Consider the following 114,717-nt stretch of genomic DNA (forward strand, 5'->3'; position numbering starts at 1 on the left):
TTGCTTGGTAACAATAGCGTTTTGGACCCACCTGACCCCATGCCGAACTCAGTAGTGAAACGAAACAGCGCCGATGATAGTGTAGCATTTGCTATGTGAAAGTAGGACATTGCCAGGCTCCAAATTTAGTCGAAGGACTTAAAACTTAATAATTAAAATAAGAAAATTGAAAAGAATTTTCTTGGTAATAATAGCGTTTTGGACCCACCTGACCCCATGCCGAACTCAGTAGTGAAACGAAACAGCGCCGATGATAGTGTAGCATTTGCTATGTGAAAGTAGGACATTGCCAGGATCTAATTAAAGAAAGCCCGACTAGAAATAGTCGGGCTTTTTTACGTTTGCAGGAAAGTGATTTAGCAGTGAGATTATGCTGGCGGGCAAAGACAGCGCCAATCATTAAGATCATTTTATTGTTTTGAAAAACTCGCAAACTCACTATAAAACTTGCGTTCAGGCCTCTACCTATGTGATAAAATCATTATATTTATCATACAAATGGTGGAGCTTCATGGTACGTAAAAAACAACTAAATCAAAAGGTTCATCAGGACTCAATCGTAAAAACAGTGAAAGCTTCATAGTTAAATTTAGTCGTCATGCTGATACTCAACTGTGTGCTTCTGGTTTGATGTATAAAGTAATAGATGAGATCTCTGGTGAGCGAGTAACTGACACAGATACCGTGGTCATAAATCAGCGTATTATGCTTGCTGATGGCAGCGTAATAGCTGATAGTTATAAAGCTGGAATGCCTGAAGTATTTACCTTAGATGAGGCAATCGAAGGATTACGAGAAGGTATTTTATTGATGTCGGTTGGTTCTCGCTATGAATTTGTAATTCCTGCATAGCTGGCGTGGGGACGCAAGGGGAATGGTGGGAAAATAGGAGCTAATGCCGTTCTACATTTTGATGTGCGCTTAATCCGTTTAGGATGACCATTATGCTATTGTTAAAAGTACTTTTCTTTAATGTAAGAGGGTTTTATGCCGCCATTTTCTAGTCGCGTTTACTTATTACGCCATGGCGAATTGATTGAGCAAGGAGTCTTGGCCGGACAGACAGATTTTTTACTCAGTGAACTTGGCCGTGCGCAATTACATCAAGCGTGCAATGAGCTAACTAATATTGAGCTTGTACAAAGTTCGACTTTGAAACGTTGTAGCGAATTTGCCAGATCTTTTAGCCATGCCCAGCAAATACCACTTTTTCTGACTGATCAGCTCCGAGAGTTTAATTTTGGCGATTGGGATGGCTGTAAATATGATGATTTGTGGCAACAGACGGATTCTCCTGGTCTTGGCGATTTTTGGCAAAGCCCTTGGCAAGTAACCCCCCCTCATGGCGAAAGTATGAGAGATTTTTATCAGCGAATAGCAACGTGGTGGCAAACGTTACTAATTGATATTGCAAGTAATCACACTCAAGCACAATTAGTTTTAACGCATGCCGGAGTGATCAAGCAACTATTAGGTATTATTTGTCAGTTACCAAAAGAGTCGAATCAGCAAAACATATTTTCAATCGGTTATGGGAAGCTTATTTGTATTGATATTTACATAGATGATAGCGATAAAGCATGGCCCAGAATTGTGTTTTAAAAGACTATTTTTAGCCGTCTAGAAAGATATTAATTGAAATATTTACTCACCCGCCCATAATAGAGCCTTATGTATTTTGGAATGAGGTGTAACTCCTCAACTGTTCCCGCAACTGTAAGTCGCAAGCGCGATAAGTCAGATACAAAATACGTTAATTTATTACCTATTGAGCGGGCTAACTCTTCTATTATCACCATGATCATAATGGTTTGTAGTGTATTGGGTTTAGCTATTGCTAGAGAGATAACACATTGCAAATACCAGCAGTAATTGATCCCCCTTTACTTGAAGTAACTAATTTATCGTGGTCGGTGGCAAATACCGCTATTTTGCACGATATTAATTTTGCAATAAAACCAGGCCAGTTTATCGGTTTGTTAGGGCCTAATGGCGCAGGTAAATCAAGTTTATTGCGTTGTTTATACCGTTACACTAAACCAGTGTGCGGTGAGGTTATATTTGCAGGGAAAAATATTTGGCAGCTAAGTGCGGATGAATATGCCAAGCAGGTTGCTGTGGTGCTGCAAGAAACACCTTCGCAATTTAATCTATCGCTTTATGATGTAGTGAGTCTTGGCCTTACGCCGCATAAAAGCTTATTTAGTTCGACAACTAAAAATGATCAACAAATTATTTTTCAGGCGATTGAGCAAGTTGGCTTGAGCCATCATTTACAGCAATCGTTTGATTCCCTTTCCGGTGGCGAGAAGCAACGCGCATTGATAGCACGTTCAATTGTACAAAGCCCTCAATTATTAATTATGGACGAGCCTACCAGCCACTTAGATATTAAATATCAAATTCAATTAATGGAGTTGACTAAATCGCTAAATGTAACGGTATTAGCGTCGTTCCATGATCTTAATCTTGCAGCAAGTATGTGTGATGAACTACTGGTGATAAAGCAAGGTAAGTTAGTTGCAACGGGTAGCCCAGAATACGTCATCACGGAAGAAATGCTTAGCGAAGTATTTGGTGTCTGTGCCGAAGTCTCGGCGCATCCACAGAGTAAACAATTAAATAAGGTCATTCCGCGTATTACCTATTTTTACGGTTATCAAGGTGGTGGCGTTGATGCAAAAAAATAATTATTTTGCAGTCAGCGTGGCGTTATTCTTTGCCTTGTCGAGCATTTTTATAGCACTTAGCTTTGGTGCTGCGGCCAGTAAATTTATTGATGTATACCACAGTATTATAGGTCAGGGAGATGACTCCTTTATAGCGCGGATCATATGGCAACTGCGAATGCCACGAACATTGTTGGCGTTTTTAGCTGGCTCTGGTCTAGCTATCGCTGGTTTAATTTTACAAACCGTAACCCGTAACCCGTTAGCCGATCCTTACTTATTTGGTATTTCATCGGGAGCCTCATTTGGTGTGGTATGTTTTATGACACTAACAGGAGTCAGCGCGGGAATAACAATGTCGGCCGCGGCATTTGTTGGTAGTTTATTGACTATGTTATTACTGGTTTTTATTGCCGGACGAGCAGGTCGCGGACAAGTTGAAAGCATGCTCTTGGCTGGGGTCGCTTTATCCTTTTTATTCAGTGCCTTTACCAGCTTACTTTTGTATTTTAGTGATCCACAGGCGATCACGGCTATTTTATTTTGGACGCTAGGCAGCTTTGCTCGCGCACAATGGTCAACGTTATGGTTACCCGCTTTAGTTATTATTAGTTGCACAGTGCTGATGATGGGTTTTCGTCGGCAACTAAATGCAATGTTACTAGGTGATGAAAGTGCTGCAACTTTAGGAATACCGGTACAGCGGTTTCGGTTATTAATGTTGGTATTGAGCTCATTGATCACTGCAGTGTTAGTGGCGATGTGTGGTGGTATTGGTTTTGTTGGTTTGATGATCCCGCATATAGTACGGTTTTTTGTGTCGCAAGGCACTATTACTGGTTTGATCATGACGGCTTTAGTTGGCGGTATATTTATGGTGTGGGTTGATGTGCTATCGCGTGTTTTACTTGCAAATCAAGAATTGCCAATCGGTGTTATTACTTCTGCAATAGGCAGTATTTTCTTTTTATCGTTACTTTATTTTCGCAAGCGAGAGAGTTAGTCAGATGTTTAATATACCCACAGTAACTAATCAATTTGGTCACCTCATCATTGATAAGATTAACCAAAAAACTAAACCGCTTGGTGCACTTGGACAGTTAGAACAATGTGCAATACAACTGGTTACTTTGTTTAGCCAAAAAGTGGCAAGCGAAGATGCTTTTAAAACCTTTGCACCTGCAATCAATAAGCCTACTTTGCTGGTATTTGCAGGAGATCATGGTGTTGCTGCACAAGGGGTATCGATAGCGCCCAGTGATGTCACCTCACAAATGGTAGCTAATTTTGTCAGCGGTGGTGCCGCTATTAATGTCTTTTGCCAACAGTTAGGTTGGCAATTAGAAGTGATTGATTGTGGTATTTTGCATCCAGTCACAGCGCCAAGTGTCCATAATTGCCGTCTAGGAAGTATAACAAAGCCACTTAATACAGACATGGCAATGAATACCGCGCAGGTACAGCAAGGCTTTAATAATGCTAAACAGCTGATGCAGCATCTCAGTCATAGTGGTTGTAATACAATTGCCTTTGGCGAAATGGGTATAGGTAATACCACCAGTGCAGCAGCGATTATGGCAGCTATGCTGAATTTACCTGCACAGCAGTGTGTTGGCAAAGGCACGGGTGTTAGTGATGATATTGTTACGCGTAAAATAACAGTTGTAGAGCAAGCGCTGGTATTGCATCAGTTACATTTAGCAGATCCTATTTCACTACTTGCAGCGTTAGGTGGCTTTGAAATTGTGCATATTACGGGAGCTATGTTGGCTGCGGCTGAGCAAGGCATGGCTGTAGTAGTTGATGGCTTTATTTGTAGTGCTGCGGCAATGGCCGCAATTAATATTAACCCAGCAGTGAAAGATTATTTAATTTTTGCACATTGCTCAAATGAGCAAGGCCATCGACTGATGTTAAACGCACTCGATGTTAAGCCACTGCTGCAACTTGATTTACGCTTGGGTGAAGGCACTGGCGCTGCGTTAAGTTTACCATTATTGCAAGCCGCACTTGGTTTTTATAATCAGATGGCTAGTTTTGCTGATGCTGGTGTTAAGCAGGTTGTCAGTTAATGCCTAACCCAGAGGCAAATAAAGTAACGCAATGGCAGTTACTGTTATTAGCAATTAGCTTTTTAACCCGGCTACCAGTGCAGTTGCGCTTTAATGTAAGCGGTGCTCATTTAAATCAAGCAAGTCGCTATTTTGCTTTAGTGGGTTTACTGCTTGGTGGATTATTAGCACTCAGCTACGGCGTTTTTCAATTACTGTTACCAGCATCAATAAGTGTATTACTAATGATGGCGGCCGGGTTGTTATTAACAGGCGCATTTCATGAAGATGGCTGGGCCGATGTATGGGATGGTTTTGGCGGTGGTTGGCAGGTGTCGCAAAAGCTTGCCATTATGAAAGATAGTCGTCTTGGTACTTATGGTGCAGCGGCATTACTTATTATGCTGCTGGTTAAATTTCAAAGCCTACTCTTTCTTAGTGAGTCATTGATTACTGTATTGAGTGCAGTTGTTATCGGGCAATGTGTAAGCCGAGTAGTGGCAACCAGTTTAATTATGGGGATGGAGTATGTAAGTGAGGATGCGACTTCAAAAGTAAAGCCGCTTGCTATGCACCTATCGGTCACTAGTTTAGTTACGTTACTTGTAACCGCCGCTACTTTACTGGTTAGCTTGATTGCTGTTGGTGTATTGTTATGGCAAACCGTATTGATTCTTATCGCAGTATTACTGATCCTAAGAGTCATTTTGATCCGCTGGTTTAAACAGCAGTTAGGTGGTTACACTGGCGATTGTTTAGGTGCGGCGCAGCAGCTAAGTGAAATTGCCATTTACTTAACTTTCGTGAGTATATTATGAACGCTAACCACACATTTATTTTAGGCGGCGCACGCAGTGGAAAAAGCCGCTTTGCTGAACAGCTTGCACAGCAAAGCAATAAAAGCGTTATTTACCTCGCAACGGCGCAAGGCCACGATACTGAAATGCAAGATCGTATAGTCCATCATCAACAACAGCGCCCTGTCGATTGGCCGTTAGTTGAGGAGCCAATTGCATTGGCTGAGGCGTTACAAACACACAGCAGCAAAGATAACTGTATTTTAGTTGATTGCTTAACCTTATGGTTAAGTAACTGTTTATGTCACGCCACAAGTGATTGTTGGGATGAACAGAAATCAGCACTACTAAATACCCTTGAAAATTTACCGGGGCAAGTGATTTTTGTCAGTAACGAAGTTGGCCACGGCATTGTGCCTCTGGGCGAGCTAAGCCGCCGGTTTGTAGATGAATCAGGCTGGTTACATCAAGCCATTGCCGCAAAAGCTGCGCGAGTTGAATTTATAATGGCAGGTCTTGCCTTAACACTGAAAGGGCAGTCATGATGAAAACATTAATGGTACAAGGTACGACTTCTGATGCAGGGAAAAGTACTTTAGTTGCAGCATTGTGCCGGGTATTTGTTGAACGCGGGATCAAAGTTGCTCCATTCAAACCGCAAAATATGGCCTTAAACAGCGCTGTAACAGAAGATGGCGGCGAAATAGGTCGTGCGCAAGCACTTCAAGCGATTGCAGCTAAAGTGGCGCCACGGGTTGATTTTAACCCCATTTTACTCAAGCCCAATAGTGATACTGGCGCTCAAGTGATAATTCACGGTAAAGCCATTAGTAATATGGAAGCAGGTGCTTATCATGATTATAAAAAAGTCGCGATGGATGCGGTACTGGCTTCGCAACAGCGTTTAAGCGAAGAGTTTGAGCTACTGGTAGTTGAAGGGGCGGGCAGCCCGGCTGAAATTAATCTACGTGCGGGTGATATTGCTAATATGGGTTACGCCGAAGCGGTTGATTGCCCCGTGATCATTATTGCAGATATAGATAAAGGCGGTGTGTTTGCGCATTTGGTCGGTACTCTTGCGCTATTAAGCGAGTCAGAACAAGCACGAGTAAAAGGCTTTGTGATCAACCGTTTTCGTGGCGATATAGGCTTATTGCAAGGTGGCCTTGATTGGCTTGAAGAGTACACCGGTAAACCAGTTTTAGGGGTGTTGCCGTATTTACATGATCTCGCCCTCGATGCTGAAGACGCGGTAGCGATAGATAATCAAGTAAGCCAAGCAAAAATAAAAATCGCAGTATTGCTACTTCCTCATATTAGTAACCACACTGATTTTGATGCGCTGCGTTTAAACCCGCAAATTGACATTAATTACATTCGCCATACTCAAGCAATTCCACACGTTGATCTGATCATCATTCCTGGCAGTAAAAATGTTATTAATGATTTAGCCTTTTTAAACAATGAAGGCTGGGGCGAGCAGATTCAGCGTCACTTGCGTTATGGCGGTAAGTTATTAGGTATTTGCGGAGGTTTGCAAATGCTCGGCACAGATATTTATGACCCTGAGGGTGTGGAATCAAGTAAAACACACTGTAAAGCTTTAGGGCTTGCTGATTTTGCCACTCACTTAGGGCAGCATAAAGTACTAACTCAAGCTGCTGGTGTGATCCATCTTGGCGGTCAACAAGCAAAAGCCGCAGGCTATGAAATACACGCTGGTTGTAGCGCAGGCCCAGCATTTAAAAAGCCTTTTTTACAATTTACTCAGCATCCACAGCATGTTGTGCAAGATGGTTTTATATCAGATGATGATTGTATTGCAGGTACTTACTTACATGGCTTATTTGATAGCAGTGCAGCTACGCAACTAATACTGGATTGGGTATTGCCAAATAGTGGTATTACCCAATTAATAGATATAGACACACATCGCGAGCAGCAATTAACGCGCTTAGCCACGATGTGTAAAGAACATTTAGATTTAGACAAAATAACGCAAATTTACCAAAACTGGGAAGGAGTTAATCATGAGCGACACACATAACGACAAGCACCAACAACGCCAACAAAAAGTAAAAGATAAAGTTGATGAGCGTATAGCCGCAGCACAAACTGAGAAAGGCGTTTTTCAGGTGATCACCGGTAACGGTAAAGGTAAATCAACCTCAGGGTTTGGCACGGTAACACGTTGTGTAGGCCATGGCATGAAAGCTGCTGTGTGCCAGTTTATTAAAGGTACTTGGCCGTGTGGTGAGCGTAATGTATTGCAAGGCGCAGGGGTTGAATTTGCCATTATGAACACAGGTTTTACCTGGGAGACGCAAAATAAAGAATCAGATACCGCAGCGGCGCAAGCGACTTGGCAAGAAGCAAAACGTATGTTGGCTGACGAATCAATTAATTTAGTATTACTTGATGAAATTACTTATATGATCACCTACGGCTACATTGATTTAGACGAAGCACTCGAAGTGATCGCTAATCGTCCGCCAATGCAATCTTTAATTATTACTGGCCGTGGTGCGCATCGCAAGTTAACTGACTTAGCTGATACTGTTAGTGAAGTGCGCAATGTTAAGCATGCATTTGATGCTGGTGTTAAAGCGCAAATAGGATTTGATTATTAATGGCTACGCTTAGGCTTGTACTCGTTTTATCGCTGGCTCTGTGCTGTTTTAAGCTCGTGGCTGATCCTAACAAGCAGCAATTAAGAATTATCGCCTTGGCCCCGCATATTGTTGAAAACCTGTATACCATCGGCGCTGGTGAGCAAATCGTGGGAACCGTGGAATATGCTGATTTCCCTGCTGCGGCAAATGATATCCCACGTATCGGTGGTCACCAAGGTATTCAAATAGAAAAGCTACTGGCCCTCAAACCTGATTTAGTTTTAGCATGGAAAACGGGTAGCAAAACTGAGGATTTAGCACGTATTAAAAGTTTTGGCATTGATATAATTTACAGTGACGCCAGTGAAGTAGATAAAGTGCCCAATGAACTGCGCCGTTTAGGTGAGCTTACTGGACGTGAGCAATCAGCCGAGCAAGCCGCACTTGAATTTGAGCAGAAAATTGCTGTAATCAAAGCCAAGCAGCAAGGTAAAAGTAAGGTCGCGGTATTTTACCAGCTATGGGCAGAACCGATGATGACGGTGGGTAAAAATACCTGGATCAATCAGTTAATCGAAATTTGCCAAGGTCGTAATGTATTTGCTAGCAGCCGAACTGATTACCCTCTGATAAGTATTGAAAATGTGATCGTGGCAAAACCAGAGATAATTATATTGCCTAATGAGAAGTCACAAGCGCAGCAAACTGTGATTGATTGGACACAATGGCCCGAAGTACCCGCGGTAAAGCACCACCAGTTTATTAGCGTCAATGCTGATTTACTACACCGTTTTACCACGCGTATGTTGGATGGTCTTGCTGATATGTGTACTAAAATAGATGATTCACGCGTTGCAATTAAGGAGGCACAATGAGTGATTGGCAAGACTTTTTAAAAACCGAATGTGCAAAAACTTATATGCAGCAGACGTTGGATACAGTTGCTCAAAAGCGCAGCGAAGGTATTGCTGTATATCCGCCAGAGCAGTATGTATTTAGTGCATTTGATGCAACACCGTTAAGTAATATAAAAGTGGTTATTTTAGGACAAGATCCTTACCACGGCGAAGGACAAGCACATGGTTTGTGTTTTTCGGTATTACCAGAGGTTGGTAAACTTCCCCCCTCATTAAAAAATATCTATAAAGAGCTGGCTACAGATATCGATGGTTTTCGCGTGCCTACGCACGGTTATTTACAACGCTGGGCAGAGCAAGGGGTGTTTTTACTTAATACCGTACTGACTGTTGAGCAAGGCCAAGCCCATTCCCATAAACACTTAGGTTGGGAGCAGTTTACCGATAAGGTTATTGCTCATATTAATCAACACTGTGAAGGTGTGGTATTTATTTTATGGGGTGCTCACGCACAAAAGAAAGGTAAAGGCATTGATAGTACGCGTCATCATATTTTAAATGGCCCGCACCCATCGCCGTTGTCTGCGCATCGTGGCTTTTTTGGTTGCCAGCATTTTTCCGCAACCAATCATTTTTTAACACAGCAAGGGCAAACAGCGATCGATTGGCAAGTTTAGGAATTGTAGGTGCGAGTTTATCCCGCGCAGAATGTTAAGCTTGTCGCGATGTAAAATCGCTGCTACGGATGTAGGCGGGGGTTATCCTGCGCAGAATATACGTTAACTGATATAAACAAAGGCCCTTACTTTATCGGTAAGGGCCTTTTAGTTGGTTAGTAGCTATTGCGAAATTAAAAATCTAATTCATCAATCGCAATATTGTCTGTAAAAAAGTCTAGTTCCTGTAGTTCTTTACGTAAACGTTGCTTGTCTTTTAAAGCTTCGATTTCGCGCCATTTTCTCTTTTTATTTTTCTGAGAGGTCTTTCTTGTTGTATCAGGACCTTCTAATATCTCTAAAATATCGTCTAGGCTATCCATGAACTTCTCCTATTGAATTTTTTGAACCTCGAAAATACCTATACCACAGGCCACACTAAAATAGAATAAAAAAGTGACATTTATGTTACAGGTAAGTGATAAATTAATGAATAGAGATTATTTTCAGGCATAAAAAAACGCCGCAAATGCGACGTTTAATTTAAACGATAAAAGCGATTACATTGCTTTAAAACGCGCTTCTAGTTGCTCTTGTGCATCAGCAAAAGAACGAATACCTTCAGCTAGTTTTTCTGTCGCCATGGCATCTTGATTATGTAACCAACGGAACTGAGCTTCAGTTAGTGGTGCAGGTTTAGGCTCTTTAGTAATATCACTGTCAAGTAAATACTCTTGTGCACCTTCAAGGTTGCCTAGCTCTTCTAAAAGGTTAGGACTGATGGTTAGTTTATCGCAACCAGTTAGTGCGATGATTTCACCGGTGTTACGGAAACTTGCGCCCATAACAACCGTTTTATAATCATGACGCTTATAAAATTCAAAAATACTGCGTACTGATTGCACGCCTGGATCTTGTAATGGATCGGTTGGTTTTTCTAAGCCGTTAGCAACGTGCCAATCTAAAATACGGCCAACAAATGGTGAAATCAAAAATACGTTAGCATCTGCACAAGCACGGGCTTGAGCATCACTAAATAGCAGCGTTAAGTTACACTTAGTACCTTCTTTTTCAAGTTGCTCTGCGGCTTTAATACCTTCCCACGTTGAGGCAACTTTGATTAAGATTTTATCTTTGCTCACACCTTCTTTTTCATAAAGGCTTAGTAATGTGTGTGCTTTAGCAATTGTTGCTTTAGTATCAAATGATAAACGTGCATCAACTTCGGTTGAAATATAACCCGGCACAATGTCACTGATCTCTTTACCTAGTAATACAGCAAAGTAGTCACAGGCTAGTTCTAATTGTTTAGCAGCGTCTTGCTCGGTTTCTTTAGCATAACTCCACGCTTTATCTAAATACGGCTTATAGGCTTCAATTTCACTGGCTTTTAATAGCAATGAAGGGTTAGTTGTTGCATCTTCCGGTTGGTGTTTTTTAATCGCTTCAATATCACCAGTGTCGGCCACGATAGATGAATGTTGTTTGAGCCTTTGTAGAGCTGAAGTCATTTGCTTTCCTCATTCCAAGCAAGTTAAAAGAAAATCTACTGTAACTACCTTATACTGCAGCACTGTGACAGCGCTTAATAGGTCTTATGTCCGTATCAGTGAAGAACGAAGGTGCATAGCATAATTTGCTGTGCTAATAAGGTAGGTATCATACCAATCAATTCTAACTAATTGATATAAACAAAACGTGCTTTTCGTTTCATTTAATGTTGAAATTGACATTAAATAATTTCCAAGTCAATAGCTAACTATGATCACTGTTATTTCACCTGCAAAAAATTTAGATTTCGAGAGCCAAGCAAGCACTGATAAATTCACGCAACCTGAGTTACTTGAGCACAGCGAAGAGTTGATGACGGTGTGCCGCGAATTAACGCCGGCACAAATTGGCAGTTTAATGAAAATTAGCGATAAGCTTGCAGGCCTTAATGCTGCGCGCTTTAGTGAATGGTCGCAACCGTTTACTACCGACAACGCTAAACAAGCCGTGATGGCTTTTAATGGCGATGTATATGGTGGTTTAGATGCAAACAGCTTAACTGCCGGGCAACTTGATTACGCGCAAAGTCATCTACGTATTTTGTCAGGCCTTTACGGGTTATTAAAACCACTTGATTTAATGCAAGCGTATCGCTTAGAAATGGGCACTAAGCTTGATAACAGCCGTGGTAAAAACCTCTATGAATTTTGGGGCAGTATTATTGCTGATAAACTAAATAGCGTACTCGCTGAGCAAGATAGCCAATATCTAGTAAATTTAGCATCAAACGAGTATTTTAAAGCGGTTGATAAAAAAGCCTTAAACGCGCAAATCATTACTCCACACTTTAAAGACTGTAAAAACGGCCAATATAAAATTATCAGCTTTTATGCTAAAAAAGCTCGCGGCTTGATGGCTCGCTACATTATTGAGAATAAAGTTACCCAGTTAAGCGATTTAAAAAAGTTTACTGTTGATGGTTACTACTACAGTAGCGAAGCGACCCAAAAAGAGCTGGAGCCAGTATTTCTAAGAGATGAACAAAACTAGTTATTAATCTGTTTAAAAGCCATGCAATGCATGGCTTTTTAGTTTTGGCGCTTATTTTGCAATAACCTGACACTATTTATAAAATAATCAAGGTTAAGCAATGCTAAAAATACCTTCTATCAGCGATGCCGAAAAACTTATTGAAGAAAAACTCGGTGGCTGGTTTGATGTCGTAATAAGTCATATACCTAATTTTATAGTGGCGGTGATCATCGCCATTGTTTTCTCAATTCTCGCGCGTTTTTTAGGTTCGATGATGCGCAATGTTTTACGCCGCTCGTTAGACTCCCAACAAATTGCAGACTTAATGGCATCGATATTCAAGATGATAGTACTGTGTGTTGGGTTATTTGTTGCCCTCGATTTTATAGGGCTAAAAGGCACTGTAACGTCATTACTGGCTGGTGCTGGGATTGTTGGTCTAGCAATTGGTTTTGCCTTTCAAGATATGACAGAGAACCTAATCGCTGGTATTGCTATGGGTATTCGCAAACCGTTTAAAACAGGCGATGTTATAAAAACCGATGATGTGTTTGGCAATGTGCGCTCAATAAATTTGCGCAACACGCTCATCGAAAACTTTTATGGGCAATTGATTTTAGTGCCTAACAAAATACTTTTTCGTAATGTATTACGTAATTACAGTACCTTAGGTGTACGCCGCATTGAAGTGCCGGTGGGCATTTCATATGGTGATGACCCAGAGCTGGCAGCTGAGGTGATAGTTAAAAAAATCAATGAATTTGATTTTGTAATTAAACAAGACGAAACCGCTGTTTATGCTGAAGGGTTTGGCGACAGTAGTGTCAACTTACTGGTGTGGTTTTGGATAAAATACCCCGGCGAGGCAGACTTTATGAGCGTACGCCATAAAGCAATTGTGGCAGTCAAACAAGCGCTAAGTGACGCTGATATTAGTATTCCATTCCCAATTCGCACCCTTGATTTTGGTATTAAAGGCGGTGAAAAACTCGATGCGATGATCACTGAAAAGCGCCAGCACTCAGAACAATAAATGGTTCTAGGCTTATTATATCAACAGGTAATATTTACCTGTTGATAGTGCTAATTTACACAAATTTACAGCTGGTAATACAGTTGTTGATTTGCGCATATTTACCAGTATTAAGTTTTCTACTGATAGACAGCAACAATAAGAGTAAGATAAGTGCATGTTTATTTATCCCTGTATAAGGAAATTACAATGAAAAAACTCCTATCAATATGTGCGTTTTCACTATTAATATTAACCAACCTCAGTTATGCAGAAGAGCAAGCAACCAGCCCAGTTGAAAGAATGTTCTCAGTAATGGACATGGATAAGCAGATGACCGGTGGTTTTGAAGCTATGTTGCCGGTTATTGAGCAAATGGCGGCACAGTTAAAATTGGATGCAGCGGCGAAAGAAGAGCTGAAAAATATTTACCGAGATTGGTTTAAGTATGATTTTGATCAGCAAGCAATTTTAGCTGAATTGGTTGAAGTCTACTCAGAGAATTTCACTGACAAAGAAATCAATGAGTTAACCGCCTTTTATGAAACACCCACAGGGCAAAAGTTTCTAGCTAAATCACCAGAATTGATGCAAATAGGTGCGCAGTTAGGTATGCAAGAAGGGCAGTTAAAACAAGGCCTACTGCTTGAAAGACTGCAACCATTTATGGCGAAGCATCAAAACAAGTAAAAGGCAGTGGTCATAGTTTAGTTATCGCTAGCCGATTATCTACTGCACTTATTAGACACGAGCTAAAACTAAGGCTAGTGTCTAATAAGTAAAGTCGAAGGTAAAATTAATGAATAACATTAAAGTGAGCAATGAAGAACCAAGTAGCCCATGTATTCGGCATTGTTGTTTGGATAAAAACGATACCTGTATCGGTTGCTTTAGAACCCTTGATGAAATTCTCGCGTGGCACAGTGCAAGTCCTGCACAAAAGCTGCAGGTTCTTAATGAATGCCAAAATCGCAAAAACGCGCAACATAAATAATCACTTTGTAGAGCAAACTGCAGTCTGAAAAAGCTAACCCCAAATTTCAAGATTAGTATAAAAACCGTATACTAGTTTTTACTGCTCTGTACTGCCCGTTAATAAACACTCCAACACACACAAAGAATAAGTTAGCGATATACTCGTACCACTGCATTTGGCTAAGCATCCATAATCGATGGTGTTTTTGAATTTTTGATTGCATACGTATTCAATTTTCATTTTGTGAGAACCTCTCTATTGTTAATTCTTTGTAAATATAGAATGCCTATTACTTGACAATACAACGGAACACACAATGAAAATTAAAAAAATAGTAACCACTATTGGGCTAAGCATTGCCCTAAGTGCTACGTCGATTGCAAATGCAACACCAACAACATTCGTCCATCTATTTGAATGGAACTGGCAAGATGTAGCCCTCGAATGTGAACAATACCTAGGACCTAAAGGCTATGCTGCGGTACAGGTATCGCCGCCTAATGAACATATACAAGGCAGCCAATGGTGGACGCGTTATCAACCTGTCAGTTACCTATTGCAAAGCCGAGGCGGTAACCGCGAGCAGTTTATTGATATGGTTAATCGCTGTAATGCCGCTGGCGTTGATATTTATGTAGATACTTTAATCAATCATATGGCTGCAGGCAGTGGTACAGGTACCGCTGGTAATACCTATGGTAATAAACAATACCCAATTTATAGCCCACAAGACTTTCACACCAGTTGCACCATTAATGGCTCTGACTACGGCAACGATCGTTACCGAGTACAAAACTGTGAGTTAGTTGGACTCGCAGATTTAGATACCGCTGCAACGTATGTCCAAAACACATTAGCGGCTTACATTAATGAATTACAAGCCATTGGTGTTAAGGGGTTTCGGTTTGATGCCTCTAAACATGTTGCAGCCAGTGATATTCAAAGTTTAATGGCGAAAGTGAATGGCTCGCCAGTGGTCTTTCAAGAAGTAATTGATCAAGGTGGCGAGGCTGTTGGTGCCTCTGAGTATTTAGCGTCAGGTTTAGTTACGGAGTTTAAATACAGCACTGAACTTGGCAATACCTTTAGAAATGGCTCGCTCGCATGGTTAAGTAATTTTGGTGAAGGGTGGGGGTTTATGCCAAGTGCATCAGCTGTAGTATTTGTAGATAATCATGATAATCAACGCGGTCATGGTGGTGCCGGTAATGTAATTACCTTTGAAGATGGCCGCTTGTACGACTTAGCAAACGTATTTATGTTGGCTTACCCGTATGGTTATCCAAAAGTAATGTCTAGTTACGACTATCATGGTGACACAGATGCTGGTGGTCCAAGCGTACCTGTGCATAACAACGGTAATTTAGAATGCTTTGCGAGTAATTGGCAATGTGAGCATCGTTGGGCATACATTGCAGGTGGCGTAGATTTTAGAAATAATACGGCTGATAACTGGGCAACAACCAATTGGTGGGATAATACTAACAATCAAATAGCCTTTGGTAGAGGAAGTTCAGGGCATGTTGCCATTAATAAAGAAGGCTCAACACTCAATACCACCGTGCAAACAGATATGGCTCCAGGGCAATACTGTAACGTGCTCAAAGGAGCGCTGACTAATGATGCAACAAGTTGTACTGGTGAAGTTATTACTGTTAATGCAAATGGCACTATAAACTTAAATGTAGCCGCGTGGGATGCAATGGCTATTCATAAAAATGCCAAGTTAAACACTAACTCAGCCCCTGATCCTCAGAGTGATTGGCAGCGAACTGTGATATTTATTAACGCACAAACGCAAACTGGCCAAGATATGTTTATTCGCGGCGGGATTGACCATGTTTATGCAAACACAAACCTTGGGCGTAACTGCCAAACAAGCAACTTTGAATGTGCTATGCCAATTCGCCATAATAATTTGCAAAGTGCCACTACCAGTCCTTGGAAAGCAAACGATAATTACCTAGATTGGTATGGTATTGAAACGGGCCAAAGTAGTGAGGCGCAAGGGACCGCAACCGATTGGACAACTAATATTTGGCCAGCAACTTGGGGAGCAGAAAAAACCGTTGCTAATGATGGCTTTGGTGTTACACCACTGAATATTTGGGGTGAACATTATTGGCTGCTTGATGTTGATATGGATTGCAGCAAAGCGGTTAATGGATGGTTTGAGGTAAAAGCGTTTATTAAAAATGGTCAGGGCTGGGAGGGCAATATCGCGCAAGCAAACCCCCCTTATGCTAGTACTAATCATGTTGCTCAATGCGGCAAAATTAATAAATTTGAGTTTAATAATTCAACGGTAGAAATACGCAATTTCTAATTTTATTACAGATAAATCCCAGCTAAACCATAAGTATGCGTTTAGCTGGGATTTGTAAGTCACTATTATTGCCAAAATGAATTTTGAGCTTTATGGTCATTAGTAACTTTGCGTATCTGCAAATTAGATAAACAGTTATCTAATTACGATTTACTATTAATGCTTGATTAAGTGATTGAATGTAAATAAAGTTAGTTCTTTTTTGATGTTTGAATAGAAAGAGTAATTCTAAATACTCGTTAGCTTTTAAATAATGTATAAGTGCTATAAGTTGAGTGGTTTAATATAACTTACTTAGGCATTATTAAATTGTATACAATGAGTTAGTTAACTATGTCATTTGGGCTAGACAATCACTCCTCTGCGTAGATTTGTTCGCTGTTGCGCGCGGCAATATATTTTAAAGGGAATTAAGGTATCTGGATGAAAGAAATCATGGTTTATGGAACAGTTATCCTTTGTTTCTTTTGTTATGGTCTTTGGCCTTTTATCGCATCAGCTTTACTGGTGTTTATTTCTGATGACCCAACTTTAGGTATTATCAGTTTAGTTATTTGGTCAATTGCTGTTACGATCCAAATAATTGCTATGTGGCAAATATTTAAAAGAAATTCAAAAGGATTACATTTGTTTTTCTCTGTAGTTTTTCTTTACGTATTTTTATATGCGGGTGATTCACTTATCGTTTCATTAGAAAGTAACGCTGTTTTTTCATTTTCAAATATTATAAATAAAGCTATATATCCATTGTTCGCTGCATGGGCTTTGTATTTTAGCGATGCCAAAGATTTCTTTATTAAACCAACTGAGAGTTAGTAATGAGTAAGTGTAATAATTGTAGTGCCAGTATTTCTTTTATGGCAGTTTTAAACACCATGAATCCCTTGAAAGTAAAGTGCTCAAATTGTAAGGAGCCAGTGCGAATTGATAAGGTTAGTGGCGGTATTGCAGCCCTAATTATTTCATCTATTGCAGTGACTATACTGGCGATGTTTTACGGTTCACCAAACTATTGGTTAAAAATAGTTCTGCCTGTAGTGGTAGCTGCCGAGATCGGATATTTTGGCCTCATTAAGTTTGGTATCGTTAAAATTAAAGCAGTTGAGTAAATCATAAAAATTCATCTGTAGATTAGTGTTTCTCACATTTGTGTTAAACGCATAAAATTGCCAATTAAACTCAGCAGTGAGTTTAATTGCACTAGCGATAACACAACAAAGCAGTTCTATTTCTATTAAATACCTTATTGTGCATTGCGGTGTGTTGGTGATGTTTTTATATGTTGAGCAAGCACAGTAATGCTTATCTTGTCTTTAAATAGTAGAGCCTTGCAAATCAATTTTTAATCTTCTATCTAGCTACTTTAACCTGCATTTTATTTTCAATAATTGCCACACCTTGGGTATTTTCTAAAAACTTTTGTGCCAGTGCGCGTTCAAAGCCGGTTTCGGTTATACCGTACAGGGCTACTTTGTTGCCATTAACGTGCACTTGTAGTTGCGAGAGGTGTAGGTTTGGATTGCTGCGCAGTTTATGAATTATAGTCTGTTGTAATGTCGGTTGAGGAGAAACGCTGCTGATCATAATTGTGCTGGTGGCCGCACTGACTTGTATTGTGCAAGCGAGTGAAATTATACAGCATACTAATGACATAGTTAATTTGAAGCGATTCATGATTCCTCCCATAACGTCTATTATATTTATTTAGTGACTAGTAACCCTAGTGTTACAATATTCATTCCAAGATTAAGTCATTGAAATATATTGATAATTTAAAATTGTTGTAAACTATTTAGGAGTTTTTTACATTCAACTGAGTAAAAAATACGGTAATTTTTAATTACTTTAGATTTATTTGTTCCTTTTTTTGTTTTTTTAGAACAATATGATATAAAATTACCTGTAACATTTATTTTACAAAAATCATTGAACTCAAGTAAATCAAAGGCATGTGGTTTAGTTACTGTATAGCCATCTAATTAAAAATATTTTCTTTAATTACAATAGATTAATTGCTCTACTTTCTATGGGTAAACAACTGTACTCGGTTTATTGACAGCGTTGTCTTTAGGTGTTTTTATTAAATTGATGTGAATTATTTGTTAATTCAATTCTCTTTAAACTAACATCCAAGGATTTTTAAATGAAAGCGTCGAAAACCCCAACATTCAAAATAACGGCATTAGCGAGTGCTATTTTGTTATCAACAGCTGGTTCTGCAATCGCTGAGCAAGTAGAGTCAGAGCGTTTTATTGTGCATTTATCTGAGCAAACGACTGCTCTACATACTGCGTTTGCTCAAAGTAAAGCGCAGATTAATAATATTAAAGTAAGCTTGATGAGCGATGTTGCTACTCAAGCTAATGTTGAAGTACTACAAAGCTTGCCTGATATTAACGCAATGGCGGTGGTTTTAACGGCGGATCAAAAAGCTCGTTTATTACAAAGTAGCGATGTAGCCAGTATAGAAGTGGATCCAAAGCGTTATTTAATGGCCGAAAGCACCCCATATGGTATTACTATGGTTCAAGCTCAACAACTTTCAGATAACCTAACTGGCAGTCAAAAAGTATGTATTATGGATACTGGCTACACACTAAATCATCCTGACTTACCAAATACAGGCGTCACTGGCAGTGATGGTTATGGCGCTAATGATACAGGTAATTGGTATAACGATGGTAACGGCCATGGTACACATGTTGCGGGTACTATTGCAGCGTTAGGTGGAAATGGTCAGGGTGTTGTTGGGGTTAATTCTTCGGGCCAATTGGGTTTACACATTGTTAAGGTATTTAACGACCAAGGAAGATGGGCATATGGTTCTGACCTTGTTGCAGCTATCAGTCAATGTCAAGCCGCTGGGGCAACAGTGACCAGTATGAGTTTGGGGGGGCCTCAATCATCTAATGCTGAGCGCCAAGCTTTTGCTAATAGCTATTCGCAAGGTATGTTGCATATTGCAGCTGCAGGTAATGATGCGAATAGCTCGTTAAGTTACCCTGCATCTTATGATGCGGTTATATCTGTGGCGGCAGTTGATAGAAATGGTAATAAGGCATCGTTCTCACAATATAATTCACAGGTTGAAATTGCAGCGCCAGGCGTTGGTACTAACTCAACATGGAATAATGGCGGGTATAAGAGTATAAGTGGTACTTCCATGGCAACACCGCATGTATCTGGTGTAGCTGCATTAGTCTGGAGTCACTTTCCAAACTGTAGTAATCAACAAATTCGTGATGCTTTAAATACCACTGCGCAAGATCGTGGCGCACAAGGGCGGGATACCTCATACGGTTTTGGTATTGTTAAAGCAAAAGATGCCTATGATTATTTAGCACAATCTGACTGCGGTGGTGGTAGTGGCATGGATAATGCGCCAGTTGCAAGTTTTAGTGCAACCGTAAATGATAAACAGGTTACTTTCAATAATACCTCTACGGATGATAAAGGGATCAGCAGTTATAGTTGGAGTTTTGGCGATGGCAATTCATCGAATACTAAAAACCCTATTCATACTTATACTGCAGAAGGTAATTATACAGTCCTTTTAGAAGTAACTGACACCATAGGACAAACAAATCAGCGTAGTCAAACTGTGACTATCTCATCGAATCCTCCAGGCGGTTGTGATGGTTTAGCTAGTTGGGATGCAGCAAAGTCATACCGTGTTGGTGATTTGGTTGAGTTTAACCAAGTTAAATATAAAGCAACTTGGTGGTCAACGGGGGCAAGTCCAGCGATTTATTCTAATGTTTGGTCGCGTCAAGGTAATTGTCAAAATGACGGTGATGTTAATCAAGCACCTAAAGCGAACTTTGATTTTAGTGTCAATGGGTTTGCTGTCAGTTTCACTAATGCATCGACTGATGATGTGGCTGTTACAGCCTATAATTGGACTTTTGGTGATGGCAGTGTCGCTAATACCGTAACACCCAATCATACTTATCAAGCCGCAGGTTCCTATGATGTAGCACTTACGGTAAGTGACGCCCAAGGACTTAATCATACCTTAACTAAAACAGTAACTGTTACAGATGGCACACAAACTGGCTGTACAGACTTATCGAACTGGAGTGCAAGTGCTGTATACACGGCTGGCGAAGAGGTGGCCTATAATGGTAAGCGCTACAGTGCGAAATGGTGGACACGCGGTGCAAACCCTGCTGATAATTCCAGCGCATGGGCCGTTTGGAAAGACCTAGGAGTTTGTCAGTAGCTGCTGGTAATTAAACTAAAAAGCCGAGACTATGAATATGAAGTAACCCCATAAGTCTCGGCTTTTTATGTAGCGTCAAAGCAGATGAATTATTTCTTTTTCTTAGCTTTTGCTTTGGCCTTTTTACGGGCTTTGATTTTTACCGGATCTTTATGTTTTTTGATTGGCGCTTTAGCTTCTTTATGACGCGGCTCAAATCCTTTAACAACACGGCGTTTAAGGCGCAGCTCAATGTAGCGTTCAATTTTTGCTAATACTGCAATGTCATGGGCTTCTACTAACGAAATTGCAATGCCTTTCTTACCTGCGCGAGCAGTGCGGCCAATACGGTGAACATACACGTCTGCTGTGCGTGGCATATCAAAGTTGATCACATGACTAATATCAGCCACATCAATACCGCGGGCGGCAACATCAGTCGCAACTAATATTCTTGTACGGCCACTGTGGAAATTTTCCATTGCCTTCATGCGTTTGTCTTGTGGCATCTCGCCACGTAACCAGGCTGCGCGAACCCCAGCATTGGTCAGCTCGCCGACTAATGTTTCTAGGCGATCACGGGTTTTAACAAACACAATAGCTTTGCTTAAGTCTTCACTGTTTAGTATTTCAACCAACATTGCTAATTTATGGTTGTAATCATCAGCAATGTGTACCCATTGGTGGATTTTAGCTTTTTCTTTACGTGAAGATTCAGCTTCTAATAGGGCTGGATCTTTTAAAATTTGCTCTGCAAATCGTTCAACGCTATCGCCTTCAAGAGTGGCTGAGAATAAAAAGCACTGACGACGATTTTTTGCTTCTTCACAAATACGCATCATTTCTTTACGAAAGCCCATGTCTAACATGCGGTCTGCTTCGTCTAAAATAAGCATCTCGACGTTTTCGGCATGAAAGTTTTCGGTTTCTAAATATTCCATTAATCGCCCTGGTGTGGCGATTAATATATCGTTATTTTTTTCAAAAATTTCTTTATGCGTACCGTAGTTAATACCGCCAGTAACAACACCAATTTTAAGGTTAGTGCCTTTAGCAAGTAGTTCACACTGTTCATGAATTTGATAAGCTAACTCGCGCGTTGGAGTCATGATCAAAACACGGGCAAAACCAGGCTCGCGACGCGGGAAATCAAGTAAGTATTGAATCGCCGGGATCAAAAATGCCGCTGTTTTACCAGTACCGGTTGGTGCAGAGGCTAAAATATCACGGCCTTGCAGCGCTTCAGGGATCGCTTGTTGTTGAATGCTAGTTGGGGTTTCGTAACCCATTTTAGCAACGGCTTGTAGTATCTTGTTATCAATATCAAAATCAGAAAATTGCATAGAGTGTCAAAAATAGAGGACAATTGCTGGTAATTATACGCGCTATCCGCCAGTTGGTGAATGAAAAGGTGAAAAAATGTCAGGCTTTGTGTTTAAACAATTTAAAGTAGCGCAAACGCGCAGTGCGATGAAGGTCTCGACGGATGGAATTTTACTCGGTGCATGGGCTGACTTAACTACTTCACAGCGGTTACTTGATATTGGCACAGGTACTGGGTTGTTGGCATTAATGTGCAAGCAACGCAAACCAACTATGCAGGTTAATGCTGTTGAAATTGATGCCAATGCATGTGCTGATGCGCAGCAAAATTTTACAAATAGCCCATGGCCCGATATTAAATTGATGCAAAAAGCTATTCAGCAAGTAACCACCACAACTGAGTTTGATGTTGTGATCAGTAACCCTCCGTATTTTAATGCCAGTTTAAAAGGGCAGGACTTAGCTCGTAATACCGCACGTCATACAGATAGCTTAAGTTTTAGTGAGTTAATCACTGCATTCAAACACCTTAGTCACCAAAATGCTTTTTTAAATGTGATCCTACCTTGCCCAGAAGCGCAGTTGTTTATTGCACAAGCGCAATTACAAGGTTTGTATTTAGTGCGCCATTGTTTAGTACAAACTACTGCCACTAAAGCGCCGAGCAGGAGCTTAATGTGCTTTGCTTATCAGATGCAAGAATGCGAGCTGACCAGCTTAACGATTCATGGTCAAGGGGCTCAATATAGCGATGAGTATATAGCTCTGTGTAAGGATTTTTACTTGAAAATGTAATCATCATTGAATAAAAGGTACATTTATCGCACACTGATGAAAAACCTGAGTGATAGATATGGATAATCAACTACCTAAACCTTTTATTTTTGTACTTTCCTTAGTGCAAGGCATTGTTCTTACTTTGTTATATCGTAGTGTTGAAAATCAGCTATGGCCTGCGACAGAGCCAGTTTGGTTGTTTTCTTTAGTTACTTTTACCATTAGTTTTGTGCTACTGACTTTACTTGCTGTAGAGCAAGCTAATATTAAAAAACTGCTTAGTTACTTGTTACCATTTAGTCTGTTGTTATCACTCCTTGGTGCTTATATTGGTGCTCAGCAATACCCAATTGCGCTGGTTAATAACGATGCTTTAACGGCCATTTTTATATTCACAGCCTTAATTGCCAGCTTTAAAGCACTTATGTATATCCAACAACTGATTGGTAATGAAGCAATTAGTTATAGCCAATTATTCAAGCTCTCATGGCGTAACTTTATTTTATTTGCAGAGTGTTGGTTATTCGTTTTAATTTTCTGGGGAATTTTGCAGTTAGGAGCGGCGCTATTTAATGCGTTAGAGATTACATTTTTCTCTGAGCTACTCAAAAAAGACTGGTTTTGGATCCCAACTTTAACCTTAGCGTTCGGTTTTGCCACGGTGATCTTTAGAGGGGTTATGCATATAGAAGATAACATCTCATTTTTATTGCAAACCTTGATTAAGTTTTTACTGCCAGTACTTACGGTTATTTCTTTAGGCTTTTTAGCGACGCTACCGTTTACGGGGCTAGATAAATTATGGCAAACAGGCAGTGGTAGCTCGTTAGTTTTATGGTTACAGGTACTCACTTTATTTTTTGTGAATACGGTTTATCAATACGCTGCTGATCAGCGACCTTATAAAATTGTAATACACAGGTTAGTATTTTTTGGTATTGCTTTATTACCAATTTACAGTGTGATTGCCGCTTATGGCATTTGGCTTAGAGTTGAACAATACGGGATCACGGTGGGTCGTTGCTGGGCTATTTTAGTGTGTCTTTTACTTGCGTGTTTTTCATTCGGGTATTTAGTCGGGATCGTTAAAAAGCGCGATGCATGGCAACAAGTGCAAAGCAAAGTTAATATTGTGATGGGGGTGGTGATTTTAATATTTATGCTACTAGTGAACTCGCCAGTTTTGAATTTTCAGCGTTTATCTACCGAGAGTCAAATCGCGCGCTTAAATGAAGGTGACGTGAGTATTGAAGAATTTGATTATTATTACTTCTCAAGTAATTTAGGACGCCAAGGCTATCTTGCAATGCAAAAGTTACAAGCGCAAATTCAAAGTACTCATCCAGAGCAAGCAATGATCATTGAGCGAATGTATGTCAACCCAGATAATCCAGAGTTTGAGGCTTTAGCCGAGCAAACATCAATAACAGAGTTTGTTACGCACTCGACGTTTTGGCCTAGGCAGCAGGTGTTTTCGGATGAGTTAATTCAGGCTGTATTCGAGAGCTTACATTTCAACCGCTGGACACCGCTTAAAAGTCATTCATTTTATTTTATCGCCATAGATTTAAATCAAGATGAACAACTCGATTATGTATTTATAGATGAATCGAATCACTCTACTGAAGCTAATCTGTGGTTGCATGATGGCACTCAATGGCAATCAAAATACATGACTATCGATAATCCCGAGCAAATTAAATTACTAAAAACACTGATTGATGCAGATAACATTGAGGTTGCACAACCCAAATATAATGATTTGAAAATTGGCGATGTGCTGTTTAAAGTCAGGAGTAATATTGATTACTAAACAGGGTTTAAGGTCAGAGTGTTCAAAATATTAGTTGGTAATTCAATATAAAGTTCAACGCTATAACGTTTAGCGTAATACATTGAATCACCAAACTAATAAATATTGTTAGGCTAAGTAACAGCAGGAGCATACAGAAAATTATTCTGCTATAGCTCCTGGTATTTCTGTAATTACAGCCAGATACAGGCTTTAATTGGCATCAAATAACTCAAATATTCGGTTGTCACCAGGAGCCGTTTTTACCACTTGCAACAAGGCATTTGCCACGTTTTCACGGCTGACTTTTGCATCTTTACGTTCACTTGGCCGTTGTGTGGTGATTTGCAATGAAGCACTGTCGTTGGTAAGTGAACCTGGGCGTACAATAGTATAATTTAGGCCGCTATTGATTAGATGTTCGTCAGCCATATGTTTAGCAACTAAGTAAGGTTTTAAATCGCTTTCTGTTGCATCAGGATCATCTGCGCCAATTGAACTGACCATAATAAAGTTTTTTATATCATATTGCTTTGCATAATTTACGGCTTTAACCGCAGCCCATAAATCAATTAATAATGTTTTATCATCGCCGGTATTTCCGCCAGAACCGGCAACAAAAATTACCTGTTCGCAGCCTGCAAATGCTTGGCTAAAGTCACCCTCGAGATCTTGCTCGGTCACGCTGAGGTAGGGACTATTTAAATCGCTTAACTTATTTTTATCACGTACGAGAGCGACAACCTGATGCTGATCATTAAGTAGTAACTGTGTCGTTATTTTACCAATCTGGCCACTTGCGCCTATGATTAATGTTTTGCTCATCATTAACTCCTTCAAAAAATAGCTAAATTGCTCACTGTGTTTATAGACCTTGGGGGAGATATTTATTTTTAAAGGGCTAGAACCACTTTATTACTTAAACCAGAGTATTTAGTTTTCATTTTTGTAAAGCTGACTTTCAGCTGATATCGACTAACCTTTATTTAATAAGGTCACACATTTGGAGCGTAAAATGACGGTTTCAGCAATACCAAAGGGGTATCATGCAATTACTCCTTACTTGATAATTAACGGTGCAGCAAAAGCAATCGAGTATTATGAGAAGGTATTTAATGCCCAGCTCATTATGCAAATGCCGCTGCCAGATGGCGGCATTGCTCACGCAGAAATTAAAATTGGTGATTCGCATATTATGCTTTCAGATATGTGCCCTGAAGCGCATTTTAAAAGCCCTGATGAGCTTGGCGGAACGCCTGTGAGCTTAATGCTTTACGTTGCAGATGTAGATGCCGTATTTGCTAATGCGGTTGCCTTAGGTGGTAAAGAAATACGCCCAGTTCATGACCAATTTTACGGTGATAGGGCCGGTACATTGCAAGACCCATTTGGCCATGTATGGACAATAGGCACTCATAAAGAAGACCTCAGCGATGACGAGATTAGTCAACGCATGGTTGATCTGATCAGTAAAGAAGAAGACGCATAAATTACAGTGGCTGATCTCATAGTTTTGAAAAATCGGTTTATATTTCATCTGAAAGTCAGCTATGAGCGAAGAGCAGACGCACAGACAAACTCGTTTTTGGACAAAAACGTGTCAGTCACTTTTCTAAATTAGCTAGTTACGGATTACATCTAGTAAGGCAAATCATATTTACGACGTGTTTAAAGTAAAATGCTACCCTCGACTGCTGCTTATTAGCATGGTCATAATTTACATAAATATTTACTAATAAATTCACTGGGAGATTGATACTGGCTATATGGGAAGCGGCTTTTCGGATACCACATCTTTTATCACGATAGTTGACGTGCAAAATTAAAATGGGTTAGCTTTGAGCAACTTAGGTAATTACGTTATGCTTACGGTCTTTATAATTCGGCCAATACGATATGTCTGAATCACAATTTAATAATCTACTCGCTGAGGCTATTTCCTCTATGAAATCACCGAGTTTTACATCTAAATTAATGGCCCTAATCGATTCGATACTGACGTATGATTGTGCAGTGATCCTCGGTATGCGTAAAGGCAAACACCCTATTTATCTTTACGATTCCATTGAAAATAACCGAGAATTACTTTTCGACCGTTACCTCACTTCTGCATTTCAAGATGATCCATTCTACAAAATGCTCACCATTGATGAGCAGCAAGGTGTTTTTTTATTAAAAGACGTAGTCCAATGGGGTATGGATTATCAAACATACTGTAATCAATTTTACCTGCAAACAGGCTGGAAAGATGAGTTAAGTATTCTCATTAAAGTTGAAGCAACCCGCTGGGTCGTTATCTATTTAGGGTGCACTCAGGCAGGAAATTCATTTTCGTCATTAAATGTTGAAACATTAAAATCATATTTCGCAATCATTCAATCATTATGTCGGCAACACTGGCAACAAACTGAATTCCTTCTTGCAGAACCAGTTTTTTCTCCAGAGTCTTACTCAGTAAAAAGACGTGAGTTCATCGAGAATGCTCTGCATACTTTTGGCAATGATTTGCTTTCAACCAGAGAGAAACAAATCGCCTGTTTAATAGTACAAGGCCTTGATACTAAAGAGATAGCAAAACAGTTAGACATTACAGAGGGTACAGTAAAAAATCACCGAAAACGTATCTATGCTCAATTGCAAGTGGCATCCCTCAGTGAACTTTTCCAAGTTTTCCTCAATCATATTATTACCCACTAAATTAACCTATTATCCCTTTAGGGATATATCGCGCATTAGTTTCTATTTGTAATCTGTACATCACATTTTTCATAAGATAAGGCTTTATAGATGACATTTATTCAGGAACTACAGACGCGCGGATTAATTGCTCAAGCCAGTGATTTAGGCCAGATACAGCAACAACTTAGCCAGCCACAAACAGTTTACTGCGGTTTCGATCCCACCGCAGGTAGCCTTCATATTGGACATTTAGTCCCGCTCATTATGCTCAAACGTTTTCAAGATGCTGGACATCAAACATTAGCGCTTATTGGTGGTGCGACGGGAATGATTGGCGACCCATCTTTCAAAGCTGTAGAGCGCAGTTTGAATACTGAAGAAACTGTAGCTGGTTGGGTCAAAGATCTTACTAATCAAATTGAGCAGTTGTTAGCTCCTCATTTAAGCAAGCCCATGACCATCGTCAATAACTCAGACTGGATGAGAGATATTAATGTCATCGATTTTTTTCGTGATATTGGTAAGCATTTTTCAGTCAACAATATGATCAGCCGTGAGTCTGTAAAGCAACGGTTGCAAAGGCCTGATCAAGGCATTTCATTTACAGAATTTAGTTACAGTTTACTCCAGTCCTATGACTTTGCTGTGCTTAATCGAAACTATGGTTGCAGTTTACAAATTGGTGGTAATGACCAATGGGGAAACATTGTCAGTGGTATTGATCTAACTCGTCGTCAAAATGGGAAGCAAGTATTTGGTTTAACCCTACCTTTGATAACTAAATCTGACGGTACTAAATTTGGTAAAACAGAAGGTGGAGCCGTTTGGCTTGCTCCGGAAAAAACATCACCATATATGTTTTACCAGTTCTGGTTATCCACTGAGGACACCGATGTTTATAACCTTCTGCGATACTACACATTCTTGTCTTGTGATGAGATCGAGAAGATAGAATTGCAGGATAAAACCCGAAACGGCAAACCCGAAGCACAAAAGATTCTAGCGCAGAATATGACGCGTTTTGTTCATGGTGAATCAGGGCTACTCAGCGCAGAGCGTATTACGCAAGCATTGTTCACAGGTAGTGTCGTGAAGCTGAGTTATAATGAACTCAAACAGCTTGAGTTAGATGGTATTCCAAGCATCGAAAGCTCTCAGCAAGGCATTGAAGAATTGTTGGTCGAATCAGGGGTAGCTAAATCAAAACGCACCGCCAGAGAGCTAGTCGAAAACAATGCTATTAGTGTAAACGGTGAAAAAATAACATCTGACAACTCCCAACTTGGATTTCCACTATTTGATGAATACTGGTTAATTCAGCGCGGTAAGAAGCATTTTTGCTTAGTCAAACGCAAATAAATTTGAAAACACAGGTAATGCGGTTCAGATCTATTGCATGAGGGTTGAACGCATTACTTTAAGTATCACAATGTTTGACTGCGTAGAAATCAATTAGAAGAAATAGGGCAGAAACGAGTTATACCGGAATAGCTTCTTTTAGCACTCAGGCGTACTTCGGCAAAGAGCGATAACCGGACTGTCGGGTCAACTCGTTTTTGGACAAAAGCTTGTTAGAGTCTGAACTACTCAAACTTCCGCTCCTTATTATTTGAACTATCAACTACACATAACTATGAATTTTATCTAATGGTTAAATATACTCAGGATCGTTTCAATAAATTTTTCTGGTTCTTCTAGCATTGGCGTATGCGATACATCTTCTAACTTAATTAGCTGTAATGATTTAAATGCGCCTTCAATGCTTTCCCACACCTCAATCGGAGCAATGCTAAAATCTAGTTCCCCATTAATGACGGTGGCATCCAAGTTTGAAGAAAACTGCGTAAGTTCGATATCTCTGAATATTTCTCCCCAAAGCGTATCTAGTAGCGGTGTATTCATTTCAACATCATCCCACAAAGGTAACTCATCAAATGATGCATCTTTCCATCTCATTGGGCCTAATCTACGACAGATATGCGCAAACTTACGTTCTGGCTGTTTGGCAATATCACTTTCTAGTCTAGCCATACTTGTATTTAGCAACTTTTTTCGTTGTTCAGAAGCGTTTTCAGACCAATGAGTAAACTGTTTCTCTTGCATATCACCTGACAGACTTGGCGCAGCACCAACTACAATCAACTTTTCGATCTTTATTTTCGCATGACTTGCAAAGTGCATTGCCATATACGCATGACCTGAATGGCCTAAAACACTAGTTTTAGTTAGATTTAGGCTGTCGCATATTGCTTGGATATCACGAGTGATAGTATCTAAGCTGACAAATTCAACTGGATTTACAGCATCACATTTTGAGAATCCGCGATGATCCACATACACACAAGTAAAGTAATTGTGCATAGATTCGGGAATGACTTTTTTGTAGTAGTTCACACTACCAATAATTAACAAATGTGGGCCTGTTCCATGCTGCTCGACTTGTAAATGATAATTATCACGATGGACAAATAAAGGATTTATATCGTTCATTCATATACTCACTCTGGTTGCTACGGAACCATTCTAAGACATGGTTTAGACCGATTAAATGAGCTAATATGGGTTTCTATAGCTCAAATTTTGGGATAATCATGTTAGATAGAATTGATAATGTTTGGCTACAATCATTTTTTTCCGTTTATGAAAACCATAGTTTTGTTAAAGCCTCCGAACACCTAGCAATTCCAAGTTCCAACGTCAGCAGACACATCCAACAACTAGAGTCGGTATTGGGTGAAAAGCTATTCTATAGAACAACTCGTAAAGTAACCCCAACACTGATGGGTGAGCGTTTTTTCCAAGAAATTAGAGAACCATTGTACAACCTCAATCAGTCACTACAGCGACTAAGTGAAGCACAGACCTCCCTTAAAGGAAGCATTCGACTTAGTTCTCCAGATATACCTATTATTGGAGAGGTTTTAGCGGATTTTTTAGCCACATATACAGACATCACACTGTACTGTGAGCATAGTACTGCGATTGAAAATGCTATCTCAAACGACCCCGATATTATTATTAGCTTTGAACGAGGAGAGCTCGATGACAGAGATTGGGTATCGAAGCCACTTTGCCAATGGGACACTATTATCTTGGCTTCTAAAGAATGTATTAACCGCTATGGCTTGCCAAAAACCCTAACTGAACTGGAGTCAATGCCTTGTATATCAAGCTATAAATCTTTTGGAGGTGATCCTTGGATTTTCGCTATTCCAGAGTCAAATGAGTATAGGTCACTATCGCCAAAATCGAGAATAAAAGTAGATGGTGGATTTACGGCAAAAGCTCTTGCACAACGTGGGCTTGGGTTTGTCGCTCTGCCTAGTAGCTTCTGCTTAGATGAAATAAAACAGAATGAATTACAACAAGTTTCTGTAGATTATGATTTATCTCCACTGACAATATTCATTCATTATCGTGCAATAAATTTTCATTCACACATATCAAAGTTACTTGTAGATTTCATCGCCGAAAAATTATCTTCTAACTCATAATGGGGCAGAAACGAGTTGATCATGAATGACTGCAAATGGCACTTTGCCGATACTACGGCTATGAGCGATAACCATCAAGATTTCAAAAATGCTGTTTATATTTCATAGTGCCCTTAACTGGGAAGCAGTGAATTATATTGAGAGTGAGTCTACGTAAAAAATTTAGTTATTAAAATATTTTCAAGTGAACTTTTTTGGAATAAGTACAAGGCGGTTTTCACAATAGATGTGTTCAATAACGTGACCCAAAGCGCTGTGACTTTTATTACCTTGCTAGGGTTATTGATTGTAGCCAATCCATAAAGTCAGTTAGGCGTTTAGTAGGTTGTCTACGTGATGAATAGAGTAAAGACACCGGCATTGGCTTGGCTTCAAATTGAGGTAGGACAGAAATTAGTAGGCCTTTCTAATGGGTCACCCATTGGCTGTTTGGAACTTGTATACAAACAACTCTATTAGTCGCTTACTACAACTCTATTTCGGCCTTGCTCTTTAGCTTTGTATAGAGCCGCATCGGCACGTTTAAGCACTTGTTCATAATGACAATCGCCTATTTCATACATGGCAACACCAAAACTCGCCGTAACATAAAGACCATCGATCATCTCTTCTTTTTCAAGTTCTTCACGTAACGTATCGGCAACGCTTTGCGCTTCCAGAGCACTTGTATTTGGTAACAACACGGTAAACTCTTCGCCACCAAAACGAGCAACCATGCCTTTGACACCAACTTGTACAGCAAGTAATTTGGCCATTTTTTGAAGCACGATATCTCCAACAGTGTGGCCATAATTGTCATTCACTCTTTTAAAATGATCCGCATCTACCATAATAACGGCTAACGGATGGTTCGACTCTTGCGCTAAACGATATTCATCAAGCAGGGCTTCGTCTAATGCCAATCGGTTATAGCTATGGGTTAACGGATCTTGTCGAGCGATAGCTTCTAGGGATCGATTACTTGCTTCTAACTCAGCCGTACGAGTACGCACCTTGGTTTCTAACGTAACGTTCATTTGCATTAAAGACTGCTCTCTCTCCAATAAGGAAGACATCATTTCCTGTAGTGAACGACTTAAGCTAAGCACCTCACTCAATTGACTGTCATCTTGGAAGGTGGCCTTTCGATTTCCTTGCTGAATACTTTTTGCTGTGAGCGCTAACCGTTCCAATGGGCGACTTAATGTACTAGCAAATTTATAGGCCAGTAACATACAAAGTAAGGTCGCAAACACACCAAAAAAAAGTAGTAATTTATGAACTTCTTTTACTGCTGACATAGCAATAGACAATGGCTGACGTACGACGATTTGCCAACCAAGATTCGTTGATTCTGGAGAGCGTACAGAGACTAAACTGGTCAGGTATTTTTCGTCATCTTGCCAAAGCAAAGATTTAAATTGCCCATCTTTAGGCAGTACTTTTGGTACTTCAATATTGTTAGGAAAATGATTATCTGGATATAAAACACTGTGCTCATTATCGATAATAAAGATATCGATCCCTTTTCTTTTCGAAACGTCAGTCAAGGAAGATAATAAAACCTCTCTAACCCAAGCCCAATCAGCATGAGTGGCAACCACACCTTTCAACTCACCATTTTGACCTATGACAGGAGCAGCAAAATCAACAAAGCGAATTGGCGCACCGTCTTTCGGCTTAGGTAGCAAGCTTTCAAGTAATAACGCCTTATGCACATCACCTACAAAAGGTCCCGATCGACCATGAATAAACCAAGGTCGCTGACTGACATCAGCCCCTTTCAATACGCCATTACTTGATGCTAATACCGCACCTTCAACATTAGCGAAACCAATCCAAGCGTAGTCTTTATAGGAGCTTTTAATTTGATCAATAGCATACTGCAAAGCGCTCAAATCTTGACTTTCATACAAAGAGTAGCGCGTACTAAGCAAAAGAACTTCTCGCTCACGCTCCATGAGATTAGCCGACAGCATATTTGAAATAGATTGACTTAGATTTACTAGCGATTCACCGCTAGCATTTGAAAGACGAGTAGAAGTAAGTTGGTAAAAAGAGGTAATTAGCACAAAACTTAGAGAAAGCAGCAGTCCTCCAGATAATAAAGTAATGCGCTTTCGAAAAGTATCAAAGCCTCCGAACATTATATGCTTAGCCTATTTATCCGTGTAAAAAGTAAGTATTAGGCTAAGTATAGTAACAGCCTGCGTATTATCATGACTTTGATCACCGATTCTCATCAGCTTTGATCACTTTATTTATCATTTTATAGAGCTGTTTTTAAATTAGCTTAACTGATCATCATCAGTCAATTTATTTAACTGCTTTCGTATCGATTCTCCTATCATTTCATGCCAGTTTTCCTGTGCTAGCTGGCTTATAATTATGGAAATTAAAGGGTGACCCCGTTTGGTTTTTACGCGTAGTTTGCAATGTTGCTTAGTGAAGACAGCGGCTGGATTACGGGACAGCGAATTGAAGCGTCTGGCGGTATGTTTCTTTAATTTTCAGCTAATATTAGTGCTCTGCCGCATTATTTTTTATAAGGATTCAAAGCCCTCTGCGTGAGGGCTTCATCGCTACTATAAAGCTCTTAATATATTGTCAGAATTAGTTAAACTCGAGCAGTGTTTACTGGCTCAGACTTGCTTTGACAGTTCAAGTTAAGACTTATTCACATAAATTACAGTTGCTTTTTTTATCTGAATTTTGCTTTCGCTTTTTGCATTAACCCAGCCCTATTATTACAGGCTGGGCAGAAGGTAATTAAGGAAAGGTAATTTCAACTGTTGAGGCTTTATTCAATAGTGGTAATAAGGATTTTTCGCGTCTTAAGTCCTTTAACTCACGTTCTAATTGGCGTTGCTGTGTATTTAGCTCTTTACGCTGCGTTTGCGTGATGTTATTGCTGTTTAATTGCTGATTAAGTTCAGAGAGTTGTTGTTTTAGCTCGGTTATACGGTTATCAATTTCTATACGACGTTGTTGAATTTGATAACGGTCGTTACCTTCTTCCCACGCTTTTCGAAATGCACGACTGTTACATACACCGTTATACGAGACTCCGCGCATAGCAAGAGTAAAGCCGTTTTCAGGTTGACAATACACCGCTAAACCACTTTCGTAGCTACTTTTAAATTGTGCTATGTTTGGGGTAATATTGTAATCGTTACACGTCGCGATCTTTGTTATGCCATCGGCATAATCACCACCGTTTACGCCGTGTTCATAACCTAAACTTTGCCAATTAGCGACTTTACACTCATCTTGACTTAACGTTGTGCAGCCATTTAGTAGTGCTATACAACTTAATATAAATAAACGATTTGGCATAAACTTCCTGTTCTGTATCGGATTTACTGACATTTTAAATGATCTTTAGCATCGACATTTTTGTTTTGCCGATGCCTTATCTTACTTGCGATCGCTATAAAAAATACACATTTAAATATGTTATAGACTAATTTTATGTAACAAATCTAGTCGATACAAATTAAAACGTTGTACCCACCGATAATCCAAGTTGCCATGAGTCGACCGCTTGGTAATTACCAAGGGGTTTACTTAAATCAATATGTACGACGTTGTCATTACTAGAGCGCGATGAGAACAGACGAATACCTAAACCAACACTATTAAGCGTACTATCAGTGATATTAGGTGTTTGCACTTTGCCAGAGGCACGGCCAACATCGACAAAGCCCACAAAACCTACATCGGCAATTTGATATAAATTTATGTTTGGATATATACGTATCTCTGCGCTAGCTTGTATACTTTGTGTGCCATGTTGGTAGCTTTGTGGAAAGCCGCGCATACCTTCTTCACCACCTACAGCAAGTGGTTGTTCAGCGAATTCGGTATTTTGCCACTGTGCATTTATATGACCATATAAGGCAAATAAAGGGGAGAGACGCAGGTTAACTTGCCCTTTAGAAAATAAAGCGACACGATCTTCAAGTTCAGTACCAATTTTGGCATTTAAGCCGCCGCTAAATCTAAACAGGGTGGATGAATCGCTCGCCCAGGCTTTGTCGATCCCCGTTTCAACAATAAAGCCTTCACCGGGATTAATCATATCAGCACCAAATTTGGCGTTTAATTCCCAGCCAAGGTTAATATCTTCGCTGTGATTGATAAGGTCGATGTCTTGAAGTACGGTAAAATCATCTTGTATCCAGTGAACGCCAAGCCAAGGTGTTGCAATGGTAAAGTTATTTAAGTTAGCGGGAAGCGGTGTGTTGGCAACTTGATCATAGCGGGTGTCTTGATAATCAATCCCCGTAAGCCAATGCGTTGTTGCGCTGCTGTCTTGTGACCATACGCCACCTACTGCAAGCTGCCCTTGTGTATCATCAGAAAAAAACTCAGAGCGAGTTTCGCCATTTTGATATATAGAGGTTTTTTGTTGTTGTGTTTTAGCATAATAACGTCTTAGAGCATCACTACTTCGTTGATAAAAAGGTTGTTGATAGTCAAACATAAAAACTTGTCCATCGTCATAGTCATCGGCTTGTAAGCTCAATGTCGCATGCGGTTGCCACGGCACAGGCATTTGCAGCATGGTATGATAACCGCTGCGTTCGTGATCTGTTTTATATTTTACTGATGCGCGTATGCCATAGCCTAAAAAGTTTTCTTCTTTAAAACCAATGCTGAACTTGTTATTGCCGCTGCTGCGACCAAAGTCAATGGTTGGTAATAAACTCCAGGTGTCCCATGTTTCAACAATTACGGCTTGGTCATTGTTGTCATTACAGTTTGGCGTTGTGCTGATCTTTGCGTCGCGGATATATTTTTTCTTACGCAGGATACGCTCAGCTTCTCTTAATTGCGTGTCATCGACTTGTTCGCCCAACTGAAATGGTAACTGCTCATGAATAACTGCTTTACGAGTATCAATATGTAACCAATTAATAAAGCGATGTAAGGCTGTGGTTTCAGGTGAATGCGGATCAAAAATTGGATTGTTTTTGATAATTATTTCACCAAGCGGTGCATTTGGTTCAATGGTCGCAGGCTGGGGCTTAATAGCATTACAACTCGATATGGACTCGAGTGAGTTAGCAGTCTCTGCATTGCTACAGCAGCAGTAAAATAAACAACTAGTTAAGATGATGCGTTTCATAAGTGCCTGAGTTTAATGACTGCGTTGAACATAAGCATATTCAGCGTAGTGTGGTAGTAATTTAAACTCAGCATAGAAGGCAATACTTAAGGAAAGCTTAACTTAAACTGAAAGTTTGACTAATTAAACATCGAAACTAAAGCGGTTTTTTACTGCGAGGAGCGCCTAGTACAATCGCTATTTGGCAGACACATATCGACAAAAATCCACTTATGCCCAAAGCTCCGCCAAAGCTACTAAGGTAAGGCACTAAATTATCAAACAAAATCGAAAAAATAACACTGGCAGAAAACAGCGTGTAAATACCAAAGCGCTTTGGTGCGCTCATGCCTATAAATGTGCCACCAAAAAAAATGCTGCTATATAGCTCTGCGTTGAACTCGGTGGCAAGTAAAATAAGGTAAGCGATAATAGCTAAAATTGCTGACGCTCTAATCGCATCTAGACGGTTATGCTTAGCTAAATAAAAGGTCAAAAACGCGCCAAGTAAAGCAAGTGTTACCGATGATAAACTCATGCCGCAAGCCCTTTAGCTAATACAAACAAAGCAACACTAATAAAGGCGATACTTCCTAATTTACCACCAAAGCCAGTAAACACTTTAGTCGTCAGTACGTATAAAATAGCCCCAATCAATGAAATAATTGCTAATTCCCAATAGGTATTAATCAACCCCTGAGAGCACATTCCAGCAAAACTACCAGCATAAACAGCTGCGTAAGGATGATTTGCATACTGTTTTGGAAAAGGAATAAAGCTGCCAATAAGTCCGGTTAGGCAAGATGCAATAACCGCAGGCACTGCAAATTGTGTATGAAGGGTAAAACAAGCAACACATCCACTAAAAAAAGCGATGTATTTTAGGAGAAAAAATTTAGTCATAGAGTCGGTGACTTTTCTTAACTGAAGTACTTAATACTGAGTGAAGTTAGTGCTAGCTTATTATGCTTGGCACTAACCATTATGCAATTAATCAAGGTGCAATTAAACTAGATATAATTAAACAAGATATAATTAAACAAGGTGTTGCTCAAAAAATGCTAAGGTTCGTTGCCATGCAAGTTCTGCATTCGGTTTATCGTAACGGCCCGTTGAGTCATTATGAAAACCGTGATTGGCATCTTTATACATATACATTTTATAATCTACATTGAGACTTTTTAAATCGCGCTCATAGTCAGGCCATGTTGCATTTACGCGCTCATCAAGCTCGGCTAATTGGATCATTAACGGGGCTTTAATATTTTTGCGCAGAGCTTCGTTGGCGGGCGTGCCGTAAAATGGTACTCCGGCGCTTAATAATGATGAATCAACCGCAGCGAGGTAATTGACAATATAACCGCCAAAACAAAATCCAACGGCACCAAGTTTACCATTACTGAGTGGGTGTGATTTTAAATAGTGGGCTGCGGCAACAAAATCATTTTGAATTTTCTCTTTATCCATTGAGCTTTGCATGGCTCGCCCTTCGTCATCATTACCCGGATAACCACCTAGCGGAAATAGCGCATCGGGTGCAAAAGCGACAAAACCCGCTTTGGCTAAACGACGGGCCACATCTTTTACATAGGGGTTTAAGCCTCGGTTTTCATGCACCACTAAGACTACCGGTCGCTTGCCCTTTAATTGTGTTGGCACTACTAAATAACCTTGTCCTTTGTTATGACCATTGGGAGAATCAAAACTTTGGTAAGTTGCTTTAATTGATTCATCATTAAACGAAACTTGTTCGGCTAAGGCATAATTTGGTAATAACGCTGAAGTGAGCACTGTCATTGAATAACCAAGGGCGACTAAGCCACCAAGTTTTTTCATAAACGTGCGTCTATCCATTTTGCCATGAGCGTATTCATCGTACCAATCAAAGGCTTCTTGAGGAATGTGATCTGAATGTGGGTTATTCATTGCAGTGCCTATATGTTATTGATTTAAGATTTAATAACATAGCTGAGAGAACTCAAAATGTATATTGCTGTATGCTTAATATACTTAGCTAACTTCTTCACCGGCATGTTTTGCGGCTAATTCATCAAGTTCTGCGCAAGTGTAATCAAACCCCGCGCCATCGAATTGATAATTTACTTTAACGTCAAAACCACCATTAAGAAGTTTTGTTTTTACCCGGGCGACAGGCCAATGCTTTAATTCGTTTAAAAAACGATTAGCGATTTGACCAGATTGAAAGCGATAGCGTATTTCTGAATTCATATAAAGTAAGTATAATTTGGGCTGTTAACTTCGCAGTTTGTGGATTTAGCCGATTTAGTCAAGTTTTTTGTTCTTTAACATGCTTGATAAGTTCAATTGTGCGCTTATTAGCATTGGTTTTCGTCTGCTTTTGCTTTAACGTAAGGGTCTGTCAGATAAAATAGTTTGCGAGAAGATTACAAGGTATGCCTAAGTACGGTATAAGAGTGTCATGAAAACGCCAAAACAGATTTTACCGTTAATAGAAGACGGTATCGTTGATGAAGTCATCAGCCAATTAATGAGTGGAAAAGAAGCCTCGGTTTATGTGGTTCGCTGTGGCGAGCATATTCGCTGTGCGAAAGTGTACAAAGATGTACAACACCGAAGTTTTAAACAAGCAGTAAAATACCAAGAAGGACGTAAAGTACGCAATAGTCGCCGCGGTCGTGCGATGGAAAAAGGCTCTAAGTTTGGTCGTAAAGAACAAGAAAACGTGTGGCAAAATGCAGAAGTAGATGCGCTTTTCACGCTTTCTCGGGTTGGCGTAAAGGTACCACAACCTCATGGTTGTTACGATGGTGTACTGATCATGGATTTAGTCACCGATAATGACGGTGATGTTGCGCCGCGTTTAAATGATGTGAGTTTAACTGCTGAGCAGGCAATTGAAGATCACGCTACTATGGTTCATTACATTCGCTTAATGCTATGTGCGGGTATTGTGCATGGTGATTTGTCTGAATTTAATGTGTTAGTAGATAGCTACGGTCCGGTGGTGATTGATTTACCGCAGGCAGTAAATGCGGCGGCGAATAACAATGCGCAAGAAATGTTTTTACGTGATGTACGCAATATGCGCTTGTATTACGGGCAGTACGCACCAGAAATACTCGATACGCGTTTTGGTGAAGAAATGTGGGCTTTGTATCAAGCGGGTGAATTAACAGCAGAAACTGTTCTTTACGGTGAGGTTGCAGATAACCACGCTGAGGCTGATGTTGATTCAGTGCTTGATGAAATCAAAGCTGCATTTGAGCAAATGCAAGAAAACCAAGAGCGAATAAAAGCAGCACAAGCACCTGAAGACGACTAAAGTTTATTAGCTTCATTATCGATTTTAAAGATGCGCGCTAACAGCATTAAATTCTGTTAGACTGCGCAGCCTTTAGCTACTCGCGGTGAGTTGCTTTAAATGACAGTTAGGAACGCAGGTGTCAAAATTTTTCTATCGTGGTAAGCCCGATATTATGGGTAAAAATAATCAAGGTACTTATCAGCCTAAACCGAAAGTAAAACCTGGTAGCGAAGAAAATCCGCTCGTTTTACAGGTGCAAAGCGCTGCACGTGAGCTTGAAATAAACGCTATTTTGATAGCTAATGATTTATTTGCAGATATTCGTGTTGATAGTACGCTTGCTGAAGATATTACTCCTTTAGATATTGTACTTAATAAACCTGTTACTCAAGTTTTTGAAAAAACACCACAACGTAATGATCCATGTTCGTGTGGCAGTAATAAAAAATACAAAAAATGCTGTGGTTAAAATACCTTGTTCAGGTGTGTAAACTCAGGTTGGTGCTGGTGTTAGGAACTTAAAAAATCAGCTCCAGTGATATAAAACGGCAGTTGTATTTAAAAGCTATATATTCATTAGCTTGTGATAGCGTTATTTAATATAGCGCTCACTTAATCAGCGAAACGTGTATGAAATACAGTGATAATAAACTTCAACAACAAACGGCAAAAAACACCTTACAACCCGTGTTTTCAGCTGTATTTGTAGTTACTCTGTTTTTAATAGTTACCTCGTATATTTATTTCTATCCTGAATTAGATAACAGTATTTTTTTTAATGGTGTACTTACCGACGCAATTAACCTATTAATTGTGGTGGCTATTTTTATCATTGTCCAAAGGGCCAACTTATCAGTTTTTGCTTATGTTAATTTAAGCATCGGTTTATTATTGTGGTCAGCGGGTTTAACCTTTGATCTACTTGATGAAGTGCTGATCCAGCCTTTGTTTATTGGTATTTATGTTGAGGATGTTTTACGTACTGCAGGCATGTTGTTTACTTGTTATGGTTTAAAGTTAACTATAGGCGATTTAACAAGTGTGCAGCAGCAGTTATCAAAAGAGCTGATCACTGATTACTTGACCCAAATAGCGAACCGCCAATTTTTTTATCAATATATGCAAAAAAATCAATCAGCCCCGTATACAATTTTGCTTATTGATATCGATTTTTTTAAAGTGATTAATGATCAGTTTGGTCACGATAGGGGGGATCAAGTACTGATCGAATTATCATCTTTATATGCCAAAGCTTTACCTAATAATAGTGTTTTTGCACGTTTAGGTGGTGAAGAGTTTGCAATATACCTGCCCGGCGATGACCGACCAAAAGCCTGCGATTTAAGTGAGCAATTACTATCACTTGCACATACCATTGAACTTGCTGCTAATCGAACGGTAAGTGTAAGTATTGGTGTGTCATTTAAGGCCCCAGAAGAAGCGTTTAATGAGGTAGTTAAACGTGCTGATCAAGCCTTGTACAAAGCGAAAAATAGTGGCCGTAGCCAATATTACATTGCTTAATCCCTAAGCGATTGATTACAGTAAAATTTACAATTTTAATTGGGGGTTTTTACACTATCAGTTAAATTTATTTGCCTGTTCCTGTTAATATTTATTAAAAAACGCTTATAAAACAATGCACTTATTTATTATGCAAGGCTGGTATTGAGCTTGCAATATGCTTATAAATATAACTTATAAGCACTACCAAGGTGATACTATGGCTGTTATGCAGCGCTTAAAGCAAAAAACACGACAATTTATTGATTCAAAGCATATGTTAACCAGCATAACGGCGGCTTCATTTTTAGAGTCAACGATAGTTCCTATCCCTCTTGAAGCAGTATTGGTGCCGTTGATGCAAGCTCGTCGTGATAAGCTTTGGCTAATCGCCTTAATGGCGACTTTAGGCTGTATTATTGGGGCTTTGTTTGGTTACGCGCTTGGCTATTACTTGTTTGATGCGGTTGGCGATTGGGTGATCAATACCTTTTCAAATCCAGAGCAGTTTGAACACGTAGAACAACAAATGCAGCAGCAAGGTTTTTGGTTTGTAATAATGTTGGGGATAGTGCCAATTCCTTTTCAAATAGCTATGCTCGCAGCGGGTGCCACCAAATATTCATTAATAATGTTTTTAATTGCAACGACTATTGCTCGTTCAATTCGGTATTTTGGTCTGGCGCTGGTGGTGTATTATGCAGGCAATCAAGCGGAGCGAATTATTACAAAACATAAAACCAAAGCAATGCTTGGTTTGACTGTGTTGGTGTTAGTTATTTGGTGGTTAACAACGGTAATATAGCCGCCAAGTGACGGCTATATTTGTTTAGTTTACTTTACTTAGCGTCGCCATAGACAAGTGAATGTACTTGGCGCCAATCAACTAGCTTAAAGTTTTGTGGTTGCTGTGGCATACGATTGTAGCCATCTTGCACTATTAATACGCCAAGAGGGTAGCCAGGCAGCGGTTTGGCTGTAACGGTTAAGCCATCGGTTTCTGACACGCCATCAATACCGTTATTTAAGTTTGCAATAATATTAAACTTACTGACAAACTCAAGGGTAGGGTGTTTTTCACCTTTATTTATGCGATACACGACATAACTATCGTCACCTTGGCTAGATACCACTAATAAGCGCTCGTCTTTACCATGATAAATCTCCATACCTTCTACATCATCAACCAGCATGTTATCAACTGATTGCAGTAATATCGGCTGTTGTTTTGTATCTGGTTCAGCATTAATAAACCAAATACCAGCGTCTTCTTCACCAGCAAAAAGTTCCCCATTTTTATCATCACTACTACAACCTTCCGGTTGGCTCGGTAAAGTAAATTCGCGCACCAGTTTGCCCGAGACTTGTTGCTGTTGGCTGGTTATTTTATATTGCTGATATAACCCTGATTTATCATTCACAAATACATAGTCACCTGATTTCGATGAGTACATGCATAAGCCATAAATCTCACTCAAATTGGTAGCCACGCTACCTAAGTGGTGTACGCTGTTTTGTATGTCGACAGTGAACAAACTAATGCTATTTTCACTACGGTTACTGGCTGCAATTAGAGTGTGAGTTGGGTTGTTGATATTACTACTTTGACGAACGTCAACATTGTTAACTCTACCTACGTCAAGGCTTTGAATTTGCTCTCCAGCTAAGTTATAGATCATCAGTCCGCGACGTTTATCGGTGCCTATGATCAAGCTTTTAGCGGCGTCGGTTGGATGCACCCAGATGGCTGGATCGTCTGCGGCATCACCAAATGCTGCAACTGGTGTCGTTTGCACTTTTGCATACACATGTGCTGTTTTTGCAGTGGTGGTGTTGGTTTTTGTCGTACTGGTGATTGGGTCTAAAATTAACTGGCTGCTGCGGTACGCGCCACTTTCATCGTCATACATAATGGCTTGAGCAGTAGTGGCGTTATTGTCAATTACCACAGAACCAATACTGAGATCTCCAGAGACACGCCACTTTTGTTGTATACCTTGCTCTGGATTATATCGGTATAGGGTGTTATTGCTGCTGCTAGTAAACCAGAGGCTGCCATCAGTGCTGGTGGTTAATGCGCCAATACCGCTTGCCAGTTCACCAAAGGGAGCAACCATGGTAAGGGGTTGTTTACTCGCTGAAGATTCTGCATTGGCGTTCATTTGCCAAATGCCAAGTTCTTCTTCACTGATAAATAATTGTTGGCTTACATCATTAACCGCACAACCCGCAGCTTCATTTACACCGGCAAATTCTCGGACCGCAATGTTAGTGGTTTGCTCTGTGGCAAAGTTATAAATTAAGGTTTCGCGCATTAAGCCGCGAACATCAGCAACAAAAGCAGAAATACTCCCCGTATTGTGATTGTTAAATAGGCAGACCGCTTCAGGTTTTGCTTGTGGTGCAACAATCGGTGCGTGCTCCGTTAGTTGCCAGTTGCCGTTACTTTGAGTTAGGGTGAAAACGGCAACCAGATCACGTTCGTTATCAATACTGGTCACTAAAAAGCGATTATCGCCAATAGTACGTACTGACAGAGTTTCAAAGTTACCCGCTTTAAGTACTTCGCTATGTTGCTTATTTTGCTCTACAACAATTAAGCCTTGGCTTTCACTGGCTAGTAACCATGCATCATCAAAAAGCCAAGCAGCTTGCGATCCTTGAATATTATTTTGTTGCCAAAATGGTGCGCTGTTAAGCTTTAATGTAGTTTGGCTTGGTTGAGTGGAATTAACATCTTGGCTGCTGCAAGCGCCTAATGTTGCTGTGAGTGTTAATATGCTCAGTGCATAAGCAAGTGGTTTAAGTGTTGGCACGAGTAAAGTCCTAAGTTAGCCATGTATGCGATGCAAGCTAAATAACTTTTATGACAAAACCGTGACAAAAGAAAGACTTCTGCAGTGAGAGTAAAGCTATTTAGGTTTCCTTTCATTCAATGCTTTTTATTTTATCTGTCTGTTTTTATTGGTTTTAATTTTTAATTGTTAGTTTTAAAATGACCCATTAGGGCATCGCTTTCATGCTGAGCTGATGTGACCCTAAGCATGATATAGCGGTTATTTTTCTGTGATGGTGGTGTGTATTTCTGTTTTCATTTGCGCTAATGCTTGTAGCACGGAACGTTGCCAAATAGCTTTAAATGCCTTACTAAATAAATATAAGAAGAGCAAAGGCATGATAAATAATTTGATGATTAGTAACGACACTAAGTTTAAAAATTCAATAAATAAGCCCTCTAAAGAATTAGCCATATCTGTAATGCCAGTGGTAACGGTATCAACGACTTTGCTAATTAAATTGCCAGAATTACCTGCTAGTTGGTCGTTATAATCATGCAGCTGTTGTTGCAGTTGAGCTTTCTGTTGATATAACGCGGCGAACTGATTGTTGATAGATGCTTGTTGTTGCTTTAACTCGCGTTGTTTTTGCAGTAATTGTTTAGCCTCGGGAAGCTCTGTTAAGGTGAGTTTTTCGGCTAAACTGCGGGTCGTTTGAATGGCGTCAATTTGCTTATTTAATTGCTCAAGCTGCTGTTGGTTATCTGTAATAATTGCTTTTAATTGTTGTTGCTGAACGGCAATAAGTTCGAGTTCATCGAGAGTTGTTTGCTTGTCACTGTTAATTTTTGCGCTCAGTTGTGCTGATAGTGTGGAGGTTGCATTAGCCTGTACGCTAAGTGTGTCAACGGTCTTTTCAACATATTGATTTTGATGATTAATTTCTTCATCTAGAAAGGCTTGGCTGGCAAGCCCAGTTGCAAGTACTACAAATGGAATTAAAAACCGCACTAAAATCAGGCTAGCGAGTAACTTACCTTTAAGCTGTTTTAAATACCCAAAATAATCACAGACTAAATAACTAATGACGCTGGCGGTAAACAAGGTGCTAAAAAATACCCCTGATGAAATAGTAAATAAAATCCGCTGGATAAACAGTGAGCCTAATGATATGCGCATCGCATCGGCAATGTATTCGGCTAAATCGTTCACCGGATCAAGCAATTGTGCAGGCGCTATGCTGGCTATACCAATACCGACTTCAGCCGACTGCAATAAAGAAATAATGCCGTTAACACTGCGCGCAGAAGCATAAACTAATGATGACTGCACTAAGGTTTGGTCAAGAAAATCCATGACATAGCTGTTAAATTGCTCTGACCAGCAAAGTATAATAAGAATAATTAAAGCAATGTATTTAGCTGTACATACTGAACGGCTCCGCATTTTTATCCTTTAAAAATTAGCTATTTAGTTCATTTTTATTAATGGTAACAATTCGTTGTGGGAATGGAATTTCAATATCCGCACCTTGAATCGCACTATATACACCACCGTTTACGGCCAGCTTGGTTTCAATTATTTTCGTCGTCGGCACCCAGTAGCGGTAACTAATAGTTACTCCACTTTCAGCAAACCGTTCAATGCCAACTTGTGATAGCGGTTCATTTGCGACTAACTCATGGTCTTTCAATACGTTTTCTATAAGCTCTATAGCATGCTCAGCACTGGCATTATAGGCAATATCAATTTCACCTTTGACCAATGAATAATTAAATGAGTTATGCAGTATTTCGCCAACGATGTGTTTGTTAGGAATAGTAATTTCGACTTTTTCTTCATTGATCAAAATGGTGTAACCTAGCTCAATGGTTTTTACTTGGCCGCTGACATTTTTAACTTCAATCGTGTCACCAACGATAAAGGGGCGGGTGGCAATAATAGCCAAGCCTGCGCCATAATTTGATAACATCCCTTGCAATGCTAAACCAGCACCAAGAGAAGCTGCACCAATTGCAGCGACAAAAGGTGTGACACTTATGCCAATTTTACCTAGCGCAATAATAATGAACATAACGATAAACAATACTTTCACTACATTACTGACAAAATTAGTGAGAGTAATATCAATATTATTACGCGCCATTAAAGCGGCAATCATCTTAGATATTTTTTGTGCCACCCACAAACCAAAAATCAAGATCAACAATGCGCCAACTAATTGCATGCTGTACTTAACGAGGTACTCACTGATCATGGTGTAGTATTTTTCAACTTGTTGAATTTCTGTACTGATCATCTATTATCCATAAATAAAGTGGTTAAACTATTTCATCATAGCAGAGCTTGACTCAAAAAAGGATAAAGTAATGGTACGATTAAAGCGGTAAGTAATGCGCTCAGTGCCATTGCCACTGAAGCAAATGCACCAATACGCGGATGCTCAACAAGTACGGCGGCGGTGCCTATTGCATGAAATGCAGTACCAATTGCAACGCCTTGTGCCTGATGGTTATAAATGCCCACCTGACGAAGAATAAGTAGCGCGAACAAAGCACCTAATAAGCCGATAAAAATCACCATCGCAGCTGCCAACGAAGCAATGCCTCCGAGTGAATCAGTCACTAATAGAGTAATGGGAGTAGTGACCGATAAAGCGGCAACAGATGCTGCTAATTGTGCAGGCACATTAAATGCGGCACTGAGTAAGGTTGCAACCACAGTGGCATTGATTATGCCCAAACTACAGCAGCCAACAATCAGCAGGAGATTTCTTCGTATATGCACAAATTGTTGATATAGCGGTAATGCAAGCGCAACAATGGCAGGCTCCAGTAAATAGCTTAATAACCGGCTATGGCTGGCAAATTGCGAGTAGGGCAGTGAAAAACTCACTAGTAATATGGCTATAAGCGTAATAGTGATAAAAACGGGATTAGTCAGCGCTTTTAATAAAGGATTGTTAATGGTTGTATTGAGCTTCCTTAATCCTAAAAACAGCGTGATAATTACAGGAATACTTAACCACCATAGATCAATCATGTTCAATCCTGCCTTTAAATACACTGATCACCGTTGCGATAAGCAGTAAGCTGGTCAATGGCACCAAAATGAAAACTGCACTGAGAAATTGCCATTGCAGGGCGATGATCTCAAGGTGTTCGATAAAACCAACTCCAGCAGGGATGAAAAAAAGCGGCATGACATTTAATAATGGCTTAGCACAGGGAGTTAAGTGATGCTCTTTAACTACGTTTGTTAAAAGTAACGTAAGTAGCATTAGCATCGCTAAGAGGGGGGCTGGAAAGCTGCCTTGCAGCCAGTGCATGATTATTTTTGCTATCGCCAAACAACCCAAAATCAAACAGCTGCTGAGTAAATAAGGGAAGATTTTTTTAAGCACTTGGGGTCGGGGATCCATTGATTATTTACTCACTACAGGTCGTATTATACTTCATCATATTTGCTTGTTGAAAACTATGCGACTTATTGCTTAGCGTTGATATTAAGTGAATTTGTTACCAACGTTTACTATTTTGATACTCAATGTTATCGGCGCCTTTGGCTTTTGCAATGGCCTTTTTTGTATTGCTGTTAATAAGCAGACGAATTTGGCTAATGGTTTCTTTTGCTAAAATTTGTCTTCTTGGAGTGTTAAAACTTTGTTGAGTAACGCGTTTTATTGCCGCTAAAGTATCCGGTGAGCGAGCTAATAAGGTATTGATCATTGCTAAACAGCGTTGTTTTGGATCCGCATTTACTTCGGTTATTAACCCTAATTGCAGCGCTTTATCAGCACTAATAGGATCTGCATGACTGGCAAGCCACATGGCATCGTCACGTTTTAGTAAGCTAGGTAGTACAACATTTGCACCCATATCAGGGCATAGTCCCCAGCGCGCTTCCATAATGGCTAATTTAGCATCTGGGTGCACAATCCGATAATCAGCCCCAAGAGCTATTTGCAGGCCACCACCAAAGCAATTACCTTGGACGACTGCGAATACCGGCACACTTAGTGATTGCCAACCCAGCACAACTTGCTGCGCTAAATTACAGTTACCCGGCAACCATTTAAATAGCAACTTGGCAATATTTATGGGACTTTTCATAACGGCAGCAACATCCAGTCCAGCACAAAAATGCTCACCATCACCTTGAATAACGACAGCGCGGATAGTCGGGTCTTTTTTAATTTTTTTAATAATACTTGTCAGCTGTTTGAACATGACAAAATTCAACGCATTTTGTTTATCTTTTCGGGATAATGTAACGAAGGCGATTGCCTGTTGTGTTTCAAAGTTAATCATGTCAACTCCTCTGACCTGTTTCAGTTTAGCTTACGAGTTAATTGAATTGATGTAAAGCGTGGCTTTTTTTGAAAAACAAGCTGTTTTAGAGTCAGTTATTATTAACTTGAGATACAAATGATTACAAATTGGTCTATATTTTTAATCGAGTGGCTTGTTATATAATCAGCCAATAATAGCCTCTGAACGTAACTTGACGTTTAAGGATAATTTAAATACATACATAAAGGTAGTTGCGCAGCTACCAAGGAGATAAACCATGCTAAAAAGGTTCACGCCTAGCATTTTAGGAACTTACATGTCATTAGCGATCAAAGGGGTAGTTGGTACAACATTAATCGCTTTTTTAGCTGGTTGTTCAGATGATAACGCTACCAAACAAGTCGCTCCACCTCCCGCGGTTTCAGTATTTAATGTTGTTACCCAAGAGGTGGGGAATTATCGAGAGTTTGTTGCTCGCACGGAAGCTCATCAGGAAGTAAAAATTCGCGCTCGTGTTGAGGGGGAATTAATTGAACGTCATTTTGATGAAGGCTCATTTGTTGAAAAAGGACAGTTATTACTAAGAATTGACCCAAGTGAATACCAATCCTCTGTTGCTGAAATTGAAGCAGACTTAAAAAGTAAACTTGCTGGCGAAGATGGTGCGTCTCGTGATTTAAAACGCGGTAAAGAAGTTGCTGCACAAGGGTTTATTTCACAATCTGATTTAGATAAATTAACCACTAAATATGAGCAAGCCGCTGCTGCTGTTATTTCTGCAAAGGCCAGCCTTGAAAAAGCAAAATTAAATCTAAGTTACACCGAGATAAAAGCGCCGTTTGCAGGGCGTATCGGTAAGGTTAATTATGACGTAGGCAACATTGTTAGCCCTTCCTCAAATGAATTGGCGGAATTGACTGATGTGGATCCAATTTATGTTAACTTCCAGGTCGAAGAAGGCGATTACATTAGTTATCGTCAAAAACATCAAGATAGTGCTAATAACCCTCAAAATGTACCAATAGATTTATCCCTGCGTTTGCCAAATAACTCGGACTTGGGATCAAAAGGGCAGTTAGATTTTGCCGATACGAAAATTGATCGCAGTACTGGCACTGTTGAATTAAGAGCTACATTCGCTAATCCACAGAACATTATAATGCCAGGCTTATTTGTCACCTTAATTGTTGAAAGTAAAGATAAGCAACTGCAAGCACTTATTCCTCAAGCTGCAGTACAAGAAAATCAACAAGGTAAATTTGTATTAGTAGTGGGTGAAGATAATAAAGTTGCAACGCGTATTGTGCAATTAGGACGGCGTATAAATGCGATGTGGGTCGTTAAATCGGGTCTTGAAGAAGGTGAGCAAGTGATTGTTGAAGGTTTACAAAAAGTACGTCAAGGGGTCGAAGTTAAACCAGTCGAAAAAAAGGTCGATCACACCACAGGTACAATTTCTAGCCAACCAGACGCTGCAAACTAAAGGAAACGCACATGATAAGTAAAACGTTTATCGCGCGGCCTAAATTTGCCCTAGTCATTTCGATAGTGATTACGCTAGCGGGTTTGATTTCCATGGGTTTGCTGCCAGTTAATATGTATCCCGAGATTACTCCACCGCAAATACAGATCACCGCAGTTTACCCAGGTGCCAGTGCGCAAATAGTGGAAGAGTCAGTGGTCAGGCCCATTGAAGAGCAAGTCAATGGTGTCAAAGATATGATGTATATCGAGTCCAGCTCCAGTAATAATGGCACGGCTACGATTACGGTATACTTTAAGGTGGGCACGGATACTGATATTGCTCAAGTAAATGTGCAAAACCGTGTTGCCTTAGCTGAACCGGGGTTACCCAGCGAAGTAACCCGCCAAGGTGTATCGGTTAAGAAAAAATCCAGTTCAATGTTATTGGGTATTAACTTGTATTCTAGCCAAGCAAACATTGATGCCATTTTTTTAAGTAACTATGCAACAAACTACTTAACTGAACCGCTGGGCCGAATTAAAGGCGTGGCATCGGCTGAAGTTATGGGTGAGAAAACCTACTCAATGCGATTGTGGTTACGCCCAGATAAAATGGCGGCGTTAGGGCTGACAGTAGGCGAAGTTAGGGCGGCATTACAAGAGCAGAACACTATAGTTGCAGCTGGTAAGTTAGGTGCGGCACCGAGCTCACCAAGTCAGCAGTTTGAATATTCAATTCAGGCTAAAGGGCGTTTAAAAACTCCAAATGAATTTGGCCAAACAATTATTCGTGCTAATCAAGATGGTAACTTTGTACGTTTGACTGATATTGCTCGCATTGAACTTGGCTCAGCAGATTACAGCACTACAGCTAAGTTAAACCAGCAAGATACTGCTTTTATAGTTATTTACCAATTAACAGATGCCAATGCAACGCAAGTGGCAAGTGATGTTAAAGCCACCATGGCAGAGCTTGCTAAGCAATTACCAGATGGTGTTGAATACTCAATACCATACGATACGACAGAGTTTATCAATCGCTCAATCGAAGAAGTGATTGTTACATTATTTCAAGCTGTTGGCCTGGTTGTTTTAGTGGTGTTTTTGTTTTTACAAAATTGGCGCGCGACACTTATTCCAACTATTGCCATTCCAGTATCGTTGGTGGGCACGTTTGCTTTTATGATGGCTATGGGTTACTCAATTAACTTAATCACCTTATTTGGTTTAGTGCTAGCGATCGGTATTGTGGTAGATGATGCAATTATTGTAATTGAGAATGTTGAGCGGATCCTCAAAGAAGAAAAGCTGCCGATTAAAGAGGCTGTCACTAAAGCGATGGAGCAAGTAACCGGGCCTATAATTGCGACCACCCTAGTTTTATTAGCTGTATTTGTGCCAGTAGGCTTCATGCCAGGTATTACTGGGGAGCTTTATAAGCAGTTTTCTGTAACGATTTCGTTTGCGGTATTAATTTCGTCCGTTAACGCATTAACCCTAAGCCCAGCTTTATGTGCCTTATTGTTAACTGAAAAGTCAATGAAACCGATAAAATGGCTGGCGCCAGTTGAAAAAGGCATTGTTAAATCAACCTCCATCTATTCTAAAATTATCCACTTTATTCTAAAACGCTCAGCGAGAATGGCTATTTTTGCCTTAGTTATTTTTGTAGCGGCAGGTTGGCTTGCTAAAAGCGTTCCAACAGGCTTTGTCCCAGCCGAAGACCAAGGCTTTGTATTTGTAGATGTGCAATTACCAGATGCGGCGGCTTCGGGACGCACTGTTGATGTGATGCATAAAATAGGTGACATTATTAAACAAGAACCAGCTGCAACCGATTTTATTGCTGTATCCGGTTTTTCTTTGATTGGCGGGGCGGGTTCAAATAATGCTTTAGGTATTGTTATTTTAAAAGACTGGGAAGAGCGCACCAGTACTGAACTTGGCTTAAAGTCAGTGATTGGTCGTTTGATGGGAAAAATGTGGGCTATGCCTGATGCGCAGATAATGGTATTTAACCCGCCGCCAATTCCTGGTTTGGGTAATAGCGCTGGTTTTGAGTTTCGTCTGCAAGACAGTGAAGGCCGAGATCCTATTGAGTTGGCACAAGTACTTAATGGGCTGGTATATGAAGCGAACCAACATCCAAGCTTGAGTAATGTGTACAGTACTTTTAGAGCAAATGTACCGCAGTACTTTTTAGAGATAGATCGCAATAAAGCTAAAGCTCAAGGGGTTGCATTAAGTGACATATTCTTAACGCTGCAAGCCCAGCTCGGTTCATTATATATTAACGATTTCAATCAGTTTAGCCGTACTTACAAAGTAATCATGCAAGCTGAGAGTGAGTTCCGTAAAAATCCCTCAGACTTGCAGCATTATTTTGTGCGTAACAATGAAGGTGACATGGTGCCATTAACGACACTTGCTAAACTTGAACCAATTCTTGGGCCAACAACCCTCAAGCACTTCAATTTGTATCGTAGTGCGAGTATTAGTGGTCAAGCAGCTGCGGGGTTCTCAAGTGGTGATGCAATAGCTGCCATGGAAGAGCTAGCTAAGCAGTTACCTAATGGCTATGTATTTGAATGGGCAGGGCAATCTAAACAAGAAATTGAAGCTGGCAATATGGCACCGTTGCTATTTGCTTTGGCCGTTCTATTTGTTTACTTGTTCTTGGTTGCACAATATGAAAGTTGGACGATCCCTTTTTCAGTTATAGCAGCGATTCCACTGGCAATGTTTGGTGCAATGTTAGCGTTATACGTTTTGGGTATAGAAAATAATATTTATGCGCAAGTAGGCTTAGTACTGCTTATAGGTATGTCGACCAAAACTGCAATCTTGATTGTAGAATTTGCGATGGAAGAGCGGCTTGCAGGTAAGAGTATTTTTGATGCGGCTCTTAGTGCAGCTAAAATGAGGTTTCGTGCGGTATTAATGACGGCTCTTTCATTTGTATTAGGTGTATTACCGTTAGTATTTGCAACTGGCGCTGGAGCGGGAAGCCGTGTATCGCTGGGTGTCACTGTGCTAGCCGGCATGTTAGCAGCGACTATATTGGGTACTTTGTTGGTGCCGTTATTTTATAGTTTGGTGCAGTCAATGCGCGAAAAAATAAAGGGTACAGCGACTTCATAAGCGTAAAATAAGCTTTGTATAAAAAAAGTCAGGGAAACCTGGCTTTTTTTTGTCAAAAATTTGCTGAGGTTTGATACTATATCTGGCATTAGCATCATGAAAGGTTTATGGCAATGACAGGACCCCGTTTATACAGTGAAGAAGAAGTAACGCATCAAGCTTACGATATCTTTTTAGAGTTAGCCCCAGATAACCTTAGTGAGCAAGATGTTGATGATTTTAACCAGCATCGAGAAGAGCTTGGCTTTATTGAAGAAGGCGAGCCTGATGATCAATGGCAAGATTTTGTTGCATTAGAAATAGAGCCAGAATTATTTATTCAGGTGTTAGTGGGACTTGAATTCGATAATCAAGATATTCTATTTGCTAAAATTTTGATTAGCCGTGATAAAGATGCGCCGTTTTGTCATATATTATGGAAAGATAGCGAATAATCTAGATGCAGTATCTTAGTGAAAACAGCCTTGTTTTAAATATCAACACAGTGAGCGAACAGTGATTAGGTTACTGCTGTTGTTGGGCTGCCTGCTTAGCTTTAAAGTCTGGGCAGTTGATCCTTTTGAAGACTTTCATGAGTATGGTCAACTCTCAGATGAAGAGATCCATAAAATCCATCAAGGCGAACTATTATACGGCGATACTGAATTTGGACTTATTGTTAGTCGCGGTAATACTAACTCGACCAGTTTTAAGTTCAAAGGTAACTTATATCAAGACCTTGATAAATGGCGTAATCAATTCAAAATAGATAGTTTATATAAACGTGATCGTAACGATGCTACTGGTAATGATGAAGTCTCGGCAAACCGTATATTTTTCTCTGCGCAGGGCAACTATAAAGTTGGGGTAAAAAACGCCTCATTCTTTATGTATGGTGATTATGAAGAAGATGAATTCAGTGGTCTTGAGTTTAAAAGTACGCTTGCGGCAGGTTATGGTAACCGTTTGTATCAAGGGGTAAAAAACCAAGTTGATTTTGATATAGGGCCTGGTTTATACCGCTCGGTGGCGCAAGATGATGCTGAGCTTGAAGATGAGCAAGACAAAACCAAAACCGGCTATTTATTACGTTTAGCACTGCAGTGGGAGCGAACTGTCTCGACTCGAACACGTTTCAATCAAGATTTAAGTATTGAGCAATCATTGTCAGGATTAAACTCACGATTAAAGTCAGAAACATCATTGATCAGCCAAGTGATGGGTGCTATATCATTAAAGTTTACTTATTTATATCGTTATAATTCTAAGCCGGAAGACGACAAGTTAAAGTTTGATTCAGAACTAAGTGCGACATTAGTTTATAGTTTTTAATATTTTAGAGAGTGTTATGTATCAGCATAAGCAATTTGCACTGTTCATTTTTGTTATTCTAAGCTGGATTGCCAGCTTTGTTGGTTTAGCTTGGTATTTAATTGGTGCCGATATGCCGTTAATGGTATTTGCAGCGATTTTAGTGCTGGTGGGTTTTTTGTTCCATGGTTTAACCATTAAAGTTGATGACAGCCAAATTAGCTGGGGTTTTGGTCCTGGTGTGTTTGGTGATAAGTTGCAGCTAGTGGATATTATTGAAGCTAAAGCAGTAGAAAATTCTTTTCGTCATGGTATTGGCTTACGTATTACCCATGATGGTTGGGTATACACAGTGTCAGGATTTAGCGCAGTACAGCTAACTTTAAAAGATGGTAGCCAATATCGCTTGGGAACTAACGACCAAGATGGTTTACTGGCAGCGTTGGCGGGTAAGATAAGCGAGCCAATAGCAGAGCCTACACTCGTTTGATTAAATTATAGATATAAAAAAAGCGCAGTAGCGCTTTTTTTATTGTCGGTTTAAGTCGATATTAGTGATCGTGACCACAGCCGCCATCACCATGAACATGGCCATGCTCTAGTTCGTCTGCTGTTGCATCACGCACTTCAAGTATTTCTACATCAAAGTTTAAAGTGATGCCAGCGAGTGGGTTATTACCATCAACAATTACATCTTCTTCTTGAATATCAATGATCATTACAGATTGATCGCCGTCATCTGTTGAGGCACGAAATTGCATACCAACTTCAATTTCCATACCTTCAAACATCGACTTTGGTACTGCTTGCATCAGATCATCATGGCGTTCGCCATAACCTTGCTCTGGTGGCACAGTAACACTGAGTGTGTCGCCCGCTTTTTTACCTTGTAGGGCATCTTCGAGGCCTTGAATTAAGTAACCGGTACCAACGATAAAGATTAGTGGCTCACCATCAAATGAGTTATCGATAGAGTTTTTGTCATTATCCATGACTGAATAATGCATTTTTACCACTTTATTTGTTGCAACGATCATAGTCACTCCTATTTATTCGTCTTCGAGAGAGTAGGGTAGAGGAAGGATTGATAGCTCTACCGTTGGGGCATGTTTTGCACGCAGTAACTGACTAGGTTCACTGTCGTTTGGCAACACAACAAGGCCAAATAAGGTTTTACTTTGTTGATTGTAGGCTTGGCTTATTAATTTGCCAGCACGACGCCAGTTTTCACCCATTTGGGTTTCAAGCTCTGGCTCTGCTAATTCTCCATCGCTGTGCCCTGATACGATATACATAGCGCGTTTATTTTTACCAAGGTATTTCATGCGGGCAACGGTTTCTTGGCCTGTGTAACAGCCTTTACGAAAGCTTACTCCACCGATTGCTTGCAGGTTAACCATTTGTGGTACGTATTCACCGAGTGCCGCTTCATTGAGCTCAGGCTCACCCGCTAAAATACTATGTTGGTGCCACAGCGCGTCGTTTTCAAGGGCGATAACCTCATCAGGCAGTGAAAATTCATCATTAACCATCAGTAAAATGCGGTTTTTTGCTAATTTTAGTGCTTTACCATGACTAAAATCGCAAGCGCTATCTTGCTCATTAAAATGAATGTTCAACGCATTTAAGGTTGCAGCTAGATCATCACCGATTAAACCAATTAACTTGCTGGTAGCAGCTTGTATTTCAACTTTTGAAAACACCGCATACTTTTTTAATTCCGTTAAAGATTGAGTGGTTTCAACCGCTGATGCTGCTAAATAGTAACTATCCTGATAAGCAAATAACTTTGCTACACTCCATAATTTACCTTTGGCATTACAGTGCCCAGCCCATAAGAAGTTGGTTTGGTTGAGCTTATTAATATCTTGGGTAATTTGGCCATGAAGGTAGGCGAGTTTATCAACACCGCTAATGCGGATCAGCTGATGTGATAAAGGGCATGCGTGTACTGTTGACATAAAAACCTGCTTTACAATAAATGTAGGCGCGTATAATACCGTAGTTAGCGCTGCTGGTATAGATGCATAAATAGCTGTTTATTCAGGTGCAATTTGTTAAACTGCTAAGTAACTTAGTACGAGGTAAAAATGACTGAAATTCACAATAAAGCGCGTATCCGCTGGGCTTGTCGCCGCGGCATGTTAGAACTAGATGTGTTATTTATGCCATTTGTAGATGAGGCATTTGATTCGTTATCTGTACAGCAGCAAGCTGTTCTTCAACGTTTGCTAGAAGCGGATGATCCCGATCTATTTGCGTGGTTTATGGGCCATCAAGAATGTAAAGATCCTGAGCTTAAACAGATGGTACAACTGATTTTAGACCGAGTTCGTGTATAGGTTTAGGGTTACTAATAATGTTCCAGACCACAGGCCTTTTGTGGTCTACTTTAGCTTGTTCGCAGTGTGTTATAGCTTATTTTTAACTAGCATATTAGCGCAATTTATTTGTGTCGCCAGTAGTACTGTTTTTGGCTATGTGAGTTGGCACTGGTATAAAAAATCCCATCCTCAGCAAGGCGTTTTTATATTAGATTCTACGCAATGTCGTTTTGAAAATAATACGCTAAAAATAAATGGCCATATCAGTAACAAAAGCCGTGTTTATCAAAGCAGTGTTTGGTTATATATTAATGGCTTTGCAAGCTCCCACTGGCTGATTATTAATGCCAGCGGGGTTGATGAACTGAGTTTTGTGCGCTTGAAACGTCTTACTTTGGCTGCTCGTCATGAGCAAGCGGAGTTAAAATAGTGGGCGTTGGATTATCATTTAACTGTGGGTAGTCAATCGTATAATGCAAGCCTCTGCTTTCTTTTCGCTCCATTGCACTGCGAATTATAAGCTCTGCTACTTGCACTAAATTACGCAGTTCAAGCAAGTTATTCGAAACGCGGAAGTTTGCATAATAATCACGAATTTCTTGTTGTAGTAATTCAACTCGGTGTAACGCACGTTCTAGGCGTTTAGTTGAACGCACAATGCCAACATAGTCCCACATAAATAGTCTTAGTTCATGCCAATTATGGGTGATCACCACTTCTTCATCTGAGTTAGTTACGCGGCTTTCATCCCACATCGGCAGCACTTTTAATGCTGGACTATGTTGTATTTTTGCTAAAATATCTTTTGCTGCGGCGTGCGCGAACACAATGCACTCTAGTAATGAATTACTGGCCATGCGATTAGCGCCATGTAGCCCCGTATAAGCGACTTCGCCTACCGCATATAAGTTATCTAGATCGGTCTTGCCGTTAAAGTCAGTCATTACTCCACCACAGGTATAATGTGCCGCAGGAACCACTGGAATTGGATCTTTAGTGATATCGAGCCCGACACTTAAGCATTTTGCATAAATGGTCGGGAAATGCTCAATAATAAAGTCTTTATCTTTATGACTGATATCTAAATACACACAGTTAGCACCTAGGCGCTTCATCTCAAAATCGATAGCGCGGGCAACAATATCGCGTGGTGCGAGCTCTTCACGCTCGTCAAAGTCTTTCATGAATCGTGTGCCGTCAGGGCGCTTTAAATAAGCACCTTCACCGCGCATCGCTTCGGTGATCAGAAAGTTTTGTAGCTCTGGGTGATATAAACTGGTCGGGTGGAATTGGTTAAATTCCATATTAGCTACTCTACAACCTGCCCGCCAAGCCATGGCGATACCATCACCACTGGATACATCAGGGTTGGATGTGTAAAGGTATACTTTACTGGCACCACCGGTTGCTAAGGCTACAAACTTAGCTGAAATTGTTTCGACTTTCTTTGCCGCTCGGTTCCACATATATACGCCATGGATATGTTTACCGTTTTGGCCTAACTTTTTATCACCAATTAAATCTATTGCGTTGTATTGTTCTAATAAGGTGATTTCTGGGTGCGCTTGTACTTGGCTTATTAGCGTTGTTTGCACTGCTCGGCCGGTAGCATCTGCAGCGTGCAAAATTCGACGATGGCTATGGCCGCCTTCACGGGTTAAATGAAAGCGCTCTTTGCCTTTGCTATCAAACTCCATATCAAAAGGCACGCCTTGCTCGATTAGCCATTGCAAGCAATCATGGGCATTACTAGCGGTGTATTGCACGGCGGCTTTGTCACATAAACCACCACCGGCATCTAAGGTGTCTTGTACGTGAGATTCAATGCTGTCATTCTTTTTATCAAACACGGCAGCAATGCCGCCTTGTGCATAAAGTGTGGAACCTTCCGTCAATTCACCTTTACTGATCACGGTAACTTTACAGTGATTAGCTAAAGATAATGCTAATGAGAGGCCAGCTGCGCCGCTGCCAATAATAGCGACATCCGTGATATGGTGTTTATTTTGGTTCATGTCCGTGGTCTTTGCGGTTACAATGCCCAGATACTAATGTATAAACAGTAATGAGCAAATAATAATATTATGATAGGCGTATATGTATCATATTTGGCGCGACACTATTAGTGATTTTCAACTTTCGCCAACATATTTATATGCTATTTTATAAAAAAATAATATTAAACAGAACTTTTCATTCATGCAGCAGTCAGAGTATTTGTAAACAATGGCAGGATATGAATGACAAGCAATAATCAGACAGAGGAGTACCGGCTCGAATGAGCGAGCAGGATTTGGATTTAGCGCTAGTAAAAAGGGTCCAGCAGGGCGATAAAAATGCCTTCAATCTTTTAGTAAAGAAGTATCAGAACAAAATAGCCGGTTTGATTTCACGTTATGTATCAAATCAAGGCGATATTGCTGATGTTGCTCAAGAAGCTTTTATTAAAGCATACCGCGCACTTCCAAACTTTAGAGGGGACAGTGCCTTTTATACTTGGTTATACCGTATCGCCGTTAATTGTGCTAAAAATTACTTAGTGGCTCAGGGCCGCAAACCGCCAGCAAATGATATAGATGCTGACGATGCAGAGTTTTATGAAGGGTCTGATGCAATGCGTTCAAATGCATCCCCTGAAAACTTGCTACTAAGCGAAGAAGTTCGCGCAGTGATTTTTAACACCATTGATAGTTTGCCTGAAGATCTTAAAACCGCGATCACTCTACGAGAAATCGAAGGGATGAGCTATGAAGAAATAGCCGTGGTGATGGATTGCCCAGTCGGGACGGTGCGTTCGCGTATTTTCCGTGCCCGTGAAGCAATAGATAACAAATTAAACCCATTAATAGGCGAGTCTTAATATGACAAAAGCACACGTTAACAAGTTGGATAATCAGCATCTATCCGCATTACTTGACGGCGAACAATCATTAACTGATGAGGTTATTGCCCAGCAAGATGCGGCAACCTTAGGACGTTATGCGCTAATAGGTGACGTAATGCGTGCTGAGTCAGAAGATGCTTTCGTCTTTGATATAAGCGATAGTGTTGCGCAAGCGCTGGAAAGTGAACCAGTTTATGCTGATTTCACACAATCTGCGTCACAACCTGCACCATTGGCTGCCACGGGCACCGATAACGTAGTGGCGTTTAACTGGCGCAAACCAGTTGCACAACTTGCAATTGCAGCAAGTGTTGCCATGTTTGCAATTGTTGGTGTACAAACATTGCCACAAGGTGAAAACTCACCTAGCAATGAAATTCCGATGTTACAAACAACACCAGTAACAGGAATGGCATCACCAGTTAGCTATTCGTCAGAACCCGCTTTACAAAATGCAGAGCAAGGTTTGCGTGAGTTACAGCAACAGCGTATTGGCGCGTTAGTATTAGAACATCAACGCCAAGCACGAGTTGCATATTCATTAGAAAAAGCTCACACTGAGGCGCAAGCCGAAGAGGAAAAAAACTAATTAAATGAAAGTAATTACTTTTATTTTGTCGTTGGTATTAATGGCTCCAGCCTTTGCTGACGACGAAAACCCCGCAAAAGAGCTTCTGCTCAAAATGGCTGACGCCGTTCATAATCGTAACTTTGACGCATCATTTGTGGTCGTCAAAGGGAAGACAATGGAACCATATCGTTGGTTGCATGCAAAACAAGGTAATACAGAACTCGAGCATTTGAGCTTACTCAATGGCGCAGGCCTTGAAATGGTTCGTATTGATGATCAAGTTACTTATTTTGAGCCACAGTCTGAACCTTACTCAATAGATACTGATTCTATAGCAGGCCCAATCCCAGAAGTGTTATTCAAAGATGTTGAGCGTTTAAGCCAACATTACGATTTTGTGCTCGGTGGTAAAGGCCGTATTGCAGGGCGTGCTGCGCAGCTTGTGCGTATCGAATCAAAAGACGAGTATAAGTTTAATTATTGGCTGTGGCTTGATGCTGAGTCATCGCTATTACTAAAATCTGCTTATGTTAATCATGCCGGTGAGATGTTAGAACAACTACAGTTAACCCATATTAGTGTAACCGAAGAGCCCGCTGCGTTATTACTTGAAATGCTAAATCGTAAGTTTCCAACGCCATTACCAGCAGCGGCAATTACCAAAAATGAAGCAAGTACAGAAAGTAATAATTGGCAAATAGGCTGGTTACCGGAGGGGTTTAGTTTGTTAAAATCAGACCGTCATAAGCTTGATTTGAACAATGAACTGACGGATTATTATTTATACTCAGATGGTTTTGTCGAAATTTCAGTGTTTGTACAAAGACCATTACCTGGTCGCAGGCCAAGCGGTGCATTGTCATCCGGTGCCACGACAGTATATGTGCATAATAGCGGTAGTTTTGATGTGTCAGTGGTGGGGAATATTCCAGCAATGACTGCAAAAGCAATTGCTGAATCGGTTGCAAGACCCTTGTAATATAAGCTGATAATGATAGAACAAACCCTTACAGTGGTGTCGATTCAAGGCGCCACTGCGCATTTAGAAGCCCAACAAAAGCAAGCCTGTGAAGGGTGCAACGGCCGTTGTGGTTCTCAAATATTTAGTAAGTTATTTGGCACTGCTAAAAAAACCTTCCCCTATCGCTTTGAAATCCCTGTTGTGGTTGGGCAAAAAGTAACCCTAGCACTGGATGATAGCCACATGGTAAAGCATGCTTTTGCAGTGTATATGTTGCCTTTGGTATTAAGTCTGGTATTTGCGTTAGTGGCTGCTGAGGTTTTTTCTGTGCCTGAATGGTTGCAAATCATTGCCGCTATAGGTGGTGGTTTTACTGGCTTTGGCATTGCTAAAAGCCGAGTGAAAAGCCTAAAGCATGATGTTAAAGTAATAAAAATTCACCCAATTAGCCTCCCTTTAACTCAAATAGATGGTGATTGAAGCCAATTAAATGTAAAATTGCGGCTTTATACACTCAGTCCATTAAAATAGAAGTTTAGAATCCAGTTTATGAAGCATATCCGTAATTTTTCGATCATCGCCCATATTGACCACGGTAAATCGACCCTTTCAGATCGTTTGATCCAAGTTTGTGGTGGTTTAACAGACCGCGAAATGCAAAAGCAAGTATTGGATTCAATGGATATTGAGCGCGAGCGTGGTATCACCATTAAAGCGCAAAGTGTAACTCTAAATTATAAAGCCAACGACGGTGAAACTTACCAACTTAACTTTATCGACACCCCGGGACACGTTGACTTTACTTATGAAGTATCGCGCTCGCTGGCAGCGTGTGAAGGTGCATTATTAGTTGTTGATGCCGGTCAAGGTGTTGAAGCGCAAACTCTAGCGAATTGTTACACTGCCATCGAAATGAATTTAGAAGTAATTCCGGTATTAAACAAAATCGATTTACCACAAGCTGATCCACTTCGTGTAGCCGAAGAAATTGAAGATATTATTGGTATCGATGCCCTAGATGCCGTGCAATGTAGCGCTAAAACAGGTGTGGGTATTGCCGAAGTTCTTGAAATGATTGTTAAGGACGTACCGCCACCAGTGGGTGATAAAGACAAACCGCTACAGGCGCTTATCATTGACTCATGGTTTGACCCGTATCAAGGTGTTGTATCGCTGGTGCGTATTAAGCACGGTGAATTAAGAACGGGCGACAAGATAAAAATTATGTCGAACGAGCATATACACACTGCAGATCAGGTTGGTGTTTTTACACCAAAGCAAACCAACACCGGTATTTTAAGAACTGGTGAGGTAGGTTTTGTTATTGCGGGTATTAAAGAAATACATGGTGCGCCAGTAGGTGACACTATTACCCATCAAAAAAATGCAGCACCTGAGCGCTTACCGGGCTTTCAAAAAATTAAACCACAAGTTTATGCCGGTATGTTTCCAATTGCCTCGGATGAGTATGAATCTTTCCGTGATGCGCTTAATAAACTTAGCTTAAATGATGCGTCGTTATTCTTCGAACCAGAAAATTCAACAGCACTTGGCTTTGGCTTTCGCTGTGGTTTCTTGGGCATGTTGCACATGGAAATCATTCAAGAGCGTTTAGAGCGTGAATATGATATTGACTTAATTACCACCGCACCAACGGTAATTTATGAGGTTGTAACTAAAGAGGGTACGATTCAGATTGATAACCCATCTGATTTACCTGCTGTAAACGATATTTTAGAAATTCGTGAGCCCGTTGTTGAAGCTAATATTCTTGTACCACAAGAGTACTTAGGTAGCGTTATTACGCTTTGTATTGAAAAGCGTGGTATGCAAACTAAGATGAACTATCACGGTAAGCAAGTCGCTGTTACTTATGAACTGCCAATGGCAGAAGTGGTGATGGACTTTTTCGATAAGTTAAAGTCAACCAGTCGTGGTTTTGCCTCGCTGGATTATAACTTTAAGCACTTTCAAACATCAGACATGGTGCGCGTTGATATATTAATCAATGGTGAGCGCGTTGATGCGCTTGCGATTATTGTTCACAGAGACAGCGCGCAATCGCGTGGTCGTCAATTAGCTGATGCGTTGAAAGAACTTATCCCTCGTCAAATGTTTGATATAGCAATTCAAGCGGCAATTGGCGCGCATGTTATTGCTCGTACCACTGTTAAGCAATTACGTAAAAACGTAATTGCGAAGTGTTATGGTGGCGACGTGAGTCGTAAGAAAAAGCTACTTCAAAAGCAAAAAGATGGTAAAAAACGTATGAAGCAACTAGGCAATGTTGAAGTGCCTCAAGAAGCATTTTTAGCGATTCTTAAAGTTGGTAAGTAAGTTTCTTAACCAAATTACGTAAGATAAAGGATTTAATGCATGGCAGGTTATTTTTCAATATTTTTAGTTTTGTTAACTCTAGGCTCAGGCTTAATTTGGTTAATTGACCATTTTATGTTTGCACCAAAAAGGCAGCAACGCTTAGCTCTTGCGCAAAGCTCTGCTGGCGGCGAGCTTGATGAAGAAACTGCAGCATTAATTGCGCCAGAACCGACGATTACTGAAACGGCAAAATCAATTTTTCCGATGATTGCGGCTATTACGATTTTTAGATCGTTTATATTCGAGCCGTTTCAAATACCATCAGGTTCAATGATGCCGACACTATTAGTTGGCGATTTTATCTTAGTACAGAAATATTCGTATGGCGTGAAAGACCCTGTTTGGCGCACTCAATTAGTTGATGTTGCAGAGCCTGAACGTGGTGATATTGTGGTATTTAAATACCCATTAGACGAACGTATTGATTATATTAAACGTGCGATTGGTTTACCGGGTGATAAAATCGTTTACCGCGATAAGCGTTTATACATTCAGCCAAATTGCGAGCAAGGACAAACACAACAAGGTGACTTATTGTGTAATGAATTTAATAAAATTGATATGGAGATCATTAATCGCGATGAATTTAAGCAAGGCTCTATGGATTTAGTCCGGTTAGATGAAAATTTGACTACGCTAAAACATAATATTTTAATTAACCCTGAAGCGCTGGAAATGAAAGGGCGTTACTATCAACAACCGGGTACACGTTCTGATGAATGGGTAGTGCCGGCTGATCATTATTTTATGATGGGTGATAACCGCGATAACAGCCAAGATAGTCGCGTATGGGGCTTTGTGCCAAAAGAAAACTTGGTGGGTAAAGCTGTCTTTATATGGATGAGTTTTGAATTTGAGAATGGCCCAGATGACATTTTACCAGGCTGGGTTCCAACTGGTGTTCGTTTTGAACGCCTAGGTAATATTCAGTAACAATGAAAAAAAATGTAACAGAGTTATATAGCAAAATAGGGTATACCTTTATTGATCAAGTATTGCTTGAGCAGGCGATGACCCATCGCAGCCATAAAGGACAACACAATGAACGCTTAGAGTTTTTGGGCGATTCCATTTTAAGCTTTGTCATTGCCAATGCTTTATATAGTAAGTTCCCCAAAGCGCGTGAAGGCGATCTTAGCCGCATGCGTTCAACGCTTGTGCGTGGACAAACCTTAGCTGAATTTGGTTTAGAGTTTGGCCTAGGTGATTACTTACGCTTAGGGCCGGGTGAACTTAAAAGTGGTGGTTTTAGACGTGAATCAACTTTAGCTGATGCGGTTGAAGCAATTATTGGTGCGGTATTTTTAGATGCTGGCATTGATGTTTGTGGAGACTTGATTTTGGCGTGGTACGAATCTCGCCTTGATGCCATTTCGCCAGGTTTAAACCAAAAAGATCCTAAAACATTACTACAAGAATACTTACAAGCCCGCAAATTACCTTTGCCAGGCTATACTGTAGTAGATACTAAAGGTCAGGCACACAATCAAACGTTCACGGTTGAATGTATTGTTGAAGGTATGGATAGCATCATCTCAGTTGGCAGTTCTCGTCGTAAAGCTGAACAAAAAGCCGCTGAAAAAGCGTTGAAGATACTTAAAAATGAATCTTGATACATTGATCCAACCGCACACGCGTGATTTAGATACTTTTTGTGGCATGGTCGCTATTGTTGGCCGCCCAAACGTTGGTAAATCTACCTTGCTTAATGAAATTATTGAGCAGAAAGTAAGTATTACCTCGCGTAAACCGCAAACCACACGCCACCGTATTATGGGTATTCATACTGTAGGTAAGCACCAAGCCGTGTATGTTGATACACCAGGCCTGCATGTTGAAGAAAAGCGTGCCATTAACCGTTTAATGAACCGTGCTGCTTCAAGTTCATTAGGTGATGTTGAGCTAGTTATTTTTGTTGTTGAAGGTACTCATTGGAATGCTGACGATGAAATGGTGCTTAACAAAGTAAAGCAAAATGGCAAACCAGTATTACTTGTGATGAACAAAATTGATCAAGTAAAAGACCGTGACCTTGTGCTACCGCATATGAAGTGGTTAGGCGAAAAGTTTGATTTTGTTGGCATTATGCCAGTATCTGCGACTCAAGGTAAAAATATCAACCTGATCAAAGATGAAGTAACTAAGCGTTTACCACCGTGTGAATTTTACTTCCCTGAAGATTACGTAACAGATCGTTCAATGCGCTTTATGGCAGCCGAAGTGATCCGTGAAAAGTTGATGCGCTTTATGGGTGAGGAGCTTCCTTACTCAGTTACCGTTGAAATTGAGCAGTTTAAATGGCAAGAAAATGGCATTTGGCATATCAATGGCTTGATTTTAGTTGAGCGTGAAACGCAAAAACGTATGGTTATTGGTAATAAAGGCGAAAAGCTTAAAGTGATTGGCCGCGAAGCCCGTAAAGATCTCGAAGAAATGCTTGATAATAAAGTGTTTTTAGAACTTTGGGTGAAGGTTAAATCAGGTTGGGCTGACGACGAGAGAGCACTTCGCAGTTTAGGCTATGGTGAAGATTAATAGCCTAAGCGATATTTATGGATAGCGACTTCTACACGGCATATTTATTACACCGACGTCCTTTTAGTGACTCACAAGTAATGCTTGATATGTTAGTAGAAGGCGTTGGCCAGTTGCGCATGCTGGCGCGAATTAGCGGTCGCCAAGCAACAAAATACAAAGCTCAGTTACAACCCTTCCAAGCTTTACTGGTAAATTATACCGGTAAACACGACCTGAAATATATCCAACGATTTGAACTACATGGCACGCAATCCACACTAGTTGGGGATCAGCTTTATTGTGGGTTTTATCTAAATGAACTAACCAACCGCATTGTACCAATTAATGAACCAATTGATCATGCCTATCAATTGTATAAAACTCACCTACAACAGCTTAACCAGCACCCTAACTTACAAGCTGTATTACGTTCTTATGAATTTCAATTATTAGAATTATTAGGCTATGGCGTTGACTTTAGTTTTGATGCCGCAGGCGATCCAATTTCGGCAGAGCAAACGTATAGTTACTTTGCTGAATACGGCTTTGTTGCCCAAGAAAATCAAGGCAGTGGCTTTTCTGGCGCGCAGTTAAATGCAATTGCAGCTCATGACTTTAGTGCGCCGGATGTGTTATATATGGCAAAACAATTAAGTCGTCATTTAATGAAGCCTTTATTAGGCAAAAAACCATTAAAAAGTCGCGAGCTGTTTATATCCAAATAGTTTGGGTATTCACCAACAATCTTAATACGGTATTTTTAACCGTTATTTTTACAGGTAAAAAAATGAAAGATATTCTTTTGGGTATAAACGTTGATCATATTGCTACCTTACGCCAAGCTCGGGGTACAAGTTACCCAGATCCAGCACATGCTGCGAGTGTTGCTGAGCATGCTGGCGCTGATGGGATCACTATTCATTTACGTGAAGACCGTCGTCACATTCAAGATCGTGACGTGTATGTGATGGCTAAAACAATCCAAACACGAATGAACCTTGAAATAGCGGTTACAGATGAAATGATTGATATTGCTTTAGATGTTAAGCCAGCTTATGTTTGCTTAGTACCAGAAAAACGCGAAGAGTTGACCACCGAAGGCGGTTTAGACGTTGTTGGTAATCTAGATAAGATTAAAGCCGCGACAGCAAAATTAACTGACGCCGGTATTAAAGTATCGTTATTTATCGATGCAGACAAAGCACAACTAGATGCAGCTACAGCCTGTAATGCCCCTTATGTTGAAATTCATACTGGCGCTTATGCGGATGCGCAAACTGATACCGAGATACAAAAACAACTTGAGCATATTCATCAAGGTGTAAAGTATGCAGCAAGTTTGGGTTTGATAGTAAACGCCGGCCACGGTCTTCATTATCATAACGTGAAACCGATTGCTGCTATGAAAGAGATTTACGAACTAAACATTGGTCACGCAATTATAGCGCGTGCAGCCATAGATGGATTAGATAAAGCAGTACGTGACATGAAGCGACTAATGCTAGAAGCGAGAGCTTAATTTTAACTTCTCTTAAAATGCAAAAAACGACTCAAAAGAGTCGTTTTTTATTATTTGTATCTAACTGGATTAACAGTTAGTTTCTTTAGCGTTAACGCCTTCTTTTACTTCTTCACAGGCGTCTTCTACTTTGTTTTGTACGTCGGTTACAGCTTCATCGATGCGTTCACCGGCCTCTTCTGCATGATTGTCTTCACAACCCATGATAAAAAAACTAGCGAATAAAGCGATCACAGCAGTTTTAATAGTTGTCGATTTCATAATGTAATTCCTTGTAAAATTAATAAATGTGTTGTTATTTAAAATAAATTGTTATCACTTAGGGACATTGCCGCGCAACGCACCTGAAACGAGTGAAATAACTAACAATACAATAAAGATAAAAAAGATAATCTTAGCAATTCCTGCTGCGGCACCTGCGATACCACCAAAACCTAACACTGCAGCAATAAGCGCAATAACTAAAAATGTAATTGTCCAGCGTAACATTGTCGTCTCCTTGGTTTGTTAATTTGTTCAGAGTAAATAATGCCAGTTACATGCCATGTGTTTAAATCCTTTATTATCAATTGGATAGTGTTTATTTTATTTATTTTCATGAATTAGGTGGGAATTATTTACAGCTTTATCTGTAACTTATACTCGGCGTCCTGAAAAATAAATATTTCAGCATGATTTTTTGGTAAGACCAATTTCATGTTGAGTGCTTTTTCATTAATTTAACAGTTGTTGAGTAGTTCGGTTGGTAAGTTATTAAGGTGCAGATTAGATTTCACTTATAAGTTATAGCTATATTCAGTATTTTTATCATCTATATCCTATTAAATTATAGTAAAAAGCAGTGTGTTAACTTTGCTGAAGATATGTTAGCTTTATATTAATTGGTTTTACCAATTTACAAAGTGTTGGACTTGGTCTGTTTCTTTGATATGATTATTGCATAAATATTTAAATAAAGTGATTTTTTACCTATCTTTCGGGTGGGTAAGAATACTCAGGGGGGGGCAGAATGGATATAGGTCAATTACTTGCTACTGCAGCAAACTTAATGCTCACTGGGATGGTGGGAGTTTTCGTTTTTCTTTCGTTGTTGATTGCAGCAATTACCGCTATGTCTAAATTAGCGAGCCGCTTTGAACAGCCGGTTGTAATGCCAACGCGCACACCATCGATCAAAGCACCCGGTGTACCAAGTGAACACATCGCTGCGATAAGTGCTGCCATAGCTCAGTACAAAAATAAACAAAAACTATAAGGGATGACTTGTGGCTAAATTAAAATTAACAGAATTAGTACTTAGAGACGCGCATCAATCATTATTAGCAACGCGTATGCGTTTGGATGACATGCTACCGATTGCACAAAAATTAGATGATGCAGGTTACTGGTCGATCGAATCATGGGGTGGGGCTACTTTTGATTCATGCATTCGTTATTTGGGTGAAGATCCTTGGGAGCGTATTCGTGCTCTTAAAAAAGCTATGCCAAATACTAAACAGCAAATGTTATTACGTGGTCAAAACCTTTTAGGCTATCGTCATTATGCAGATGATGTTGTTGAAAAATTTGTAGAGCGAGCGCACAAAAATGGTGTTGATGTGTTTCGTATTTTTGATGCGATGAACGATGTTCGTAATCTTGAAACGGCTATTAAAGCTGCGATTAAAGTTGGCGCACATGCACAAGGTACAATTTCGTACACAGTAAGCCCGGTTCATACACTTGATATGTGGTTAACGCTTGCCAAGCAGCTTGAAGAGTTAGGCTGTCATTCAATTTGTATTAAAGATATGGCTGGTTTGCTTAAACCATACGATGCAGAAGAGTTAATCAAAGCGTTAAAAGAAACAGTCTCTATCCCAATTGCAATGCAGTGTCATGCCACAACAGGTTTAAGTACTGCTACTTACCAAAAAGCGATTGATGCAGGTATTGATATGCTTGATACCGCAATTTCATCAATGAGTATGACTTACGGACACAGCGCAACTGAAACGATTGTATCGATTGTTGAAGGTACTGAACGTGATACTGAGCTGGATTTAAATCAACTCGAAGAGATTGCTGCTTATTTCCGCGATGTTCGTAAAAAATATGCCGCGTTTGAAGGCAGCTTAAAAGGTGTTGATGGCCGTATTTTATTAGCGCAAGTGCCTGGTGGCATGTTAACTAATATGGAAAACCAGCTTAAAGAGCAAGGTGCTGCGGATAAATTGAATGAAGTATTACTTGAGATCCCACGTGTACGTGAAGACTTAGGTTATTTACCGTTAGTTACACCAACATCACAAATTGTTGGTACACAAGCAGTATTAAATGTATTGACGGGCGAGCGTTATAAAACTATCACCAAAGAAACTGCCGGAGTGCTAAAAGGTGAGTATGGCGTAACTCCTGCGCCGATGAATAAAGAATTACAAGAGCGCGTACTTAATGGCGCAGAAGTCATTACTTGCCGCCCAGCTGATTTATTGCAACCAGAACTAGAAATACTCCAAGCTGAGTTATTAAAAGAAGCAAAAGAGCAAGGCTTAAGCTTAGCGGATGAGCAGATTGATGACGTGTTAACGTATGCATTATTCCCACAAATTGGGTTAAAATTCATTAAAAATCGTAATAACCCAGATGCTTTCGAAGCTGTACCAAGTGCTGAATCTGCTAATAAAGAACAACCAGTTAGTAATAAAAAAAGTAACAGCAACACAGTAAAAGCAGAGCAGTACAGCGTAAAAGTAGATGGTAAAGTTTATGATGTAGTGGTTGCACAAGGCGGTGAGCTTAAAGAAGTAACACTTAAAGATAGTGAGCATATTCCACAATCGGCGTCAGTTGCTTCCGGCGAAACACTTAACGCTCCACTTGCTGGTAACATCTTTAAAATCAAGGTGAAAGCGGGTCAAACGGTAAATGAAGGCGATGTAGTGATCATCATGGAAGCGATGAAAATGGAAACTGAAATTCGTGCAACCCACACCGGTACTATTGCTGAAATTCTTGTTGCTGAAGGTGATTCAGTGGCAACGGGTGACGCTATGATAGCACTAGCTTAGGAGCGCAGAGGATGGAAGCATTATTAAACCTCTGGCAAGCAACAGGTATTGCTAATTTTACATTTCCTGCGCTTATTATGATCGCAGTAGGGTGTTTATTGTTGTATCTGGCAATTGCGCGCAACTTTGAGCCGTTATTATTATTACCAATTGGCTTTGGGGCAATATTAACAAATATCCCCGTAGCGGGCTTATCAGACCCCGGTGGTTTGCTGTATTACGTTTATCATATTGGGATTGATACCGGTGTATTCCCATTATTAATATTTATGGGTGTTGGTGCACTCACTGATTTTAGTGCCTTGATAGCTAATCCTCGTATGTTATTGCTAGGTGCTGCAGCTCAGTTTGGTATTTTTGCAACCTTGTTTGGCGCAATTTTACTAAACTATGTACCAGGTTTTGAGTTTTCTTTACAAGATGCGTCAGCAATTGCGATTATAGGTGGTGCAGATGGCCCGACGGCAATCTTCTTAGCCTCAAAACTTGCTCCTGATTTATTGGGTGCTATCGCCGTAGCTGCATACTCATATATGGCGTTGGTGCCAATTATTCAGCCGCCAATTATGCGGGCTTTAACCACACCAGAAGAACGTAAAATTCAAATGCCACAGTTACGCACCGTATCAAAAAAGGAAAAAATTATTTTTCCGTTAATGGTATTGAGTTTAACGATTTTGTTTTTACCTGCAGCAACGCCACTGGTAGGCATGTTCTGTTTAGGAAACTTGATGCGAGAGTCTGGTGTGGTTGACCGTTTAAGTAATAGTGCACAAAACGAGATCATAAATATCACCACTATTTTCCTTGGTTTAGCTGTAGGCTCTAAGCTTGCTGCAGATAAGTTTTTAACCGTAGAAACAATTGGTATTTTGGTACTCGGCGCCTTGGCTTTTGCAATTGGTACAGCTTCAGGTGTATTTATGGCAAAAGGTATGAACAAGTTCTCTAAATCACCAATCAATCCACTCATCGGCGCGGCTGGTGTATCAGCTGTGCCAATGGCTGCACGCGTAGTTAATAAAGTGGGTCTGGAGAATAATCCGCATAATTTCTTATTAATGCATGCAATGGGACCAAATGTTGCGGGAGTACTGGGTAGTGCTGTGGCTGCAGGTATCTTGTTAGCACTGGTAGGTTAAATAAATCATTAAACTATACCCAGCGAGCTGAGTATGGTGAGGTAACTTTTACTTCCAACCGACTGCGCAGTATTTACTGCGCTTTTTTTTGCTTGCATATTGGGTATACTCGATAGATATTTTATTAAATAGGAATGGTATGAATATCTTCGTGATTTTAATTTCACTGTTTGTTGCATTAATCATTCTTGTGCCACTACTTGAAAAGTATCAGTCTAAAATGGGCCTAGATGGTGCGACTAAATATGCCAAATACATCTGGCCATTAGTGATGATTTCATTGGTTGTGCAATTGATTTATGTGTTGGTGAGATAGAGCGTAGCCGTCAGTTTTAAGGTTCAGGGCAGCTAGAAGCAGTAAGTTGCCCAGCGTTAAAATTGCCTGCGTAGGTTGTGGTTGAACACCCCGAAACCCAACGAAAAATATCCTGCCAGTCTGCATCAATGCACAGCATTATCGGATGTCTTAAATGCAATAACTGACGATTCATGAACCATTATGTGTGAAGTCAAACTTTTAGCTTGTACTATTTAGCCTCAACAGGTTTAAAATCATCGATAGATATTTGGATACATATTCAGCATGAGAAATAAATCGCTTCTCCGTCCTTGTTGTCCTACTTATTCAATAAATTTCATTGCTGTTGCAAGTGAGTTTGCAGATGAAGTACTTAACATGTTTTTTGACTAATAAGTCATGTAATTCTTGGTTGTCTAGTTTCATACAGAATCATTGATGGGGGCACAATGACAAAGCCAGTCAAAACTAAACGTAGCAAAAGGGTTCCGTATGACAAACTTGTTAGGCATCTGCAAGGTTATTGACACGAATAGCTCCCATGTGAAGTCCGTATACAATTGAGAGTTTACTTTTGGTGTTATGAAAAAATATCATATAGGCAGTGTTATTTGGCTCACCATACTCTTCCTTGCTGCCGTAATATTCCAAAAACCAATTAAGCTTCTCCGCCTTTTCATTCTCACTGCTATTAAACTGATCTGTGAGATAGTTTATGTATGAAACCCTATCATTCGCAAAGCCTACGTGAATACGAGTTACGTCATTTTCAACAACAAATTCAAAATCTATGTCTTTTTTACTTGAATCTTCAATCCTTTCTACTGATGAGAAAGTCGATAGCTTTCTGAATACTTTATCAGGAGTTAAATCCAACTCTATGATTGGGAATTCGGGCTCAAACTTTACCTTTTTGAAGATGTTAAACATAGGGTTGCCTAATAATTTTATCTACGACATTTGTCGTTTTATAAACCGACAAATCTCCATATTACGATGTATTTATCTTAGTCATCAAATAAACAGCTGTATATAATTAGTAACTTCGTTTCACTTTTCTAAATGCAGCAATACACCCAAATGGTAGAGAGCAGTAACATTGGACAAAATTCAAGCTGCTATTGATGTATACAGTTAGTTGCTGATTAGTTTTGTTTTATTGTAAATTAACGCGTGACTATTTTATCGGGGTCAGAACACACAATCTTATGGCTTATGGCTTATGGCTTATGGCTACAGATCCACAAAAAAACCGTTGCTATTGGCATAGCAACGGTTTTATATTTTCTGGCCGCTGGCGGCTTTACTTAAGCGCTAACTGTAGCTCTCGGTTGCGCTCTAGCTGCGCTAAGAAGTTATCTGCTATTGGTTTAAACTTAGCAAGCTCGTCGCGAGGCAGAGGCTCTGACTTCGGTAACTTAACCGTTTTAGGGTTACGGTGAACGCCGTTAACTAAAAACTCGTAGTGTAAGTGCGCGCCTGTTACACGACCGGTGGAGCCGACAGTACCAATTTTTTGACCTTGCTTAACTTTTTGACCAGTTTTAACTAGTTTCTTGTTAAGGTGTAGGTATTTAGTGACGTACTGTGTGCCGTGACTAATAAATATATAGTTACCATTATACTTACTGTAACCAGCTTTAATTACTTTACCATTACCAGAGGCAACTACTGGCGTTCCAGTACGAGCTGCGTAGTCAATCCCACGGTGTGCTCTTACTTGTCCTGTTACAGGGTGTAAGCGACGCGGATTAAAGCTTGAGCTAATATATTTAAAGTTAACTGGTGCACGTAAAAATGCTTTTTTCATACTACGCCCTTCAGGCGTGTAAAAAGTACCATCGCTGTGACGGATAGCCGCGTAACGTTGACCTTGGTTAATAAACTCAGCGGCAATAATTTTACCTGTGCCAATAAACTCGCCATCAACATAATGCGATTCATAGATTAAACCAAATTGATCGCCTTTGCGGATATCATTGGCAAAATCCACATCCCAACCGAATATATCAGCAAAGTTCATTATTTGCCGTTCACTTAAACCAGCAGCAATACCTGAGGTCCAAAAGCTGTTAGTAATTTCTCCGCCTGTTGATTTAGTTAATGTTTCAATTTCTTTACTATCAATAGACGTATCGTAGTTACCTTCTTCATTTAATGTAACGAACAGGGTATCTGTTTTTGAAATCACATAACGTAACTGTGCCAAAGAACCATCTTCGGCGGTAGCAAAGCTTAATGTTTCACCAGGGTGAATTTTACTAAGTTTACGTGTTTCTGCATTGGTATTAAGCAGTTTATGAACGGTTTGCGCCGAGAATCCGGCGCGTTTGAAAATAAGTGCTAAATTGTCACCGTTTTTAACTTCGAAATCGATAAGATCGTATTCTGGGAGTTTTGCTGCATCTTCTTGCGAATTTAATTCAGTTAATTGCTCAACGTCATCAACTTTAATTTGTAATTCGTAGCGCTTGCCAATTTCTAACGCATCAGCGCTATTGTCTTTAGAGGCGGTGGCTTTTTCTGAAGGAATGAGTGTTAAAGCAGCAATAGCAGAAACCAAGCCTAAAATAAGCAATTTGTGTTTTTTTGGGAGAGTGTGCACAACGCGAACCATAACGTGCCTTTTCCTGCTGTCAAGATAATTAATCACTAATATTGCAGGATATACTTAATAAAGCGTTAATACCAGTGTTTTGTAGATTTAAACTGGCGCGGATTTACGCTAGAATCACCAGATTGACTGAATTTTTTGGAGTAATACATAGTGGACTTACAAACCGCTCTAGCAGAGATAAAACGCGGTGCTGAAGAAATATTAATTGAAGACGAGTTAGTCGAAAAGCTAAAGTCTGGTAAAAAGCTAAAGATCAAAGCTGGTTTTGATCCAACTGCACCTGACTTACACTTAGGTCACACTGTGCTAATTAATAAAATGAAAACCTTCCAAGACTTAGGTCATGAAGTGATTTTCTTAATTGGTGATTTCACCGGTATGATTGGTGACCCAACGGGTAAAAATGTAACTCGTAAGCCACTAACCCGTGAAGATGTATTGGCAAATGCTGAAACATATAAAGAACAAGTATTTAAAATTCTTGATCCGGCTAAAACCACGGTTGCTTTTAATTCAACTTGGATGGAGAATTTAGGCGCTGCAGGTATGATCAAGCTAGCAGCACGTCAAACGGTTGCTCGTATGCTAGAACGTGATGATTTTAAAAAGCGTTATGCTGGCGGACAATCAATTGCGATTCATGAGTTTTTGTATCCATTAGTGCAAGGTTGGGATTCAGTTGCGCTTGAAGCTGATGTTGAGCTCGGTGGTACTGATCAACGCTTTAATCTATTAATGGGTCGAGAGCTACAAAAAGACGAAGGCCAAAAGCCACAAACCGTATTAATGATGCCTTTACTTGAGGGCACCGACGGTGTGCAAAAAATGTCTAAGTCATTAGGTAACTACATTGGTATTACTGATGCTCCTAACGATATGTTTGGTAAGATCATGTCTATTAGTGATGAGCTGATGTGGCGTTATTATGATTTGCTAAGTAGCTTATCAATTGACGAAATTGCTGCGCTTAAAGAAAAGGTTGCACAAGGTACTAATCCGCGTGATACTAAAATCGATTTAGCAAAAGAAATGATTGCTCGTTTTCACAGCGATGCGGCAGCTGTTGGTGCGCATGAAGATTTTATTAAACGTTTTCAAAAAAATGCGTTACCGGATGATATCCCAGATATGACTGTAACGATTGATGAAGATACCGTATTTATTACTAACTTGCTTAAAGAAGCTGGCTTAGTTGCGAGTACATCAGAAGCTATGCGAATGATCAAACAAGGCGCAGTTAAAATCAATGGCGAAGAAAAGGTCACTGATACTAAGCTTGAAATTGCAAAAGGCAGCACAGCTATTTATCAAGTTGGTAAGCGTAAGTTTGCAAATATTACCTGTGCTTAATAGGTAAAGAATGAAAATTCAGTTTTAAAAACCAGCTTCGGCTGGTTTTTTACTCTTTGTGATCTACAACATTGTTTTAATGATTTCGATGCCAAATATAACCAGTAACCAAAAGCCACGCGCTTGATTTAGCCGATTGATCAATACAGTAATATCATCAGCCTGCGGTAAACGTTCAGTACCAATACGCATTTTATCAAATCGAGTATCTTGGTATATGGCAGGGCCACCGAGTTGCACACCAACAGAGGCCGAACAACAACTTAATAACCAGCCACTATTTATTTGATAAAAATGTCGTCCATAATGCTTGATATAATGAATGCTCAATTTACTGGCTTTACTTGCTGCAATAGTCAGCGCCAATATCCGCGTAGGTAACCACTCAAGAATATATAATAGCCAACTAAGTGATTTTAAAAATGGGCTATTAGGCATAATATCTTTGCGCCAAGCTTGGTGGATCAAAGTCAGTAAGCGATAAGCCAGTGCAGCCATAGGGCCAAATAGTAGATAAAAGAAAATAACGCTAAAGTAATGACGAGCAACTCTTAAGATCAGCGTTTCCATGATGGCTTTGCAAAGACCTGGGCCTGATAATTTATCTACCTGACGAGCAAGTAGCGGTTTTAATAACTCTCGGGCTGTAGACTTTTGATTTTGTTTAACGAGTCGTGCAATGCGCAGTGCTTTACTTTCTACACTTCGCCACTCTAGGCAGAGGTATAAAATTAACCCAGCTAATAGTTCAGGGTAATAGGCGAATTCAAGCAGTAAGACTACCAAGGTCATGATCACTAAAATGACTAAGGTGAAACATAACGAGGATGACAAATATTGGTAACTTGCAGGTTCACTCTTTCGAAAAACGCGTTTCCCAAGAGCTCTAAATACCGCAGTTAAAAATATATTTGGGTGATACCAGCTTACCAAAGGTAAAAAGCGCTCAGCAAGGAGCGCTAATATAAATACAATAAAGTCCAAATGTTGCTGAACTAAATTGAGTAACACGTTAGAGCGTTACCGTAGTCAGCTTTTCTAGTAATGCGACCACCATTTTTGATGAGTTTATTGAAGCGGTTTCTAGGTATTCTTCAAATGACTGTGGTGACTCTTTACCTGCAATATCAGACATTGAACGGATCACTACAAACGGTGTAGCTAAAGAAAAGCATACTTGTGCAATGGCAGCGCCTTCCATTTCTACAGCTAACATAGTAGGGAAGTCCGCGCGGGCTTTATCAATACGCACCGGATCACACATAAATGAATCGCCAGTACAAATTAAGCCGATCAGGGTCTTCACGTCACTGATGCTTTCAACACTTTGTTGTGCAGCCTCTATTAATTTAGGGTGAGCGGCAAAACCAGCAGGCATCTGTGGTACTTGGCCAATTTCATAACCAAAAGCGGTTACATCAACATCATGATGACGTACCTCAGATGAAATTACCACGTCGCCAACACTCAGAGATGGATCAAAACCACCGGCAGAGCCTGTGTTGATCACACAGTCTGGTTGAAAATTATCAATCAATAACGTTGTTGCAATACTAGAGGCGACTTTACCAATACCTGATTGCACTAAAGTCACAGTGTTACCAGCTAATTCACCTGTATAAAAAGTGAAACCTGCTTTAGTTAGAATTTGTGGATTTTGCATTGCTTCACGCAAAATTTTAACTTCTGGCTCCATCGCGCCAATAATACCGACATTCATAATTTTAAATTCCTCTAATTAGATGTTTAGATTATACGTGAAGTTAGCGATAAAAAACAAAAATGCGAGCTTAAAAGCTCGCATTTTATCGTTTAAGAAAACTTATATTTCAGCTAAAGCTGTGGAATGGGCTTTAGCTTGCGAAGGAGATAGTACCGCCGGCTTAGTAACACGGTTGCGTGTCGGGCGACTACTTTGTGCTGTCGGCTTGCCAAGCTTAAACATAATTGCTTCGCGTACTTCTGATGGCCGATAGCCAGATTTAACTTTCATACGGATATGTGGAATGCCAGCAGCTTCAAGTGCACCATTAACAAACCAGTCTCGTTGTGCTTTATGACCATCTTTATTGGCGTTGTTTACTAAGTCAACCGCTGCCACAATCGTCATCTTTTCTTTATCAATCAGCACATAATCCAGTTGTTTGTTTTTTGCTTTAGCGATTGCAGCACGTTTAGCTTTAGCAGATAAACCTTTTTTACAATCAATGATATCGATTAATTTTACACGGCTAACAATTTTATATTGATCGCCTACAGCACGTTCTAAAAGGTTTAAGAATGAGCTTTCAACTTGCGTAAATACACTGGTTTTACGCGTGAATGGGTAAGGGTTTCCGCCATCATCGGTAAACTTTGACGCAACAACAGATGCCCCTACGACTAATACTAAAATTGATAATAAAGCGAATTCCATACGGTAACTCCACAACAACAAATTGACACTATAAATTACTTAGCAATTTACGTGCCCAGTTGTAATGAAGTTACACTTTATAACAGCTAAGTTATGGCTGGTATCCGCCAGCAATTCCTTTTACTGCAATCGCTACAGCATCATGGGCATGCAGAGATTCATAATGGTTTATTTGTAACCAGTAATCGGCGTATTGTGCATCTTCTAACACGGCTTTGATTTTACGCGCAGCATCTTCACAAAACATCAGATTTTGACCATTTAAACGGGCGAATTCTTGCTCATCTTCACGCTTAACTGCCGCTTGTACAGGGGTTTTAAGCTCATCTTCAAGAGTATCGATCAAGCTCAAAATATCAAACTCACGGATGCTACTATCTAGTTTGACTTTTACATTGGCAATAGAGCGTTGAGAATGCGGTGTGGCGATTATGCCATCGGTACTGCCAAGCCAGTTGACCACTTCTTCATGGCTAAGAGTATGCTGCTGAAACTTTTCAACAAAGGCTTGTTGAATAAGTTGGCGAGCTAATGCCGCTGAGCATGGGCAAGTTGATGAGTAAGTTACATCAAGGCTTAATTCAAAACTAAGTACACCGCGGTCAATTTTTGCCACTATGGTCAACGGGTAGCTTTTCCAACCCGCTTTGCCGCTAAGGAGTGATTTTCTGCGCAGCGGTAGTTCAAACTTAAATTCAATTTTAGCTTGGTCGCTTAATCCAGTGTGACTAGAGATAAAGCTATCGAGCGCTTGTGCAATAGTTTGCGGGTTAACGTGTTGCTCAGTTGACAGGGTATCGAGCGCTAAAAATAACCGCGACATATGAATACCTTTTGCGTCTTCTTTGTGAAGATTAACAAAAGCACGAGCTTTAGCGTTGACATTAATAGGCGCAAGATCACGAGATTCAAATAAAAAAGGCAGTTCAATATCAGCCATACCAACCCAGTCTAATTTACCTGTTTGTAAGGCGGGAGCCGTATCTGCTATATCGGGCATGTTGCTTTGCATGGAAAATCTCGTTATTGGCAATTGTAAAGCGCAATATTTTACACGAAATAAATAAAAAATACGTGGTAGATGAAAATTTTCTGTTTTCGTCGCGGAACATGAAAATAGTTAATGCAAAAGTGCTAAAATCCTAACACTAGTCGTTTTTTTATAGCTGTGTAGTCAGCTGATTTTTTATATACTTATATGTATAGCTAAGAGACAGATTTATATATGATCGATTCCTCTTTGAGTCCATGGGCTCGAATACTTTCTAGTTTAATTACTCGATTTGGTGAATTCAAAACCGCAACTATTTGTTATGTCTTACTATTAGTACTGGCATTAATATTATCGTGTATGTTTTATTATGTTGCAGTAGGCGAGGTGATGCTTGTCGATGTGCTTGCCGTGATATTTTTTACTGCAGTAGTGTCGCCCATTATTATCAGTGTGTTGATCAATTCAATCCGCCAGTTAGATGCTTCCTATGCGTATTTAGATAGTGCCACTAAGCAAGAAAAATTATTAAATCAAACTTTAAAAGATAATATCAATCGCTTAAATGTAGAGATAGATGAACGTAAAATGGCATTTCATGCCAAGCACCGTGCAATCGAAGAACTCAGGCGAGAAATAGTTGAACGTAAAAAAACCCAGCAAGAGCTTGCTCAACAAGGCATGTTACTGCGCTCTATTGTTGATTCATCCCCTGATTTATTTTATTACCGTGATAACAATGGTGTTTTTGCCGGCTGTAATAAAATGTTTGAAGAGGTTATGGGGAAATCAAGTGACGAGTTAATAGGTAAAACTGCAGAGGAGATTTACCCAACGCAATTCTTACCGGAAGTATTACTAACTGATAACAAAGTCGAAAAAACTCACGCCGCTTTAACGCTTGATGTTGAATACCCTGTAGGCAATGAAAACCGTTGGTTTGAAATGCGCAAGCTCCCATTTATTAATGATGACGGTGATTACATTGGCTTATTAGCATTTGGGCGTGATATCACCAGCCGCAAAGAAGCAGCTCAAGCACTTGAAACCGCTTATAAAGACAAAGGGAAATTTATTGCCACCCTAAGTCATGAATTACGAACTCCACTCAATGGTATTGTGGGTTTAACCCGTATGTTACTAGACACCGACTTGGATAAGCAGCAACGTAGTTGGTGTAACACCGTATTTTCTAGTGCTGAAACATTAGGAAATATTTTTAATGATATTATAGATTTAGATAAGATAGATCGCGAACAACTCGATATTGTTACCGACTCAATAAACGTCTCTGATTTTATTAATGATGTGGTTAACTTTGCAGGATTGATCGCTGAGCAAAAAGACTTAGAGTTTGAAATTAAGCGCAAAGGTATGCTGGATATTTATGCGCAGCTAGATCCGACCCGATTACGCCAAGTGGTATGGAACTTAATAAATAATGCGGTTAAATTTACCCAAAAAGGTAAAGTTCAATTAGCGTGTGCTCGGGAAAATCGTGCGGATGGCGCGTGGTTAGTCATGAAAGTAACAGATACCGGGCAAGGTATTCCACAAGAGCAATTACATCGTATTTTTGATATGTATTATAAAGCGCCGGATTTAAATGGTACTAATGCGATAGGATCAGGTATTGGTTTAGCGGTCACCAAGGCTTTGGTTACAGCAATGAAAGGACAATTACATGTAAGCAGTACCGAAGGAGAGGGCAGCTGTTTTGTGGTTGAAATACCGCTGGCGCTTTGTATCGCTCCGGCTGAACAAAGTTATGTTGGCCGTAGTTTGAATATCTTGCTAGTTGAAGATGTGCCGCTTAATGCTGAAATCGCCACTAACTTACTTGAGCAACGTGGTCATGAAGTTATCTGGGCTGAAACCGGTGAAGATGCATTGTCGTTTGTTGAAACTGAGGATGATCTGGATTTAGTACTGCTAGATATGCAACTGCCAGATATTAATGGCGATGAAGTAGCAAGACAGATCCGTGCCGATAGCCATTTTGATAAGTTACCTATTGTCGCGCTTACGGCTAATGTGCGTAGCGCCGAAGAAGAGTTACAAGGGATCTCAATTCAAGGCGCATTAGCTAAACCTATCAATACCACGAAGCTTGATAAAATGCTGGCTGAACTATTTGATATTAAACATCTACAACAGTCTGATGAAACACGCCTGACGGTTAGCAAAGAAGCCAGTGAAAATATCAATGTAGAGTTACTTGATGTTGAAACCATTGAAGATTTTGTTAATTCGATGGGCATAGTAACATTTAAGCGCAGCAGCAGTTTATTTGAAAAGCTAAATCCACAGTATCAGCAAGAGTTAGCAACGTCATTAGCAGCCGGTGACCGTGAAGAGTATAAGTCTGTAGCACATAAGCTTAAAGGTGCTGCAGGTTCAGTTGGTTTAAATGATGTACAGTTACACGCTAAGACCATGGAACATGGTTCTATTGAAGAAAGTGATGAAGTATTAAAGACTTGGTTAGTAATATTGGCAGATAAAATAAATGAAGGGCAACATGCCCTTCATTTATTCTTACAGCAATTAGAACGTTAATGCTGTCATTACTTGGTAAAACAGATATTAACTATCAATTTTACCAATGAAACGATAACCTTCACCATGGATGGTGCTGATAAGCTCAGATGTGCTGTTATCACTTTCAAAATGCTTTCTGATACGACGGATCGTTACATCAACGGTACGGTCATTCGCACGTAACTCACGACCAGTCATATGCTTGATTAGTTGCTCACGACTGAAAATACGGCCCGGAGAGTCAAGCATTAGACGCAGTGCTCTGTATTCACCTTTAGGTAAACGTTTGGCATCACCATTTGGCGATGTTAAACAGCGACTATTTTCGTCAAGTTCCCAGCCATTGAATGTGATCACACCATTTGTTTCAAGGCTTGATTCTTCACCACCAAGGGCAGTACGAGAAAGCAAGTTACGAGCACGAATAGTTAATTCACGAGGATTGAACGGCTTAGTAATATAGTCGTCCGCGCCAATTTCTAGGCCTAAAATACGGTCTACATCATTATCACGACCGGTTAGGAAAATAAGTCCAACGTTACGCTTTTGACGTAATTCACGCGCTAGTATTAGCCCGTTTTTGCCTGGCAGGTTGATGTCCATAACTACAAGGTTCACATCATCATTATTTGTAAGCTTGTCATGCATGTCATCGCCATCAATGGCTTCAATAACTTTGTAACCTTCAGCTTCAAATAAACTAACGAGGTTTAGTCGAGTTACGTCTTCATCCTCTACAATCAGAATGACTGGCGTTTGCATTATTAATTAACCTTTTTCGGAATATTTTATTTACAATTAATTCGGTATTGTATTATAAAACCGAATACTAGTGATTATAGGAGTATATCCAATTGTTAACAAGTAAAATCAATTCGGATGAAATTTAGAAACAGCTAATAACCGAGATTGCACTTTAAAACTGCTGCGCAACAACTGCTGCTTATTGATATACAGTCGGATTTTATTCCCTTCTTGGACCAAAGAGACAACGCCTCCTTTTTCTAAAAAACTGATACTCTCACCAACTGTTAAGGTACTTAATGAAATGGTATCGATCCAAAGTGGAATTATATCATCTTCCATTGTTTCATCAATGTATGTGATATCACAAAAGCGAGAAAGTTCAGAAATTTGCTGTTTTTTATTAATTAATACGGTTTCAATCGGTATATCGTTAATTTTAAGATTCGAATTATCCTTTAATAGCTCACCAATCCCATGTTCAACGTCATAAAAACAAAAAGTCACAGCCTGTTTATTGTTAACTTTAGGGAACTCGACGAATTTTGCAATCTGAAATAGGAACGCCGATTTGACTTGTTCAGGGGATTTGGCCTGTAAAAAGGTAGGAAACAGCAGCATCAGAGCCAGTAATAAACCTGTTAATCTCATACTTTACTTGCCTCTGTTAATGGCAAGGTAATTATAAAGCGCGTACCTTCTATATTTTGATCATCAAAGTAAACACTGCCTCCTAAGGCTTGTGTGACTAAATTGTAAACTAAATGCATACCTAAACCACTGCCACCTTCGCCGCGCTTAGTGGTAACAAAGGGATCAAAAATGCGTTTTTTAACGCTTTTATCAACTCCGATACCATTATCGTAATAGTTGATGATCAAGCTACTTTCGTTACGTTCCACTGTGACTTCTATTTCGTTATTTTTATTATCTTTAAAGCCGTGGATTATCGAGTTACTTAATAATTGCTGTAATACCTGTTGTAGGGGACCCGCTTTACTTTCGATCATCAATTGTTCAGAACAATGAATAACGATTTTAGGAGCCTTGATCTCTAGTTCAGTACGCATAGAAAGCATTACGTTAGTTATAAGATCATGCATATTGATCAGCGAATTAAGCTCACCATCTTGGTTTACTGCTACTTTTTTAAAGCTGGATACCAGTTCCGCAGCACGATTTAAATTTCGATAGATAAGGTCTAAGTTTTCTATGCCATTGTCGATAAAGCGCTTCAATTGGTTTGAGGTTAAGGTTTTTTGCTCAAACCCTAGACTTATTTCTGCCAGTTTATCGCGAAGCAGGGTAGAACCAGTGATCCCTAAGCCAATCGGTGTATTTACTTCATGTGCAACACCTGCAACCATCTGCCCTAAAGAGGCCATTTTTTCACTTTCAACAATTTGGTTTTGGTATTGATGCATTCGCTCAAGGGTTGTTAGCAACTCTTGATTTGCCTCTCGGAGTGCGATTGTACGTTGATTTACTTTTTCTTCTAGGCTTTGGTTTAACTGTTTAATTTCTTGCTTATCATTCTTATGACGCTCTATTTGATTTTGTGTGCGAGTTAGCATGATATTTAAACTATTCGAAAGCATATTGACTTCGGTAATATTAGTTTTCGGAGCTCGGGCGCTATAATTATGATTTTTCGAAACATCTTGCAGCAACGTACTTAATTGGTCAATGGGGTCGGCAATACGCTTTTGAATTCGTTTTGCGACAAAATAAACCAGTATTAAAACGAATAGCGTTAAAAGGATATCAATAAGAATTTTTTGGTTAATATAGGCGTTAAGGCGCTCTAAGCCACCACGAATATACACATAACCCTTAATATCACCTTCGTAAGTAATTGGTTTGATTAGCTCTATGTAGTCTTCAGTGATTCTAGGTTCTTGAAGTTGCTCAATACTATCAACTCGAAGTGGCACTGGTGGGGTTTTTCGTGCATTGAAACTGGTAAAAAATACTGCTTTATTTGATATTTCGTCGATTGCATAAATATGTATGTTTTTAATGAGTGGAATTTTTTCGAAAGATTTAAGGCGTTGCTCTTCGGTTTTCCTATCATCAAACAGTACACTTACTTGTGCATTAAAAGCGATTATTTCAGCGAGAATATTGAGCTTGTTGACAATTAATTGCTTTTGCTCTTTGACATCTAGGTAGGTTGAAATAGAAATAGATAACGATAAACACAAGGCAGTAACAAGCATGACTGCGCTTATCAGTGCTTTGCGAATACTTGTTGGCGATGTTGATTTAGACATTATTGTAATGAAGGCCAAGTTATTTAATTTTTATCTAGTTGCTGTAAGTCTAGCAAAGACCTATCAAAGTGACTAAAAAATATAATAACTTTGTTGAAAAGCTGCCATTTATATTATTTGGCAGCGTTTGTGAGGTTATAGCAGCAATTAACTGCTATACACTGAAAACTTATTGGTTTTGTGTACTACTTGATAACTACCGAACTGAGCTTCTAGAATTGGCGGGTATTTCAAGAAGCAGTTTGCAACAATGGTTAACTTGCCTTGCTTAGTCAAGTGCTGTTTAGCACCACTTAAAAACTGTTCAGCAACAGTATAATCAGTGGCAATACCGGTATGAAATGGTGGATTTGAAATAATAAGCTCAAATTTTCCAGTTACATTTGCTAACCCATCACTTAGTAAAGCGCTACCGTTAACACCGTTAAGTGCCAATGTTTGCGAGGTTGCATAAGCTGCAAGAGCACTAACATCCGTACAGGTAAAATTCAAAGCTGGATTTTTTAAACCTAAGAAGGTCGCAATAAGACCCGCGCCACAGCCAAAATCCAGTACATTGCCAGATTTAATTACAGGTGCATTCTCTAACAGTATTTTAGTACCGCCATCAAGTTCACCGTGATTAAATACACCAGGTACGCTGATGGCATTAAAACTAACGCCAGCAACATCAACATTAAATTGCTTATGGTAACGAGTAATAACAAACTCAGCTAAGGTTTTTATCTCGGTGAATAAATACAAAGCACAATGGCGGGCACTATCGATTTTATTGCTGTATTCACAGTGGCTACTAAATTGCTTTTCAATCGATTTCACACCACTTTTATTTTCACCAACCACCAGTAACTCAGCGTCTGGGTTGATAACCGCGCGAATATTGTCCAACGTCATCAATGCTTCAGGTTTTGCTTTTGGGTAATAATAAATAACGAGGTCAAAGTGTTGACCGGCTATCTCATGGCTAACACAAACATCAATACTGTTGATATTTTTAGCAAACTCACCATTAGCATGGTTGTAACTAAAAGCGCTGATCTTGCTGTTTGGATTTAACTGGCGCAGTTGTGACAAAAAGCCATCTTGCACAAAATTAACTACTAAAATAGAGTCCGCCATTAGGTTTGCACTATTGCGTAGTAAAAGTGAACTTGGATTAGTTAATGCGCTCATAAATGGCTTTGCCTTAAAGTTGTTTTGATTAATTTAGCTAATACGCTCGAACATTAAATCCCAAACGCCATGACCTAAACGATGGCCGCGTTGCTCAAATTTCGTCAAGGGACGTAAATCAGGACGTGGTACATAATCGTTAGTCTCAGATTGGTTTTTAAAATGCTCCGCTGCTTGCATTACTTCAAGCATATGTTCAGCGTAGTTTTCCCAATCTGTTGCCATATGGAATACACCGCCAATTTTTAATTTGCTACGCAAGCTCTCTACAAATGCAGGTTGCACAATACGACGCTTATGGTGGCGTTTTTTATGCCATGGGTCAGGGAAGAATAGTTGCACCGTAGTAATGCTGCCCTCTGCAATACAATCAGCAAATACTTCAACAGCGTCATGCTCAAAAATACGTAAGTTTGTAATGCCTGCTTCATCAGCATCCATTAAACATGCGCCAACACCTGGGCGGTGTACTTCAATACCAATAAAGTTAAGGTGTGGTGCGCTCTTGGCCATTTCGACCAATGATTTACCCATGCCAAAACCAATTTCTAAAACAACGTCGTTGTCATTACCAAATACTTGGGCTAGATCAAGCATGCCTTGTTGATGTTCAAGCCCCATGGTTGGCCAGCATTTTTCAATTGCCGCAGCTTGTCCTTTGGTTAAACGACCTTCGCGCTTAACAAAACTGCGAATGGTACGAATATATTTACCTTCTTGCATCGCTTGCTCAAGGTTATCGTTACTTGAATCACTCATATATTTTGGCCTGATGAAAACAACATGTCTTAAAATGGTGGCGTATTATCCCTGACCACGGCGTTGATCACAAGGCCTTATCTTTTGTGTATGTTTATAACTTGATATTTTAACTCACTGCAATAGACTGAGCGCCATTAAGAGTCGGGTTTAAAAAGTAATTATTTTGAAGTTAAACAACAGTGAAGCAAGCTGGTTTTCTCAGCAAGTAGTCGATTGGTATGAATTACATGGGCGTAAAACCTTACCTTGGCAATTAAATAAAACACCTTACAAGGTGTGGGTGTCTGAGGTGATGTTGCAACAAACTCAGGTAGTCACAGTTATTCCTTACTTTGAAAAGTTTATGCAAAGTTTTCCAGATATTATCGCTTTAGCAAATGCAGATGAAGATCACGTGCTGCATCACTGGACCGGATTGGGCTATTATGCTCGAGCTCGCAATTTACATAAAACCGCAAAGATAATTCGAGATCAATACAAAGGTGAGTTTCCAACAACGTTAGATGAGGTTGTCGCTTTGCCAGGAATTGGGCGCTCGACTGCAGGAGCTGTTTTATCGCTTTCTCTTGGCCAACATCATCCTATATTAGATGGTAATGTAAAACGTGTGCTTGCCAGATTTTTTATGATTGAAGGTTGGTACGGAGTCAAAAAAGTTGAAAACCAATTATGGCAACTATCAGAGCAGTTAACTCCAGCAAAACAAGTGACTGAGTTTAACCAAGCAATGATGGATTTAGGAGCAAGCCTTTGCTCACGTAGCAAGTTTGACTGCCAACCTTGCCCGTTGCGTTCGCGTTGTGGAGCGTATAAGACTGAGCAGGTAAAACAGTTCCCTCATTCAAAACCTAAAAAAGCAGTGCCAAAGAAAGTGTGCCATCAATTAATTATTCAATGTAATGATCAAGTATTGATGGAAAAAAGGCCTAACTCAGGAATATGGGGCGGTTTATTTAGTTTTTTTGAATTTGAGCAAAAATCTCAGTTAGATACTTTTTTAGCGCAGCAAGGGCTTGCTGTTACAACTGTGCCAATTGAGCCTTTTACGCATATATTTTCGCACTTTGAATTAACTATTAATCCGCATGTACTCACTTTGCATAAAGTGCCTGATATGGTGAATGAGCGACAACTAGTTTGGTACCTGTTGGACCAGTCAATAGAGGTTGGTTTAGCCGCCCCAACTAAAAAGCTAGTTAAACAAATTGCTACAATAGTTTACACTAACTGATATCGTTTCGAAGAGCACAAGAGAGCAATCATGGCACGTACTGTATTTTGTCAAAAGTTACAAAAAGAAGCCGAAGGGCTTGGTTTCCAACTTTACCCAGGTGAGTTGGGTGAAAGGATTTTTAATAATATTTCTAAAGAAGCATTTGCACAGTGGCAGCACAAGCAAACAATGCTGATCAATGAAAAACATTTAAATATGATGGACCCAGAGCATCGTACTTTTCTAGAAGAGCAAATGGTTGGCTTTTTGTTCGAAGATAAAGATGTAGAAATCGAAGGCTACCGTCCGCCAGAAAAATAATTTTCACATGCGAATAAAAAGGGCAATAAGCCCTTTTTTACTGCTTGAATTAAATCAGATCATCTTGCTCTTGGGCATTACTAACTTGTTCTTTTAAAAACTGCGCAACACGGGAGTACTCAATCTCTAAATTGTCACGCAGTTCAATTAGTTGATCACTGGTTAAGTCTTGTTCTTTACAGTTATCTTCAAAGTCAGCAGCTAGCTCAGCTACTTTTTCTGCGCCAATTGTTTTTGATATAGATTTAAGTTGGTGGCAAGCTGCAATTATTATTTCTTTATCACTGGTCATTACCCCTGTGTTAATGTCTTTAGCTAACGTATGGCTTTGCTCTAAGTACATTTTAAAGAATCGTAACTGCTTTGCTTCATCATTGTTTATGTATTTAGCGAGCATTTCAAAGTTAATTGGTGCTGACGGCTTATTAGGAGAAGCCGTAATCGGTCCTTGCTTGCTTTCACTCCAACTATTAAGAGTTGCCTCTAGCGTATTTAATTCAACTGGTTTAGTAATGAAATCGTTAATACCAGCATTTAAACAGCGTTCTTTTTCACCCTTTAAGGCATTTGCTGTTATTGCAATAACATAAGGCTGAGCGTTGATGTCTTCAAGTTGTGCAGCTTCGTCGCGAATTTTTTCAACCATGTCGTAACCTGACATTTTAGGCATATGTAAATCAGTTAAAATTAACGGGTAACGGCCGCTTTGCCACATTTTTAAACCTTGCTCGCCGTTATCAGCAACTTCAACGCCAAACCCAAGTAAATGTAGTTGATCGGTAAGTACTTGTTGATTCAAAACATTGTCTTCAACAAGTAGCACGAGTTTGTTTTCTTCACGTGCTTGTTCAATATTTAAATAATTATTAAGGGTTTTAACAGGTTTAACTTGTTTTGGTGTATGCAGCCCCGCAGCAACCAATAACGACATCATAAAGTTTGACTTACACAATGGCGACGCATTGAGATAGAAGATGTTTTTATGATTTATTGCGGCTTCATCTAATTTACTAAGTACGATCACCTGTTGGTTATTATCTTCAAGGGTGTACAGTAAACGGCGTAATAAGTAATTAATGCTATCCATTGAATCGATCCCATCAAGCACCCAGATAACGCCAGGGTTATCTTGAGATTGTTCAATTTCTTGCACCGTTTGCGCCGTAATTGTGTTTGCCCCCATAAATGATAAATAACGAGAAAGCGTTTGTTTTCTGCTTTGATGCTCAGTGATGAGTATTACAGAATGATCTTTCAACGCACCTTTATGGGCATACTTTATGGTGTTTTCAGTACTAAATGGCAATTCCACCACAAAGTCACTACCAATACCTATATCGCTGGTAACACTAATGGACCCTAACATTAACTCGGTTAAACTTTTACAAATAGATAAACCTAGGCCTGTGCCACCGTACTCACGGGTAATTGATCCTTCAGCTTGAATAAATGGATTGAATATTTCACGCAGTTGAGCTTGGCTCATACCTTTACCATTGTCGCTGACGCTAAAACGCAGAGTAAAATGGTCAGCAGTATTTTGTGCCACTTCTACAGCAATGCGTACCTGACCTAGACGATTTTCATCGGTGCTAGTAAATTTAATTGCATTACTACATAAGTTATAAAGTACTTGGCGAACGCGAACAGTATCACCAATTAAATTAACTGGTATATCAGGTGCTATAGCTAGCTCTAAATCAAGCTGACGTTTTTTTGCAACCGATGATAATACTCTGGCAACTTCCTCAATAGTATCCGAGACCGAAAAAGGAGTTGGGTCGATATTTAGTTTACCCGCTTCAATTTTCGAAAAATCTAAAATATCATCCAGAATCCCCAATAGTGAAAAGGCTGATTCACGAATAATTGTACTTAGGCGATGCTGAGCGCCATTGAGATCTGTTTGTCTTAGTAAATCAATGGTGCCAATAACGCCATTCATTGGGGTGCGTATTTCATGGCTCATAGTTGCTAAAAACGTGGTTTTGGCTTCGCTAGCTTGCTCAGCTCTATGGCTCGCTTTTTCAAGCGCTAAAGTGCGGTTTTGCACTTCAGTTTCCAGACTGCTTTGCAGTTTTTGCAAATCTTTTTGGGCTACGTCATTACTATTGATAGCATCTTGTACTTGCTGTAATAGTTGATTGATATTTTTAGCTACAACGCCAAGGCCGATATCTAATTGTTCGTCGATATGTGTATTGTAACTGCCAGATTTAGTGATGCTCTCTAATTCATGTGCAAGAGTGTCACTACTTTTGCGGATCCGCGTATTAAGATAAACGTTAAAAAACAGCGCTAGTAAAAATAAACTTACTCCAGCAACTCCTGCAATAGCCAATGCAAGCACGATGGAATAATTTGGCAGTAGAGGGGGGGCAGTGATTTTTTGTTTAATGATTAATTCACCAACGGGTTGATCATTTAAATTTAATTGATGATGGATAATACCTTGCTCAGCTAAATGTTGATCAAGTTTTAGCGGTGCAATTGCTGGTTTATTACTGGCAAAAACCAATTGTGTTTGAGCAGTAGGTGTATATCTATATAAGTAGTAATCAAATTGATTATTTAGCGAAGCGCTTAAATTTAGTAGTTGAGTGGCATTATCTTGTCCTGTTCGAGTCAATGCATTAACCAAAGGTGTGTCTAATTGCTCAGCTAACGTTATTAAGCTTAGTGAACTTGGTGGTGCTTTTGAGTCTTCAGTGTTACTAGGGTAAAAAGAATAAGCAACCACAGCGAGTGCTGTTACGGCTAAGTTTATTAGTATAAAAAGAGGTAACAGCCCTTTTACAGGAGAAGAAAATTTACTCTGCATTTATTATCCAACTTAATCTATTATCAACCGCAATCTAAACAGTCGCTTGTGTACTGGAAGTCAATCCTACCATTTACCAGAAATAATTCACTACGTTTTTAGTGCTGTTGTTTACAAGGAGCCTAAATTAATAGACAGTTACGTTAAACTACAAACAGCTGTTGTAATAAACAGCGTTTTTTACGTTTATTAAACAGTTTGTTGAAAAACCGTGCAAACAGTTATAAAGAATAAAAAAAAAGTTGACTTGAAAGGGCAAAACCAGTTTAATACGCCGCACACGCAGATAGCTCAGTCAGTAGAGCTAAGCGGAAAGTGTATAAAAACACTTTATAATTTTTTATTAAAACTGAAATTGCCCAGATAGCTCAGTCAGTAGAGCTAAGTGGGAATTGTATTGAAAATACTTTGTGATTTTTTATTAAAACTGAAATCGCCCAGATAGCTAAGTCAGTAGAGCTAAGTGGGAATTGCATTGAAAATCCTTTGTGATTTTTTATTAATACTGAAATTGCCCAGATAGCTCAGTCGGTAGAGCAGAGGATTGAAAATCCTCGTGTCGGTGGTTCGATTCCGCCTCTGGGCACCATTATTTAAGTAGTGGTGTTTAAATCAAATGATTAAAACATTATTACGCGTGCCTTAGCACACAGTTTAGTGTGCCGACTTAGCTCAGCTGGTAGAGCAACTGACTTGTAATCAGTAGGTCAACCGTTCGACTCGGTTAGTCGGCACCATTTATTTAGATTAAGTGTTTAATTTAACAACTAATCTGCACAGTTAATGTGCCTCGATAGCTCAGTTGGTAGAGCAGAGGATTGAAAATCCTCGTGTCCCTGGTTCGATTCCGGGTCGAGGCACCATTTATTAAAAGTTATCAATCTTTAAAATTGAAACGTGCCTTAGCACACAGTTTAGTGTGCCGACTTAGCTCAGCTGGTAGAGCAACTGACTTGTAATCAGTAGGTCAACCGTTCGACTCGGTTAGTCGGCACCATTTATTTAGATAATTTGAAAGAGCAACTGACTTGTGATCAGTAATTCGTTCAGGTTATCAGTTCGACTCGGTTAGTCGGACCATTTATTTAGATTAAGTGTTTAATTTAACAATTAATTTGCACAGTTTATGTGCCTCGATAGCTCAGTTGGTAGAGCAGAGGATTGAAAATCCTCGTGTCCCTGGTTCGATTCCGGGTCGAGGCACCATTTATATCAAAGCCCTGCATTTGCAGGGCTTTTTTGTATCTGAAATAAACTAAGCTAGCAGTTTACGAAGAAAAACAGCGTCAATTCTGACTCTTGTACAATACCATTCTTTAATTTGTAATCTTTAATCTCAAAAACTCGCGCCTTTTATAAATAACGTGCAAACTAGCGCTCTTATAATTTATACCAATCGACTTAAATATTTAACTATTCTAGCGAGCTAAACAAAGCGCTAACTGTGTTATAAATTTTTCATGCAGAACAACTAGATGTCAAAATTTATGCCTTGTTATCAAATGGTCAGTAACTTAAAACGATTGGTATTAAGGCAAGCTTGACTTTCTAAACGTAAACACCGGCTTGCATTTCCCACTAGTAAATATAAATTGGCAAACTCAACCCTCAAAAACGACTCTTTATTGTGATATTTGTAATGTTATGTAAAGTCAGTTGAGCTATCTGTGAACTGGTGCTTGAATTACACTCATAAATATAAGTAATTCAGGTTTTTATATGATTTGGCAACTTAAGCCGAGTTTAGTGGTAGTCAGTGCCTTGCTGCTCAGTGCATGCAGCAATCAGCTAAATCCAACTGAACGAGTGCAACATACAGCAAATGCTCCTGAGCAATGGCAACAAGCAAAGGCGTCAGCATTTAAGGTTGAAGATAATTGGCTTCAACAATTAGAAAACCCACAGGTATTTGCATTGGTTGAACAAGCATTAGCAAGTAACCAAGAGATTTTACAATCTGGGTATGATGTTGCAATTAAACAGCAGCAATTAATTGCGTCGGGCGCGGCTCTTTGGCCGAGTTTAGATTTATCTGCGCGAACTAATCGCAGTAAAAACAATCGTCCAGTTAGTTATAGCAATGTCAGTTCAGCAAATTTAACACTTAATTATGAAGTTGATTTATGGGGCAAGCTTTCTGATGCGCAGCGCCAGGCAAACCTTGATTTTCTAGCGCAGCAGGCAAATTTTCAACAAGCAAAACAACGCTTAGTAGGTGATGTGGTCAGTGGTTGGTTTAATGTAATAACGGCGCAAAAATTATTGGCGCTGTACCAGCAACGAGAAAAAAACGCAGAGCAGAACCTAGCAATTATTGAGTCGGGTTATCGTCAAGGTATAAATGATGCCTTAGATGTTTATTTAACGCGTAATGAGTTAAGCAATGAGCGTTCACGTATTGCTGGTCAAAAAGCCACTCTCAGTCAAGCAATTCGGGCTTTAGAGCGTTTAACTGGCGACTACCCGCGCGGTGCTTTAAGTGTTGAGGCTGACTTACCTCTATTAAATAAATCTATCCCTTTAGGTTTACCGTCAGAGCTTATCACACGTAAACCAAGTTTAATGGCGAGCTGGTATCAGTTATTAAGTACTGATGCTAATTTAGCTTATGCTCACAAGCAGCGTTTTCCAAGTTTAAATCTGAGCGCTACGTTAGGTGACAGTGCTGATCGTGTCAGTGATTTATTTTCACCATCAAACTTAGCATGGTCATTAGTGGGTAGTATTTCTTCGCCACTTTTTGATGCTGGTAGGCTAAGTGCTGATGAAGAAGCTGCCCGTTTAGCTGTGTTACGTCAGGAGCAAGTATATTTAGCCAGCCTATATGATGCATTTAATGAGGTGGAAACAGCTATTTCGCAAGAGCAATCTTTGCAAATTCGCTACTTAGCTACACTTAAGGCACAAGAAAATGCCATTGCAGCAGAGCAACTTTCTTTTGAGCAATATCAAAGTGGCTTAGTAACTTACACTACGGTACTCGATGCGCAAGATAGGTCCTTTGACGCACAAAGCTCTGTCATTGAAATTAAGAACCAATTAATTATTAACCGAATTAATCTCCATATTGCCCTTGGTGGCGATTTTTCACAGCCAACCAGCGAGTCAACTGAGCAATAATTATGAATATTAAACAAACCAAAATTATTATCCCTGCGGCTATAATCGCAGCTACTGCCTTGTTAGTAATGTTTATTAGCTCAAACCCACCAGAAGCAAAGCGTTTTGGCTCACCACCTAAAGCGCAAATAAGTGTGGCGGTGCAAACTTTACAGCTACAGCCGTATCAAGTGATGGTTGACAGTTTTGGTACTGTAAAGCCGCGCACTCAAAGTATCTTGGTCGCTCAAGCTTCAGGACAGATCATCGCCAGCAGTGAGCAATTTAGAGAGGGGGGCTTTTTTGAAAAAGGCGATGTACTCTTACAGCTTGATGACAGAGATCACCGCGCTGAAGTGAAAGAAGCGCAAGCTAATTTACTCACTGCGCAGCAAGGCTTTCAAGAAGAACAAGCACGTAGTCGTCAGGCTATTATCGATTGGCAGCGTTTAGGTAATGGTGAGCAGGCAAGTAATTTAGTACTGCGAGAACCGCAACTAGCCGCAGCTCAAGCGCAAGTACTTTCAGCACAAGCAAAACTTGAAAAAGCGAATTTAAACTTAGAGCGCACAAAGATAACAGCCCCTTATGCAGGGCGAGTATTAAGTCGCAGTGTGGATCTTGGTCAAGTGGTGAGTAACAACACACAATTGGCAACTATTTACGCCATAGATAGTGTTGAAATACGGTTGCCAATTAAAAACAAAGACTTACCTTTTATTGATTTGCCAGAGCAATTTCGAGATGGTATGAAAAATGCCAATGGCTCAACTGTCGAATTTAGCTCTGACCTAGTTGGTATGCAAAAGTGGCAAGGACAAGTTGCCAGAACTGAAGGGGCCATCGATGAAAATGCTCAGCAGCTTTATGTTGTTGCCCAAATCAATGATCCTTACAAAGCAACTGCTCAAAACCAATACCCGATTAAGATTGGTCAATATATTAAAGCGCAGATCAGTGGCAAATTAGTCGCTGATGTCTTGGTTATTCCAAACAGTGCTATTTACCAAGGTACTTATGTATATATTGTTGATCAAGGTGTATTACAGCGTAAAAATATCCGCTTAGCGTGGCAAAATGCCACGCAAGCAATTATTGCCGATGGTTTGAACATGGGTGATAAGTTAGTGCTTACACCACTTGGTCAAGTTAGTTCAGGTACTGCTGTTAAAGTTATTGGTGAAGCTGATAAAGAGGGCAGTCAGCCTACTGGCAAAAGACCGTCACGTGAACAGTTAGCAGCGATGGCTAAAAAACAAGGGATCACTGTTGAAGAGCTGATGCAAAAGCGTAAAGCTGCTCGCTCGCAAGGAGATAAGCCATGATAGCTTGGTTTACTAAAAACCATGTTGCAGCTAATTTATTGCTGATCAGCATTGTTTTTGCGGGTTTATTTAGCCTTACCACGCAAATTCCTTTAGAAGTTTTCCCGTCTTTTGAAACCGATCGTATTAGCGTCAGTGTTTCCTTGCGAGGCTCAACTCCTGAAGATGTAGAGCAAGGGGTGACCATTCGCATTGAAGAGGCAGTACAAGATTTAGAAGGCATCAAACAAATATCGAGTCGCTCATCTGAGGGGTCAGCGTCAGTGAGTATTGAGGTCGACAGCGGTTACGATCCTCGAGAGTTATTGGCCGATATAAAAAGCCGAGTCGATGCAATTAATACCTTCCCAGCAGATGCTGAAAAGCCAGTTGTTGCATTAGCTGAGCGTAAACGTGAGGTTATTGCGGTTACCGTTGCCAGTGACTACGGTGAAAAAGAAACCCGTGAATATGCAGAGCAAGTGCGCGACCAATTACTGCGCTTACCCAGTGTTACTCAAGTTGAACTCAGTGGTGTGCGTGATTACGAATTAGCAATTGAAGTAAGCCAAGATACATTGCGTCAATACAGTTTGAGCTTAAGTGATATTTCACGGGCGATATCAAACTCAAGTACTGATATTTCAGCGGGGAATTTAAAAACCCAAGGGGGAGATGTACTTATTCGCTCTAAAGGGCAAGCATATCGCAAAGACGAGTTTGCTCGCATTGCAGTTAAAAATCAAAGAGATGGTACTATTATTCGTCTAGGTGATATTGCTACTATCCGCGATGACTTTGAAGAAACCCCAGTGCGGACTCGGTTTAATGGTAAGCAAGCGGCCTTTATCGATGTATATCGTATTGGTCCACAAAGTGCCATAACAGTAGCCGATGAAGTAAAAGAATATATTGAAGGCCAGCAAAGTAAATTACCACAAGGGTTTGATTTAAGTTACTGGGATGATGATTCAGAGCTGGTTAAAAGTCGTATTGCCACACTCACCACCAATGCTTTACAAGGTGGTATTTTGGTACTGGCGTTATTGACGCTATTTTTACGTCCCGCCATCGCTTTTTGGGTATTCATTGGTATTCCAGTATCATTTATGGGCGCATTTTTAGCCATGCCATTGTTTGGGGTAACGCTAAATATTATGAGCTTGTTTGGCTTCATCTTAGTGCTAGGGATTGTGGTTGATGATGCAATCGTTACCGGTGAGAACGTTTATACCCATTTAAAAACCGCTGAATCTGGCGAGCAGGCAGCTATTCGTGGCACCCAAGAAGTTGCTACCCCTGTGACTTTTGGTGTTTTAACCACGGTTGCGGCATTTTTACCGTTAGCATTTATAGAAGGTAGTCGTGGTGCTCTGTTTGCACAGATCCCTGTAGTTGTGATCCCGGTATTATTATTCTCACTGATTGAATCTAAATTTGTATTACCTGCGCACCTAAAATATATAAAGTTACGCCATCAAAAAGGCGAACCATCTAAGTTTGATAAATTTCAACAGCGTTTTGCTGATGGTTTTGAGCATGCAATTTTAAAGTATTATCAACCGTTATTAAACTTGGCCTTACGCCATAAGCTAGCTACGGTAAGCTTGTTTGTGGGGATCTTTTTAATTATTTTAACTATGGTTACCAGTGGGTGGACTAAGTTTATTTTCTTCCCTCGTATTCCGAGCGAAACGGTGCGTGTTAGCTTAACATTACCGACAGGTACTCCATTTGAAGTGACTAATAAATACGTGATTGATATGTCGGATAAAGCACGTCAATTACAAGATAAGTACCGTGATGAAAATACAGGCGAAAGTGTTATTTTAAACATTTTAGCCACCACGGGTGGTCGTGGTGGTGCATCAAACTCAGGGAGTGTACGCTTTGAAATCACCCCTGCTGAAAAACGTGACTCTAATATAGGCTCGCGGGAGCTTGCCAGTGAATGGCGCGATTTAATAGGTGTGATCCCTGGCGCTGAAAGCTTAACTTTTAGGGCTGAAATAGGTCGCAGTTCAGATCCAATTGATGTCCAGCTTACAGCAACCTCGCTATCAACCTTGCAAGAAGTGGCTGAGCAGGTCAAAGCGCGTTTGGCGACTTACCCAACAGTATTTGATATTGCTGATAGCATGTCTGATGGTAAAGAAGAGCTGCAAATTGAGCTAACAGAGCAAGGCTTAGCACTGGGTTTAAATCGGGTTGATGTATCACAGCAAGTACGTAACTCGTTTTTTGGTGCTCAAGCACAGCGTATTCAACGTGGTCGTGATGACGTCAGAGTTATGGTGCGTTTACCTCTTGATGAACGTCGCTCGGTGGCTGACTTAAAAGATATCCTTATTAACACCCCAACCGGTGGCACAGTACCGTTATCACATGTAGCTAAACTAGTGCCTGGGCAAAGTCCTTCAACGATTAATCGTATCGACCGCTATCGGACTCTGAATGTTACGGCAGATATCGAAAAAGAAAACACCAATATGACAGTGCTGCAAGCCGATTTAAAAATTTACCTTGATGAGTTGGTGCAGCAATATCCTGGCGTTAGTCACTCTCTTGAAGGTGAGGCGAAAGAACAACGTGAATCGTTCGGCTCGCTTGCTTGGGCGTTGGTATCTGTATTTTTCATTATCTATGCGTTATTAGCTATTCCGTTTAAATCTTACTTACAGCCGCTGATCGTCATGAGTGTGATCCCGTTTGGTATGATAGGTGCCGTGGTAGGACACTGGATTATGGGAATGGAATTAACCATTATGAGCCTACTTGGGATGTTGGCCCTGATCGGTGTTGTGGTTAATGACTCGCTAGTATTAGTTGATTTTATAAATAAAAAACGCAGTGAAGGCGGCGAATTACTGGAAGCGGTAAAACTGGCTGGCGCGTCACGTTTTCGCCCTGTAATGTTAACCAGTTTAACCACCTTTATAGGCTTAATGCCGTTGCTGTTTGAAAAAGCCACTCAAGCGCAATTTTTAATCCCAATGGCTGTAAGTTTAGGCTTTGGGATTATTTTTGCGACCTTTATTACCTTGTTGCTAGTACCAGTTAATTACTTGCTGATGGAGCGAGCACAAAGCTGGTTTAAGTAAATAATAAATACCCGCAGCTTTTTGAGCTGTGGGTATTGTTACGAAAATTTCTCAAACTATTTTTTCAAGCTGAGGTAAACTAAACACAAAGTAGTTAAATTCAAAGGCTTCAACATGATTGAATACCCGATTGATCAACTCCCACAGCTTATTGATGAGCTTTTACAATGTGATACCACAGAGCGTAAAAATAAGCTGTTAGCTGACGCCAAAGAAATACTTTCGACAGAACATTTATCGTTATTATTTGAAGCCTTACCAAAAGATCAGCGTATAGATATTTGGCAGTTATTAGATGAAGACACCCAGCATGAAATATTCATTAATTTAGGCGCCGATAGCTGTCGTTGGTTATTACAAACACTCGATGAAGATGACGGTTTTAAATTACTTGATGAAGTAAGCGTTGCTGAGTTACTTGAACTTGAAGAAGTGATCCCTGAGCGCTTTGTTGAATACGCTCGCCGTCAACTTGATGAAGTACAAACCAAGCAATATGAATTAGCGCAGCAGTATCTGCCAGAGCAACTTGGTCACTGGCTTGATTTTGATTCACTTAAGGTTTCAGACAAACTAACGGTCGGTGGCGCACGAAAAATCCTGCAAAAAGGCTTACCGCAATATACCGAGGTTATTTATTTAGTGAGCCGCAAAGGCACGCTAATTGGTGAGGTATCGGTTAACACGTTATTTAAAGCTAAGGACTCAGACACCTTATTAAGTTTTGCTGATCACGATATAACTTCACTGCATGCCGACGATGATTTATACGAAGCAGCTGAAGTGGTGATCCACAGTGAAAAAATGGCAATGCCCGTTGTCAATGTCGATAATAAGTTACTGGGGCGATTAAAAGTTACCTCAGCTTACGAATTACGCCAAGAGGTCACCGATGAAGCAGCGGCAAAAGCGGGTGGTTTACGTGAAGACGAAGATCTATTTGCCAGCGTACGAAAAAGTGCGAAGAACCGTGGTATTTGGTTAGGCATTAATTTAGCAACCGCATTTTTAGCATCCTGGTTTATTGGCTTATTTGGCGCAACCATTGAGCAAGTGGTTGCATTGGCAGTATTAATGCCGGTAGTTGCGTCAATGGGCGGTATAGCAGGGAGCCAAACGTTAACCGTAATCGTGCGCGGTTTAGCGCTTGGTCAGGTGACTGACTCAAACCGTAAGGCGCTACTTAAAAAAGAGCTTAGGGTAGGTGCCGTAAATGGCTGTGTGTGGGCTATGGTAATTGGTGTGCTCACCTATTTTTGGTTTAGTGATGTAATGCTCAGTATTACCATTACAGTGGCTATTTTGCTTAATTTAATTGCAGCCTCTTTGTCTGGCGTGGTGATCCCTTCTATTTTAGATAAAATGAAAATCGATCCCGCACTGTCAGGTTCAGTAATCTTGACAACAGTGACCGATATCGTTGGCTTTGTCACTTTCTTAGGGTTAGGTAGTTTATTACTACTTTAGTATTTTAGTTTAGGAAGTATGATAGCTTTTACAGGCATTTTATTAATTTCAGTTTTATTTCTGTTGTATGAACTTTTAGTGAAGAACTGGTTGGCGCGTATCATCTGGTTCTTTTTTATCATAAAGTACAGCTCTCGCAATAGCGAGTTACATAATTAAAAAGGAAATACTCAATGTCAAAGAAACCAGCTAAAGCAATCAGTAAAGAAGTAAAATCGATTAAAAAAGAAATCAGCGCTCGTAAAGATAAAGTCGCAAAACAAAAATCCAAAATAGGTAAGCTTAAAAAAGCGCTGAAAAAAGCAGCTTAATTTAGCATACGAAAATATTGCTGTGTGATCAGTTATTCTGCACTATCAGTAAAGGTTATAATTATACTTTTCAAATGCTTAGGCAATTATAAAATACTTTTGTAATTGCCAAGCCAGTTTTTTACCTCCACTCCTAGCACGCCATGATCTGCTAGCGCACAATATTTGTTAATAATTTTATGCAAATATGTTTTAATCTATGTATATACTTTACAGCATTAAGCGTTTGCTTAAACTTTATGATAAAAAATCACTTAATAATCGCTATTTTTATCTGTATTTTTTCTACGCTAACTAATGCGTCTGAACACTTTAGTGATCACGAACAATTCTGCTTACAACAGCCAGAGAAAGACTGCTTAGTTTATATTAATGAACGTATAGAGCAATCAGAGCTACATTCAACTCGGTGGTATAAAGCCAAGTCTTACTTATTTGATTATTACTACGATAAAAATGATTATGAAACCTTAAAAATCATTGTTGAACCATTCGCAGAACGAGATGATTTACCTGAAGTATTTAAAGTCCAAGCTTATTTTTACTATGCCAAAGCTTTGCATTTTTATCACGATGATGAGCGCGCAAAAATCTATGCAAATAAGGCATTTACAGATATAAAGTTGATGTACGATGCGTTTGCAGATCCAATGCGAATGCTCGAGTTAGCTAATTTGCAGTATGTTTTTGGTAATAAGGAATCCGCTTTTCAGATGCTGCTCAAAACCGAACGAAAGTTTGGCAAGAGTAAAGATCCAATTTTTAATTTTGAGTTACAGTCTAATAAAGCAAATATTTATCACGCTTATGGCGATTTAGAAAATGCCAGAGAGAGCAGAAAAAAAGCGCTTGATTGGATACTACCAACCCAGCATCAAGGCAAAATTATTGTGGCACAGGGGAATTTAGCGCGCACATATCAATTGCTCGGACAGTATGACCTTGCTATTAAGTACTATGTAGATTCGTTGAGTTATATGGTAGAAGGTAGTGATGATATTGCAAAAGCTGCGCATACATTAAGGTTGGCAGAAATATGCTGGCAAGCAAAAGATAATCAGCAGGCTACTAAGTGGTTTAAAACAGTTAAAGAGAGTGATTTAAATCGTAACCATAAAATAGTCTATAAGCAATTAGCTACAGCCTTAACTTTGTAGCGATTGTAACTATACATCCCCGATAAGACGGCCCATATTTATATGGGCCGTAGTTACTTGTTTAATTAAAAGTTAAACGTTACATTCGCATAAACAAAGCGGCCATCTAAACTATATGGCGTGAACCCGCTGTAAGTGAAAATTTGGTTGAAATCACTATAACCAATATTACTTACCGTATCTTGCGGGTACTGATCAAATAGATTGTTAGCACCTAAAGCAAGTTTCCATTGCTCGGTTGGGCGATACGCCACTTCAATATCAGTGAGCCATTTCGCCTTAAGAAGCTCATCGCCCTCAGCACTACTTGAGGTATCAACTACTTCACCATAGCGAGTTGCACGAAGCGTGGCCTGTATATTTTCATAATCCCATGTTGCAGACAGGTTCCATTTATCTGCTGGTGTGCCTTTTTCGAATCGAGAAATTTCACGTCGTGCAAAGTATTGATATCCATCACCTAACGCTTCGAGTTCTGGTGGATTGTCTTTCACATGAGTAACTTCTGTATCGTTAAAGTTTACAGCGGCACTTAAGCGTAAGTCACCATAATCAGCTAAACCGAGTAAATAGGTGGCAACAATATCAACCCCTTGAGTACGCGAATCGATAGCGTTGGTAAAGTAGCGCACACTTTGGGTATTAAGCTCAGCGGCTTGTTGTAAAATAGCTTCAACAGCAGGGCCTTCTAAGTTTTCAGAAAGCACAATGCGATCATCAATATCGATACGATAAGCATCAAGCGTGAAGCTAAAATTACCTTCTGTGAAGATAAAACCAGCGGTCATATTGACAGACTCTTCAGCGTCTAAATCTTTTGCGCCAAGCGCTTTGGCAGCAGCCTCACTACTTGGAAATAATCCGACTTCTCTAGGTACGCCATTTTCAAATACAGTGCTGACTGATTTATAAGATGTTTGTGCAAGAGACGGTGCTCTAAAACCACTACTGATAGCACCACGTAACGATAATGAAGGAGTAATGCTATAGCGGCTGGCAAGTTTCGCTGTAAAAGTACTGCCAAAATCACTATAGTCTTCAAATCGACCTGCTAGCACAGCATTCCAATTTTCAGTGAGGTAGGTATCAAATTCAGCAAATAGGGCAATGTTATGGCGGCTTTTATCAGTTGCACTATCGGGTGAAAAACCTGATAAAACTTGTGCACCACCGGCGGCAACAGGTACGCCTTGTGCATCAAGTACCGTTAAATACGAAGCTTGTTCACCGGCTTTGATTTGGTAGTTTTCATGGCGATATTCAGTACCAATGGTAACAAACACGTCATCAGGCAAGCCTAAGTCAAAGCTATTGCTGGCATCCATGTTAACAAGGAATTGTTCATACACTAATGCGCCATTATCAAACTCTGTCGGACTGTTAGCACCCATAGAGGTATTGATACTATTGCTAACACCTAATGCAAAATCATTGCGACCATAATTAGTGCTGATATCCCATGTCCAATCATTACTAACCCCATTTAAACCGATAGCAAACGAATAGTCGTCAACATCAGTGTCAATGTTTGGTAAAAACCCATCAGGATAAACGCTTGGCACATTACGGTTGTCTTTGGCACGGCGATAGAAACCGCCTGAGTTACCTTTACGATTTGAATAGCTGGCAAAAGAGTAAAGTGATAAGTCATCACTAAAGTCGTAGCCAAGATTATAAAATAGCGCGATATCTTCAACATCGGCTTTACCAAAGCGGTGGTTATAACGGTCAAACGTCAGCTCTTTTGGATCAAGCGCGCCGTTTTCATCACGATTATATTGTTCTCGCTCATCAATACCTGAGCGGTTAGTTGGCTCGTTGTTACGGGTTTCAATTGAGATATTGATAAAGCCATTCTCGCTAAGCGAAAAGCCCGCATTGGCACTTGCAGTTCGGGTAATACCATCGTTAACGCGGCGGTCATCACCTTTAACAAAACCAAGCTTACCTTGCGAGTCGATGATTGTTTCTTTTAACTGTGCAGAGCCTGCCATTTGCGAATCATATTGACCATAAGTGTAGCTTACACTACCGCCTTCATCGGCATCTTTGAGCACAATATTGATCACACCGGCGATGGCATCTGAGCCATATTGCGCAGCTGCACCATCACGCAGTACTTCAACGCGTTTAATCGCAGAGGTTGGAATATTATTTAAATCAACAGCCGTAGAGCCACGGCCAACTGTGCCACCTAAATTTAATAAAGCACCAGAGTGACGGCGTTTACCATTGACAAGTACTAAGGTGTGATCAGGAGCTAGGCCTCGTAATACTGCTGGTTTTGCATGGTCTGTACCATCAGCGAGGGTTGCACTTGGGTAGTTAAAGCTAGGTAATTGAGCCGCAAGCACTTGGCTTATTTCAAGCTGGCCTGTGGTTGCCAGATCACGACTGGTTAGCAAGTCTACAGGAACTGTACTTTCCGACAGGCTGCGTAAACTACGACGTGTGCCGGTAACCGAAATAACTTCAATATCTTGTGCTGTTGTGTCAGCTGTTTGCTCAACAGCGATTGCAGTCGCTGAGGTTGCCAATGTACTTGCAATAGCAAGTTGTAAAGGTAACTTGTTAAATAGTTTCATTGTTGATCCCGAGTTGTTGTCATACGCCATCTAGTTTATATAGCGTATTGGGAACAAACAAATAACATTAAAATATAGTATATGTGTAACTAATGCATTTCGTTAAAATAAATAAAATCTTGTTAATGTTGTGTTTATGAGCTGATGCTGATTTTATTTCTGCCGTCAGATTTTGCTCTATATAAAGCAGTATCAGCAGCACATATTAGTGCTTCGCAGGTACGGTATTGATTATCAAGTTCACAGGCTATACCTTGGCTCACACTTACTTTAACTTCTGGCGGCAGGCCTATATCAGTAAACGTCATCGCATTTATTTGTTGTTGAATATGTCTGGCAACAACAGCGGCGCTATCGCGGTTGCAGCGTGGCAGAATAACAGCAAATTCTTCACCGCCATAGCGAGCGGCTAAACAATCTCTTGATGGTATACATTGCAAAATAATCTTGGCTATTTTTTGTAAGCACTTATCGCCTTTAATATGGCCATAGGTATCGTTGAATCTCTTAAAATGATCGACATCAATTAATATACTAGTTAATGGCTGGTGGCTTTGAATACTTTCTTGCCAGTATTGTTTTAATGATTCATCGAGCGTGAAGCGATTAGCAAGCCCAGTTAAATGATCTATTGAAGCTTGTACTTTTAATTTGTTATATATTGCTTTGTGAATACTTAAATCATGTAATATGCAAACATAAAGTTTTTGCGCTGACGCAATGCTCGAAGGCATATTAGAAATAGATAAGTCGGCCTCAATTATATTGCCATCCGTTTTGTTTATTTTTACTTCATTAGGACCAAAGTTAAGGCGAGTATCTTTTATATCTAACCAGTTTAGTAACGTATACATGTATTTATCGCGGTCAGTTTCATGTAAAAACTGTAGTAGGCTTTGACCAATCAATGATTGCTGGGAGTCGCCTAAAAACTGTGCCGCCATTGGGTTTGCAAACTCAAACGTACCTTGCTCATCGATGATAAAAATACCTTCACTGATGCCGTTGAATAATTCAATTAAAGAACCAAACTGTAAGTGAGAAAGACAGGCTGAAAGGGTTTTGCCAATAGTAGCTGATTGCTTATTTGCGTTAAGTGTTTGGTTATTATTTGTTTGGTTAGACACGTTTAATCCTTTACGTTTTGCTATACGTTTTTGGTGTCTATAAATTTACTTAAAAAAGTGCAAATAAACCTTCTGGTAACCTTCTGGTTTTAAATTTTTGATTTTTAATAATAAAATTAAAATACGCAGGTGAGGTAACGCCTGCGAAGCAAGAGAAAGAAAGGGATAGGTTGCAGTAATTAAATTTCTTCTTTGTTTATAACCTGAGGGTCGCTACTGCTGTAAGAGGTGCCATTACATTCCACATTAAAAATGATTGATGCTGTACCGCTGGTTTCATCGGTATCTGTAATGGTAATAGACTTACCGTTATTATTAACTACGTAAAGGAAGTCATCAGCACAGTTGCCAGTGATTGTTGCGCTGCTAAATAAGAAGCCTTTATTAAATGTGTCTTGTTTTAAAGTGTAAATAGCAGCAGTTTTGGTTCTTACCTCACCTCCACCTGAGACTTGGTCATCTCCTATATAGTATGTAAAATTTGCTTTGTTATCTACAAGCTCGATTTCTACTGAAAAGTTAACAACTTGTTGGTTGTTATTCATGTTATTTCCTCTATCATTTTTGTTATAGGCTAAAGTCATCAATACCTAACTGTATTAGGTTTTCTTTTAATTCTTTCGCTTTATTTTTTCTATTTGAGCAGCTATATGCTTGAACCAAAGGGTACGTTGTTTTTATACTTTTATTTTCTCGGAATGAAATTATTTTAATTGCTTTTTCACAAAATAAGCTTCGGTCATCATTATTTGTTGCAAGTTTAGCTTTAATTAAATATATCCTTGCTAAAACTAAGGAGTTTGCTGTTTGCCATAGTTTTCCTATTTGTACTTTGTAATCATTGTTGTTTTCAAGTTTAATTAGTAGTTCATTTGCTTTGGAATTTATACCTATGTTGATGTAGTAATGAATAATACTGATAAATATATTAATAGTTTCAGTATCATTTAAATCCTGCTCTTTTAAAAAGTTTAATATTTCTTTTATGTTATCGTTAAGATCTTGCTCGTTCGATAACATCAATTTATAAGATAAAGAACGGTAATATATTTTCTGGAATTTATTATTATTTGGATCTTGAAGAAGAGCATTACTTATACTGTCATTTGCTAGCTTAGCTTTTTCATAAGAGCGCTGCTTATCCGAGAAATAACTTAGTAGGAAACTTTGTTGCATATAAATATAAGTAAGATTGCTTAATACGCTGGCATCATTGGGATATTGTGCCAAAATATTATTCAACTCATTAGATGCATTTTCTAACATTGTTAATGCCGTATTAAAATTACCCAAATTTTCTTCTGTACTGGCAAGCCAGCTAATTGTATCTGTTTTATCACGTAATAAGTTTTTATTGTTGGGTTTAAGCTCGAGTGCTTTGTTTTTAAGATTTAGCGACTCTGTGAAGCTTTGTTTTGCAGCAGCATAGTTAAATTGTTTTAAATATAACGAGCCGAGAGAGTTATGTGAATAAGACAACTCCATAATGGAGTTAAAATCATTGGGTGCTAGGGAGTACATTGTTTCACTATAGGCTTGGTATTTTTTAAACATTGGCTCTGTGGCAGCGTAATCACTTTTATCATAATGAAGTTGCCCTAACCAAAAGGCATTGGCACCCGCAAGCGTAAGTAACTCTAAGTTGCTAGGTTGGGTTTTTAATAATCCCTCAAGTCGGGTGCGGGCGCTCTCAAACGCGGTAAATGCTTCGTCGGTTTTACCGCGGGAATAGGCCACTTCCCCCATTGCCTCAAGGGTTTGTGCATATTGAAAGCGGTTGTTAAATTCGGTTTTTTGGTCTGTAAAGCGAAAGAGAGAGTTGTCCTCATCAGCCTGATTAGTAAAATACTCCAGCGCTTTATTGCTAATGCCATCGAGCAAATCCATACGTTTAACGCTACGCAGTTTATCGGCAAATTCACCCACCATAAAACCAAGTAGGCTTTCGGCTTCTAAGCGTTTTTGCTGCGCGACTTGCTCGGCGTGGTAGCTGCGTACGCTCATAAAGGTGGCTATAAAACTGAGTAAAATAAGTGCAACCGCGGTGGCTTGTAACACTCTTTTTTTACGTTTTGCCCTGCGGTTTGATGCTTTAATTAAACTCAGTTCAGCAACACTGAGGCTAAACATCGGGTTATTTATAAGGCTTTGTGCTTCTTGTAACGGCTTGCCCTGCGCTAATAAAAAGTCGGCATGTTTTTGCTCGTTTAACCAACGCTCGGTGGCGATTTGTAAGCGACTTTTAATGGCTAAGCTTTGTTGGTGTTGGTTTATCCAGTCTATGGCGCGTTGCCACTGACGTAGTAGTGCTTCGTGTGCCAAACTAAAACAGGCTTGCTCGTTTTTAAGGTGCGACACAAATAAGCGGCTATCGACCATCGCTTGTGCAAGTTGTGTTTGTGCAGGGGTGGTGAGTTCATCCCAACGGGCTGCGCGGCTGGTGAGGGTTTCGCCATCAGCGTGCAGGGTAATTAGTTTTGATAATACCAAGCTCAGCTGGGCTTGTTGTTGCTTGGGCAGTTGTGTAAAAACGTGCTCAGCTTTTTGGCCAATCGCGCCTTCAATACCGCCCAATGCTTGGTATTCAGAGACTAATAGCTCATCGTTTTCGCTGCGCTGTAAGTACAGTTGTTGCAAAGTGTATTGCAGCATTGGCAGGGCGTCGGGGTTATTGGCTGTGTCGTTACAGAGCATTTCATCCAGTGGTGTTTGGTGCTCAGGGTCAAGCTGCCAACTAAGCCCTGCGGCTAAAGCTGGCAGGCGGATCATCTGTTTTAATTCAGAACGCGTTGGCGGTAGCAAGTCAAAATGCGCGCCATTGGCTTTACCAGCCATTAAACTGGGTTGATTAACCACTTGGGGGTAAAAGTCATTTCGACAGGCGCTAAATATAATAATGCAGTTACTGGTGGCCAGTAACTCTATAATTGTTAAAAACTGGCTGCGCTCTTGCTCGCTAAATACTGGCGACGACAGCAATACTTCAAGGCGGTCGATAAATAAAAATAAATACGGTTTTATATGGGTTGTTTGCCCTTGCTTTAAAGCCATTTGGCAACGCTCAATAACTTGCTCAGGCGTTGAGAGTAATAACTCACTGAGGGAGTCGGCACTGATATTTGTTAAAACTGGCGCATCGTTGATTTCTAAATCAAGTAAAGTAGAGGCTAGATCGAGAAATAGCCGACCTTTACTTACGTCTGCAAAGTCGAGCAAGCAGTATGACTCAATTCGAAAGCCATCAAAGCCTGCTTCACTCATTAGTGCTGGTAATACACCTGCATTGACCAGTGATGACTTACCTGAGCCACTTGAGCCGAGCAATAAGCAAAATGCGCGGCCATAATTAATTTGCGCAGATACCCGCTGTAATAGTGTGTTTATTTGCTTGCTGCGGCCAAAAAACACCGCGGCTTCATTGGGGGTGAACGCGCTTAACCCAACAAATGGCGAATCACCTTGCCACTTACTATGGCTGGCTTTTTGCTCATCATCAAGAGGGAGCTCTATTTTGGCGATAACGCGATAGCCGCGCTTGCGGATTGTCTCTATGTATTGCGGATCACTGGCTTTATCGTCAAATGCTTTACGCAATTGCGTGATGACTTTATGCAGGGGATTATCGCCCACTGCAACTGTGCGCCAACAGTGGTTAAGGATCTCTTCACTGCTAACTAACTCTCCTTGTTTTTCGCATAATAACAATAAAACATCCATCGCTTTGGGCTCAAGTTGTTTGATTTGCGCGCCTCGTATTAAACTATTGGTGGTAGCTGTTACTTGCCATTCGCCGACAAAGAAAACGGATTTACTCATGCAGGGCTCATCATTGTTATTGTTAAAATTGAGGTTACTTCAACAGGTTTTTTTATCCTACTGCAAGCAATAAGTTAATACAATATTCTGAGTCAAACGTTAAGAATCTTAATTAAACAGTTATAGTATAGGTTATGTCTAATCCACATTACTTTATGTAAAGCTTGCTTGACTTTGGCGTGTTCTTCAATAATACTTAGTCAAGTTTACTTGACTAAAAAGGTGAGAACATGAAACAACAAACAGGATTAACATTCAAACAACGTAACAAACTAAACACAGTTTATTTAGCAAAGTGGACTCTGGCATGGGTTTTAACTTTGGCGCTTGCGTCATTCGGGCCATTGTTGCTGTGGGGCGAGCAGAACACGCTACTTAGTATAGTGGCAATTATGGTCAATGTTTTCGCAGGTATTATGATGATTATGGCAAATAAACGCCATTTAGCTGGCTTAGATGAATTGCAGCAACGGTTACATTTAAATGCGATGGCGATTACCTTAGGAGGGAGTTTAGTATTTGGTTTAGCATACTCGGTATTACAAACGAGCGGGGTAATTTCGTTTCGACAAGGGATTTCCCATTTAGTGATGTTTATGGGGATAACTTATTTAGTGTCTGTCGTAGTGATGAATAAACAACTTGGCGCTGAGGACGAAGAATGAAAAACCGCCTTAAAGTATTGCGCGCGGAGCATGACCTTACTCAGGCAAAATTAGCAGATCTACTTGATGTATCAAGGCAAACGGTGAATGCTATCGAAAAAGGCAAGTTCGATCCTAGTTTACCATTAGCGTTTAAAGCAGCTCGTTTATTTAAATTAAAAATTGAAGATATCTTTCAAGATGAAGAGGTATAAATTCTACACTCTGCGTGCTTAAAGTACGCAGAGTGTAGTGCTGTTTATGGGGCAACTAGTTGCGGTTTTTGTTTACCCATTTGCAATGCACTCAGTAACCACATAATAAATCCACCAGCAAATAACACTGCGGCGACATAGCCGGTTTGATTAGGTTGCGCGCCTTGTGCAATTGCTAAGCCGCCAACCCAAGGACCAATTGCATTTGCAGTATTGAATGCGCATTGTACAAGTGCGCCAATCATTGCGTGCCCATGCGGAGATACATCCATCAACATAGTTTGAATAACTGTGCCAAGTCCGACACTAAAACCAATAAAAAATATAACCGCATAAAGTAACCAAATGTTATGGCTTGCCATTACATAAGTTGTAGCAAAAATGATTGCGCCAACAAGTGCTATACCGGTGGTTTTAAGGGGCGAATGATCCGCTGCCTTACCTAAAATATAGTTGCCCAGCGTACAACCAATACCGAACATAACCATCGCAATTGATATAGTGTAGGCTGGTGTGTGGGTGACCACTAAAATTGTATCGGCAATATAAGTATAAATGCAAAACACCCCGCCAAAGCCAACAATAATGATCCCTAAAATTGACCAAACCAGCTTATTTTTCAGTACGCTCAACTCGCTTAATAACGACGAAGGGGCTGAATTTTTTGTGTTTGGTATGAACTTTACAATTAGAATAAACGCAACAAGTGCCAGCACTGCGGTGCCCGCTAAACAATAACGCCAACTAAAATTTTGACCGACTAAAGTAACCATAGGCACGCCAACAATCGTTGCTATGGTAAGGCCCATAAATACTTTAGACATAAAGCTGGCGCGTTTATTGGCAGGTGCTATATCTGCGGCTAATAAAATGGCAACAGCAAAATAAGCTCCGTGGGGTAAACCACTTAAAAAGCGAAATAATATAAGCTGCTCTAACGAATTAGCAAATGCGCTTAAGCCGTTAAATATAAACATCATCGACACAAATAATAGCAAAGCATTACGCTTGCGCATATTTGCTGTGGTGATCATAAAAAACGGTGCACCGATCACTACGCCAATCGCATAGGCGCTAATGGTATAACCGCTTTGTGCTGGTGTTGAGGCAAATGTTTCGCTGAACAATGGCAGCATTGGCATCATCGAAAATTCCGATAATCCTAAAATAAAAGTACCCAGTGCAAGTACTAACAAAATAGCGGTAGTGCTTAGCGTATTGTTCACGACGCTAGGTTCAGGTGACATAGATAACCCTTGTAAAAAGACTGACGAAAAAATATGAATGATTTATTTAATAAAAAGCAGGAAACTGCAATTTTGAAGAACCAATTAAACCGCGATTGTATGATAAAAATAAGTCAGCGTATTACACGAAAAATGGCGTACTTAGATTTTTAAATATAACGTTAGATTCAAGCGTTCTTACTTTAATAGGAACGTTCCAGTTTTAATGGGTAGATTTTACATTTAAGCTGCCAGTATTACCAGTGTTCTGTTTTAAAGTACGTGCATAAATGATCGATGAGTGCCCGAATAGCTGGAGATAAATGCTTACGGGAACTATACAAAGCATAAATGTTTAGTGCATCAGGATGCCAATCAGGCAAAATGTGCACAAGCTCGTTACGTGCTATATAGTCATTAGCTAAATAGGTTGGCAACACCGCAATACCTAAGCCATTAATCGCGGCACTTAATAAGGTAGTTGCTTCATTAGCGCAAAGGCGACTGGTTACGTTAATAGAAGCAAGTTGCTGGGGCATTTTTAAATGCAAGACATGATTAGCAAAATGTTTATGTGCCAAATAGGTATGCTCAGATAAGTCACTAGGTTGAGTTATTTGCGCGTGCTTAGCAAGGTAGTCAGCTGATGCAACAATCGCAGAGTGACAAATACCAATAGGTTTGCCGATCAATGATGGGTCTGGGTTTGCAGCAATTCTAATTGCTAAGTCTATTTGTTTTTGCGCCAAATTGGTTGCTGAGTCATTTAATTCTAGTTCAATATTCACTAATGGGTGTTGTTGTAAAAATGGTTTTAATGCGGGCATTAATTGTGACTGACTAAACGACATACTCGTGGCAATGCGAATACTGCCAGTCAGCGCTGCATCAGGAGTTGCGTGTAAAACTAGTTGTTCACTTTGCTGATACCAGTTTTCAATATTTTCAAGACATGCTTTACCAGCACTAGTTAAGGCAACTTTACGGGTAGTGCGATGCAGTAGCCTTGTTTGTAGCCAGTTTTCCATTGTTTCGATGCTGCGACTTACCATTGCTCGTGACATGTTTAGGCGCTCAGCGGATGCTGTAAAACTACCTGAGTGAGCAACATCCAAAAATACTTTTGCGGCAGTGACTCTATCCATTAATTAGATCGTTTTTTGAAATAATGATGTTTATTGTTGTGCGTTTATTTGAGTTAATCAATTCTTTATTATTCACCTAACAGTATTTATTTTAGGTATCTTAAATGAAGGTTTTAGTAAAGTCGCTATCTGTTTCATTGTTAATGCTGGCTGCAAGTACGCAGGCTAAGTCGCAATTAACGGTGGATGTTTATAACGCTGATAGTAATAGTTTTACGGTTAACTCAAGTATCGTCTACGGTGATAAGCAAGCTATTGTGGTCGATAGTGGCTTTACGAATGCGGATGCACTGCGAATTGCAGCTAAAGTGTATGATTCAGGTAAAGAGTTAACCACCATTTTTATTAGCCAAGCAGATCCTGATTATTACTTTGGTGCGCAGTTGTTACAGCAACTATTCCCCAATGCAAAGTTAATAACTCCCGAGGCTGTGGCGCAAGTAATTGCAAAAAATCGTCTTAATAAAATCGCATTTTGGGGGCCTAAAATGGGCAGCAATGCGCCAGCAAACCCCATTGTTCCAACAAGTTACTCACTACAAACATTGCAGCTTGAAGGGCATGAAATTCAGATCAGAATGCAAGCTGGGGTGTTAGCGCATCGTCCTTATTTATGGATCCCTGCAAATAAAACAATTTTAGGTAATGTAGCCGTTTCAGCTGGGCACCATGTATGGATGGCTGATACGCAAAGTCAGCAAAGTATTGATGCGTGGCTAAAACAGCTCAATGAAATGAAAGCGCTTGAACCAGCAATGGTGATCCCTGGGCATATGGAAGCAGGCTCTGCATTAGATGCTAGCGCCATTGATTTTACCTTTAACTATATAACTGCGTTTGTGAAAGCAAAACAGCACAGTCACAATAGCCAAGAGTTAATCGCCAAAATGGTTACGCTTTATCCCGAATTTACTGATACCAGTAGTTTAGAATTAGGCGCTAAAGTGCATATGGGTGAAATGATCTGGTAAGGTGTTTACTTATCTAGTTACGATATTCTCAGCACTGAGTTTATAGCATTATAGGTGCGACAATTTGTCACGTGTTCAGGCAACGTCGCACACTATATACTTTGTTCATCTTAAACCTGCTGTAATTAAAGAATAAAATGAGCAACCACAATCCACTTATCAATTCACGTTATGCACTTTCTCCGTTAGCACTTTGCATAGCGAGTTTAGTTTCTCCTTACGTTCTTGCTGATGATTCAATTGAAGTGATTGAGGTACAAGGCCAAAACGTTAACAGCCATGCAAATTTAGGTTCTGCAGAACAGCTTTTAACTGAGTTGGGGGTGGATTTCTCTGCGGCAGGTGGCGTTTCTAGTTTACCTATATTAAATGGCATGATGGGCGATAGAGTTAAAGTACTGGTCGATGGCGCAGATATTACTGCGGCCTGTGGCAATCAGATGAACCCACCATTATCTTATATTTCGGCTAATCAGCTATCGTCTTATCAAGTGATTGCAGGTATTTCGCCAGTAAGCGCTGGTGGCGATAACATTGCCGGCGTTATTGTAGTAAACACCATTGCTGCGCAATATGGTGAGAGTGATACGTTAGCGTGGCATTCAGGTTATGTGTCGGCGCAGTATCGCAGTGTAAATAATGCGCAAGCGGTAGGTGTTGGCGCACGACTTGCCAGTGGCAGCTTGAGTTTAAATTATCAAGGTGCCTTTGAAGACGCTGATAGTTATGACGATGGTAATGGTGATTTAGTATTAGATACTCTATATCGTGTGCAAAATCATGCATTAACTGCAGCGCTGCGAGATGAAAAACAACAGCTAGTGGTTAAATTAACGCATCAAAAAATACCCTTTCAGGGCTTTGCTAATCAATATATGGATATGACGGATAACACCAGTTATGGCATAGTCACTCAGTATAAACGCCAGCTTGAAAGTGGTGAGTTTCGAGCGCAAATAAACTTTAATGATGTAAAGCACGAAATGGGTTTTTTCAGCGCTGAAAAAACCGGCATGATGCCGATGAATACCGACGCGCAAGATATCAGTTATCAACTTAATTGGCGTTTAGACTTTGATGCTGACACTGTATTACTGCTCGGCCAAGAATACTATGGTTACCGCATTGATGATTGGTGGCCTGCGATTGAAGGCTCAATGATGATGGGGCCTAACGACTATGTAAATATTAATGACGGTGAACGCGACCGCTACACCGGTTTTGCTGAGCTGCAAAAGCAGCTAAATAACAAGTGGTGGGTCTCTGCTGGTACGCGTATTGAATATGTGCAAACGGATACCGGTGAAGTGCAGCCATATTCAGACATGGGTGATGGCATGAATGGAATGTCAGGTATGGGAAGTATGCCAGCAATGAATATGGCAGATCCAAATAAAGATGCTGCAAAAGAGTTTAATGCCATTGATCGCGCGCGCAGTGACACGCTTGTGGATGCCAGCCTATTATTACGCTACCAAATTACTAATGAAGATGAACTACAATTTGGCTTAGCACGTAAAAATCGTGCGCCTAATTTATATGAACGTTATAGCTGGGGTGTCAGCACAATGTCGACCAGTATGATTGGTTGGTTTGGTGATGGTAATGGTTATATTGGTAACCCAGACTTAGTAGCCGAAACCGCGCATACCATCAGCACCAGTTACACTAAATCGGCAAAAGATGGACAGTGGCAAATAACAGCTAACGCTTGGTATACCCAAGTAAATGATTATATTGATGTTACTGTTGTTGGCAGTACTAACCGCACAGATAAGGTATTAACTGAGCGTAATACCCTGCAATTTACCAATTTAGACGCCACACTTTATGGCACTAAGCTTGAAGGTATTATCCGTGTTGTTGATAGTAAAAATGCAGGCACATGGGATTTAACCGCCGCGCTTACTAGCACCCATGGCGAGCGTGATGACAGTGATGAGCCGTTATATCAAATAATGCCACTGCACAGCAAAATAGCCCTTGAGCAACAACTCGGTAAATGGCAAAACTCATTAAGCTGGCAGTGGGTAGATAGTAAAACGCGTGTAGATCCGCGTCGTATTGAAAATCTAACAGCCAACTATAGCTTAGT

The 114,717-nt window shown here is 40.0% G+C and carries 106 protein-coding genes, 5 tRNA genes, 2 rRNA genes and 1 riboswitch; of the genes, 71 read left to right on the plus strand and 42 right to left on the minus strand.

Annotated features, from left to right (window positions below; translation table 11 throughout):
* Positions 1–3: 3 nt before the first annotated feature.
* The 13 genes from rrf (H5162_RS11000) (at position 4) to ung (ending at position 9,663) form a co-directional block, all read left to right on the plus strand.
* Positions 4–118: ribosomal RNA gene (gene rrf / locus H5162_RS11000) — 5S ribosomal RNA — on the plus strand.
* A 62-nt stretch (positions 119–180) separates the two neighbouring features.
* Positions 181–295: ribosomal RNA gene (gene rrf, locus H5162_RS11005) — 5S ribosomal RNA — on the plus strand.
* Positions 296–630: 335 nt separating this feature from the next.
* Entirely contained in the window at positions 631–852 is a 222-nt protein-coding gene (locus tag H5162_RS21515) for an FKBP-type peptidyl-prolyl cis-trans isomerase (protein WP_310736426.1), read from the plus strand.
* A 135-nt stretch (positions 853–987) separates the two neighbouring features.
* Entirely contained in the window at positions 988–1,602 is a 615-nt protein-coding gene (locus tag H5162_RS11015) for a histidine phosphatase family protein (RefSeq protein ID WP_182735818.1), read from the plus strand.
* A 40-nt stretch (positions 1,603–1,642) separates the two neighbouring features.
* Positions 1,643–1,768, plus strand: a riboswitch (cobalamin riboswitch).
* Positions 1,769–1,853: 85 nt separating this feature from the next.
* Entirely contained in the window at positions 1,854–2,690 is an 837-nt protein-coding gene (locus tag H5162_RS11020) for an ABC transporter ATP-binding protein (RefSeq protein ID WP_220493596.1), read from the plus strand.
* Positions 2,677–3,672: an iron ABC transporter permease gene (locus H5162_RS11025; RefSeq protein WP_182735817.1), complete on the plus strand. Its 996-nt coding sequence runs from the start codon at positions 2,677–2,679 to the stop codon at positions 3,670–3,672. Before H5162_RS11020 ends, H5162_RS11025 begins: the two co-directional genes overlap by 14 nt.
* Positions 3,673–3,676: 4 nt before the next feature.
* Positions 3,677–4,741, plus strand: a complete 1,065-nt coding sequence (gene cobT, locus H5162_RS11030) for a nicotinate-nucleotide--dimethylbenzimidazole phosphoribosyltransferase (RefSeq protein WP_182778523.1) — start codon at positions 3,677–3,679, stop codon at positions 4,739–4,741.
* Positions 4,741–5,538, plus strand: a complete 798-nt coding sequence (locus H5162_RS11035) for an adenosylcobinamide-GDP ribazoletransferase (RefSeq protein WP_182778525.1) — start codon at positions 4,741–4,743, stop codon at positions 5,536–5,538. The genes cobT and H5162_RS11035 overlap by 1 nt, the downstream gene beginning before the upstream one ends.
* Positions 5,535–6,062, plus strand: a complete 528-nt coding sequence (gene cobU / locus H5162_RS11040; protein WP_182778527.1) for a bifunctional adenosylcobinamide kinase/adenosylcobinamide-phosphate guanylyltransferase — start codon at positions 5,535–5,537, stop codon at positions 6,060–6,062. Before H5162_RS11035 ends, cobU begins: the two co-directional genes overlap by 4 nt.
* A complete protein-coding gene (locus H5162_RS11045; RefSeq protein ID WP_182778571.1) occupies positions 6,062–7,564 on the plus strand; it encodes a cobyric acid synthase in 1,503 nt (500 codons plus the stop codon). Before cobU ends, H5162_RS11045 begins: the two co-directional genes overlap by 1 nt.
* Complete coding sequence (gene cobO, locus H5162_RS11050) at positions 7,548–8,147, plus strand: cob(I)yrinic acid a,c-diamide adenosyltransferase (protein ID WP_145242905.1); 600 nt, start codon at positions 7,548–7,550, stop codon at positions 8,145–8,147. The genes H5162_RS11045 and cobO overlap by 17 nt, the downstream gene beginning before the upstream one ends.
* Positions 8,147–9,004, plus strand: coding sequence for a cobalamin-binding protein (locus tag H5162_RS11055; RefSeq protein ID WP_182778529.1), 858 nt, complete (start codon positions 8,147–8,149; stop codon positions 9,002–9,004). The genes cobO and H5162_RS11055 overlap by 1 nt, the downstream gene beginning before the upstream one ends.
* Entirely contained in the window at positions 9,001–9,663 is a 663-nt protein-coding gene (ung, locus tag H5162_RS11060) for a uracil-DNA glycosylase (RefSeq protein ID WP_182778531.1), read from the plus strand. The genes H5162_RS11055 and ung overlap by 4 nt, the downstream gene beginning before the upstream one ends.
* Positions 9,664–9,836: 173 nt before the next feature.
* Here ung and H5162_RS11065 read toward each other — a convergent pair whose 3' ends face one another.
* Positions 9,837–10,025 (minus strand): DUF3545 family protein, encoded by a 189-nt coding sequence (locus H5162_RS11065; RefSeq protein WP_145242910.1) that lies wholly within the window; start codon positions 10,023–10,025, stop codon positions 9,837–9,839.
* A gap of 177 nt (positions 10,026–10,202) precedes the next feature.
* Entirely contained in the window at positions 10,203–11,153 is a 951-nt protein-coding gene (gene tal / locus H5162_RS11070) for a transaldolase (protein ID WP_182759993.1), read from the minus strand.
* Between the two features lie 250 nt (positions 11,154–11,403).
* Between tal and yaaA the strand changes: the two genes are divergently transcribed.
* From yaaA to H5162_RS11105, 7 genes are all read left to right on the plus strand, one after another.
* Positions 11,404–12,183, plus strand: a complete 780-nt coding sequence (yaaA, locus tag H5162_RS11075) for a peroxide stress protein YaaA (RefSeq protein ID WP_149983400.1) — start codon at positions 11,404–11,406, stop codon at positions 12,181–12,183.
* A gap of 100 nt (positions 12,184–12,283) precedes the next feature.
* Entirely contained in the window at positions 12,284–13,198 is a 915-nt protein-coding gene (locus H5162_RS11080; protein ID WP_182778533.1) for a mechanosensitive ion channel family protein, read from the plus strand.
* Positions 13,199–13,387: 189 nt separating this feature from the next.
* Positions 13,388–13,867, plus strand: a complete 480-nt coding sequence (locus tag H5162_RS11085; protein WP_182758768.1) for a DUF2059 domain-containing protein — start codon at positions 13,388–13,390, stop codon at positions 13,865–13,867.
* Between the two features lie 109 nt (positions 13,868–13,976).
* Positions 13,977–14,171, plus strand: a complete 195-nt coding sequence (locus tag H5162_RS11090) for a DUF1289 domain-containing protein (RefSeq protein WP_145242920.1) — start codon at positions 13,977–13,979, stop codon at positions 14,169–14,171.
* Between the two features lie 298 nt (positions 14,172–14,469).
* Entirely contained in the window at positions 14,470–16,479 is a 2,010-nt protein-coding gene (locus H5162_RS11095; protein WP_182778535.1) for an alpha-amylase family protein, read from the plus strand.
* 423 nt (positions 16,480–16,902) lie between these two features.
* Complete coding sequence (locus H5162_RS11100; protein ID WP_182731847.1) at positions 16,903–17,295, plus strand: hypothetical protein; 393 nt, start codon at positions 16,903–16,905, stop codon at positions 17,293–17,295.
* Between the two features lie 101 nt (positions 17,296–17,396).
* Positions 17,397–17,588 (plus strand): hypothetical protein, encoded by a 192-nt coding sequence (locus H5162_RS11105; RefSeq protein ID WP_145237732.1) that lies wholly within the window; start codon positions 17,397–17,399, stop codon positions 17,586–17,588.
* Between the two features lie 241 nt (positions 17,589–17,829).
* On the opposite strand, the gene H5162_RS11110 is transcribed toward H5162_RS11105, so the two are convergent.
* Complete coding sequence (locus tag H5162_RS11110; protein WP_182778537.1) at positions 17,830–18,153, minus strand: BON domain-containing protein; 324 nt, start codon at positions 18,151–18,153, stop codon at positions 17,830–17,832.
* A 469-nt stretch (positions 18,154–18,622) separates the two neighbouring features.
* Here H5162_RS11110 and H5162_RS11115 point away from each other — a divergent pair, with 469 nt between their 5' ends.
* Positions 18,623–20,701: a S8 family serine peptidase gene (locus H5162_RS11115; protein WP_182778539.1), complete on the plus strand. Its 2,079-nt coding sequence runs from the start codon at positions 18,623–18,625 to the stop codon at positions 20,699–20,701.
* An 89-nt stretch (positions 20,702–20,790) separates the two neighbouring features.
* Here H5162_RS11115 and srmB read toward each other — a convergent pair whose 3' ends face one another.
* Positions 20,791–22,023: an ATP-dependent RNA helicase SrmB gene (gene srmB / locus H5162_RS11120; RefSeq protein WP_145237725.1), complete on the minus strand. Its 1,233-nt coding sequence runs from the start codon at positions 22,021–22,023 to the stop codon at positions 20,791–20,793.
* Between the two features lie 76 nt (positions 22,024–22,099).
* Here srmB and H5162_RS11125 point away from each other — a divergent pair, with 76 nt between their 5' ends.
* Together H5162_RS11125 and H5162_RS11130 are read left to right on the plus strand one after the other, a co-directional pair.
* Positions 22,100–22,798, plus strand: a complete 699-nt coding sequence (locus tag H5162_RS11125) for a tRNA1(Val) (adenine(37)-N6)-methyltransferase (RefSeq protein WP_182778541.1) — start codon at positions 22,100–22,102, stop codon at positions 22,796–22,798.
* A 58-nt stretch (positions 22,799–22,856) separates the two neighbouring features.
* On the plus strand, positions 22,857–24,593 hold the full coding sequence (locus tag H5162_RS11130; RefSeq protein ID WP_182778543.1) for a DUF4153 domain-containing protein: 1,737 nt from the start codon (positions 22,857–22,859) through the stop codon (positions 24,591–24,593).
* A gap of 192 nt (positions 24,594–24,785) precedes the next feature.
* On the opposite strand, the gene H5162_RS11135 is transcribed toward H5162_RS11130, so the two are convergent.
* Positions 24,786–25,397 (minus strand): SDR family oxidoreductase, encoded by a 612-nt coding sequence (locus H5162_RS11135; RefSeq protein WP_182731851.1) that lies wholly within the window; start codon positions 25,395–25,397, stop codon positions 24,786–24,788.
* Positions 25,398–25,587: 190 nt separating this feature from the next.
* On the opposite strand from H5162_RS11135, the gene H5162_RS11140 reads away from it, so the two are divergent.
* The 3 genes from H5162_RS11140 to tyrS (H5162_RS11150) all read left to right on the plus strand — a co-directional run bounded on the left by H5162_RS11140 (position 25,588) and on the right by tyrS (H5162_RS11150) (position 28,610).
* Positions 25,588–26,061 (plus strand): VOC family protein, encoded by a 474-nt coding sequence (locus H5162_RS11140; protein ID WP_145237712.1) that lies wholly within the window; start codon positions 25,588–25,590, stop codon positions 26,059–26,061.
* A gap of 407 nt (positions 26,062–26,468) precedes the next feature.
* Positions 26,469–27,269 carry a LuxR C-terminal-related transcriptional regulator gene (locus tag H5162_RS11145; protein WP_182759999.1) on the plus strand — a complete coding sequence of 267 codons (801 nt, stop codon included), beginning with the start codon at positions 26,469–26,471 and terminating at the stop codon, positions 27,267–27,269.
* Positions 27,270–27,359: 90 nt separating this feature from the next.
* Positions 27,360–28,610, plus strand: a complete 1,251-nt coding sequence (gene tyrS, locus H5162_RS11150; protein ID WP_182778545.1) for a tyrosine--tRNA ligase — start codon at positions 27,360–27,362, stop codon at positions 28,608–28,610.
* Positions 28,611–28,895: 285 nt separating this feature from the next.
* Here the strand turns inward: tyrS (H5162_RS11150) and H5162_RS11155 are convergent, their stop codons facing one another.
* Positions 28,896–29,741 carry an alpha/beta fold hydrolase gene (locus tag H5162_RS11155; RefSeq protein WP_182760001.1) on the minus strand — a complete coding sequence of 282 codons (846 nt, stop codon included), beginning with the start codon at positions 29,739–29,741 and terminating at the stop codon, positions 28,896–28,898.
* A 101-nt stretch (positions 29,742–29,842) separates the two neighbouring features.
* Here H5162_RS11155 and H5162_RS11160 point away from each other — a divergent pair, with 101 nt between their 5' ends.
* On the plus strand, positions 29,843–30,745 hold the full coding sequence (locus H5162_RS11160; RefSeq protein WP_220493597.1) for a LysR family transcriptional regulator: 903 nt from the start codon (positions 29,843–29,845) through the stop codon (positions 30,743–30,745).
* A gap of 455 nt (positions 30,746–31,200) precedes the next feature.
* Here H5162_RS11160 and H5162_RS11165 read toward each other — a convergent pair whose 3' ends face one another.
* The 7 genes from H5162_RS11165 to H5162_RS11195 all read right to left on the minus strand — a co-directional run bounded on the left by H5162_RS11165 (position 31,201) and on the right by H5162_RS11195 (position 38,063).
* The gene (locus H5162_RS11165) at positions 31,201–32,871 is read right to left on the minus strand and encodes a GGDEF domain-containing protein (protein WP_182731858.1); all 1,671 of its coding nucleotides are present in this window, start codon (positions 32,869–32,871) and stop codon (positions 31,201–31,203) included.
* Between the two features lie 622 nt (positions 32,872–33,493).
* On the minus strand, positions 33,494–34,060 hold the full coding sequence (locus tag H5162_RS11170) for a DUF2799 domain-containing protein (protein WP_145237681.1): 567 nt from the start codon (positions 34,058–34,060) through the stop codon (positions 33,494–33,496).
* Between the two features lie 160 nt (positions 34,061–34,220).
* Positions 34,221–35,855 carry a hypothetical protein gene (locus H5162_RS11175; RefSeq protein WP_182778547.1) on the minus strand — a complete coding sequence of 545 codons (1,635 nt, stop codon included), beginning with the start codon at positions 35,853–35,855 and terminating at the stop codon, positions 34,221–34,223.
* 136 nt (positions 35,856–35,991) lie between these two features.
* Positions 35,992–36,372: a hypothetical protein gene (locus tag H5162_RS11180; protein WP_182731860.1), complete on the minus strand. Its 381-nt coding sequence runs from the start codon at positions 36,370–36,372 to the stop codon at positions 35,992–35,994.
* On the minus strand, positions 36,369–36,737 hold the full coding sequence (locus H5162_RS11185; protein WP_179959150.1) for a hypothetical protein: 369 nt from the start codon (positions 36,735–36,737) through the stop codon (positions 36,369–36,371). Before H5162_RS11185 ends, H5162_RS11180 begins: the two co-directional genes overlap by 4 nt.
* 132 nt (positions 36,738–36,869) lie before the next feature.
* Complete coding sequence (locus tag H5162_RS11190; protein WP_182731861.1) at positions 36,870–37,760, minus strand: dienelactone hydrolase family protein; 891 nt, start codon at positions 37,758–37,760, stop codon at positions 36,870–36,872.
* Positions 37,761–37,844: 84 nt separating this feature from the next.
* Entirely contained in the window at positions 37,845–38,063 is a 219-nt protein-coding gene (locus H5162_RS11195; protein WP_145237669.1) for a hypothetical protein, read from the minus strand.
* Between the two features lie 211 nt (positions 38,064–38,274).
* On the opposite strand from H5162_RS11195, the gene H5162_RS11200 reads away from it, so the two are divergent.
* The 4 genes from H5162_RS11200 (at position 38,275) to H5162_RS11215 (ending at position 41,428) form a co-directional block, all read left to right on the plus strand.
* Positions 38,275–39,138 (plus strand): PA4780 family RIO1-like protein kinase, encoded by an 864-nt coding sequence (locus H5162_RS11200; RefSeq protein WP_145237666.1) that lies wholly within the window; start codon positions 38,275–38,277, stop codon positions 39,136–39,138.
* A 118-nt stretch (positions 39,139–39,256) separates the two neighbouring features.
* Positions 39,257–39,589, plus strand: coding sequence for a PBPRA1643 family SWIM/SEC-C metal-binding motif protein (locus tag H5162_RS11205; RefSeq protein ID WP_145237663.1), 333 nt, complete (start codon positions 39,257–39,259; stop codon positions 39,587–39,589).
* A 161-nt stretch (positions 39,590–39,750) separates the two neighbouring features.
* Positions 39,751–40,644, plus strand: coding sequence for a GGDEF domain-containing protein (locus tag H5162_RS21385; RefSeq protein WP_259398212.1), 894 nt, complete (start codon positions 39,751–39,753; stop codon positions 40,642–40,644).
* A gap of 199 nt (positions 40,645–40,843) precedes the next feature.
* The gene (locus H5162_RS11215; protein WP_149980922.1) at positions 40,844–41,428 is read left to right on the plus strand and encodes a YqaA family protein; all 585 of its coding nucleotides are present in this window, start codon (positions 40,844–40,846) and stop codon (positions 41,426–41,428) included.
* Positions 41,429–41,462: 34 nt separating this feature from the next.
* On the opposite strand, the gene H5162_RS11220 is transcribed toward H5162_RS11215, so the two are convergent.
* From H5162_RS11220 to H5162_RS11245, 6 genes are all read right to left on the minus strand, one after another.
* Complete coding sequence (locus H5162_RS11220; RefSeq protein ID WP_182778549.1) at positions 41,463–43,439, minus strand: phytase; 1,977 nt, start codon at positions 43,437–43,439, stop codon at positions 41,463–41,465.
* 240 nt (positions 43,440–43,679) lie between these two features.
* Complete coding sequence (locus H5162_RS11225; RefSeq protein WP_182778551.1) at positions 43,680–44,846, minus strand: hypothetical protein; 1,167 nt, start codon at positions 44,844–44,846, stop codon at positions 43,680–43,682.
* A gap of 16 nt (positions 44,847–44,862) precedes the next feature.
* On the minus strand, positions 44,863–45,699 hold the full coding sequence (locus tag H5162_RS11230; RefSeq protein WP_182734488.1) for a mechanosensitive ion channel family protein: 837 nt from the start codon (positions 45,697–45,699) through the stop codon (positions 44,863–44,865).
* 35 nt (positions 45,700–45,734) lie between these two features.
* Positions 45,735–46,442, minus strand: coding sequence for an LrgB family protein (locus tag H5162_RS11235; RefSeq protein WP_182778553.1), 708 nt, complete (start codon positions 46,440–46,442; stop codon positions 45,735–45,737).
* The gene (locus H5162_RS11240; protein ID WP_145237642.1) at positions 46,435–46,821 is read right to left on the minus strand and encodes a CidA/LrgA family protein; all 387 of its coding nucleotides are present in this window, start codon (positions 46,819–46,821) and stop codon (positions 46,435–46,437) included. Before H5162_RS11240 ends, H5162_RS11235 begins: the two co-directional genes overlap by 8 nt.
* A 97-nt stretch (positions 46,822–46,918) precedes the next feature.
* Positions 46,919–47,710, minus strand: coding sequence for a crotonase/enoyl-CoA hydratase family protein (locus H5162_RS11245; RefSeq protein WP_182716997.1), 792 nt, complete (start codon positions 47,708–47,710; stop codon positions 46,919–46,921).
* Between the two features lie 298 nt (positions 47,711–48,008).
* On the opposite strand from H5162_RS11245, the gene H5162_RS11250 reads away from it, so the two are divergent.
* The 5 genes from H5162_RS11250 to H5162_RS11270 all read left to right on the plus strand — a co-directional run bounded on the left by H5162_RS11250 (position 48,009) and on the right by H5162_RS11270 (position 54,077).
* Entirely contained in the window at positions 48,009–49,175 is a 1,167-nt protein-coding gene (locus H5162_RS11250; RefSeq protein WP_182731872.1) for an efflux RND transporter periplasmic adaptor subunit, read from the plus strand.
* An 11-nt stretch (positions 49,176–49,186) separates the two neighbouring features.
* On the plus strand, positions 49,187–52,297 hold the full coding sequence (locus H5162_RS11255; protein WP_182778555.1) for an efflux RND transporter permease subunit: 3,111 nt from the start codon (positions 49,187–49,189) through the stop codon (positions 52,295–52,297).
* Between the two features lie 113 nt (positions 52,298–52,410).
* A complete protein-coding gene (locus H5162_RS11260) occupies positions 52,411–52,731 on the plus strand; it encodes an HI1450 family dsDNA-mimic protein (RefSeq protein WP_145237630.1) in 321 nt (106 codons plus the stop codon).
* 61 nt (positions 52,732–52,792) lie between these two features.
* Complete coding sequence (locus H5162_RS11265) at positions 52,793–53,608, plus strand: DUF481 domain-containing protein (protein ID WP_182731873.1); 816 nt, start codon at positions 52,793–52,795, stop codon at positions 53,606–53,608.
* A gap of 16 nt (positions 53,609–53,624) precedes the next feature.
* Complete coding sequence (locus tag H5162_RS11270) at positions 53,625–54,077, plus strand: hypothetical protein (RefSeq protein WP_145237622.1); 453 nt, start codon at positions 53,625–53,627, stop codon at positions 54,075–54,077.
* A 61-nt stretch (positions 54,078–54,138) separates the two neighbouring features.
* Here the strand turns inward: H5162_RS11270 and H5162_RS11275 are convergent, their stop codons facing one another.
* Entirely contained in the window at positions 54,139–54,624 is a 486-nt protein-coding gene (locus tag H5162_RS11275) for a peptidylprolyl isomerase (protein ID WP_145237619.1), read from the minus strand.
* A 12-nt stretch (positions 54,625–54,636) separates the two neighbouring features.
* Positions 54,637–55,548 carry a tRNA-modifying protein YgfZ gene (ygfZ, locus tag H5162_RS11280; protein WP_145237616.1) on the minus strand — a complete coding sequence of 304 codons (912 nt, stop codon included), beginning with the start codon at positions 55,546–55,548 and terminating at the stop codon, positions 54,637–54,639.
* A 129-nt stretch (positions 55,549–55,677) separates the two neighbouring features.
* Here ygfZ and H5162_RS11285 point away from each other — a divergent pair, with 129 nt between their 5' ends.
* Together H5162_RS11285 and H5162_RS11290 are read left to right on the plus strand one after the other, a co-directional pair.
* Complete coding sequence (locus H5162_RS11285) at positions 55,678–55,929, plus strand: succinate dehydrogenase assembly factor 2 (RefSeq protein WP_054205400.1); 252 nt, start codon at positions 55,678–55,680, stop codon at positions 55,927–55,929.
* 40 nt (positions 55,930–55,969) lie between these two features.
* Positions 55,970–56,341: a hypothetical protein gene (locus H5162_RS11290; RefSeq protein ID WP_246175499.1), complete on the plus strand. Its 372-nt coding sequence runs from the start codon at positions 55,970–55,972 to the stop codon at positions 56,339–56,341.
* On the opposite strand, the gene nadB is transcribed toward H5162_RS11290, so the two are convergent.
* Positions 56,301–57,926 (minus strand): L-aspartate oxidase, encoded by a 1,626-nt coding sequence (gene nadB / locus H5162_RS11295; protein WP_145237612.1) that lies wholly within the window; start codon positions 57,924–57,926, stop codon positions 56,301–56,303. The genes H5162_RS11290 and nadB overlap by 41 nt on opposite strands.
* Before the next feature lie 263 nt (positions 57,927–58,189).
* Between nadB and rpoE the strand changes: the two genes are divergently transcribed.
* The 10 genes from rpoE to pdxJ all read left to right on the plus strand — a co-directional run bounded on the left by rpoE (position 58,190) and on the right by pdxJ (position 66,742).
* Complete coding sequence (gene rpoE / locus H5162_RS11300) at positions 58,190–58,771, plus strand: RNA polymerase sigma factor RpoE (protein WP_145237609.1); 582 nt, start codon at positions 58,190–58,192, stop codon at positions 58,769–58,771.
* Between the two features lies 1 nt (position 58,772).
* Positions 58,773–59,384 carry a sigma-E factor negative regulatory protein gene (locus H5162_RS11305; protein ID WP_145237606.1) on the plus strand — a complete coding sequence of 204 codons (612 nt, stop codon included), beginning with the start codon at positions 58,773–58,775 and terminating at the stop codon, positions 59,382–59,384.
* A 4-nt stretch (positions 59,385–59,388) separates the two neighbouring features.
* Positions 59,389–60,345: a MucB/RseB C-terminal domain-containing protein gene (locus H5162_RS11310; protein ID WP_182731874.1), complete on the plus strand. Its 957-nt coding sequence runs from the start codon at positions 59,389–59,391 to the stop codon at positions 60,343–60,345.
* A 12-nt stretch (positions 60,346–60,357) separates the two neighbouring features.
* Entirely contained in the window at positions 60,358–60,807 is a 450-nt protein-coding gene (locus H5162_RS11315) for a SoxR reducing system RseC family protein (protein WP_182731875.1), read from the plus strand.
* 69 nt (positions 60,808–60,876) lie between these two features.
* Positions 60,877–62,664, plus strand: a complete 1,788-nt coding sequence (lepA, locus tag H5162_RS11320) for a translation elongation factor 4 (RefSeq protein WP_182731876.1) — start codon at positions 60,877–60,879, stop codon at positions 62,662–62,664.
* A 39-nt stretch (positions 62,665–62,703) separates the two neighbouring features.
* Positions 62,704–63,639, plus strand: a complete 936-nt coding sequence (lepB, locus tag H5162_RS11325; RefSeq protein WP_145237597.1) for a signal peptidase I — start codon at positions 62,704–62,706, stop codon at positions 63,637–63,639.
* Positions 63,640–63,641: 2 nt separating this feature from the next.
* Positions 63,642–64,319, plus strand: a complete 678-nt coding sequence (gene rnc / locus H5162_RS11330) for a ribonuclease III (RefSeq protein ID WP_145237595.1) — start codon at positions 63,642–63,644, stop codon at positions 64,317–64,319.
* The gene (era, locus tag H5162_RS11335) at positions 64,309–65,241 is read left to right on the plus strand and encodes a GTPase Era (RefSeq protein WP_145237593.1); all 933 of its coding nucleotides are present in this window, start codon (positions 64,309–64,311) and stop codon (positions 65,239–65,241) included. The genes rnc and era overlap by 11 nt, the downstream gene beginning before the upstream one ends.
* Positions 65,242–65,258: 17 nt before the next feature.
* Entirely contained in the window at positions 65,259–65,948 is a 690-nt protein-coding gene (gene recO, locus H5162_RS11340) for a DNA repair protein RecO (RefSeq protein WP_145237591.1), read from the plus strand.
* Positions 65,949–66,010: 62 nt separating this feature from the next.
* On the plus strand, positions 66,011–66,742 hold the full coding sequence (pdxJ, locus tag H5162_RS11345) for a pyridoxine 5'-phosphate synthase (protein ID WP_145237589.1): 732 nt from the start codon (positions 66,011–66,013) through the stop codon (positions 66,740–66,742).
* 69 nt (positions 66,743–66,811) lie between these two features.
* On the opposite strand, the gene H5162_RS11350 is transcribed toward pdxJ, so the two are convergent.
* A complete protein-coding gene (locus H5162_RS11350) occupies positions 66,812–67,003 on the minus strand; it encodes a hypothetical protein (protein ID WP_149980895.1) in 192 nt (63 codons plus the stop codon).
* Positions 67,004–67,057: 54 nt separating this feature from the next.
* A complete protein-coding gene (locus H5162_RS11355; protein ID WP_145237585.1) occupies positions 67,058–67,231 on the minus strand; it encodes a DUF1328 family protein in 174 nt (57 codons plus the stop codon).
* Positions 67,232–67,751: 520 nt separating this feature from the next.
* On the opposite strand from H5162_RS11355, the gene H5162_RS11360 reads away from it, so the two are divergent.
* The 4 genes from H5162_RS11360 to H5162_RS11375 all read left to right on the plus strand — a co-directional run bounded on the left by H5162_RS11360 (position 67,752) and on the right by H5162_RS11375 (position 71,250).
* Positions 67,752–67,997, plus strand: a complete 246-nt coding sequence (locus H5162_RS11360; protein ID WP_182731879.1) for an OadG family protein — start codon at positions 67,752–67,754, stop codon at positions 67,995–67,997.
* 10 nt (positions 67,998–68,007) lie between these two features.
* On the plus strand, positions 68,008–69,792 hold the full coding sequence (oadA, locus tag H5162_RS11365; protein ID WP_182731880.1) for a sodium-extruding oxaloacetate decarboxylase subunit alpha: 1,785 nt from the start codon (positions 68,008–68,010) through the stop codon (positions 69,790–69,792).
* A gap of 11 nt (positions 69,793–69,803) precedes the next feature.
* Positions 69,804–70,934: a sodium ion-translocating decarboxylase subunit beta gene (locus H5162_RS11370; protein ID WP_145237582.1), complete on the plus strand. Its 1,131-nt coding sequence runs from the start codon at positions 69,804–69,806 to the stop codon at positions 70,932–70,934.
* Between the two features lie 139 nt (positions 70,935–71,073).
* On the plus strand, positions 71,074–71,250 hold the full coding sequence (locus H5162_RS11375) for a hypothetical protein (protein ID WP_167542971.1): 177 nt from the start codon (positions 71,074–71,076) through the stop codon (positions 71,248–71,250).
* Between the two features lie 486 nt (positions 71,251–71,736).
* Here H5162_RS11375 and H5162_RS11380 read toward each other — a convergent pair whose 3' ends face one another.
* Positions 71,737–72,162 carry a hypothetical protein gene (locus tag H5162_RS11380; RefSeq protein ID WP_182734484.1) on the minus strand — a complete coding sequence of 142 codons (426 nt, stop codon included), beginning with the start codon at positions 72,160–72,162 and terminating at the stop codon, positions 71,737–71,739.
* Positions 72,163–72,535: 373 nt separating this feature from the next.
* On the minus strand, positions 72,536–73,849 hold the full coding sequence (locus tag H5162_RS11385; protein ID WP_145237580.1) for a peptidoglycan DD-metalloendopeptidase family protein: 1,314 nt from the start codon (positions 73,847–73,849) through the stop codon (positions 72,536–72,538).
* 150 nt (positions 73,850–73,999) lie between these two features.
* Here H5162_RS11385 and tyrS (H5162_RS11390) point away from each other — a divergent pair, with 150 nt between their 5' ends.
* Entirely contained in the window at positions 74,000–75,199 is a 1,200-nt protein-coding gene (gene tyrS, locus H5162_RS11390) for a tyrosine--tRNA ligase (protein WP_182778557.1), read from the plus strand.
* Positions 75,200–75,262: 63 nt separating this feature from the next.
* Here tyrS (H5162_RS11390) and H5162_RS11395 read toward each other — a convergent pair whose 3' ends face one another.
* From H5162_RS11395 to folE2, 4 genes are all read right to left on the minus strand, one after another.
* A complete protein-coding gene (locus tag H5162_RS11395; protein WP_145237575.1) occupies positions 75,263–76,210 on the minus strand; it encodes a cobalamin biosynthesis protein in 948 nt (315 codons plus the stop codon).
* A gap of 1 nt (position 76,211) precedes the next feature.
* Positions 76,212–76,919, minus strand: coding sequence for a 5'-methylthioadenosine/S-adenosylhomocysteine nucleosidase (gene mtnN, locus H5162_RS11400; protein ID WP_182717012.1), 708 nt, complete (start codon positions 76,917–76,919; stop codon positions 76,212–76,214).
* Between the two features lie 102 nt (positions 76,920–77,021).
* Positions 77,022–77,615, minus strand: a complete 594-nt coding sequence (locus H5162_RS11405; RefSeq protein WP_145237569.1) for a DUF2726 domain-containing protein — start codon at positions 77,613–77,615, stop codon at positions 77,022–77,024.
* Between the two features lie 91 nt (positions 77,616–77,706).
* Positions 77,707–78,627: a GTP cyclohydrolase FolE2 gene (folE2, locus tag H5162_RS11410; RefSeq protein ID WP_182760010.1), complete on the minus strand. Its 921-nt coding sequence runs from the start codon at positions 78,625–78,627 to the stop codon at positions 77,707–77,709.
* 213 nt (positions 78,628–78,840) lie between these two features.
* Between folE2 and arcB the strand changes: the two genes are divergently transcribed.
* A complete protein-coding gene (arcB, locus tag H5162_RS11415; protein WP_145237561.1) occupies positions 78,841–81,165 on the plus strand; it encodes an aerobic respiration two-component sensor histidine kinase ArcB in 2,325 nt (774 codons plus the stop codon).
* Positions 81,166–81,192: 27 nt separating this feature from the next.
* Here the strand turns inward: arcB and arcA are convergent, their stop codons facing one another.
* The 5 genes from arcA to trmB form a co-directional block, all read right to left on the minus strand.
* Positions 81,193–81,909, minus strand: a complete 717-nt coding sequence (gene arcA / locus H5162_RS11420) for a two-component system response regulator ArcA (protein ID WP_016709833.1) — start codon at positions 81,907–81,909, stop codon at positions 81,193–81,195.
* A 108-nt stretch (positions 81,910–82,017) separates the two neighbouring features.
* On the minus strand, positions 82,018–82,542 hold the full coding sequence (locus H5162_RS11425) for a YfiR family protein (protein WP_145237558.1): 525 nt from the start codon (positions 82,540–82,542) through the stop codon (positions 82,018–82,020).
* Positions 82,539–84,164 (minus strand): sensor histidine kinase, encoded by a 1,626-nt coding sequence (locus tag H5162_RS11430; RefSeq protein WP_145237555.1) that lies wholly within the window; start codon positions 84,162–84,164, stop codon positions 82,539–82,541. Before H5162_RS11430 ends, H5162_RS11425 begins: the two co-directional genes overlap by 4 nt.
* 147 nt (positions 84,165–84,311) lie before the next feature.
* On the minus strand, positions 84,312–85,337 hold the full coding sequence (rsmC, locus tag H5162_RS11435; protein ID WP_182734478.1) for a 16S rRNA (guanine(1207)-N(2))-methyltransferase RsmC: 1,026 nt from the start codon (positions 85,335–85,337) through the stop codon (positions 84,312–84,314).
* 33 nt (positions 85,338–85,370) lie between these two features.
* Positions 85,371–86,096, minus strand: coding sequence for a tRNA (guanosine(46)-N7)-methyltransferase TrmB (gene trmB / locus H5162_RS11440; RefSeq protein WP_145237549.1), 726 nt, complete (start codon positions 86,094–86,096; stop codon positions 85,371–85,373).
* 166 nt (positions 86,097–86,262) lie between these two features.
* Between trmB and mutY the strand changes: the two genes are divergently transcribed.
* Together mutY and H5162_RS11450 are read left to right on the plus strand one after the other, a co-directional pair.
* On the plus strand, positions 86,263–87,330 hold the full coding sequence (mutY, locus tag H5162_RS11445) for an A/G-specific adenine glycosylase (RefSeq protein WP_220493598.1): 1,068 nt from the start codon (positions 86,263–86,265) through the stop codon (positions 87,328–87,330).
* 30 nt (positions 87,331–87,360) lie between these two features.
* Positions 87,361–87,633, plus strand: coding sequence for an oxidative damage protection protein (locus H5162_RS11450; protein WP_145237543.1), 273 nt, complete (start codon positions 87,361–87,363; stop codon positions 87,631–87,633).
* A gap of 49 nt (positions 87,634–87,682) precedes the next feature.
* On the opposite strand, the gene H5162_RS11455 is transcribed toward H5162_RS11450, so the two are convergent.
* Positions 87,683–90,454: a hybrid sensor histidine kinase/response regulator gene (locus tag H5162_RS11455; RefSeq protein ID WP_145237540.1), complete on the minus strand. Its 2,772-nt coding sequence runs from the start codon at positions 90,452–90,454 to the stop codon at positions 87,683–87,685.
* Positions 90,455–90,967: 513 nt separating this feature from the next.
* On the opposite strand from H5162_RS11455, the gene H5162_RS11460 reads away from it, so the two are divergent.
* The 11 genes from H5162_RS11460 to H5162_RS11510 all read left to right on the plus strand — a co-directional run bounded on the left by H5162_RS11460 (position 90,968) and on the right by H5162_RS11510 (position 100,893).
* Positions 90,968–91,043: transfer RNA gene (locus H5162_RS11460), tRNA-Phe, on the plus strand.
* Positions 91,044–91,115: 72 nt separating this feature from the next.
* A tRNA-Thr gene (locus H5162_RS11465) sits at positions 91,116–91,191 on the plus strand.
* A 50-nt stretch (positions 91,192–91,241) separates the two neighbouring features.
* Positions 91,242–91,317: transfer RNA gene (locus H5162_RS11470), tRNA-Phe, on the plus strand.
* 58 nt (positions 91,318–91,375) lie between these two features.
* Positions 91,376–91,451, plus strand: a tRNA-Thr gene (locus H5162_RS11475).
* Positions 91,452–91,584: 133 nt separating this feature from the next.
* Positions 91,585–91,660 (plus strand) — tRNA-Phe (locus tag H5162_RS11480).
* Positions 91,661–92,173: 513 nt separating this feature from the next.
* On the plus strand, positions 92,174–93,574 hold the full coding sequence (locus H5162_RS11485; protein WP_182778559.1) for an efflux transporter outer membrane subunit: 1,401 nt from the start codon (positions 92,174–92,176) through the stop codon (positions 93,572–93,574).
* 2 nt (positions 93,575–93,576) lie between these two features.
* Positions 93,577–94,878, plus strand: coding sequence for an efflux RND transporter periplasmic adaptor subunit (locus H5162_RS11490; RefSeq protein WP_145237533.1), 1,302 nt, complete (start codon positions 93,577–93,579; stop codon positions 94,876–94,878).
* The gene (locus H5162_RS11495; protein WP_182778561.1) at positions 94,875–97,958 is read left to right on the plus strand and encodes an efflux RND transporter permease subunit; all 3,084 of its coding nucleotides are present in this window, start codon (positions 94,875–94,877) and stop codon (positions 97,956–97,958) included. The genes H5162_RS11490 and H5162_RS11495 overlap by 4 nt, the downstream gene beginning before the upstream one ends.
* A gap of 114 nt (positions 97,959–98,072) precedes the next feature.
* On the plus strand, positions 98,073–99,425 hold the full coding sequence (locus H5162_RS11500; protein WP_182732439.1) for a magnesium transporter: 1,353 nt from the start codon (positions 98,073–98,075) through the stop codon (positions 99,423–99,425).
* Positions 99,426–99,598: 173 nt separating this feature from the next.
* Positions 99,599–99,736, plus strand: a complete 138-nt coding sequence (locus H5162_RS11505) for a hypothetical protein (RefSeq protein WP_182732438.1) — start codon at positions 99,599–99,601, stop codon at positions 99,734–99,736.
* Positions 99,737–99,975: 239 nt separating this feature from the next.
* A complete protein-coding gene (locus tag H5162_RS11510; protein ID WP_182732437.1) occupies positions 99,976–100,893 on the plus strand; it encodes a tetratricopeptide repeat protein in 918 nt (305 codons plus the stop codon).
* 65 nt (positions 100,894–100,958) lie between these two features.
* On the opposite strand, the gene H5162_RS11515 is transcribed toward H5162_RS11510, so the two are convergent.
* The 4 genes from H5162_RS11515 to H5162_RS11530 all read right to left on the minus strand — a co-directional run bounded on the left by H5162_RS11515 (position 100,959) and on the right by H5162_RS11530 (position 108,421).
* The gene (locus H5162_RS11515) at positions 100,959–103,508 is read right to left on the minus strand and encodes a TonB-dependent receptor plug domain-containing protein (protein ID WP_409076813.1); all 2,550 of its coding nucleotides are present in this window, start codon (positions 103,506–103,508) and stop codon (positions 100,959–100,961) included.
* A gap of 104 nt (positions 103,509–103,612) precedes the next feature.
* Positions 103,613–104,605 carry a sensor domain-containing diguanylate cyclase gene (locus H5162_RS11520; protein ID WP_182734459.1) on the minus strand — a complete coding sequence of 331 codons (993 nt, stop codon included), beginning with the start codon at positions 104,603–104,605 and terminating at the stop codon, positions 103,613–103,615.
* 179 nt (positions 104,606–104,784) lie between these two features.
* Complete coding sequence (locus tag H5162_RS11525; RefSeq protein ID WP_145237518.1) at positions 104,785–105,150, minus strand: DP-EP family protein; 366 nt, start codon at positions 105,148–105,150, stop codon at positions 104,785–104,787.
* A 22-nt stretch (positions 105,151–105,172) separates the two neighbouring features.
* Positions 105,173–108,421, minus strand: coding sequence for a winged helix-turn-helix domain-containing protein (locus H5162_RS11530; RefSeq protein ID WP_182778565.1), 3,249 nt, complete (start codon positions 108,419–108,421; stop codon positions 105,173–105,175).
* Between the two features lie 230 nt (positions 108,422–108,651).
* Between H5162_RS11530 and H5162_RS11535 the strand changes: the two genes are divergently transcribed.
* Positions 108,652–109,086, plus strand: a complete 435-nt coding sequence (locus H5162_RS11535) for a hypothetical protein (protein ID WP_145237512.1) — start codon at positions 108,652–108,654, stop codon at positions 109,084–109,086.
* Complete coding sequence (locus H5162_RS11540; protein WP_182778567.1) at positions 109,083–109,280, plus strand: helix-turn-helix transcriptional regulator; 198 nt, start codon at positions 109,083–109,085, stop codon at positions 109,278–109,280. Before H5162_RS11535 ends, H5162_RS11540 begins: the two co-directional genes overlap by 4 nt.
* Before the next feature lie 44 nt (positions 109,281–109,324).
* Here H5162_RS11540 and H5162_RS11545 read toward each other — a convergent pair whose 3' ends face one another.
* Entirely contained in the window at positions 109,325–110,527 is a 1,203-nt protein-coding gene (locus tag H5162_RS11545; protein ID WP_182734456.1) for an MFS transporter, read from the minus strand.
* A gap of 236 nt (positions 110,528–110,763) precedes the next feature.
* Entirely contained in the window at positions 110,764–111,651 is an 888-nt protein-coding gene (locus H5162_RS11550) for a LysR family transcriptional regulator (RefSeq protein WP_182734455.1), read from the minus strand.
* 104 nt (positions 111,652–111,755) lie between these two features.
* On the opposite strand from H5162_RS11550, the gene H5162_RS11555 reads away from it, so the two are divergent.
* Both H5162_RS11555 and H5162_RS11560 read left to right on the plus strand, forming a co-directional pair.
* Positions 111,756–112,622, plus strand: coding sequence for an MBL fold metallo-hydrolase (locus H5162_RS11555; protein ID WP_182734454.1), 867 nt, complete (start codon positions 111,756–111,758; stop codon positions 112,620–112,622).
* A 137-nt stretch (positions 112,623–112,759) separates the two neighbouring features.
* Positions 112,760–114,717 (plus strand): TonB-dependent siderophore receptor (locus H5162_RS11560; protein ID WP_182778569.1); only part of this gene is annotated, 1,958 nt, incomplete at its 3' end.

The organism is Pseudoalteromonas sp. SR41-8 (genome assembly GCF_014163915.1).
Lineage (GTDB): Bacteria > Pseudomonadota > Gammaproteobacteria > Enterobacterales > Alteromonadaceae > Pseudoalteromonas > Pseudoalteromonas rhizosphaerae.

What these genes read in the sequence shown, in the direction of transcription:
- H5162_RS11240 (WP_145237642.1), bottom strand. Translation starts at nt 46,821, where the DNA reads ATGGATCCCCGACCCCAAGTGCTTAAAAAAATCTTCCCTTATTTACTC.
- H5162_RS11405 (WP_145237569.1), bottom strand. Translation starts at nt 77,615, where the DNA reads ATGGAATTCGCTTTATTATCAATTTTAGTATTAGTCGTAGGGGCATCT.
- H5162_RS11025 (WP_182735817.1), top strand. Translation starts at nt 2,677, where the DNA reads ATGCAAAAAAATAATTATTTTGCAGTCAGCGTGGCGTTATTCTTTGCC.
- H5162_RS11350 (WP_149980895.1), bottom strand. Translation starts at nt 67,003, where the DNA reads ATGAAATCGACAACTATTAAAACTGCTGTGATCGCTTTATTCGCTAGT.
- H5162_RS11130 (WP_182778543.1), top strand. Translation starts at nt 22,857, where the DNA reads ATGGATAATCAACTACCTAAACCTTTTATTTTTGTACTTTCCTTAGTG.
- H5162_RS11245 (WP_182716997.1), bottom strand. Translation starts at nt 47,710, where the DNA reads ATGATTAACTTTGAAACACAACAGGCAATCGCCTTCGTTACATTATCC.
- H5162_RS11235 (WP_182778553.1), bottom strand. Translation starts at nt 46,442, where the DNA reads ATGATTGATCTATGGTGGTTAAGTATTCCTGTAATTATCACGCTGTTT.
- pdxJ (WP_145237589.1), top strand. Translation starts at nt 66,011, where the DNA reads ATGAAAGATATTCTTTTGGGTATAAACGTTGATCATATTGCTACCTTA.
- H5162_RS11455 (WP_145237540.1), bottom strand. Translation starts at nt 90,454, where the DNA reads ATGCAGAGTAAATTTTCTTCTCCTGTAAAAGGGCTGTTACCTCTTTTT.
- H5162_RS11380 (WP_182734484.1), bottom strand. Translation starts at nt 72,162, where the DNA reads ATGTTTAACATCTTCAAAAAGGTAAAGTTTGAGCCCGAATTCCCAATC.
- H5162_RS11270 (WP_145237622.1), top strand. Translation starts at nt 53,625, where the DNA reads ATGTATCAGCATAAGCAATTTGCACTGTTCATTTTTGTTATTCTAAGC.
- H5162_RS11175 (WP_182778547.1), bottom strand. Translation starts at nt 35,855, where the DNA reads ATGAAACGCATCATCTTAACTAGTTGTTTATTTTACTGCTGCTGTAGC.
- H5162_RS11110 (WP_182778537.1), bottom strand. Translation starts at nt 18,153, where the DNA reads ATGAATCGCTTCAAATTAACTATGTCATTAGTATGCTGTATAATTTCA.
- nadB (WP_145237612.1), bottom strand. Translation starts at nt 57,926, where the DNA reads ATGAACCAAAATAAACACCATATCACGGATGTCGCTATTATTGGCAGC.
- H5162_RS11200 (WP_145237666.1), top strand. Translation starts at nt 38,275, where the DNA reads ATGAAAACGCCAAAACAGATTTTACCGTTAATAGAAGACGGTATCGTT.
- ung (WP_182778531.1), top strand. Translation starts at nt 9,001, where the DNA reads ATGAGTGATTGGCAAGACTTTTTAAAAACCGAATGTGCAAAAACTTAT.
- H5162_RS11165 (WP_182731858.1), bottom strand. Translation starts at nt 32,871, where the DNA reads ATGTTCGGAGGCTTTGATACTTTTCGAAAGCGCATTACTTTATTATCT.
- H5162_RS11180 (WP_182731860.1), bottom strand. Translation starts at nt 36,372, where the DNA reads ATGAGTTTATCATCGGTAACACTTGCTTTACTTGGCGCGTTTTTGACC.
- H5162_RS11225 (WP_182778551.1), bottom strand. Translation starts at nt 44,846, where the DNA reads ATGCGGAGCCGTTCAGTATGTACAGCTAAATACATTGCTTTAATTATT.
- H5162_RS11230 (WP_182734488.1), bottom strand. Translation starts at nt 45,699, where the DNA reads ATGATCAGTACAGAAATTCAACAAGTTGAAAAATACTACACCATGATC.
- H5162_RS11285 (WP_054205400.1), top strand. Translation starts at nt 55,678, where the DNA reads ATGACTGAAATTCACAATAAAGCGCGTATCCGCTGGGCTTGTCGCCGC.
- H5162_RS11035 (WP_182778525.1), top strand. Translation starts at nt 4,741, where the DNA reads ATGCCTAACCCAGAGGCAAATAAAGTAACGCAATGGCAGTTACTGTTA.
- H5162_RS11425 (WP_145237558.1), bottom strand. Translation starts at nt 82,542, where the DNA reads ATGAGATTAACAGGTTTATTACTGGCTCTGATGCTGCTGTTTCCTACC.
- srmB (WP_145237725.1), bottom strand. Translation starts at nt 22,023, where the DNA reads ATGCAATTTTCTGATTTTGATATTGATAACAAGATACTACAAGCCGTT.
- era (WP_145237593.1), top strand. Translation starts at nt 64,309, where the DNA reads ATGAATCTTGATACATTGATCCAACCGCACACGCGTGATTTAGATACT.
- H5162_RS11530 (WP_182778565.1), bottom strand. Translation starts at nt 108,421, where the DNA reads ATGAGTAAATCCGTTTTCTTTGTCGGCGAATGGCAAGTAACAGCTACC.
- H5162_RS21515 (WP_310736426.1), top strand. Translation starts at nt 631, where the DNA reads ATGTATAAAGTAATAGATGAGATCTCTGGTGAGCGAGTAACTGACACA.
- mtnN (WP_182717012.1), bottom strand. Translation starts at nt 76,919, where the DNA reads ATGAATGTCGGTATTATTGGCGCGATGGAGCCAGAAGTTAAAATTTTG.
- H5162_RS11065 (WP_145242910.1), bottom strand. Translation starts at nt 10,025, where the DNA reads ATGGATAGCCTAGACGATATTTTAGAGATATTAGAAGGTCCTGATACA.
- H5162_RS11275 (WP_145237619.1), bottom strand. Translation starts at nt 54,624, where the DNA reads ATGATCGTTGCAACAAATAAAGTGGTAAAAATGCATTATTCAGTCATG.
- H5162_RS11450 (WP_145237543.1), top strand. Translation starts at nt 87,361, where the DNA reads ATGGCACGTACTGTATTTTGTCAAAAGTTACAAAAAGAAGCCGAAGGG.
- cobU (WP_182778527.1), top strand. Translation starts at nt 5,535, where the DNA reads ATGAACGCTAACCACACATTTATTTTAGGCGGCGCACGCAGTGGAAAA.
- H5162_RS11095 (WP_182778535.1), top strand. Translation starts at nt 14,470, where the DNA reads ATGAAAATTAAAAAAATAGTAACCACTATTGGGCTAAGCATTGCCCTA.
- H5162_RS11255 (WP_182778555.1), top strand. Translation starts at nt 49,187, where the DNA reads ATGATAAGTAAAACGTTTATCGCGCGGCCTAAATTTGCCCTAGTCATT.
- H5162_RS11125 (WP_182778541.1), top strand. Translation starts at nt 22,100, where the DNA reads ATGTCAGGCTTTGTGTTTAAACAATTTAAAGTAGCGCAAACGCGCAGT.
- H5162_RS11305 (WP_145237606.1), top strand. Translation starts at nt 58,773, where the DNA reads ATGACAAAAGCACACGTTAACAAGTTGGATAATCAGCATCTATCCGCA.
- arcB (WP_145237561.1), top strand. Translation starts at nt 78,841, where the DNA reads ATGATCGATTCCTCTTTGAGTCCATGGGCTCGAATACTTTCTAGTTTA.
- arcA (WP_016709833.1), bottom strand. Translation starts at nt 81,909, where the DNA reads ATGCAAACGCCAGTCATTCTGATTGTAGAGGATGAAGACGTAACTCGA.
- tal (WP_182759993.1), bottom strand. Translation starts at nt 11,153, where the DNA reads ATGACTTCAGCTCTACAAAGGCTCAAACAACATTCATCTATCGTGGCC.
- H5162_RS11085 (WP_182758768.1), top strand. Translation starts at nt 13,388, where the DNA reads ATGAAAAAACTCCTATCAATATGTGCGTTTTCACTATTAATATTAACC.
- H5162_RS11190 (WP_182731861.1), bottom strand. Translation starts at nt 37,760, where the DNA reads ATGAATAACCCACATTCAGATCACATTCCTCAAGAAGCCTTTGATTGG.
- H5162_RS11385 (WP_145237580.1), bottom strand. Translation starts at nt 73,849, where the DNA reads ATGGTTCGCGTTGTGCACACTCTCCCAAAAAAACACAAATTGCTTATT.
- H5162_RS21385 (WP_259398212.1), top strand. Translation starts at nt 39,751, where the DNA reads ATGAAATACAGTGATAATAAACTTCAACAACAAACGGCAAAAAACACC.
- cobT (WP_182778523.1), top strand. Translation starts at nt 3,677, where the DNA reads ATGTTTAATATACCCACAGTAACTAATCAATTTGGTCACCTCATCATT.
- lepB (WP_145237597.1), top strand. Translation starts at nt 62,704, where the DNA reads ATGGCAGGTTATTTTTCAATATTTTTAGTTTTGTTAACTCTAGGCTCA.
- lepA (WP_182731876.1), top strand. Translation starts at nt 60,877, where the DNA reads ATGAAGCATATCCGTAATTTTTCGATCATCGCCCATATTGACCACGGT.
- recO (WP_145237591.1), top strand. Translation starts at nt 65,259, where the DNA reads ATGGATAGCGACTTCTACACGGCATATTTATTACACCGACGTCCTTTT.
- H5162_RS11145 (WP_182759999.1), top strand. Translation starts at nt 26,469, where the DNA reads ATGTCTGAATCACAATTTAATAATCTACTCGCTGAGGCTATTTCCTCT.
- rsmC (WP_182734478.1), bottom strand. Translation starts at nt 85,337, where the DNA reads ATGAGCGCATTAACTAATCCAAGTTCACTTTTACTACGCAATAGTGCA.
- H5162_RS11510 (WP_182732437.1), top strand. Translation starts at nt 99,976, where the DNA reads ATGATAAAAAATCACTTAATAATCGCTATTTTTATCTGTATTTTTTCT.
- H5162_RS11250 (WP_182731872.1), top strand. Translation starts at nt 48,009, where the DNA reads ATGTCATTAGCGATCAAAGGGGTAGTTGGTACAACATTAATCGCTTTT.
- H5162_RS11160 (WP_220493597.1), top strand. Translation starts at nt 29,843, where the DNA reads ATGTTAGATAGAATTGATAATGTTTGGCTACAATCATTTTTTTCCGTT.
- H5162_RS11430 (WP_145237555.1), bottom strand. Translation starts at nt 84,164, where the DNA reads ATGTCTAAATCAACATCGCCAACAAGTATTCGCAAAGCACTGATAAGC.
- folE2 (WP_182760010.1), bottom strand. Translation starts at nt 78,627, where the DNA reads ATGCAAAGCAACATGCCCGATATAGCAGATACGGCTCCCGCCTTACAA.
- H5162_RS11315 (WP_182731875.1), top strand. Translation starts at nt 60,358, where the DNA reads ATGATAGAACAAACCCTTACAGTGGTGTCGATTCAAGGCGCCACTGCG.
- H5162_RS11080 (WP_182778533.1), top strand. Translation starts at nt 12,284, where the DNA reads ATGCTAAAAATACCTTCTATCAGCGATGCCGAAAAACTTATTGAAGAA.
- rnc (WP_145237595.1), top strand. Translation starts at nt 63,642, where the DNA reads ATGAAAAAAAATGTAACAGAGTTATATAGCAAAATAGGGTATACCTTT.
- H5162_RS11140 (WP_145237712.1), top strand. Translation starts at nt 25,588, where the DNA reads ATGACGGTTTCAGCAATACCAAAGGGGTATCATGCAATTACTCCTTAC.
- cobO (WP_145242905.1), top strand. Translation starts at nt 7,548, where the DNA reads ATGAGCGACACACATAACGACAAGCACCAACAACGCCAACAAAAAGTA.
- H5162_RS11495 (WP_182778561.1), top strand. Translation starts at nt 94,875, where the DNA reads ATGATAGCTTGGTTTACTAAAAACCATGTTGCAGCTAATTTATTGCTG.
- H5162_RS11550 (WP_182734455.1), bottom strand. Translation starts at nt 111,651, where the DNA reads ATGGATAGAGTCACTGCCGCAAAAGTATTTTTGGATGTTGCTCACTCA.
- H5162_RS11195 (WP_145237669.1), bottom strand. Translation starts at nt 38,063, where the DNA reads ATGAATTCAGAAATACGCTATCGCTTTCAATCTGGTCAAATCGCTAAT.
- yaaA (WP_149983400.1), top strand. Translation starts at nt 11,404, where the DNA reads ATGATCACTGTTATTTCACCTGCAAAAAATTTAGATTTCGAGAGCCAA.
- H5162_RS11170 (WP_145237681.1), bottom strand. Translation starts at nt 34,060, where the DNA reads ATGCCAAATCGTTTATTTATATTAAGTTGTATAGCACTACTAAATGGC.
- ygfZ (WP_145237616.1), bottom strand. Translation starts at nt 55,548, where the DNA reads ATGTCAACAGTACACGCATGCCCTTTATCACATCAGCTGATCCGCATT.
- H5162_RS11525 (WP_145237518.1), bottom strand. Translation starts at nt 105,150, where the DNA reads ATGAATAACAACCAACAAGTTGTTAACTTTTCAGTAGAAATCGAGCTT.
- H5162_RS11505 (WP_182732438.1), top strand. Translation starts at nt 99,599, where the DNA reads ATGTCAAAGAAACCAGCTAAAGCAATCAGTAAAGAAGTAAAATCGATT.
- H5162_RS11545 (WP_182734456.1), bottom strand. Translation starts at nt 110,527, where the DNA reads ATGTCACCTGAACCTAGCGTCGTGAACAATACGCTAAGCACTACCGCT.
- H5162_RS11100 (WP_182731847.1), top strand. Translation starts at nt 16,903, where the DNA reads ATGAAAGAAATCATGGTTTATGGAACAGTTATCCTTTGTTTCTTTTGT.
- H5162_RS11015 (WP_182735818.1), top strand. Translation starts at nt 988, where the DNA reads ATGCCGCCATTTTCTAGTCGCGTTTACTTATTACGCCATGGCGAATTG.
- rpoE (WP_145237609.1), top strand. Translation starts at nt 58,190, where the DNA reads ATGAGCGAGCAGGATTTGGATTTAGCGCTAGTAAAAAGGGTCCAGCAG.
- H5162_RS11215 (WP_149980922.1), top strand. Translation starts at nt 40,844, where the DNA reads ATGGCTGTTATGCAGCGCTTAAAGCAAAAAACACGACAATTTATTGAT.
- H5162_RS11185 (WP_179959150.1), bottom strand. Translation starts at nt 36,737, where the DNA reads ATGACTAAATTTTTTCTCCTAAAATACATCGCTTTTTTTAGTGGATGT.
- H5162_RS11055 (WP_182778529.1), top strand. Translation starts at nt 8,147, where the DNA reads ATGGCTACGCTTAGGCTTGTACTCGTTTTATCGCTGGCTCTGTGCTGT.
- H5162_RS11310 (WP_182731874.1), top strand. Translation starts at nt 59,389, where the DNA reads ATGAAAGTAATTACTTTTATTTTGTCGTTGGTATTAATGGCTCCAGCC.
- H5162_RS11260 (WP_145237630.1), top strand. Translation starts at nt 52,411, where the DNA reads ATGACAGGACCCCGTTTATACAGTGAAGAAGAAGTAACGCATCAAGCT.
- H5162_RS11155 (WP_182760001.1), bottom strand. Translation starts at nt 29,741, where the DNA reads ATGAACGATATAAATCCTTTATTTGTCCATCGTGATAATTATCATTTA.
- tyrS (WP_182778545.1), top strand. Translation starts at nt 27,360, where the DNA reads ATGACATTTATTCAGGAACTACAGACGCGCGGATTAATTGCTCAAGCC.
- H5162_RS11375 (WP_167542971.1), top strand. Translation starts at nt 71,074, where the DNA reads ATGAATATCTTCGTGATTTTAATTTCACTGTTTGTTGCATTAATCATT.
- H5162_RS11135 (WP_182731851.1), bottom strand. Translation starts at nt 25,397, where the DNA reads ATGAGCAAAACATTAATCATAGGCGCAAGTGGCCAGATTGGTAAAATA.
- H5162_RS11355 (WP_145237585.1), bottom strand. Translation starts at nt 67,231, where the DNA reads ATGTTACGCTGGACAATTACATTTTTAGTTATTGCGCTTATTGCTGCA.
- H5162_RS11535 (WP_145237512.1), top strand. Translation starts at nt 108,652, where the DNA reads ATGAAACAACAAACAGGATTAACATTCAAACAACGTAACAAACTAAAC.
- H5162_RS11090 (WP_145242920.1), top strand. Translation starts at nt 13,977, where the DNA reads ATGAATAACATTAAAGTGAGCAATGAAGAACCAAGTAGCCCATGTATT.
- H5162_RS11490 (WP_145237533.1), top strand. Translation starts at nt 93,577, where the DNA reads ATGAATATTAAACAAACCAAAATTATTATCCCTGCGGCTATAATCGCA.
- H5162_RS11360 (WP_182731879.1), top strand. Translation starts at nt 67,752, where the DNA reads ATGGATATAGGTCAATTACTTGCTACTGCAGCAAACTTAATGCTCACT.
- H5162_RS11370 (WP_145237582.1), top strand. Translation starts at nt 69,804, where the DNA reads ATGGAAGCATTATTAAACCTCTGGCAAGCAACAGGTATTGCTAATTTT.
- H5162_RS11500 (WP_182732439.1), top strand. Translation starts at nt 98,073, where the DNA reads ATGATTGAATACCCGATTGATCAACTCCCACAGCTTATTGATGAGCTT.
- H5162_RS11540 (WP_182778567.1), top strand. Translation starts at nt 109,083, where the DNA reads ATGAAAAACCGCCTTAAAGTATTGCGCGCGGAGCATGACCTTACTCAG.
- H5162_RS11555 (WP_182734454.1), top strand. Translation starts at nt 111,756, where the DNA reads ATGAAGGTTTTAGTAAAGTCGCTATCTGTTTCATTGTTAATGCTGGCT.
- H5162_RS11515 (WP_409076813.1), bottom strand. Translation starts at nt 103,508, where the DNA reads ATGGCGTATGACAACAACTCGGGATCAACAATGAAACTATTTAACAAG.
- H5162_RS11115 (WP_182778539.1), top strand. Translation starts at nt 18,623, where the DNA reads ATGAAAGCGTCGAAAACCCCAACATTCAAAATAACGGCATTAGCGAGT.
- H5162_RS11485 (WP_182778559.1), top strand. Translation starts at nt 92,174, where the DNA reads ATGATTTGGCAACTTAAGCCGAGTTTAGTGGTAGTCAGTGCCTTGCTG.
- trmB (WP_145237549.1), bottom strand. Translation starts at nt 86,096, where the DNA reads ATGAGTGATTCAAGTAACGATAACCTTGAGCAAGCGATGCAAGAAGGT.
- H5162_RS11045 (WP_182778571.1), top strand. Translation starts at nt 6,062, where the DNA reads ATGAAAACATTAATGGTACAAGGTACGACTTCTGATGCAGGGAAAAGT.